Origin of the sequence: Lysinibacillus sp. NPDC086135, from assembly GCF_044746345.1 — a bacterium.
Classification (GTDB): Bacteria; Bacillota; Bacilli; order Bacillales_A; family Planococcaceae; genus Lysinibacillus.
The window spans coordinates 1-98978 of the sequence record NZ_JBIVCA010000021.1 but is presented as its reverse complement, the minus strand read 5'-3'; the positions used below and the strand labels follow the sequence as shown (position 1 = coordinate 98978).

Genomic DNA, 98978 nt, shown 5'->3' with positions numbered 1-98978 from the left:
ATTTTTATAATTACTATCGTTATCAGAAACGATTAAACGGCTTGAGTCCGTTAGAATTCAGGACTCAAGCCGCTTAATACATTTTTTATTATTTCCACTGTCTACTTGACTGGGTGCAGTTCAAAAATTAGCATTCTTGGGCTTTTTATTTCGGTGTATTTACGCTAAAAAGACTTTCTAGACAGCCTTTGCTTCTATACACTGATGTAAGAGCTATCGGAAATAGCTCTATCTACTCGTATTTTTACCAGATGGAAACTCGATCCTCTGGAGCTACATACATGCCATCTCCAAGCTTAATTCCATAGGTATCATAGAATTGCTGGAAGTTCACAATCGTGCGGTTTACCCGAATTTTAGCGGCTGAATGTACATCGTTTTTGCTCAGATATGCTGCAAATTCTTTTGTAGTTGTGGATTTCCATATTTCTGCATTGCTTTCGAAATATGCTTTATAATCCGGATTACTCATTTTGGATACAGCTTGCAGTGAAGCCGCCATTCCACCTAAATCAGCGACATTCTCACTTAGTGTAAGCTGACCATCATTTAACACACCCGGAATAATCTCAATGTCATTATAGAACTCAATCAGTTCCTGGTTTTTCTCTTCGAATTTCTTAAAGTCCTCTTCTGTCCACCAGTTATTTGCATTGCCATTTTCGTCGTATGCAGATCCGTTGTTATCAAATGCATGGCTGATTTCATGGCCAATGACCATGCCAATGGCACCATAGTTTGCTTCAGGTTTAGCGTTAATATCATAGAAAGGCGCTTGGAGAATACCGGCTGGGAACGTAATTTCGTTATTAAAAGTATTGTAGAAAGCATTTACGGTATATACGCTTGTTAACCATTCCGTTCTATCCACCGGTTTTCCTAGCTTGGCTTTCGTGTTATCAATGTATGCTTTGGTTACTGTGATGGTATTAGAGAACAGCGAACCACCTTCGTCATATGTCTTGATAGCTACTTTATCTAATGTTGTATCCCACTTATCTGGGTAACCGATCTTAACAATCATCGTATGCAACTTTTTAATTGCTTTAGTTTTTGTTGTTTCTGACATCCAATCAAGCGATTTGATTCTTTCCTCATACGTAGCAATTAACTTCTCTACCATTTGCTCAACATCTTTTTTAGCTTCTGGTGAAAAATGTTTCTCGGCAAACATTTGCTCCAAATATCCACCCATTGTGTCAGTTGTCATGGCTACTGCGATTTCCTGATCTGTTTTTTCTCCTGTAACGCCGTATAACGTTGCGGAAAACTCAATAGCAGCATCTCTGAATTCAGTTGACAACAAATTGCCCGTTTCCTTAAGCAGTTGCAATTTGGAGTAAGCTTTAAGCACGTTAAGATTAGTTTCAGTCAAGAGTTCTGCGCCTTTTTGCGCCAGCTTCACATCGGATACGATCACTTTATCAGCACTGTCGACCTTCATCGATTTCATGACTAGTTTCATATCTACTGTTTTGAACATGTCATCGAATTGTTCGATTGTATACGGATTATAGTATTTATTGACGTCGCCTTGTTCATAGGGTTCAAGCGATACGGAAGCTAAGCTTTTCTCCATTTCGTAAATTTTCTCGGCGTGGGCTTTGGCTGCAGACTCTTCCTCACCCGATACTACGAGAAGTTTGGTCATATATTGAATATAGGCTTTTTTCACTTTCTCGTCTTCCGTTTCAAAGTTGCTCTTATCCAAACCAGTAGCTAATCCGGTATAATATAAAGCATTTTCACTACTGTTCTTTGCATCGTTCATAATTGCAAAGCTGAATAATGAGCCTAGACCTAATTCTTTTTCCAGGGTAAGATCTGCTTGAATGAGTTCATCAAGCGTGTTAGCCCCGTCAATTGCCTTTACATATTTTTGAATGGGCTCAATCCCTTGTTTGTTTCTATTTTTTGTATCCAACGCCGTCGAATAGAAGTCGGCAATTTTCTGTTCTTTTGTTCCTTCTTCGAATTGTTTGCCAACGAGCTCATTTATTATTTTTTCTATTTTATCGGTATTTTGCTTTTGCAGCTCAGGAAATCCACCACCCATGATTTCTCCTGTCGGAATTGCCGATTTATTTAACCATTCCTTATTGATTACTTCATAAAAATCGTCATTTAAATGGGAGCCTTTAAGCGTCCACACTCTGGCGATAATTTTTCGGAACTCATTGATCGTAATATTGTCATTTGCACCTAATGTGCCATCAGGTTTGCCCGTCAGTACGCCTGCTTTTGCAAGTTTATCGATATCTTTCTTAGCCCAAGCGGGTACATCGGTGAACTCGACACCAAATGTTCCGCTGCGCAGATCATTTCCGACAGGTTCTGGCAATTCGCCGAATGCCTTACTCAACATGACTAAAGCTTCAACCTTCTTAACAGGCTCATTCTCTTTTAAATCTTCGTTTTTAGAGCCTTGCATAATGTCTTCTTTATTAATTCCTGGTTGATAAGCGTCTGCTGCCATCAACAAGGTTTTAACGATTTCTCCTCTTGTCGCTGGTGGCGACGTTTCATCGGCAAACGCCGATACGCTAACTGATAGGACCATTATTATGGCCATGAGTAAGGATAAAACCTTCTTTTTCATCTTCGTGCTCCTTTAGAGTAGATTTGTATAAAAAAAGATAAATGGGTTTAATTTAGAATTTCTACCATTTGTATATTATTATAGTTGATTTATTTTAGTTTGAAAATATTTAAGATGTTTTCATTTTCAAGAGAGCATTGTCTAGTCTAGCGCTTTTAAGCTAGAGCGGTACCACGAGTAAAGTCACTTTTTAGTTAAAAAAATTCCTTTATGATAGTATCACTTTTGCTAAAGTTAATATGAGGAAATGTGGCGAGTATTTAAGGGTTGGAAGGGAAGCACAAAGTCGATTCCGGGCATAATTGATTTCAAAGCAATATGCGTGCTCGTTTATAATAAGAATGATAGTTTGTCATAACGTTTGATAAAAATCACCTCTTTAGTTATTCTTGGAGGTGATTTTTAATGTATATATATGTTAAAATTGATGTTTATCCTGTGAAAAATTGTACTTGAACTAACGAAGCTGGTTAGTGCAATAAAGGAACTTTATTGATTATCTATATTGTTTATAGATAATCCAAAAATATACTTAGTTATATATTGAATAATTTTAACTTCTTTCGCGCAGATGCTGCCGCTTCGCTTTCACGCAGGCCGATTCCGGACGCCATTATGCCGAGGCGTCATTAATCTGTATAGAAGTAAAGGGGAAAATATGAGAAAAAAAGTTATTTTATCATTAATGTTAATGACATTTCTTTCAGCTGTAGAAGGAACAATTATTAGTACAGCAATCCCCCGTATTACAAGTGATTTGTCAGGTGTCGAACTTGTTAGTTGGGTATATGCAATTTATATGCTAGCCACAGCCGTTTCGACTCCAATATACGGGAAACTGGCTGATTTATTCGGTCGTAAAAAAGTTTTACTGATTGGAGCTACGATATTTTTAGTCGGCTCTGCACTTTGCGGTGTTGTTACATCGATGGAACAGCTTATCGTCTTTCGTGCCCTTCAAGGTCTAGGTGCTGGCGCTATTATGCCAATAACAATGACAATCATGGGTGACTTATATAGCGAAGTGAAAGACCGTGCAAAAGCACAGGGCTGGATTAGTGCTGTTTGGGGCATCTCTGGTGTAATCGGACCATTAGTTGGAGGATTTTTAGTCGATTCTCTTTCTTGGCGCTACATCTTCTTCTTAAACGTTCCATTTGGAATTATCGCTTGCTTAATGATTGTCATTTATTATAAAGAATCTATTAAGCCTGCTAAGCACCATATCGACTATTTTGGTGCAACAGTATTTTCATTAAGTACAATCGCGCTACTATACGCGTTATTAACAGGTAGCAGTAAGCAAAATTGGGGGGACATTACAATTATTGGTCTCTTAATCTTTGCAGCTGTTTCATTCATTATTTTCTTATTTATTGAGAAAAAATCTCCGGAACCATTAATTCCGCTAGCACTTTTCTCTAACCGTACATTATCTATTATAAACATATTAACTCTTATTTCTGGTGCAATGATTATTAGTATTACAATGTATCTTCCGATTTGGAGCCAAGGTGTATTAGGAAAAAATGCGACAGAGGCCGGACTCGTTTTAATGCCACTTCCCGTTATGTGGACATTTGGCACTATTTTTTCTGGTAAATTAATTGATTACTTAAAAACGAAACAAATCATTCTACTTGGAGCTAGCATTCTTTCAGTTGCTGCCTTTTCACTATTTACATTGTCAACAGACTCACCAACATTCCTTATTTATGTTGCAGTTGGATTATTCGGCTTAGGAATGGGGCTTATTATACCAATTTACATGGTAACAATTCAATCAGCTGTTCCAACTCATACGCGGGGAACGGCAATTGGCTTAAATACATTTATCAATACGTTTAGTCAAACATTAGGTGCTGCAGTTTTCGGGGCAATTTTCAACACGATGATTCACGCACAAGGTATTAAAAACCTTAATCTTGTATCTTCCGGTGGACATGGAGGAACTACAGCAACCATAGTAACCGAATCACAAGAGGCATTAGCTTCAGGTGTACATTTCATTTATATGAGTACTTTTATATTAGCGCTAGTAACTTTAGTAATTGTTTGGTTCTTATTAAAGCCATCCACACAAACTAGTGAGCAATAAAAAATAATTACTATAATGTTTAGAAATAATATGATTTCATATAAAAGAAGCGCGAGAAATCAATGTTTCTGATTTCTCGTGCTTTTTTAATACATACGTATCTATTCGTCTTTGACACTTTGTCGATATATGAAAACACTACTTATTATCCCAAGTGCACCAAATAACAAAATCCATTTTTTATTGAAAATAAACCCATACACTAGAATTGCGCTACCAATAATACCACTTGAAAAAGCACTGGATACTATGGATTTGTTTGTTGGTTTAGGAAATTGAATAGAGGGCCCCAGATTTTTATTTCCCCATTTACAAGCCGCATCCACAGCCATGGCTGTGGATGCCTCAGGAAGTGTCCAGCCGGAACGGAAATCAACCCTATGGTTAAAGCTTAAAATAATTTATTGACAATTCAAATAAAGAGGCTATAATAATTATCAAGATTTGCATAACGAAAAATTGTTGTTAACAATAATTTGGAGTATAAGAGTAAAAGTGTTGAAGAGAACTAGTAGTTTTAATGGAACTGACAGAAAGTAGCCGGTTGATGAGAGGCGCAAGGAAAGTTAAAATGAATTCATCTTGGAGCTGCGTACCGAACTTTAGTAGGCTACGACGGGTTTGCATCCGTAATCAATGCAAAGGTATCGCATTTAGCCGTACCTATTGAGAAGAGTTATGTGAGTAGCTCTTAAATTAAGGTGGTAACACGTTCATAACACGTCCTTTAGGTTTATTCCTAAAGGACGTTTTTTTATCTTCATTCAGCAGAAGCGGGTGGTAAGATGAATGCGATGTGATTCCTTTTATAGCGGAACTCAGTCTAAGAACGTCACGTTCTATGGCAATTTATGTGTAGCGAAAGCAAAGCGACAGCTACAAATGTTTTCTGTAGCGAAAGCAAAGCGGCAGCTACAATTACGCCAAGGCGAAATTGATTTTTTACTCTTATAGAACTTGCAATATTAATTCAATATTAAAGGAGTTGTATTGTATGTTTTTAAAACTGGAAGAACAATTAGAGATGATTCAAAAGGGTGTAGGTAAGATCGTTAATGAAGGAGAGGTTTTGCCTGATAACATCCCCACAATGTTAATTGAAATAGGGAAAGAGTCTGTACTTGATATTATTCCATCATTAATTGCTGAAGAATATATTCAAAGTAAAAGTGAGTTTATGCGATTAATGAAACAAAATGGTGTTTCTTTAAATGGAGAAAAACTTACAGAGGAAGACACTGACATCATATTAATGAATGATGAGATTTTACAATTTGGGGAGAAACGATCTATACGATTTATAAAATAAGGGAACTAAGTTGAATTATTCGCCAATCGATAATTAAACAACTATATCATAATCCTTTAGCAAGGTTTAAAAAAGAGACTGGGACAATAAGAAAAAATGTTGAACTGATTGTATTTCTATCTAACATTTTTTTGATTTAGGAAGATTGAAGCGAAAAAGTTATTATCTATTTTCGCTGTTTTTCAAAATATCGATTCAAGGACACTTCTTTCTCATTGGTTATGGTTTGTTCACTTTAATTTATAAGAAGGTGTCCTTTCTTTTTATTAGAATTTACATCTTCAAATACAAAGCCCATGAAACTTTACTGATCGTAAAATTTCATGGGCTCCTTTGTTATTATTTTGTCACAGCCTCATTTTCACCAGATTATATTTCCGTTCCAATGAATTCTAAAATTGCGGATGAATAATTTGAACCAACTATATAAATTACAACTAACAGAGAGAGTGTTTTTGTTATTTTGTTTTTTATCATATATTTCCGCCTTTCTATTTTACTTAAATTATATATAATGATTATAAGGTATTCTTTTTTTTGTAATATATGACAAAGGATTGGTTAAATGGATTTTGGTAGCACTTTTAGAAAATTGAGGTTACATAAAGGGTATAGTCTAGAATTTGTAGCAAAAGGAATCGTTTCGGTTTCATATTTATCAAAATTTGAAAGAAATGAGTCAGAAATTACATTACCTAAGATATTAGAACTACTTAATAGGATAAATGTTAAGTTTAATGAATTTTTGTTTATAAATAATGAATTCAAAAAAAATGATTTAGAATTGCTGATTGAAGATTTGAAAAAGGCTTATTTGCAAGGGAATTTAAAGATTTTAAAAAAATTAATTGATGATGAAAATGCAAATTTTGAAAAAACAGGATTATTAACTTTTAAATTAAATAGTATAATGGCACAAGCCATTTGTAGTGATTTAACCCATGAAAAAGTAGATAAAAAAGATATTGAATTACTTATAGATTACTTATGGGGCGTAGAAGTATGGGGAGAGTATGAAATAATTTTGTATGGGAATACATTACATATTCTGGGTGTAGAATCAGTTATAATGTTATCTTCTGAACTGTTAAAAAAAAGTATACTTTTTAAAAAAATAAAAAGTTATAGAAGGGACATGTATGGTATTTATTTTAATACAATTAGAGTATGTTTAGAAAATTATAAACTTAAAGAGGTTGAATTTTATATAAATAATTTAAAAAATTCAGATATGACGGAGGATTTTATATTAGAAAAATTAATATTAAAATTTTATGATGGAATATTTAAAATGAATTCAGACTATGATGAGGGTTTAAAATTAGTAAAAAGTTGTATAAATATATTAGAAGAAGTTGGGGCTGTAAATTATGCTGTAAATTATAAAGAGTATTTAAATAGCTATAGTGAAAGACTTTTAAAGAGTTCTCTATAAGGATTGCGAGCTATTTTCTCTGAAACTATATTTACATTTACACACTTACAAAATGAATTTAGGTGATTTATACATCTAAATTTATTTTGTAAGTGTTTTTAATTAAATTCACCAGAATAATACTTTTTAAATTCCACTATAGTGTAAGAAAAAAAGATTTTAAAGCTTTTTTATTAAAATCAGTATTATGAAAATAAGTTCAATGTCTACTCAGAGATTCCGTTGAATACGAAAATAATAAACATTAGAAGGAGGTAAGGTCATATGAGTACTGAAAATCAATCTACTGTAGAGAATACTGAAAATCAATTTACTATAGAAAAAACTACAGCAGCAGTTATTAAATTAGATTTAACAATTTTAGGCGGCTCTCGACCAAGAGGCGATCTTCAGCAATTCTAAGGAACTTTTTATTAATACTTTGTATGTTTAAGTAAGAAGTTTCTATTGAAATACAAAAATAATAAACATTAGAAGGAGGTAAGGTCTTATGAGTACTGAAAGTCAATCTACTGTGGAGAATACTGAAAATCAATTTACTATAGAAAAAACTACAGCAGCAGTTATTAAATTAGATTTAACAATTTTAGGCGGCTCTCGACCAAGAGGCGATCTTCAGCAATTTTAAGGAACTTATTATTAATACTTAGTAAGTTTAGTAAAAACTTAATTTTCATTATTCAACGGAATCTCTGAGTAGGTATTTATTGATATGAAAGGGGAACATAATATATGAATAAAAGTATTGGAAAAATCCTTGAACCATTATATTCTCAGCCACCTAAGGAATTATTTGAAATAATAAAAACTATATCAACTCCAGCACTCATATATGATTTTAATGGAATGGGTGATGTAATTGAAAGAATCAAGGAAGATATTAGCGTTGTCCCAAATACTAAACTAAATTTAGCGGTGAAAGCTACACACACTCCAAAGATATTGGAAATCTATGCTGAAAGCGGGCTTGGGTGTGATGTAGCGAGTATAGGGGAATATAAACTAGCAAAAAATGCAGGATTCAAAGAAATTACAACAACTGGTCCAGCTTTTTCTGAAAATGATATGGATTTTTTTTATGAAGAAAATGTAATTATTGATTTAGATTCAATTTCACAAATAGAATTGTATGGCTATCGACATCCAAATACAGACATAGGGTTACGCATACGAATTCCTTTACCTAAAGAACTGGAATCCAACTCCACATATGGTAAGGATAGCCGATTTGGATTAAATATTAGTAATCCTGAATTAAAACCGATATTAAAAAAATACAATCTAAATATAACTAGATTGCATGTACACACAGGGCAAATGACCCCTGATTCATTATTATATAAAGCTAACTACCTTTTAGCTATAGCAGAACAATATGAAAATATTCATACCATCGATTTTGGAGGAGGCTTTTTCCATTTATATATAAATCGGAATAAAACAAAAGAAGTATTTTATAAACTAAGAGATATTGTTAATAATTGGCGCAGAAAAACCGGTCGAGAAATGGAATTTAGATTTGAACCGGGCGGTGCTTTATTGTCTGGATGCGGATATCTAATTACGAAAATAATGGCAAAAGAATATCATGACTTTTTTAATGTAAATTTACTTACTTTGGATTCATCAGCATGGAATTTAGCACCTTGGCATAAGCCACAAGTAATACCAATTGATAGTTTAAATTCAGACTCAGATTTAGTTGAATATAAACTTACAGGTAATACCTTATATGAGGGGGATATTTTTGGAAGAGACACAAATGGAAATACGATGAAATTTCATTTGCCTATAGATATAAAAGTAGGTGAAAAATTAATGATGTGTGCATTTGGAGCGTATACCATTACTAATTCTAGACAATTTAACAAAATACCTTTACCAATAGAATACTTATTGAAAGATGGGAAACTAATTAAAATTGAAGAGGTAAAAAATGAAGGGAACTAAATTTTATAAAGTTAAAGAATCTGTAGTGTTTTTACAAGAGGATAGTAAAGATAAAATTTGGGATTATAAGTCTGGTTGGGAAGTAATATTAAATGAACAAATGTTAAATATAATTTCAATATTCAATATACCGGTTAATAAAGAACGAGCCTTAAAAAAAATACAAGACAATTATAATCTTAATGAAGGTAAAGCAATTGAGATTATAGATTATCTAATAAATGAAGGCATTATTGAATTTTATTACCCTCAAAGGGACTTGTTTGAAAATAATAATGGTATTTTTAATGCTCCATTAGTTTCAATTAAAGAGTGTTTAAGTGGAGATTGGTGTGATGTAGCATTTATTGGTATGCCATATGATTTGAATGTTACTTATCGACCCGGTACTAGATTTGCTCCTAACTATATAAGAAAAGTAAGTAGAGCAGTTTATAATTATAATTCAAGAAACTTAGAAGGTTATTTCGATCCAATTGATGGAACTCAAAAACTTAAAGACATACATTTAGCTGATTGTGGAGATATTAAAGCAATTGTATTTTCGAAAAATGGTTCTCAATTTGATGCTTTAAAAGAAACAATTTATAAACTTAGTTCTAAAAATATTTTTCCAGTTACGATTGGGGGAGATCATTCAATTGCTTATCCATGTATAGAGGGAATATCAAAAGATAAAAAAATTAAAGTAATACAATTTGATGCACATTCAGACTTTGGTCTTGTTAACATGGAAAATTGGAGAGAAAAATTACACCATGGGAATTTCATGGATAAGGTACTAGAAATTGAAAATGTTGTCGAAGTAATTCAAATTGGTGTAAGACAATTGTCCTCTCAAAAGTATGAACATAAAAAAGTGAGGATGTATCCTGACAGGAGTATATTGGATGATATGGAAATATTTATAAAAAATTTAGATACTGAAATTTTATACTATATAACTTTTGATGTTGATGTTATTGATCCATTAATTATGGGAGCAACTGGAACACCTCTTCCTGGTGGATTCGACTATAAAGAGTTGTTATTAATAATCGAAGAAATAGTAAAAAAAGTTAAAGTTATAGGACTAGATATTGTTGAATTATTACCTGGAAAAAGCGAAGTAGAAGGTGTAATGACTTCAAACTTGATTTTAAAAATAATTACTATGGTAATGGAGAAAAAATGAGTATTTATCCAAATATATCTGATTTCCTATTGGATAATGAGCCATCTATTGGTTCCCCAGCCATTATATATGACTATAATTCGATTGTTAGTACAGTATCAAAAATAAGAAATGATATTAAAATAATTCCAAATGTAGAACTATGTTTTGCTATAAAAGCAAATAGAAATAAAATAGTACTAAAATTACTTTCTGATCTTGGGTTAGGTGCTGATGTGGCATCTATTCATGAATTTGAAATAGTGGAGGAAATAGGGATGAACCCTGTTTATTCTACTTCACCTGCATATAACGAAAAATTTTTAGAAAAGTTACTTGAAAGAAATATATTACCTGATTTCAACAGTTTCTCACAATTAAAAAAGTATGTTGAAGAATATAATTTAAATGAAGTCGGAGTACGAGTAAAAGTACCATTAAAAAATATACATCCAGACATAACTTATGGTGAGCAAAGTAGGTTTGGTATAAATATAGATTCCGATGAATTTATTCAATTTATAAATAATAAAAAGCTAAAAATTAAGCAATTACACTTCCATCTTGGAGAATTACAAAACTCTTCTATAATTAAAGAAGCTATGGAGTATATTTATTCTTTATCATATAAATTTCAAGATTTAGAAGTAATCAATATTGGAGGGGGATTAACTTATCTATACTCAGATGAAATAGAAGTAAAAAAAAGTTGGGAAATAGTTAAAGAATATGTATTACAAATAAATAGACAGTTAAACAGAGAAGTAAAAATAGTAGTTGAACCAGGAATGTTAATTTTAGCGATGAGTGGATATTTATACTCAAAGGTTCAATCTTCAGATTTATCTATTAATAAAAGAATAATTACTGTAGATTGTTCAGCTTGGAATTTAACTTATTGGGCATATCCTTATTTAGTACATAGCTATTCAGATTCCATGAATACTACAGAAGAAGAACACGTTATATTTGGGAATACTTGCTACGAGAAAGATGTTTTTATTTCCTCAGTAAGACATAAGCCTCTGAAGATTAACGATGGCTTATTAATGAATCCTGTAGGTGCATATGTTAATAGTATGGCTAGAAATATGCATGGATATCATCTACCAGATGAGTGGATTTTAAAAGATTCAACTTTTATTAAGGCAGGTAATTAATTATGATAATTAATCAAGATTTATTATTAGATAATATTGAGGAATTATTGGAACTTAAAAATTTATTTGCAAATCAGATAAATACTGAAGATTATTATAATTGGATAGAAAAAGTAGAAAAGATTATCCATACAATTAAAAGTAATAATAGCCCTGAATTATTTTTTAATGAAATTAATACTTTAACAATGGAGATAAGGGAAATTTGGATGAGCTATGTTCAAAACATTACTAACAAACATTTGAAGTCGCCACCTTTAAATACAATAAAAAAACTGCCCCAATCCAACAAAATTAGTTTTAGTTATGAAAGAAATATACAGCCAGATTTCCTTGAAGAAAAAATTAGTCTTTATAGAGATGTCCATGCTAATTGGGAATTAAGTAATGTCTTATGTTCAAGTGGTATGGCAGCAATTTCAACAGTTTTACAAAGTTATTTTGCTATGTATAAACCATCGGAAAGTAAAAAGTTAGTTGTTAGTACATGGAGTGAATACTTTGAAACAAGGGTCTTAACAGATTTATATAGAAGTGAAGCAATTGAAATTACAAGTTATAGAAAACAAAATGAATTTTTTAACTGGGTAGAGAGTACAGACGTATTTTTTATAGAGTTAGTCCGATATAACTGGGATTTAGAAGTATTTAATCTTAATAAATTTTTAGAAACCTTATGTAATTCTACACCTAATAGATTAAGGGTATTGATTGTAGATACTACGTTAAGTGGAAATTATCATCAAATAGAAAAAATTCTAAAAAGTTTAGAAAATTATCCTTATATAATAGTTATACAAGTTCATTCTATTCTTAAATTAGATCAGCAAGGCTTAGAACTATCAAATGGGGGAGTTATCAGCGTTTATACGTTAAAAAATAATCTAGACATACCAAATGCTAAGGTCTTTACAAATTATATTAGGCAAGTGAGAACCATTTTGGGAGCAGGATTAACATATCAAGAATTAGCGTTGTTAGATAATCGATTTGTGTTTAACAAAGAATTATATACACGTTATTGCAATCTTATTTATGAGAATAATAAGTTATTAGCGGAAAAAATTCAAGCAGATGGGCTATTCAAAAAAGTTGTGCACCCCTCACTAATTTCTAATTTTGAATGGGCAAAATCACCATTCGTAGTTTTTCATTTAAAAGAGGATAATTTGGATAATCATGGATTTCTTTTAGGGGTTTTAGCCTATGAGGTTAAAAAGAGAAAAATTAATTTTTATCATGGTTCCAGTTTTGGTTTTAGAGACAGCAGATATGAAGTGATTATTCCAAATACTATAGAAAGCAAAGGTCTTTTTAAAATTGCAATGGGGTTAAGAAGGGGCGTAGATCAAATAAAAACAATAGAATTAATGCAAGAGGTTGCTAATTATAGAAATTTTTTAGAGTTAAGAAATGCTTATCCATTTGTTAACCCAATAAAATTTTAATCTTAATAAATATTAGTTCTTCTAATAAAGTGAGGTGTATAAATGATTACTGTTGAAAATATTCAAAAAAGGTATATTTCAAAATCTAATAATGTAAATGTATTGAATGGTATTTCGTTTACAATTCAAAAGGGTGAGATTGTAGGTTTATTAGGTTCGAACGGTGCTGGTAAAACAACATTAATAAAAATATTATGTGGTCTAATTAATCCAGATGAAGGACGTGTGTATGTTAAAAATGAGTTATTTTCAAAAAAAAGTATTAAGTATATTAGCACGGTCTTAGAAGGAAATAGAAATTTATATTGGCGTTTAACTGTAATTGAAAATATTGAATACTTTTTAGGAATTAGAGGTTGCTCAATTAAAAATAAGGGGGAATATATCGATTCCATTTTAAGGAAATTCGATTTATTCGAAAAAAAGTTTGAATTAGTAAAAAATTTATCTCGTGGGATGCAACAAAAAATTGCTATTATTATAGCAATTTTATCTGATTCAGAAATTCTTATTTTAGATGAGCCTACTTTAGGCTTAGATGTTAAATCGAATAAAGATATGATTCAATTTTTAAAACAAATTGTAGAAAATGAAAAAAGGACTATATTAATAAGTTCTCATGATATGGGATTAATTGAACAATTGTGTTCAAGGGTAGTTATTATTAGTAAAGGAAATTTAATTACCGATAATACTATTGATAAATTAAACAGCTTATTTAATACTAAGTCCTTTATTATAACATTAACTAAAAAATTAGAAGAATATCAAAAAGAAAAAATCTTATCCTCTTCTAATATGTTCGGAACTTTAGATTTGGAAGATAAGTCGGAAATAGTAATTAATATAAAAGAAAATAATGAGATTTATTTACTATTAGAAATTCTAAAAGAACTTAATGTAACTATTGAGAAATTTGAACAAAGAGACATAAATTTTGAACAAGTTTTCCTTAATCTTATTGGAGATGAGATCATATATGGAAGTGTTTAATGTATTTAAAGTTAACTTTAAAAGAGAATGGATACATATGAAAAGATATTTACCTAATACTATAAGTGAATTGATTATTTTTTATATTGTTTTTCTTGGTTTCTTTTTAGGTATATCTCTAATAGGTGATCCAGAAAGTCACGATTATAATATCCAAATGGTTATTATGAATTATATTTTTTGGTATTTAGTTCTATCTTTAACACAAGGGATTGGATTAGAAATTTCTGGTGAGGCAGGGAGAGGGACATTAGAACAATTGACAATTACACCCTATAAATTATGGTTTATTTTTATGACGAGAATGGTGAGTGTAGTGATAATAAGTATGGTTTCCATCTCCATATTATTACTTTTAGCTATGCTAACTGCAAAACAGAGATTAAATTTAGATTTATTGTCTATTACCCCAATTCTATTGATTACCTTATTAGGAGTACTAGGAGTAGGATATATGGTATCATCTATTACAATTATTCTCAAAGAATCTGGTCATATAATACAAATATTCCAATTTGTAATAATGGGAATGACATTTATACCCCTAACTACTGTTCCTTTTTTAAAGTTTGCTCCTTTTATGTATGGTTTACAATTAATTCGTGAGATTACAATCAATGATCTGTCTATTTCTTCCTTAAATGTGGGGAATTTTTTATTTTTAATAATTAATTCTACTATTTATTTTACTATTGGGATTTATGTATTTAATAAAGCAGAAAAAGTTGCTAAACAAAAAGCATTGTTAGGACATTATTAATTAAGAGGTGGATTTTATGCAATTCAACCCCGAACCTCCAAGAAGCAATGAGGAATTATCGGAATTTTTAGTTATCTACAACAACAAAATTGAACAATGTACCGGTTATTGCGGCGATAAATCTTTAGAGATTTATAATACCTTGAAAAATGATTTTTCAGACTTAAAAATAGAGGATTGTTTTGCAGTTATCTATGAAAATGAAACTATTATAGCTGCTCTAGGATTTGACGTCGATTCAGAGAAATGCACTGCTGAAGTTTGGGGACCTTTTATTAGAGATGAGTTTATTAATAAAAAGGAAATTATGATAGATAATTTATGGGATTATTTGTTCGGTAAAACCTCTTCATATATTGAAGAGTTTGAATTTTTCATTAGTAGTGAAAATACATTAGCTATATATTTAATAGAAAAGTTACAGTTAAATAAACATGGAACCCACTTAGTTTTGAAGGCATATAAAAATAATATAATTCTCTTAGAACAAAGTAATGATTTTGTGGAATATAGTAGTGAATTTCAAGATGTATTTAGTATGTTGCACCAACAAACGTTTCCTAAAACTTATTATAATTCAAATGAAATGACTCAACGCTTAAATGAGTATAATAAACTGTATATTTTGATTGAAGATAATCATTTAAAGGGATATGTATATTTTGAAGCAAATCCAGAATTCGGAGAAGGAACAATTGAATACATTGCTGTAACTAATGATAATAGAAAAAGAGGGATTGGTACCAACTTATTAAGGTTCGCAATGTCTAAGTTATTTGCTTATAAAAACATTAAGGAGTTAACTCTTTGTGTTCAAGAAAACAATTTAAGGGCCATTAATTTATATTTAGCAGCAGGATTTGTCGTAGAAAAAAAATTATTTCATTATAAAATGAAATAATCCAGCGGGAGACCATGAGGGAAATAGAATCCACTTTTATCTTTATTCAGCAGAAGACACTCTCATCGTTAAGAATTTGAGATGAAATCGAATGAGTCACTTTTTCAATGGGTGACCTAACATCTACTGAATGTGAATGAAGAAAAAGCCTCTGATGGATGTAAAGTGTACCCTTTGTAAAGGACATTTGAAAAATGGCTCTAAGAAACTTGAAGAAGATGATGTCTCGCAGGCGTCATCTTTTTAAGTTCCACTGACCCAGATAATGATTGTAATAGGTCATATAACTTTTGATTTCTCGTATTACATCTTCTAGTGTTTCACATGATTTTAAATCTGTTTCATCTTTAAAATGCTCAAAGAATATTCTTGTAGTGCGTTATCCCAACAATTGCCTCGACGTGACATGGATTGATTTAGTCCCAGTGGATGAATGCATCTTCTGCTAGTTTGATACCATTCTTCTTCAAATTCCTTAGTGTATTCAGGGCGATATTTAGCGTTATTTTATCAGATACTTCATATGTCAAAGTTTCATTGGTTTCTCCATCTTTAATTGTATAAAAGTATGCGCGTTTACCTTTTCCGAAACTCAAATAGGTGATGTCTGTTAAAAATACTTTTCCAGCGATTCCTTGCTTAAATTGGCGGTTTAGCAAGTTCGGTAATGTCCGATGTTCCTTTGTTGCTTTAGCCATTCGTCGATATGGATTGGCTTTTCGAATTGGGCAAACGATTTGAAACTTCTTCATAATACGACCAATACGTTTTAAGTTATAGGTGATTTGATACTGTTGTTCTAGCGTCATTTTAATTTGACGGGCTCCTTTAGGACGTCGCTTTTAAAATGACTTCTTTGACTCTCTCATCTGCTTGATGGCGTGTTTGTCTTTTCAATTTTGCCTCTTGTATAAAGTAGCGATAGTAGCCTGAACGAGAAACACCAAATATCTGGCAAAGATAACGTACCATTCGCTGTAATTTATATTTTTGGATAACAGTGTGAATCAGTTGAAATTTTTGTTCCGCTGTTAATTCTTTCTCAACACTCTTTCTCCTAATTCTATCTTTTTTAGGGGTTCATTTGTGCACGAAGAAGGGCGATTTGTGCTTCTAATCAAGCATGTCCTTTCTTATAGACTTAATTCGCGTTCTAGTGGCCGTCCATAATGATATTTGCGTGTATCTTCAAACCCTGAGATACCTTTTTCTTAAGCTGCTCGCCAACGTTTCAAAGCTGATTTTGCTCGATGAATCCCTACCAGGTCGATATCAAATCCTGCATCATCAAAGATTTCACGCGAACATTTTCCTTTTTCATATTCTGCAATGGCAATTGCTCTAAATTCATCTGTGTAAGTGATTCCTTTTTCACTAACAGCCTTTACATAAGGATGTTTCTTGAGTAATTTTTGTTCTTGATCAGTAAATAGTTTCTTTGACATAAGTTCTGCTCCATTTAGTTGTTATGTTCATTATAAATAAAAGTACCCTGTAAGAGAGACTTTTTTTAGTGTCTATCTTATAGGGTACATTTTAATGTTGCAGATTTTGAAAGGAATGAATTGCGGGAACGATTCAAAATCCAAACACATTTTTTCTGGCGCGAAAGTGCAGCACCAGCAGCAATTACTTCAAGGAAAAATTTATTATTTCCCTAGAACAAATTCAGCAATTTCATCTAAAATCATTTCTTTACCAAGAGGGAAGTAACCTTTATTGACCGCATCATTTTTAATAATAAATACGTGGTTGTTCTTCACAGCATTCATGTTTTTCCAAATTGTCTCTTCTTGGAATTCTTTTAAGCGCTGAGAACCGTCGCCTGTTGTAAATACGAATAGGTAATCTGGATTGTAGTCAATTAAAGCTTCTTTTTGTACTTGTACTAATGCTTCATCCAATGGTGTACCTGAAACTGCTGGTAATTTTAAATCTTTAAAGAGTACGCTACCGTAGCCATAGTCACCGTATATACGGAATGCATTTGGATATGCAGCCATTTTCATGAACTTCGCATCACCAGTTTTAGCAACGATTTTATCGTGTAACTTGCTAGCTTTTTCGTCATACTGTTTGAACCATTCGTCTGTTTCTTTTTCTTTATCGAAGATTTTACCTAACTCCTCGAACTTTGGACGCCATTGATCTAATGGAGTTTTTAACATAACAGTCGGTGCAATTTTAGATAGTTGATCATAGATTTTTTCTTGACGATCATTTATAAGAATTAAATCTGGTTTTGCAGCAGCTACTGCTTCGATGTTAATGTTGTCACCCCAAGCGGAGCCGACTGGTTTTACATCTTTTAATTGATCTGCAATATGTGGATCAATTTCTTCTTGAGACGTATTTGCAGTAATGATTGGTTTCATTCCAAAGATTAATAATTCTTCTGTTGAACCACTAATGTCAGCAATTTTTTTTGGATTAGCAGGGATTTTAATTTCCCCCTTAGCATGCTCTACTGTACGCTCTTCTGTTTTAGCGTCTGTTTTTTCTTCCTCTTTTTTATCAGAAGAGCAAGCTGCAAATAGTATAGATGTAACAACTAATACCATTGTTAGTAACGTTAGTTTAAATTTCTTCATAATTTTGTTCCTCCCGAATAAATTGTTTGTGACCCATTTCATTCTAATGGGTGTTCAACTTCTTAGGCTAAAATGAGAAGCTCAACGCCCATTAGAATGCTCCTTCTCTATCTATTTGAAGAAAGGAGGAGTGTTCCTTCCTTTATGCTTTTATTTGCTCTAGATTATTAATCGTTGTTAAATCGTAAGTTAAACAAATTGGCTTCCTGTTTACAGGGCATGAAACGATTAGTGCTTCAATTTCAAATACATTTCGAAGTGTCTTACTTGTCATCACTTCATCTGGAGTTCCCTGGTGAATCAGTTTACCAGCCTTTAAAGCAATCATATGATCAGAAAAACGAGAAGCATGGTTTAAATCATGAATGACCATAACGATTGTACGGCCTTCTTCTTGATTTAATTTTTTCAATAACGTTAAAATTTCTAGTTGGTGGGCCATATCTAAGTAAGTTGTCGGCTCATCTAATACAAGTAAGTCCGTTCCTTGAGCAAGTGCCATTGCAATCCATACTCGTTGACGTTGGCCACCTGATAAAGCTTCTGCCGAACGGTTTGCAAACTCTGTCATCCCTGTCACTTCAAGTGCCCAATGGATGAAGCGATAATCTTCTTCTTTCAGTGTGCCAAATCCATTTTGGTGTGGAAAGCGACCATATGAAACAAGCTCAAACACAGTAAGACCCATTGGCACTTCTGCTGTCTGCGGTAAAATTGCCATTTTCTTGGCAATTTCTTTTGTTGACTGTTTGTCAATTGCTTTTCCATCAAGATAAACAGTCCCTTGTTTTGCCTTTAAAATACGAGAAGCTGTTTTTAACAATGTAGATTTCCCACATCCATTAGGTCCAATAATCGTTGTTATCTTTCCTTCGGGAATCGCCACTGATAATCCGTCTATTATTAATCCTTCATTATAGCCAACGGATACCGTATCAACTGCTAAAGTTACCATCAAAAAAGACTCCTTTTACTTTGTCCTCATAAGTAAATAAATAAAATAGGGTGCACCAATAATAGAAATAACAAGACCGACTGGTATTTCTGAAGTTGTTAGTACACTTCTTGAAATTAAATCTGCAAATAGTAATAAAAAAGTACCAATTAATGCTGCTGTAGGTAACATAATTTGATGTTTTCCTCCAACAAGGCGCCTTGCGAGGTGAGGTGCCATTAATCCGATAAATCCAATGCCACCAGCAACAGCTACCGATGCGCCAGCCAAACAAACGGCGATAAATAATAATTTACGTCTTTCCTTTTCTACATTTACACCAAGGCCAACCGCTGCTGCATCTCCTAAATTCATTACATTCAATATAGGTGCCTTGCAAAATGCAATTGGTAGAAATATGAGCATCCATGGGAGTGCACTTAATACAAACTTCCAATCTGTTCCCCATAAACTTCCTGCTAACCAAATGGTTGCAAAACGAAAATCATTTGAAGTCATTTTCATGGAGAAGATTAAACTAACAGCACTAAATCCTGCTGCGACTGCAATACCTACAAGAATTAAACGAGTGGATGAAACACCGTTCTTCCAAGCAAGTGTATAAATAATAACCGCTGCTAATAAAGCACCAACTAGCGCAAATAACGGAAGAATGAATACGGATATTAGCGTACCGGTCTCAACTTTCCCGAAGAAAAAATAGACGAAAACAACAACTGTTAATCCAGCACCAGCATTTATACCAATAATTCCAGGGTCAGCAAGTGGATTTCTAGATAAGCCTTGCATGATAGCCCCTGATATCGCTAGCGCTGAGCCAACTAAAATCGCGATAATCATTCGAGGCATACGAAACTCGAATAAAATGACAGATTGATCTTCAGCCCCTAACCCAATTAACGATTTTAATACATCTATTGGTGGTATTTTAAACGTTCCTGTATTTAAGCTAATTAAGAATACCGACACAATTAGGCAAGCTAAAATGGCTAAAACTGAAATATTCTTTTTAGTTAAGATACTTTGCCTCATATTTTCCCTCTCCCTTCATTACGAGCTAAGTAAAGGAAGAATGGAACACCAATTAAAGCTGTAATTGCACCAATTGGCGTTTCAAATGGAGGATTGATAACACGAGATAACATATCTGCACATTCTATTAACAAACCACCTAATACTGCTGAACATGGAATGACCCATCTATAATCAGATCCGACAAGAAAACGCGTCATATGTGGGATAACAAGTCCAACAAATCCAACAGAACCTGCCATAGATACTGCTGAACCCGTTAAAACAAGCACAAGTACAGTGCCAATAAATTTAATTAAGGTTGTATTTTGTCCAAGCCCAATCGCAATTTCTTCGCCGAAACTTAAGATGGTGATGTATCTCGACATTATAATTGCTATAACAAGACAAACAAGCCCTATCGGTAGCAACATATCAATACTTACCCATTTCACACCTGAAACGCCTCCTGCATTCCACATGCTTATCTCTTGGGCAAGATTGAAATAAAGTGCAATACTAGAAGATATGGCCCCAAGCAGTGCACTAATCGCTGCACCAGCTAACGCTAACTTCACAGGTGTGAGCCCTCCGGGTGAGGATGCACCCACACCATATACAATACTTGCGCCAAACGCGGCACCAATGAAAGAAGCAAGAACAAACATTATGTATGGGGAATTAGGGAAAAATGCATACGTAATTGCAATTCCAAATACCGCACCATCTGTAATACCCATTAAAGAAGGTGAGGCAAGAGGGTTTCGTGTCATACCTTGCATAATTGCTCCGGATACTGCTAGAAACGTACCAGCGACTACGCCTCCAATTGCTCTAGGAATACGAAGCTCCCAAATGACATTATGATGTGTAAGTGAATCATCGAATTGAAAAACAGCTTGCCAAACAGTTTTTAAGCTAATATCTGCAGCCCCAAATGAAATGGACATGCTCATACTTAAAGCTAATAAAATCGTACCTACTATTAAAATAATAGAAGCAATAAGCGGTCTGCTCTTAATCTTTTTCATATTCGTTTCTTGTTGTTCTATGCTCCTCGCGCTTGCTTCCATCCGTTACCATCCTAACTAACAACATATATTCGTTGAAATGAGATTCATTCTCAATCATCAATAAAAAAATAATGGTTCACCTTAATTGATAATGATTCTCATAATCACTTGTCCTATTCTACATAGCACCCTAAAAGATTGTCAAACATTATTTTTGAATATATATTAATTTTGTTTATTTTTACATATTTGAATTTGCTATAAGAGCTTACATTAAGCGAATCTCAAGAGGGAAGTGTAGATAGTTAAATTATTTAAATAATAATAAATTCGAATAGAAAATGTGGCCGTTGAATCATCAACTTTTTTATTTTCTTACTATAATAATTATGCGAGGCTACCTTTAAAAGTTTGTATACTTTTACAGCTTTATAGTTAATCTTATAGAAGGAAATCATACAATAATCCAAGTGCTTTATAGGTTATCTCTACAAGGGCAATCTAATTTTCAAGTATTGCATAATCCCTTTGATATAAAGATATTGATGAATAATTTATAAAAATGCAATGAATTGTTATGTCAAATAATAGGGTATAGTATATTTAAAGTTTAGCTTTAAAATTGAATTATTTGTTAATTTCTCTCTCATTTTACCATTACCGTGCAAAATAATGGTATGCTATATCACGATAATAGTTTATGGAGGCGGTATTATGTATTACAGTAATGGTAATTATGAGGCTTTTGCACGTCCTAAAAAACCAGAGGGTGTTGATGAGAAATCAGCGTATCTTGTTGGTTCGGGGTTAGCTTCACTTTCAGCCGCATGTTTTTTAATTCGTGATGGTCAAATGAAGGGAGAGAATATTCATATTCTCGAAGAACTAGATATCTCAGGTGGTAGCCTTGATGGTATTTTAAATCCGACAAGAGGCTTTATTATTCGCGGTGGTCGAGAAATGGAAGATCATTTTGAATGTCTATGGGATCTATTCCGTTCAATCCCATCATTAGAAATAGAAAACGCTTCTGTTTTAGATGAATTTTATTGGTTAAATAAAGAGGATCCTAACTATTCAAAATGTAGATTGATGGATAATAGAGGACAAAGACTTGAGGATGATGGCAAGTTTACATTATCTGATAAAGCATCTGAAGAAATGATTAAATTATTCTTTACTCCTGAGGAGAAATTAGAGGATGTAAAAATTACAGATGTTTTCTCTGAAGAGTTCTTTGAATCGAATTTCTGGCTATATTGGTCTACGATGTTTGCTTTTGAAAAATGGCATTCTGCAATGGAAATGCGTCGTTATATTATGCGTTTCATTCATCATGTTGGGGGTCTACCTGATTTATCTGCTTTGAAATTTACAAAATATAATCAGTACGAATCTTTAGTACTTCCTATGATTAAATATTTGGAAGGTCATAATGTTGATTTCCAATTCAATACGGTTGTAGAGAATGTTTTAGTTGATAAAGTTGGCGATAAAAAAGTAGCCCATACTTTAGTGTTAAAACAAAATGGTGTGAAAAAGAATATTGAGCTAACAGAAAATGAATTAGTGTTTGTAACAAATGGTAGTATCACGGAGAGTACAACTTATGGTGACAACAATACACCAGCCCCTATAAGTACTGATTTAGGAGGAAGTTGGTCACTTTGGAAAAACATCGCTTCCCAAGATTCTGATTTTGGTAAACCAGAAAAATTCTGCGATAACCTTCCAGAAGAAAGTTGGTTTGTTTCAGCGACACTAACTACTTTGGATGATCGAGTTGCTCCGTATATTGAAAAAATTAGTAAAAGAGATCCGTATGCAGGCAAGGTAGTTACAGGTGGTATTGTAACGGCTACAGATTCTAATTGGATGCTAAGTTATACGCTGAACCGACAACCGCATTTTAAAAATCAACCAAAAGACCAATTAGTAGTTTGGATTTATGGTTTACTATCTAATAAACCAGGTGATTTTATTAAAAAGAGTATCACGGAATGTTCAGGAATTGAGATCGCACAAGAGTGGTTATACCATATGGGTGTGCCTGTAGACGAAATACCGGATATAGCACAAAATTCTTGTAATACAATCCCATGTTACATGCCTTATATAACATCTTACTTCATGCCTAGAGCAATGGGAGATCGTCCTTTAGTTGTCCCTAATGGATCTGCTAACCTAGCCTTCATTGGAAACTTTAGTGAAACAGAAAGAGACACTGTATTTACAACTGAGTATTCAGTGAGAACAGCGATGGAAGCAGTTTATCAATTATTAGATATTGATCGAGGCGTTCCAGAAGTATTTGCATCTACTTTTGACATTCGTACTTTATTATCTTCAACTGCTCGTTTACTTGATGGTAAAAAATTAACAGATGTAGATGCTCCATTTATGTTAAAACAAATAGGTAAATTTGGTATTCATAAAACGAAAGACACAATCATCTATGATTTACTGAAAGAAAGTAAATTGATATAGAGATATGTGCTAAAAAAGCTGATTCATAATTGAATCAGCTTTTTTATATTAAATAGTGAATTTTTTCATTTCGTCTCTTAAAGCATCGGAAATAGCATTTAGGTCTTTAGCTTTTTCAGAGACAGTCTCAATGCTTTTAAGTTGTTCATTTGCGGAAGCGGAAACTTGTTCTGTTCCAGCAGAGGTTTCTACTGCAGAAGCAGATATGTTTTGTACGGCACTAATGATTTGCTCCTTGCGTTCATCCATCTCATGAGATAAATGTTTCACCCCTTGTGCCACTTCACTCGTTTGATCTAGCGCTACCTTTATTGTATGAAAGATTTCGCTAGTATCCTTTGTAGCTTTTGCATTTTGTTCGACAATACTAAGACTTGTACTAATTTCCTGCACAGCACTTTTAGAAATATCCTGAATTGCAGAGATTTTATTCTTAATATCCTCAGTAGCATTAGATGTCTGTTCCGATAATTTTCGAATTTCATCAGCGACAACCGCGAAACCTTTACCGGCTTCACCGACGCGAGCGGACTCAATGGATGCATTCAGAGCTAATAAATTTGTTTGAGTTGCGATATCTGTAATTGTATTAACGATACTTGATATATCAGATGAAGTTTTATCTACTTCTTGAACGATGTTACTTACCTGTTGTGAAGATTCGCGATTTTTCTCTGACCAAACAGAGAGTTGGTTGACAGTTTCTACACCTTGATTACTTAAATGACCAATATCTTCTGTCATAGAAGCGATCTTCTCTGTATGCTCAATAACACGATCAATATTTCCAGATAGTTGATTTAATTGTTCTGCACTTTTTTCTGTATCATGAGCTTGCTCTTCTGTAGCTTTTGCCATTTCATTAATGGCTGAGCTAATTTCGTCAGTCGTACGTACCGTATCTTCTGCGATTTGAATAAGAATGTTAGAGGAATCTGATAACTCGGAACTAGTGTTATGTATGTTGACGGTAACATTCTTTAATGCAGAGCGCATGCTAGAGATGCCTTTTGCCATAAGACCAATTTCATCTTGATGATTTAATAGCTTATCTAACTCAGGATTTTCAGTAAAGTCTAAGCTTGCAGTTTGATGAATAACCTTTTCGAGATTCTTAATGGCAGCAACAATGCGACCAATAATCCACCACATTAAAGTACCTATAATGATAAAACTCACTATGCCTGTAACAATCTGATAGCCTAGTACAGAGTTTGTAATAGATTGAATGCCGCTTTCAGGCACCCCAATGTCAATTACGCCATAAAGTTCACCATCTTTATATATAGGCTCCATGATGTCGTATGTCCAAATATCTTGAACTTCAGCATACCATCTCTTAAATTGCTTTTTTCCGTGTTTAGCACCATCGATTGTGTATGCATCCTCATATGTTTTTCCTAATTTCCCTTTATCACTATGCGCTACAGCTTTTACATTGTTATCAATGACAATAGCATAAGTCACATTCTCTTGTTGTTCTTTTGATTCCACAAAATCTTGTAAAGATGGGATGGGATCGTTCTCAGAATTTAATATAGTTTCAGCTTGCTTGGCGATTTCATAGACCTGTTCATTAGCTTTTTCAATTAAAACTTCTTTACTATTTTTTCCAACAATCCATACACCTAATACGGAATTAACTACGGATGACAATAACAGCAAACTTAATGTAAAAAACAATAATCGTCGCTTAATGCTTCTGGTTTTCAAATAGTTTCCTCCTTTGAGTTTTGTCGGAACTTTATACCTAAAAAAACTCAAATTTTAAGTATAGTATTATGGAATGAAGCAGGAATGTCAATAATATATTGAGAGACTTGTTACTTATTTTGTGACAAAATAGGGGCTTATAGTCCTTCAATTTTTCGACAACTTTATAAAACCTTGAACAGATCGGAAATACCTATTTCGGGAGAGTAAACAGTGTTAATCGTTTTAAATTAATAGCAGGCGGCAACCGACCTTTATTTCGTCGGTTTTTTAGTGTAATAAAATAATAAATCGATGCAACTAACTATCAATCAAAATGCTCTAACGGTATGTAAAGAGAAAAAGAGGTGATTATATGCGATCCGAGTTTCTTGTAAAAAAAGCAAAGAAGGGAGATGGAGAAGCGTTTATACAATTAATCCGTCAATACGAAATGACGCTTTACCGGACAGCAAAACGACTTGGTTTGAAAGATGAGGATATTGCAGATCTTTTACAGGACACAATACTGACTGCGTTTGAAAAAATAGATTCTCTAAAAGAAGCAAAATATTTTCATACATGGCTTTGTCGAATTCTTTTAAATAACTGCTATCGCTTTATGAAGCAGGGTCAGCGTACTGTACCACTAAATGTGACGACATTGCATGAACTACGACACCAAGATCAAATTTCACTTGAACTTGATGAGGCATTAGAAAGTCTAGATGAAAGCTATCGCATTGCTTTAACGCTTTATTATGTGAATGGACTCACGACAAAGGAAATTAGCGAATTTCTTCATGAATCAGAAGGGACGATTAAGTCGAGGATTTCTAGAGCAAAGCAATATTTGAAAAATAATTATTATGTTGAGGGGGCACAATTACTATGAAAAAATCATTAGACGACCGTTTACATGAGGAAATGAATAGAGAACAAGAAATACCGGATATTGTGCAAAAAGCTTTTGATCGTTCCTATATAGAGATTCGCTCTCAATCCAAGAAAAAGACAAAAAAAAGTTGGTTGAAGCCTATTTCAGCTGCGGCTGCATGTGCAGTGCTCGCTTTGGGTATGATTTTGTCTAATGATACAGCAATGGCCAAACTAAAAGCGTTTCTAGGGTTCGAGGACGCTGGGATTGAACTTGCTAGTCAAAACGGAGAGGTACAATATGTTAGTATATCGCAAAGTTCACAAGATGTTACGGTTACACTTAAAAATACATTTGCTGATGCCTATCGAGTAGGGTTGGCAATGGAAATTTTACCAAAAGATATTGATATAAAAGATATTTACGACGTATTCATCGAATATCGTATGTATGATTCTAAAGGAACAGAAATTGATTCCCTTATTTCAGATACAAAGCCTCTCGCTCCAACAGACATTTCGGCAAGCCCTTACAAGAATATGCTAAAAGAAAGCGATCAATCTATGATATTAGAACTTTTACTAGAGTCCAACGAAATGGCATGGCCTTCCTTAGAGAACGCTCAATTAATAATCGAAACGATCCATTTTTCGACGAAAAAGGAAGGTTTGGTCACTGTTAATGGAAAATGGTCGTTTACATTGACACCAACAACGATAGTAACGCAACCTTTTAAAGCAGAAAATGCTGTTGAGGGCATTCAACTTCAATCAGCAACCCTTACGAATGGCTCTATGCATGTATCTTTAATGGTCGACGCAGATCTTTCCGAGGATGAAAATCAATTTTTTGAATGGGCATTAACTAATGAAAAGGGAGAGTCTTTTTATGCACGAGGAGCCAATATAGAATTGAAAGATGGAAAAACCGTTGTTAGCTTAGTTTATCCTTATAGTATTTGGAATAAAGAAAAACAAATAAGCTTACATATAAAGGGCTATGAAGAATTAATATTAATAAGTAAAGAATAATAGATAATTTAAATATTTAGGAGTACATTGGCAGCTATATCGCTAATGTACTTTTTCGTTTGTTTATCAATAATAAAGCGAACGGGAATCTATAAAATCTCTTTGTGTTTTTGGATAATATGGGGATCATCACCAAAAGCAGTGGGTGACATTAGTTAAAACGTATGCTATGTATATAAGTTGATTGGAGTGGAGGCTGGGCGACTCCTCGGGGATTAGCGTCACAGATGAGACCCTGGAGCGAGCAACGCGAGTGAAGCGGCTCATCGGACGCCCCCAGGAAGCTTTGCTCTGTGCGAAAGCGAAGCGTCAGCAACAAAGCGCCCAGCCGGAACGGAAATCAACCACACGTTTTTTAAGTGAATTTGAAGGCAAACGAGCTGAAATTGGTTATGAATTATCTGAAGACTATTGGCATCGAGGTATTATGTCGGAAGCTGTTAAAGCAGTATTATCAATAGGATTTGATCAGTTAGGTTTAGTAAGAATACAGGCAATTGTTACAGAGGAAAATATAGCTTCAAAGAAACTATTGTCGAAATTCAACTTTAAGGAAGAAGGCTGCTTAAGACAATTTGAATGCCATAGTGTTACTGGAGAATGTAAAGATATGTTGATCTATAGCTTGTTGCATACGGAGTTTCCGAAAAATAATATATAAGGTTTAGGTAATTTCAGATAGATTTCCAATAAAAGGTGCGACGAAAACCTATTTAATGAGTTTTGTCGCACTTTTATATAGCGGTCTATTTTTCTCTATTTTCTAAAATTCCTGTAAATAGAAATCCCAATATGTGATAATAACCATAAATTAAGGTAATGGGAGGGAAATAAAATGGAGAAAAATATTTTAAGTTTAAAACTAAAAAGATATCGAGAAGAAAAAGGAATCACCCAACAAGAACTAGCTGAAATTTTGGAAGTAAGTGATAAGTCTATATCCAAATGGGAACTTGGAAATGGTTATCCAAGTAAGAGAAATATGCTGAAAATATCGGAGATTCTTGATATCAGCGTGGAAACATTGCTATTAGAGGAAAAGAACGATGATAAAGAAAAAATAAAGTTAAGTATTAATTATAGCTTAATTAGTTATATCATTATTTTTGCTGTAACCTTAATGATTAAAGGTTTGACAGATGCAGAACAGTATCAAAATATTTTATCTAAAGATATTGTTGAGATTTTAAAACTACTTGCAAGTGCATTTGTCCAAAATATAGGAATTGCTTTACCACCCGCAATTATTATTGGTTTCGTTTTTTATTTTTATATTTTTCCTAAACAATCAAGAGAGTAGATATAGGTCTACTTTCTTTTTTATAAAGAGGCTATATAACTGATAATTTAGAGTTATGACGCATGAGAAGGTGAGAAAATGCTAGGGCAATTTTTGAGAAGTAAAAAGAAAAATAAGGAATGGCGAGGGGGAAATTCAAATGGACGGCCAAAAGTGGCCATAAACGAATCGAAGTTGCTACATTTAAAGGATGCTGGAAAAAGTAATCGGGAAATTGCACGAATACTTCGCGTTTCAGAAGCTACTATTCGGAGACGATTAAAAGATTTAGATGGTTGATTTTTCTCTTTATTCGAATGGTTATACATTTCTTCATTTCAAGATTCCAATAGATTAAAAACAAACTCTTAGGTATGATATCGTAAAGAGTTTATTTTTTGCTTTTATCTTCCAAATTTGGATTTAAAGCATAAAAGATGAGGGGATGAATTAGCTTGGAAATTTCAATTATTTGCTTACAAGAACGCGACGCAGAAGAATTGTTTGAGTTTGAAAAGAATAATAGACTATTTTTTGAACAAATGGTACCTGGTCGTGGAGAAGACTATTATAATTTTGAGACATTTAAAATAAGACATAGGGAGCTTTTAACAGAACAACAAGAAAATAAATCGAAATTCTACTTAATAAGAGATAACTCAGGCAGTATTGTTGGAAGAATTAATTTAGTAGATATAGATACAACGAATGATATAGCAGAAGTCGGTTATAGAGTGGGACAAGAATATGGGGGCAAAGGAATAGCGGCTAGAGCCTTAAAACTACTATTAGAAACAGAAATCCGTGTCAAAAAGATTAAAGCAAAAACAACAACAAATAATATTGCATCTCAAAGGGTTCTTGAAAAGAATGGTTTTAAACAAGTGTCTATAAGTGATAATAAGTTCGAAATGAATGGCAAAAAGCTGCAATTTATCGATTATATGTTGGAACGCTAGTAAAAATCCTTCAGAGGGGTAGTTGAAAGATAGTGTTTAAACGAATCATGATACTTTTTTCAATTATTACAGCGATACTTTTGTCGATCATTACGACAAGTTATATTAGGCGAAGCGGCAGCTACAATGTTTTCTGTAGCGAAAGCGAAGCGGCAGCTACAAAGCGCCCTCGGAACGGAAATCAACACCACACATCATGATGAAGAACCATAAAAATTACTAATTGTTATAGAAAAAATAAAAGTGGGAGTTTTAATCATGAAATATTTATTACAAGTTGATTTTACAATGGACGGGCCATTCGGTGAAGAAATGTCCGAGGCATTTGCTGATTTAGCAAAAAGTATTAACGAAGAGTCGGGTATGATTTGGAAGGTTTGGACTGAGAATGCTGCGACTAAAGAAGCTGGTGGGATATATTTATTTGAAACCAAAACAGCTGCTGAGAAATATTTAACTATGCATTCAGAACGATTAATAAGTTTCGGCATTACCGATATTCGTGGGAAGATCTTCGAGGTGAATGAAGTATTATCAACAATTAATAATGCTCCAATTAAATAGTTAGCTAAAGCTAATTAGGGGTCATAATTGGCAGTATTATCAACTAAATAATTAAAAACAGCAAACATGAGCTTGTGATTTAACAATCTCATGTTTTTGTTTTTTTATTTTCAATCATAATTTATTACTTGCAAAATATGTCTGATGTGTATATATTGTATATAGAGTATATACACATTATATAGAAAAGGGTATTTGCCTTAAAGAGCTCAAGGAAATGCTTACATTATTGCATACGGAGGGTGAAAGATGGAAAATGTCATTGAATTGCAGCATGTTCATAAATCTTTTAAGGGATTTCAGATAAAAGATTTCTCTATTAACGTAAAAAAGGGCTTTGTAACTGGATTTATCGGGGGCAATGGTGCAGGAAAGTCTACAACAATCAAATTGATTATGAACTTGCTAAAGCAAGATAGTGGTACTGTTTCAGTGTTTGGGATGGATTATAAGAAGCATGAAAAAGAAATAAAGGAACGTATTGGTTTTGTCTATGATGAAAACGTTTTTTATGAAAATGTAACGTTAAAAGATATGAAAAGGATTATTAAACCAGCCTATAAAAACTGGGATGATGACGCCTTTCAACGTTATGTTGATCAGTTTGAACTACCATTGAACAAATATATGAAGACCTTTTCAAAGGGAATGAAGATGAAAGCTTCGTTAGCCATAGCGCTAGCTCATCATGCAGAATTAATTATTATGGATGAACCAACTGCTGGGCTCGATCCGATATTTCGTAGAGAGCTATTAAATATTCTACATGAATTAATGCAAGATGAAGATAAAACGATTTTCTTCTCGACACATATAACAACAGATTTAGACCGAATTGCGGATTATATTACCTTTGTTCATAACGGTGAACATATATTCACGAAGGAGTTTTATAAGATTGAAGAGGAATATGCTATTGTCAAAGGGACATTGAATTTATTGGATCAGGAAACGGAACGAGAGTTTGTGGCGATTCGAAAATCGAACGCAGGCTTTGAGGCATTAACAGCGGATAAAAATCGTGTGGCAAACATATTTGGGGATTCTGTTATTGTGGAAAAACCAACGCTTGAAGATATTATGTACTATACGAAAAAAGGATGGTGATTGTATGGTTAACCTTATATTTAAAGATATTTTAATACAAAAGAAAATGATTTTATTATACATTGCTACTATTATTCTTTATTTATTAATAAATGTGTCCCTAGTAAAAATAGGATTCTTATATAGTTTAGCGATTATTACCATGTCCTTTTCTTACGATGAAAAAGATAATGCTAATATTTTACTTAATTCGCTTCCATATACGAGAAAGCAAATTGTTAGCTCGAGATATATAGGTTCATTGATATATACATCACTAATTATAATCATTACTTATTTAGGTAATTTCTTCTTAAACGGAAAAGAGACATTGGTTTTATTGAAAGATATAGTGATAATTATCGGTCTTGTTATGGTCGCTATATCATTCATACTTCCAATCTGTTATAAATTTAAAACACAATCTTTAATGATTGCTTCAGGTACTTTATTTGGTATATATTTGGTAACCATTAAATATTTGTTCCCTAGTCTTAATGATACATTAAGAGAACTGATACAAAAGTTTCTGACTTTACAAGAAACACAAATGTATTTTGTAGCTATCTTTACAATCATTATTTTATATGTTGGATCGTGGCTACTATCTATTCGAATATATGCGAAAAAAGTCTTTTGAAATAAAACAGCTTGAGCCCGTTGATGTAGGCTCAAGCTGTTTAAGTACGCTTAAACACAATGTTCTATCGCCGACCGTGGCTTCCGATGCCGATATAACAAATGACAGTATGTTAACATATTTAATAACTCTGAGATAATTTTCGTGAGGCAGAAAATTATACTCTAAACAATAGACAATGTAATCTTTATGGGAAAGACATTATAAATCTAATGGCTTTATATTTCCCTGAATGTCCAAACATAAGTACAATTGACGAATAATTAGCATGCTGAAATAAAAATTGCTCATGCTAACAGAATAACCAACGTCTTCTGTGCTGATCACATAAAAATAAAGAAGAGGTATTTGCATGCAAATTATTATTTCAAACAGCTCAAAAGAACCGATTTATGAGCAAATTTATAGTCAAATCAAAAAGCTAATTTTATCAGGTGAATTACAAGAGGGGCAGTCATTGCCGTCTATGCGACAGCTTGCAAAAGATTTAGAAATTAGCGTTATTACGACAAAACGCGCTTATGAAGAGCTAGAGAAAAACGGATTTATTTATTCTATTGTGGGGAAAGGTTCGTTCATTTCAGAGCAAAATACGGAAATGATGAGAGAAAGAAAAGTAAAGGTAATCGAAGAAAATCTATTGATTGCCATCCAAAATGCTAAAGAAATGAATATTGGCTTAGCAGAGCTCAAAGAAATGCTCACACTATTGTATTCAGAGGATGAGTGAAGGAGACAGCTGTTAAATGGTGTGGTGAATATATTTGGAGATACGGTTATTGTGAAGAAGCCTAAGTTCAAAGATAGTATGTAATATAGGAAAAAAGGATGGTAATTGGATGATTAACCTTATACTTAAGGATGTTTTAATACAAAAGAAATTAATTTTATTTTACATTGCTACTATAATAATCTACTTATGGGCAGGTGTACCCTCCCTACTATTTTTGGGATTTCTTTATAGTGTAATATTTATACTAAATGCTTTCGCTTACGATGAAAAAGACAATGCTAATATTCTGCTTAATTCTCTACCATATACGCGAAAGGAAATTGTCAGTTCAAAATATATAGGTTCACTGATATTTACAACAATATTTATCTTCATGATTTATGTGGGGGATTTCCTCATAAATGGAAAAGGGGATCTTTTTATATGGAAAGAAATGTTGCTTATTATTGGTCTAGTGATGGTCGCTATATCATTCATGTTTCCAATCTCCTATAAATTTAAAACGCAATATTTATTGATTGCTTTAAGTGTTTTATTTGGTATTTATATGTTAACAATTAGTTTACTAGTTCCTATAAATGATCTATTAAGAGAATTAGCACGAAGGTTCTTGACTTTACAAGAAACGCAAATGTATTTTGTAGCTAGCATTACGGTTATTACTTTATTTATTGGGTCATGGCTACTATCTATTCGTATATATGAGAGAAAAGCTTTTTAAAATAAAACAGCTTGAGCTCAGGCTCAAGCCGTTTTCGTACGCTTAAAGGCAAGCTTCCATAGAACGAAATTCGTGATGACAAGCACGATTAAGTAAATGATTGCCCCATAAGTAGTATGAGAAGTCAGGAAGTAATGCAGTCCCGCCAAAGCACCTAATGGGATAAGCAATATAAGTGTTTTCCAACTTTGCGCATCGCCAACTTCATTATAGGGCTTTGTGAAAGGAATGTTGCTTCCCATGCCGATGTAACAAATGGCGGTGTACATGCAGCTTGTTACTAAAACAATCAGTAAATCTAAGATAATTCTCGTACCAAAAATGAAGCAGAAAATGATGCTTAGAAAAATATACAATGGAATGTACAACTTCATCAAAAATGCTTTTAAGCTTCCTTTTTTCAAGTTTGTATAGTCTTTGATTGGAAAGACTTTATAGATCCAAGCTGCTTTATATTTTCCTGAATGTCCAAGCATGAGTACAGCTGAAGGAATAATTAGCATGCTGAAATAAATATTTAAATAGCCCATGCTAACGGCATAATCAACACCTTCGTGCCTTGAAAAGGAAAACATAAAAATAAACGGAATGACAAAAGAAAATCCTAAAGATGGATATACTTTCAGTTTAAACTCTCGCTCCTGTTTCATCATAAGGGAAGCAAAGCGGTAGAAAGCTCTTTCTTCATTCGTTCTACAAATGATTGTTAACAAAAGAGTCTTAAGTCGATTGTTCTTATCTTTTTTCGATTTGCTTGTGTTTAATAGTTTTTGCAGATTTCGTTCAAAAGTTGGAATCAACTTTAGATAAAGCCATATCGAGATGATTGGCATGACGACAGCAAACATACTGAACACCACTGTAAATAAAGAGTTGTCACCGTTTAGTAGTAGTTCATAAGGAGCGGCAAACCACATAGGGATTAGAAAAATACTCCACCAATGAAATGCTAGCGCCATATCATAATTAACGAATTCAAAGGATCTAATAAGAACTTGATAGCCAATCATCAACATTAATGATAAGCCGATTTGTACATAATTGATGATATCTTTCAGCTTTTCTCCATCAAAGAATCTTAAAATAGCAATATATAAAATTGCAGTTAATACAACAATAAAAATATTAATTAAAACTAGTAAGAGCACAGTTAAAATAAAGAATACAATCCCTTGATTATATAGGCCCACCATAAGGGGAATGGCAGTGAATGCAATAGTTAAATACGTCAAGTAAATGAAAATATGCATAAACTTGGCCGCATTGATCGTTTTAGCAGAGATAGGCTTGGTTGATAGGATACTTCTGTCCCGTACATCCAAAAGTACCGAAGAAAAATCAGAAATCAATGTTGTCATGATAATAAAAATAATCATTGCATAAGCAATACTCATTTGGAAAAGATAGTTTTGACCAAACCCCATAAAAGGAACTAGCATAAGTCCCATTAAAACATAAATCCATAAAGATTTGATGTAGCCATTCTTTTGCTCTTTGTTGTTTTTATTTGATGCTTGGTTAAATATTGTCGGTACTTTACGTTCATCCATTGTTAGTTTAATATGGAGGATTTTTCTCATCATTTCATAATCGACGCCCATTTTCACAAAAACAAATTGTATCTTATCAAGCACTTGTAAAGTTTTGAAATCTTTCATGATCATACCTCTTGCACAATAGAAACGAATTTTTCACCAATTTCCTGATGATCATGGAAGCCTGTCAATTGGTTGAAAATCTTTTCCAGAGTTCCTTCGGTATTGTCTGCCTGTAGTTGGGCAAATGTCCCATCGGCAGCAATTTTCCCATCATTCAGCAGGATGATGCGACTACTGATTTTTTCGACAACATCCATAATATGAGAGGAATAAAATATAGTTTTTCCTTGGGCAGCCAGTTGAAGCAAAATTTCTTTAAAGATCATCACACTATTCGCATCTAATCCATTGATCGGTTCATCTAAAAATAACAAATCGGGATTATGTATAAGGCTAGCGATAATTAATAGCTTTTGCCGCATCCCTTTTGAATAAGAAGATATCCTTGAATGATACGCTTCACCAACACCAAACAATTCCATTAAGGATTTTGATTTATCCGCAGCGATTTCTAATTCAAGACCATAAAGCTGGCCGATGAAGGTTAAATACTCGTAACCAGTTAAATTATCGTAAACATCTGCTATTTCTGGTACATAGCCAATTCGCCGTCTATATTCAATGCTGTCTTTTCCGATATTCTCTCCGAAAAGCTTAATTTTTCCACCGTAATCACCTTCGATCCCCAAAATGATTTTGACAGTGGTACTTTTACCTGCACCGTTCGGGCCAATATAACCAATTATTTCTCCTCGCGAGACGTGCAAGTCGATCCCTTTTAATATTTCCTTACTACCATAACTCTTCGTCAAATTCGTAATCGTCAAGATTTCTTCCATGTTGTAACTCCTTTCTGTTTTAATCCTACATTAACGGGCGGTAGTGTATCTTGTACCGTCCGTAAAAGCCAGATTGATGAAGACTAATAATCGGTGGAGGATGAAGAAAACCCCTTCCAATTAAAGCTTCACTTTAACTTATGTTTAGTGTGATTAATTTAGAGAAAATATCCATAAATATTATGTAACCTATAATAAATGGTGTAATATCCCTGCACCTATATTATATAATCTATAGATTACCATTATAAGGTGGGAATTTTAGTTTATTGCGAGGGAATTATATCTTTTTTTACAGAGGGGGTTGAGCTTTCGGAAATATATTGAATCTTCTGTATTCTTGAATGAGTCAACTTTTCTAGAAGAGATTATGACTAAATTTGGGGTATTGACATATTTATGGTTAGAATTATATATTTATTTCATCTTAATTTTTGGAATATTCGCTATACTATTTTGATCTAACTTGTACCTACAACGTGTTGACATGTAGTTGTGTTGTTGTGGATGATTGGGAAAATCAGTATTAAATGTAAACGTTTACTTAATACAATTGAATGCAGGATTTTTAGAGGGGGAAAATCAATGAAGAAAGTACGCATTGGAGTAATCGGAGCTGGATTAAGAGGAGGTTTAGCGCAATACTGGCATAAGCCTGATGGGGAATCAGAAATTATTGCTTTAGCTGATATTTCTCAAGAACGTTTAGATAAATTTCAAGAAAAATTTGAAACACCTTTATTTTTAACGAAGGATTATAAGGAATTACTAACAAGAGACGATATTGATGCTATTGCAGTTTTATCACCGGATTATTTACATGAAGAGCATATTATTACTTGTTTAGAAGCAGGAAAGCACGTATATGCTGAAAAACCTTTAGCGATTACAGTGGAGGGATGCGATCGAATTTTAGATATATGGAAAAAATCAGGGAAGCATCTAATGGTCGGTTTTAATATGCGATATATGAGTATGTATCAAACGATGAAAGGCTTAATCGATTCGGGCGCTATTGGAGAATTAAAAGCCATATGGGTCCGCCACTTTGTTGGCTTTGGCGGTTACTTCTATTATCATGATTGGCACGGTAATTCCAAAAATACAACATCCCTGTTGCTGCAAAAAGGCTCACATGATTTAGATGTGATTCATTGGATTTCTGGAAAACATGCGACGAAAGTATCTGCATTTGGTAGCTTAGATTATTACGGTGGAGATAAACCAAATACGTTAACATGTCCAACATGTGACCAGAAAACAACATGTCCAGAATATGTCCCACATACATTCACGGAATGTGCGTTCCGAGAAGAAATTGATGTTGAGGATAATAACATGCTCATTATGGAATTAGAAGGTGGTATAAAAGCTTCCTATTTACAATGTCACTTCACCCCAGATTATTCACGAAATTATACATTTATCGGTACGAAAGGGCGTATCGAAAATGATGATGTGAACAATAAAATTTATTTGAAGACACGTAAATCTAATTCCTGGGAAGAGCTTAGTGATGTTGTTTATGAAATGAAACCCGAAGAAGGAAGCCATGGGGGAGCAGATCCTAAAATTGCGCAAGATTTCGTAGAGTTAATACTTTACAATAAAGAGCCTTTAACAACTCCATTTGCTGGCCGTATGAGCGTAGCAGTTGGCTGTGCGGCAACGGAATCGCTCCGTAATGGGGGAAGAGTTGTTGAAATTTCACAGGAATCTACTATTCTACAGCATTGATAAATAGGGGGTGTATGTATGACGCTTTTGGATGAAACAACTGTTGAAGAAAAGCCATTTAAAACAAAGCGTTTGTTCAAAAAGCAATCAAAAGTAAAGAGGAATCACTGGATAGAGTGGAAGAAGTCTATCAGAAAAAATTGGGAGCTTTATTTATTATTAGTCCCTGTGATCCTTTATTTTTTGATTTTCCATTATTACCCGTTGTACGGTTTGCAAATTGCCTTTAAGGACTTTATTGCTACAAAGGGGATTACTGGTAGTCCATGGGTAGGTTTTAAGCATTTTGAACGCTTCTTTGACAGTTATTATTTTGGGAGATTAATTAAAAATACAATTGGTATTGGTGTATTTACGCTACTAGTATCTTTCCCTGTACCGATTATTATTGCGTTACTGTTAAATGAAGTGAAAAGTCTGCGTTTTAAAAAGTTTATACAGACAATTATTTATGCACCGCATTTTTTATCAACAGTAGTCGTTGTCGGTATGTTATTACTTTTCTTAAAGTCAGACGGGATGATTAACCAAATTATCACGTTGTTTGGTGGTACGCCGATTGATTTCATTTCAGAGCCAGCATGGTTTAAGTCAATCTATGTACTATCAGACGTATGGCAAACAATGGGGTGGAGTTCCATTATATATATTGCAGCTTTATCGGCGGTAGATCCAGCGCAGCATGAAGCAGCAATGATGGATGGGGCTTCAAAATTCCAGAGAATTATTCATATTAACATCCCAGCGATTATGCCAACAATTGTTATCTTATTTATCTTGAACGTAGGATCAGTTATGGCGATTGGATTTGAGAAAGTATTTTTATTGCAAAATGATTTAAATATGTCGACTTCGGACGTCATTTCAACCTTTGTTTATCGAAGTGGGATTTTAGAAGCGCAGTATAGCTTTTCAGCGGCTGTAGGTTTATTCAACTCTATCATTAACTTTATCCTTCTCATTATGGTAAACCAAATAGCGAAAAAAGTAAGTGATACAAGCCTATGGTAAGGGAGTGGTGAAATTGAAAGAATCGAAAGGCGATCGAGCGTTTACAATCTTTAATTATATTTTCTTAGCAATTGTTGCGATTATCGTTCTTTACCCATTGCTTTTTGTATTAAGTGCTTCATTAAGTAATCCGCAGTATGTTATCTCGGGTGATATGTGGTTATGGCCGAGGGAATTTACTGTTGAAGCATACAAAAAGGTATTTCAAAATCCAGATATTATTAATGGCTTTATCAATACATTGAAGTACACATTTTTCGGAACGGTATTGAATATTGTGATGACAATTTGTGCTGCCTATCCTCTTTCACGTAGAGATTTGAAAGGTAAAGGTTTCATTATGGCATTTATGGTATTCACGATGTTTTTCAGCGGAGGGTTAATACCAACATACTTATTAATTCGTGACTTAGGCATGATTAATACATTTTGGGTCATGATTATTCCGAATGCTGTTGCTGTATGGAACATTATTATTATGCGGACATTCTTCCAATCGATTCCTCATGAATTAGAGGAATCCGCAACGATTGATGGAGCGGGAAACTTTCGAATTTTATGGAGTATTGTACTACCGCTATCATTCCCTGTTATGGCAGTAATGGTTTTATTCTATGCAGTAGGACATTGGAACTCGTATTTTCAAGCTTTAATTTATTTACAAGACCAAAGCAAGTTTCCACTCCAACTTATACTTAGACAAATCTTAATTCAAGGACAAGCCGATGATATGATTCAAGCAACTTCAGAAAGCTTTCTAGCTCAAAAACTTAGCGTTGAAGGGTTGAAGTATGCTGTTTTAATCATTGCCAATCTACCAATGCTAATGCTTTATCCGTTCTTACAAAGATATTTTGTAAAAGGTGTCATGATTGGTTCATTAAAAGGTTAAGAATAGGAGCGATTTAAATGGCGATGAAAAAGAAACGTGTATATGGTTTGATGGCAACTATGATGTTAGCAGCTAGTATTTTAGGAGCTTGTTCAGATAATAAAGAAAATAAAGCAAGTACAAGCGGCAACGCCGACAATGTGAATGCTACGGGGATGCCTATTGCTAAAGAAAAAATTGAAGTAGATGGATTTGCAGCTAAGTTTTTTGCTTCACAAGATTGGAATAGCCTAATGCTATGGAAAGAATACGAAAAAATGTCTAACATCCATATTAATTGGACAACCGTTCAAACCGAAGTATTAGCAGATAAAAAGAACTTACTTTTAGCAGCAGGGAACTATCCAGAAATCTTCTTTGCATCGGCATTCTCAAGAACTGATTTACTGAAGTATGGTCAGCAAGGCGTATTCATACCATTAAATGATTATATTGATAAATATGCGCCGAATTTCAAAAAGCTTTTAGAAGAATACCCGACTGTAAAGCAAGGTATTACGATGGCAGATGGAAATATCTATGGTTTTCCAACAATCTATGATCCAAAGTTTGAGTCACTTCGTGTAGGAGCACCATGGATCAACCAGCAATGGCTAGATAAACTAAGCTTAAAATCACCTGAAACGACAGAAGATTTATATAAAGTGCTTAAAGCATTTAAAGAAAACGATCCAAACGGTAACGGTCAACAGGACGAGCAAGGCTGGGGATCTGGTTATGGAATAAAGCAATTTATTGATTATTTAAGGGGTTCATTCGGCTTGAACAAACAAGGAACGATGAATCCGAATTTAGACTTTAAAGAAGGAACTGAAGAATTCCGCTTCGTTCCAACAACAGACGAATACAAACAATTACTTGAATTTTTAAATAAACTATATAATGAAGATTTAATCAATAAAGATGTATTTACAACAGAGCCTCAAAAATTCGCTGCTGAAGCGGGTAAAGGAACTTTCGGTATGCTAAGTGAAGTAGATCCGCAAGAATTGTTCAAATTAGATGGTTATGTAGGTGCGCTTGTATTAGAAGGCCCTAATGGAGATCGTCAATATACGGCTATGTCTAACGGTCTTGGTAATTTAGGAATGTTTGTTGTAACCGATAAAGCGAAAAATCCTGAAGCAATGGTACGTTGGATTGACCATTTATATGGTGATGAGGGAACAAAAATGTTCTTCATGGGCTTTAAAGGTGTAACTTACGAGGAAGATGCAGCAGGTAATGTAAAGTATGTAGATAACATTACCAACAACCCTGATGGTAAAAACTTAGATCAAGCAATAAGTGACTACCTAACATGGCCAGGCGGTTACTACCCTGGAATCGTTACACAAAAGTATTTCCAAGGGGCAGAAGCGAAAGAAAATTCAATTAACAATGCTAAGCAAGTAATGCCATATGCATTGAAAGGTGAAGACATTATTCCAGGCTTGAACTTCACATTAGAGGAAAATGAACAAGTGTCAGCTATTTTAACAGACATTCAAACATATGTGGATGAGATGACAGCAAGCTTTATTACAGGTAAGACAAGCTTCGACAAATGGGATGATTATAAGAAAACAATTGAGAAGATGGGCTTAGAGAAATATATGGAAGTAGCTCAAGTAGCATATGACCGTACAAAAAAATAAAGTGTAACTTCATACAGTTGGTGTCACCTCGATGAATGATAAAAGAACACGGGCTAAAACGCTCACTTCCTATGAAAACGCTTGTGTGACCAACAACCTATTGTCTCGAACTAATCGAACATTTACTGGCAGTTGTGCTTCAACGTACTCATTCTTTTTTATGCGGATGCCTTACTGCCAGTTAATGTGAGATAAGAATGAGACATGCGCGGCGACTTTAGTCGTGCATGGATTTCTATTGTAGGGAGGCAAAGTAAATGAAATTTGAAGGATGGAAAGGGAAATTATACTGGACAGTTGAGTTAATAACATTGTTGGCAGTGTTACAGTTAATGTGGATTGGCTTAACCTTACTTGGACTTGTTTTATTCGGAATTACTCCCGCAACTGTTGCGATGTTTACAACATTACGTAAAAGGTTGCAAGGGGAGGACGATTTAAAACTACTTGCCAAAACATATTGGAAGACATATAAAATAGAGTTTATTTCATCGAATAAAATAGGCATTATCATTTTAGGTATCGGCTACTTTTTAACAATTAATTTCCAAATAATTTCATCGTTTCATGGGGTGACAGGTTTACTATTGCTTACATTATTTGTGACGATTAGTAGTTTATTTTGCATTATGGTATTGAATATTTTTCAAATATACGCTCATTATGAGCTACCACCCATCCGTTACTTTGCTGTTTCGATATTATTTAGCGTAGCATATCCACTTCAAATGATTGGTTCTATTGTAGGGATTGCCATATTATATCGCATTTTTAGTTGGATTCCAGGATTATTGCCGTTTTTCGGCGTTAGTTTAACAGCTTTATTTTTATCTTGGATGTCATCGCATATTTTCAAAAAGAAAACGGAAGCTGAAGCACATATAAAAGCAGAACATTATCCCAATGAAGGGGTGATTTCATGAACAAAACATGGATCATTCATGCCAATATTGTCATGGAAGATGGCATTTTAACGAATGGTTTTTTACAAATGGTTGACGGGAAAATTGCAGTAATTGATGAAATGAATAATTGCCCTCCGTTAACATCTTCTGGCAATATTATTGATTGTCAGCAACAAGGCTATATTATCCCTGGGATGATTGATATACATGTACATGGTGCTTTAGGGCATGACTTTATGGATGGCGCCCCAGCTAATTATGCAAAAATCGCAAAATATTTAGCAAGCGAAGGTGTAACAGCCTTTTTAGCAACAACGACGACAAGCCCTATGTCAGAAATTGAAGCTGCTATCGAAGCACTTACGTTTTATAACAAAGAACAGCCTACTGCGGTAGCTGAAATGTTAGGAATTCACCTGGAAGGTCCATTTATTAATCGCTTAAAAAAGGGAGCGCAGCCAGAGGAATCCATCTTAAAACCAAATGCTAGGCAATTTAATGATTTATATGACAAGTCAAATCAATTAATTCGCCTGGTCACATTTGCACCAGAGGAAGATGTGAATTTTGAATTACTTCGGGCATTGAAAAGTAAAGATGTGATTGCATCTATTGGTCACTCCGATGCTAATTATGATACGACTATCGGTGCCATAAGAGCTGGTATTACACATGCAACCCATCTATTTAATGGAATGAGAGGCATTCATCATCGCGATCCAGGTGTTGTAGGGGCAGTGCTATTAGAAGATGATGTCTATGTTGAACTAATTCCAGACAATATACATTTTCATAAAGATTTGCTGTTGATGGTTCGTAAAATGAAAGGTTTGAATCGCATGCTTGTCATTACTGATGGTATGCGTGCAAAGGGAATGCCAGACGGTATTTATACATTAGGTGGCGAAGAAGTAGAAGTGTTTGATAATCGCTGTATTCAACGTAAAACAGGCTCCTTAGCAGGAAGTGTTTTGACTATGAATACAGCAAGAAAAAACATAGAAGAGTGGCTGACACTTTCACTAATCGAACAAGTTCGTCTTGTTTCTCTAAATCAAGCAATCCATTTAGGAGTTTCCAATCGTAAAGGCTCTCTTGCTGTAGGGAAAGATGCAGATGTTATTTGGCTTAATGCTGAGGGGGAAATAGAGAAAACCTTTTGCTTAGGGAATCTTGCCTTTGAAAAGAATTGATATATCGATAGGCATCCTTTTGATTAGATGATATATTGATAACAAAACCTAGGAGAAGGATGAGTAGAAGATGAAACCGTTAGATCAAGCTAGTGTAATCCCGCTATATCATCAATTGAAACAAAGATTATCTGCTAAGATTCAATCGGGTGAGTGGAAGCCAGAGGATAAAATTGATTCTGAAAATCAATTGATGGAGATGTTTCGTGTCAGTCGAAATACTGCAAAGAAAGCAATTGAAGAATTAGTACAAGAAGGAAAACTATACCGTATTCAAGGGAAAGGAACTTTTGTTGCGAAGCCAAGGTTTGAACAATCGCTTGGTGGTTTTTATAGTTTTAGTCGTGTGCTTCAAGAAAAAGGTCTAAACCCAAGAGATGAAGTGCTTGAGATTCAGGAAGTATTCCCTTCAACAAAGGTTCGGCACAGTCTTGAAATAGGTGAAGATGAACGAGTCATTGAAATGAAGCGCTTACGTTTTGCAGATAATGAACCAATTGTTTTAGAATCATCATTTTTACCAAAAAGTATCATCAAGGATAGTGAAATATTACATGAGGTTAGTTCCTCTTCCTTGTATAGCTTATTAGCACAACGTTTTGACATTATCGTTGTGAGGGCAAAAGAAGCTTTCGAGCCTGTTCTTATTAGTAGAGATGAGGCACATTTATTGAAAACGGAGGCAGGAAAACCTGCTTTATTACTAGAACGTACTGCATTTGATACTTCAGGAAAACCAGTCGAATTTTGCATTTCAATAGTAAGAGGCGATCGCTGCCGGTTTTATACAGAATTAAACTAAATTCATAGTTACTATCTATGAGTTTCAAAATATTAAAGAATAAAATGGCCAAGGTAAAGTAATCTTTGTGAATGTTGGCATTTTAAATGTGTGTGATTTCTGTTTCTCTGACTACTTACTGAGGGTCGAGTGCTTTTTCTGCTTACGTTGCTTCTGACACTTTGCTTTCGCACAGACGTGAAGAGTTCCGTTTATCGTTATAAAAATGGAGTATCATGCTAAGTGTAGTGTTTGATTGGCGTGCAAGACTGAGCGACTCCTTTGCAATCACAAAGATGATCCTGCAACAAACTTATAAAGGAGCAAAGGCTAAAAGTATCGTGTCCTGTGATAACGACTTCGTGACCTACATCCTTTTGGCTCAAACTGCTAATCGGACACCTCTGGAAAGTGCTCAGTCAGAACGGAAATCCATCCATTTGTTTTGTCGGTGAGTTCCTACTGTATAGACATCTTTAACTCATTGACATAATTGCTTTTTAATAATGCTCCATCAGTTATCAGAATTTTTATACTATAAATTATACCAACAACCCATTGAGGGAGGAACTCGATTATGCCATTAGTGACGACGAATGAAATGTTAGAAGACGCTTATAGAAATAATTATGCAATTGGAGCTTTCGGAGCGCATAATTTGGAAATTATTAAAGCGGTTATTACAGGAGCAGAGAAGGTAGGTGTACCTGTTATTTTACAAACAACTTCAAGCACTTATAAATATGTAGAAATGCATTATATGATGGCGCTTGCTAAAACAGCCGCTGAACAAGCAAAAGTACCAGTAGCCCTACATTTGGATCACGGTGAGTCCTATAAAGTTGTAATGGAATGTTTACGAGCAGGCTATACGTCGGTGATGATTGATGGTTCTACGTTACCCTTTGAGGACAATATTAATCTTGTGAAAAGAGTTGTAGATGCTGCAAGTGCAATTAATGTGCCTGTCGAAGCAGAGCTTGGAACAATTGGTGGTGTAGAAGATGATGTAACGGTTGACGAGAAAATGGCCTTGTTCACTGATCCTAAATTAGCTGAACGCTTTGTGAAAGAAACAGGTATCCAATCGTTCGCGCCAGCTTTTGGCACAGCACACGGTAAGTATAAACAAGAACCACAGCTACAATTCGAACTACTGCAGGAAATTCATCGTGCTACAAATGTGCCATTAGTAATGCACGGTGCATCAGGTGTACCAGAAGAAAGCGTACGTAAATCTGTAAATTACGGTATTGCGAAAGTGAATTTTTCAACAGAGCTAAAAGATTTATTTGCCGAGCAATTAAGAGCCTTCTTTATAGAAAATCCGACAGAAAATGATCCAAGAAAGTATTTTCTTCCTGCACGAGAGGCATTAATTGAGTTAGTAGAGCAAAAGATTGTGATGCTACAAAAATGATTACGACGATAACTTTAAATGCAGCCATTGATCAAGTATATGAAATGAATTCTTTAATGCTTGGTAAGACAAATCGAGTATTGCAGAAACTGCAGCAAGGTGGAGGAAAAGGCATTAATGTCGCGCGTGTCATTCAAACGCTGGGTGGTGAAGTGTTCATTGGTGGTTTCGTTGGCGGACTAAATGGGGAAAAAATAAAGGCACTTTTAAAGGAAGAGAACATGCAAACAGGGTTTATTCAAATAGAGGGCGAAAGTCGAATTTGTCTAACCGTTTCAAATAAGCAAACGAAGGAAATGACCGAGCTTTTAGAAGACGGGCCAACGATTTACGAGCATGAATGGCAAGAAATGCTGAAATGGATTAAAACTCAAGCCGAGTGTTCTGAATATTTCGTGCTCTCAGGAAGTCTACCTAAGGGTATACCGATGGCTGCTTATGCAATGATTATTCGATTATTAAAACAAAAAGGTGTTCGGGTTGCTCTCGATACGAGCGGAGAAGCTTTGAAGCAAGGCGTTGAAGCAATACCTTTTATCATTAAACCTAATGAGGATGAAATTGTTCAATTAATCGGGAAACAGGTTGTAGCGCAAGACGACTTAATTCAAGCTGGTGAAAAAATACAGGATTTAGGAATAGAGCATGTATGTTTTTCGTTGGGCGAAAAAGGTGCTTTATTTGTTAATCGTTCAGGTGTTTACCAAGTTAATGCACCGAAAATTAATGTTATAAATACAGTTGGTAGCGGTGATGCGTTTTTAGGAGGCCTTGTCTATAAGCTTTCAGAAGATGTGGACTGTACGGAGGCATATAAATGGGCTGTTGCATGTGGCTCTGCAAATGCAGGCGAAAAAGAAATTGCGAAAGTACAAAAGGAGACTGTTCAAAGTCTCATAAAAGAGTTACAAATAACTAAAATTAAAGAGAGATAGGGGTTTTATTTATGCACACGTATAATGAGATTATGAAACAAGCTCAACAATTAGGTAAAACAAAAGAGATTGTTCAGTCGCTTACGTTCAATGAAGATGCTGTAGACATAGCTCTTTTCACAGGATGTGGGACATCATATTATTTAGCTATTGCAGCTGCACGTTATTACCAATCGGCTACAGGGGAAGTAGCAGTAGCAGTCCCAGCATCTGAGCTATTTTTACACACGGATACCCACATTTTATCAAATAAAAAGTATAATATTATCGGTATTTCACGCTCAGGAACAACTTCTGAAATTATTATGGCATTGGAGCATTTGAACGGAGCAGAGAATATACGTACAATGGCAGTTACGTGTAATGGTGATACACCAATGGCTGAAGTAGCAGATGAAGTGATTGCCTTAAACGATATTTCAGAGAAAAGTGTTGTCATGACGCAATCATTTTCTAATATGTTATATGCTCTTCAACTATACGCGGCCAAGATTAGTCAACGTGTTGATCTGATGAACCAATTAGAAAAAATTCCTGCACTTGTTAAAATAGCATTAGGCAATGGAGAGCAGTTAAAGCAAGTGACAGAGGATTTAACGAAAAAACGTTTTATTTTCTTAGGGTCAGGTGCTTATAACGGGTTAGCTAAAGAAGCGACATTAAAGCTAAAGGAAATGACACAAACAGAATGTGAAAGCTATTCGAATTTAGAATTCCGCCACGGTCCAATTTCTATTGTAGATAAAGAGACTGTCGTTATTTTATTTACACAAAAAGAAACGAAGGACTTCGATCAAGCATTAATAAAGGATATTCAAAAGCTTGGTGGTTTTGTTGGTGTAGTTGGTATAGCTTCAGCAGACTTGTCAGCAGATTTAATCATTAGACTTTCAGAAGAAATAGATGACTTGAATCGCCTTGTTGAAGTAGTTCCATATTTCCAATTGTTAGCGTATCAACGTGCAATATTCAAAGGCTATGATCCAGATAAACCACGTAATTTAACGCAAGTCGTAAGCCTTTAAAAAAATGAAACACTTCACTCGGTGAATAATAAAGAGGTAAAAGTTACTGTGTAATGAACACCCTGTTGTCCCGAATCAATCGGACACTACTGGTAGTTAATGCGGGATAAGAAAATTGGCGGTGAAAAAATGAGTTACATTTTAGCAGCAGACGTAGGTGGAACAAAATTAGCAGCGGCTTTGTTCGATATAAATCAGCGATTATTGAGCACAAAAGAAGTGGCTAGTGATAACACAAATCGAGAAACTTTATTTGCTTGTTTGATTGATAGCTTTGCAAAGCTATGTGCAGAAAAGGAAGTTACGTTTAATGAAATTTCAAAGGTATCTATTGGTGTGCCTGGTATCGTTGATATTGAACAAGGTATCGCGGTTTATCAAAATAATATACCTTGGGAGAACTTTCCGATTTGTACGCGTTTAACTGAAGTGTTCCCACATGCGCATATTAAAATGGACAATGATGTGTATATAGCAACATGGGGAGAATATCGAGCTAGAAAGTTCTCCAAAGAAACAATGGTCTATGTTACATTAAGCACCGGTATTTCTTGTTGTACGGTTGTCAATAGTGAATTTTTAAGGGGAACCGGATTAGCTGGTGAAATTGGCTTTAGTATTGTCGATAATGACGGAACTACACTAGAAGAGAGTGTTGCTGGCCCAGCAATTGAAACATTAGGGAGAAAGCTACTCGGTGATTCTGAGATAGTATTGAAGGATATGATGGAACTTTACTATAATGGGAATTCTATCGTCGATAAGATTTTGGAGCCATTAGTCCAATCGGTAGAGAAACAGTTACAGCAAATAATATTACTGCTTGATCCACATTGTATCGTTTTAGGAGGAGGCTTTTTTAATCATCATCCTAAAATCATTGACTATATTAAAGTAGCGATTCAGCAGCGTTTTGTAGGGACACCTTTTGCAGGGAAAGAACAAATCATTGAAAGCAGCATTCATAAAGGTGAAGCGGGTCTTTACGGAGCAGCGATAAAATAACAAAAGGCAGTAAATAAATGAACGTTTGTTTACTGCCTTTTTCTATTAATAATTTTAAAGGATACGAAGGTAAAATTTACGTAAGTTTCCCCTGGGAGGGAAGCGGATTTATCAAGTATGCCTCGGTATACTTGCATCCGGAATCGACTTTGTGCTTAGGCCTGCAGATGTTTTTTGTGCGAAACGCAGTGCTAACGTAGCGGCAGCAATAGGTGGCCCGACACGATATCGCTCATTTCGGTACTGTCCAGAACGTGACATTTTTATCGATGCAGGTAAGGTAGCCGTTATCGCATAGATGCGATGATTTTAGGCTAACATCCAATTTGAACACCTTTCCGATCCCGTGATATCCGCCGGATGCTTTAACCTTAGCGAATGCGTTGCTCTGTTTCTAAGTCAAAGAAATGAACGCGAGACATGTCAAATAGTAGATGCGCGACTTGACCTTGCGTAATTTTGGTATCGGAATTCACCCGCGCGATATAAGGCTGACCATTTAATTGGGCATGTAACATCAGCTCAGCACCTGTTAATTCTGATACTTCAATATTCGCGTCAACAGCTGTGAAGAACGGTTCGAGATTTACAGAAGATTTTTCATAAATATGCTCTGGTCGAATGCCAAGAAACAGTTCTTTTTGTAAATAACCTCGTTCTTTTAATAATTTACTTTTTTCTGCTGGAATAGTTAGTGTAATATCATCAATCTGAATCCCGTTTTCTTGGAATACTCCTTTAAAGAAGTTCATCGATGGTGAGCCGATAAAACCACCAACAAATTTGTTCTCTGGTGTTCCATATACTTCTTCAGGTGTCCCGATTTGTTGAACTATACCATCCTTCATTACAACGAGACGAGTGGCCATTGTCATCGCTTCTGTTTGATCGTGTGTTACATAAATAGTAGTCGTTTTTAATCGTTGGTGAAGCTTTGTAATTTCAGCGCGCATTTGTACGCGAAGCTTTGCATCTAAATTGGACAGAGGCTCGTCCATTAAGAAAATATTTGCATCGCGGACGATTGCTCGACCGAGTGCTACACGTTGACGCTGGCCACCTGATAGAGCTTTCGGCTTGCGATCTAAATACTTTTCTAAATCGAGAATTGCAGCTGCATTGTGAACACGCTCTTTTATTTCCTGCTTAGAAAACTTGCGAAGCTTTAAGCCAAATGCCATATTATCGTATACTGTCATATGTGGATATAGTGCGTAGTTTTGGAAAACCATCGCAATATCTCGATCCTTAGAAGGTACATTGTTCATTTTCTTGCCATCTATTAAAAAATCTCCAGACGAAATTTCCTCTAAGCCGGCAATCATTCGTAATGTTGTCGATTTCCCACAACCAGAAGGCCCGACAAGTGCAATAAACTCCCGATCTTGAATTGCTAAATTAAAGTCAGATACAGCTGTTACACCGCCATCATATGTTTTAATAATATTTTTAAGTATGATTTTTTCCATGTTTATAAGCCCCTTTGTTTGTTTTTTTTAGTATATAAAAAGTGTAGGGGGAAACTAAATATTTAAAATGCATAATTTTCAGTTATTATTTTTGTGCATTTTGTAATTTTGAGCGAAGAAAGCTAGCAATATAGACGAGTATAGCACCGTCTAGATTTTTTGTAGAAATATTTGTTGTTTCTTGAAATTTTGCTAAACGGTAATTAAGCGTATTACGATGAATATGTAGTTTCTTTGATGTCAAAGAAATATTTAACCCACATTCGTAAAATGTCTTGACTGTATCAAGCAACTCCATATCAGACTGCAAAGGTATTAAGATTTGTTCTTCTGTAAATTTCAATATGGAAGCAGGCATTTGTTGCGTTATTAAAACAGGGAATATCGTTTCAAATGAATAAAACTGTTCAGCATTTTTATAATGTAAACATTCCTCAAACCATTGAGCTTCCCGTTGGAACTTACTTGGGAATTGCATATTTATTTCATAAGTTTCGCCTTGATATAAATGAATTTGAACGAAAAAATCTGTTTCAATTGTGCGAATAAGTGCAATGAAATCTTCCTTTTTATTAATCGAATGATCCATCGCCTCAATTAATAGAAAGCGATTTGTGGCAACCTGAAGTACTACCGTATCTTGCTGGAAGAAATTTAAAGTAGCTTCTTTTAACTCTTCAGCAGGAGGATTATCATTTAAAAAGATGAGCTGAATAACGCGAGCTTTGCTAAATGATAGTTTAGATGGTATGTCACCGTTTAAATATAAAAATTCATACCAGATTTCTGATGGTTGAGATATTCTAGAAGTGATTTCGGTATAAAAAACAGTGAGCCATTGGTAGTCACGCTGTGAAATCTCTTGCTTTGAAACAGAAAACCATTCATTTGTTTGTCGATGGTAGAAATAAAAAAAGTCATACATTAATTCAGTTGGCTTTGTTCGATAATGACGGTAAGTAGAAAACAATGCTTTGAGATTTAAGTTCATTAGATAACTCCTTCCTTTGCTATTCAGGAACCAAATATGAATTGCTCCCTTACAAGCAGACAGTGGAAATAATTATGGGCTTAAGCCGTTAAGTCCTTTTGGGGGTAATGTTTTTGTTGACGTACGGTGAGCCATTTACGATAAGTAGCGTGAAAAATACTAGCCATTTCAAGTGTAACATTTTGTATTTCAATGAACATTAGGAAGTGTCAAAACTAATAGAAGGAGAGATAGTTATCTATATTTGGAAGAAAGATGGCTAACATCCTTGGAGGGTTATCCCATATAATGAAAATATAGAATATTTAGTTTTTGGATAGGTGCAAAATGGAGGCGTAAAATGCAAATCAAATCAAATGAACAATTGCTAAGATTATTAGATAATTTATTACGTGAACCGCAAGGGTTTTGGGATGGGTTTTATGATCAAACATTTAAAACGGTACCTTTTTTTGTTAATAAACCTGATGAAAATCTAGTAAGCTATGTTGAAAAAAAGGTGATTCGACCAAATAGAGTTTTAGAGTTAGGTTGTGGCGCAGGACGGAATGCTATTTACTTAGCAAAACAAGGCTGTTCAGTTGTTGGTGTCGACTTATCGGATCATGCATTGCAATGGGCGCAAAAAAGGATTGATGAAGCAGACGTAAATGTAGATTTCATTTGCGCTAATATTTTTGAACTGAATCTACAAGAAGAGAGCTTTGATTTTATTTATGATTCAGGTTGTTTTCATCATATAGCACCTCATCGTCGTGTGACGTATATTGAATTGATTCATACATTATTAAAGCCTAATGGTTACTTTGCTTTATGCTCATTTGAGGAACATGGTACATATGGTGGTTCAGCCATCTCGGATGAAGAAGTATATATAAAACGTAGCTTAGAAGGCGGATTAGGATATACCGAAAATCAACTGAAAGAAACATTTCAATCATTAGAAGAAATAGAAATACGGAAAATGAAAGCCCTATCTAATGAACATCAATATTTCGGTCTAGAAGGATTTTTAGTAGGTTTATTTAAAAGGAATAGGAGGAGGTAAGAGAGGCTAGCTCCTTTCAATTATTCCCGGGAAATAAATACGATAATTCTTAAAGAACGAGCTGATAGAAAGGACTTCAAAATGTATTTTTATTAGCCTTTTAGAGGTGCAATTCTTCGTTTTAAAGGGTTGCATTTTTCTGAATCAGACCATACCACAAGGAAGGGAAAATCCCTATACTGTGGACCTTTTGAGTTAGAAACAGTTATGCAAAAATAAAGCAAGGAGGTCAAGGAAGTGTTTAATGATTTTAAGCTTATAGGTAATCGTCCGGTTTATAGTCAATTAAAAGACTATTTAAAAGAAATGATTATGAAGGGACACTTGCTGGAGCATCAAAAGCTTCCATCTACCCGTGAACTTAGTAAATTATTATCGATCAGTAGAAATACGGTACTGAATGCATATGCAGATTTAGAGCAAGAGGGCATGATCTATGCAGTGAAAGGAAAAGGTAATTTTGTAGGGAAAGTCGAAACGTTGAAAGCTGCATCTGTCGAATTTAATTGGAAGGAGAGACTGAATAACGTTACCTTGTTGGCTGATGAGCTAGATTTAATGAAGCAAGATATTCATTGGGAAAAAGGAATGATTTCCTTCAATAGTGTTTCTCCCGATGAAAAGCTTTTTGATGTTGAAAATTTTAAAAGAGCTTTTCTGACTCGGATGTCCCTTGAAGGAGATATCGTTTTGAATTACGGGTATGCAAAGGGCTATAAACCTTTAATCGAGTACCTTCTTCACTATATGGAAATGAAGGGTGTAGATATTTCGAATAAGGATATTTTGATTACGAATGGCTTTACCGAGGGCTTAGATATTTTATTATCTTCCTTAGCGAAAAAATCTGGACGTGTTATTTGCGAAAACCCTACTCACCATGCGGCATTAAAGCTTTTTCGTTTACACGGATTTGACATACACGGAATCGACATGAAGGATGACGGTATCGATATTGAACAAGTTAAGAAAAGCTTATCGGAAAAGGAATTTGATTTTGCCTACTTAATCCCGTCCTATCATAATCCGACAGGTATTGTGACATCTTCTGAAAAAAGAGCTGAAATTATTAGGCTTTTTTCACAATATCAAATTCCAATTGTGGAGGATGGTTTTAATGAGGAATTACGTTATTCGGGCTCGCATTTAGCACCGCTAATGACTTTTATCGGTGAGGGCAACAATGTTATTTATATTAGTAGCTTTTCTAAAATTCTTTTTCCAGGCTTACGTGTCGGGTGGATATTAGCTGATAAGGAACTCATCCACTGTTTAGAAAGTATGAAAAGAGCACGTACTATTCATACATCGACACTAGATCAGGCTGTGCTTTATCAATATTTACAGGATGGTTATTTTGAAAAATATTTAAAAAAGGCTAAGTTTGTATATAAGAAAAAGTATGAATTAGCCCGTCAAGCTTGCCATCAATACATTCCTTTTAAAAGAATGACAGGAGATGGAGGACTTCATCTCTTTATTGAGTTAGAAGAAGGAATGGATGCTTGTACACTATTGAAGAAGTGCTATCAAAGGAGAGTTGTTTTTTATCCTGGTGACGTTTTTTACAGCAATGGTGAGGGCAGTAACACATTTCGATTAGGGTTTTCTCGGCTAAAAGAAGAGGATATTGTGCGTGGTATTAAGATTATTGGTGATACCTTAAAAAATGAAGTAGGGAGTTGAACATATGAAAATTGGCGTTATTATGGGGGGCGTTTCCTCGGAGAAGCAGGTCTCTATTATGACAGGGAAAGAAATGATCGCTCATATAGATACGAGTAAATACGAAGTGGTTGCTATTAAACTAAATGAAAATAACACATCAGAGCTTATTGAAAAGGTGAGAGATATTGATATTGCTTTATTAGCACTACATGGCAAATTTGGAGAGGATGGTACGATTCAAGGTGTACTAGAGGCTATGGGCGTTAAGTATACGGGGAGTGGAATACTTTCAAGCAGTATGTGTATGGATAAAAACGTTTCGAAAAAAATTCTACGTTATGAAGGCATTGAAACACCGGATTGGCTCCATCTTTCGAATATCGAGGAGCTTCAGTTCGATGAATTAGATAAGATGGGCTATCCGTTCGTAGTTAAACCTAATTCGGGTGGCTCCAGTGTAGGGGTGAAAATAGTTTATGATAAAAATTCTTTACTCACTTCCATTGAGGAAGTATTCAAATGGGATGCTGAAATCATTATTGAAAAATATATAGAAGGTGAAGAAATAACATGCTCCATTTTGGACGGGGAGCTATTACCGATTATTTCGATTCAACATACAGCGCAGTTCTTTGACTATAAGGCGAAATATGAGGATGCCGCTACGCTAGAGGAAATTGTAGAGCTTCCATCTGCCATACATGAACGAGTTACCGAGGCAGCAAAAGGTTGCTATAAAGCATTAAAATGTGATGTTTACGCCAGGATCGATATGATGATCAAGGATGGAATCCCTTATGTCATGGAGGTTAACACATTGCCAGGGATGACAAAGAACAGCTTACTCCCAAAAAGCGCATCGTCGGCAGGAATTACCTATACAAAACTTTTAGATAGGATTATTGAAATTTCCTTACAGGTTAGGGGATAAAGGGTTCATCAGGGGTAGAGGCTGGGCGACTCCGTGGGGATTAGTATAAATAGTCAATAGAAAAACACCTCTATGTTGATTTTTAAAGGGATAATCCTCATTTTCAACAAAAGGTGTTTTCTCAGTTTCTTAATTACGCCTTAGATAATTCAATAAATCCATGTCCAAAAACATCTCGTACATCATGAATAGCAATAAAAGCATCCGTGTCTATTTCTTTGACGATTTTCTTTAGCTTTACAACTTCCTGTTTACTAATAACAATATACAGAATCTCTTTTTGTTCCTTCGTGTAATAGCCATGGCCTGATAGAACTGTCACGCCTCGGTTCATAAAACCATTCACATGACTGGCAATCTCCTCTGGCTTTTTCGAAATAATCGTAACTGCCTTTTTCGGATTTACACCTTCAATAACAAACTCCATTACCTTTGTTCCGACATAAAGCATAATGACAGTAAGCATTAATGCTTCTGCTCCGATAATAAAGTAAGATGAAAAAGCAACTATTAAATCAAAAAACAATAAACCGTAACTAATACTCCAGCCTAAATATTTGTTCGTCATTCTAGCTAAGATTGTTGAACCTGCTGTTGTTCCACCAACTCTTATAATTAAGCCTATACCAACTCCAGCAAACACCCCGCCAAAAATAGCGTTCACAATAATTTCATTCGAAGAAATCGACCACGATTCTGTTAAATGTAAAAACAGTGAATGGAGGGATACTGCAATAATCGTATAAATAGTCGTTTGCCTACTTAAAAATTTATAGCCAACTACTAATAAAGCTGCGTTTAGCAAAAAGCTCACAATACTTGGCGACCATCCAAACAAATAATAGGCAATGATTGTTAAACCTGTTACGCCACCTTCACCTAAATCATTAGGTATAACAAATAAGTTTACAGCCAGTGCAAAAAGCAACGCCCCGATCGTAATCATTAAAAAATCCATCATGAACTTCTTCATATATACACCACCAAAACAAATTGATTTTTTCCTAAATACATACTATATCAAGCTCTAGACATTTTATATACTTTTTGGAATGTTCGTTTATGATAAATCTATACTTGTTAGTATGTCCTTTATTAGAGAAAAAGTCGAATTTAAAAAATAGTTCATGAAGCTGCTAATTAATTATGCCTTTAGCATAATAGCCCGCTGAAAGAAGTTAAATAGTTATGTGGAATCATGCTGAAATCAGCTTATAATATATATACTATATCCGAACTTAAAGTTTGAAGTTAGGGCTAGTTAAACGGGGGTGTGAAATAATATATCCTTTAATAATTGGGAGAAGGAATAAAAATAAAGAATAAAAATAAGGGGTGTTAGCAGCAGTTATGGATCAATCGTTAGCAATTCGTAATATGAAAATGAACTTGAGAATATTAAATATATTATTAATAGCTACTTTAGTAATCATAGCATCATGTATCTTATTACTCTTTGGTTTATTAGTTGTAGCTTTAACAGTCTCTGGAGAGAAAGTTAGTAAACTAGTTTTAGATTCCAACATTGACATTTCTTTTAAATTTAATGGAATAACTGTTTTTTAAAATGAGGAATTTTGTTTATGATAAAAGTGAAACAATCGTTTTAATTTTACACTCGATTTATCTTTACTTTGATTGTTATGACAATTTTTATTTTATTATGGAAATTTGTTAGATCAGTCATTGTTGGGGAGTCTTTACTCTTAGAAATAGTAAAAGAATAGAGCTAATAGCATGCAGTTTATTCATTTTAAGTTTTTTAAGTAACACGGTTCAAGCATACTTGGTTTCAACGGTAGTACATATGTTTTTAAACAATAATGAATTAGACAATATTGAATGGATTCAATCCGTTTCTTTTAAATTTTTTGATATGAATTGGCGCATACTACTATGTAGTTTTATAGTTTGGACAATTGGTAGGATATTTAGATATGGCTCTTTTTTACAAGAAGAGTATGATGCAACAGTATAGGAAGTGAAGGAATTGACGATTATCGTAAGATTGGATCGTGTATTAGCTGATAGAAAAATGCAATTAAGTGAGCTTGCAGAAGCAGTGGATATATCGATTGTCAATTTATCGAATTTAAAGACGGGAAAGGTAAAGGCAATACGTTTTTCCACGTTAAATGCGATTTGTAAAGTCTTGCATTGCCAACCAGGGGATATTTTAGAGTATGCTGAAGATGAGGATACCTTTGAGTAAGAAAAATTTCTAAGCCGTATAGGATTGAATACGTATACGTATACGTACATTTCTGGAACGAGTTGCATAGGATAACCTTATAATGTGTGAGGGGATTGAGAAAATGTACTACATTCCTTATTACGGAAACATGCCTATGTATAACTATGGAGATCAGCTAGTTTATTGGACACCTCATTATCAGACGGGGTACGCGAACAGAGCTGAACCTTCTCGTTTTTCCAATGGCGAAAGTATTGTATTAAAAGATTATGGGCCTCAGCCACTTGTCATCAATCTTAAAGATGCAGCTAAGCAAAACGATACGTATCGTACTACTCTGTGGACGGGAAAGAACTCACAAATTACTTTAATGAGTATTAATGTTGGTGATAATATCGGTTTGGAAGTACACCCAAATGTGGATCAAACTTTATATATTGAACAGGGTGAGGGTTTTGCTCAAATGGGCCCGAGTAAAAACAATTTAAATTATGAAAGAAAAGTCTATGAAAATTATGCTGTAGTAGTGCCTGCTGGAACATGGCATAACGTCACAAATACAGGAAATGTGCCACTAAAGCTTTATTCAATATACGCTCCTCCAAACCATCCATTTGGTACGGTACATGTTACGAAAGCAGACGCTATGGCTTCGGAGGCAGGCTACGGTCAAGGCAATGAATGAATCAATTGTAAGATATGAAACTTTTTCCTTGATCATACAAGCATAACTATAAAAGACAACTCCTACTTAGAGAAGTTGTCTTTTTTGTCGTCGTTTAAATGAAATATATATAGATAATAAGCCATTCAATGTTAAAAGGGTAACTAGTGCTATAACCAAAAATGCAATATCAGGGGCAAAATATCTAATAGTGTGCCAAGGTGTTCCTGTATTATAGCTTAATAATGGAATGGAGATAATGGCCAAAACTAAAAGTATAAGACCGAATATACCCAACACGCCTCTTTTGTTCACATTTTTAGCTTTAACTTTTATTAGAAGATAAATAAACAGCACAAAAAGTAAACATAAAATAGCGATTGTTATGACTTGAGATGTAGGTTTATATTTAGGTGCGTCAACGGGCTCTTTTCCATTTAAAATGTTGATAATCCCTTCTTTCAAGTAAAGAAGTGACTTTTCCTCTAATATATGACTTTTGTTAGTGAGAATTACCCCGCCCCAATCGGTTTCTGGTAGATAAAATACTTCTGAGCGTGCGTCAGGATTTGAACCAGAATGCCATATCATTTCTTCTTTGGATTCTGGATATGAGATTCGTACACCAAGGCCGTAATATCGATATTTACTAGTTTGAACAAACGGCGATATATAAAGATTCATCGCATTTTTACTTAAAAAATTGTTATGCTCATGGCGACTAAGTAGTTTAATGTACTGCACCATATCTGTTGCACTTGCCGTTATATATCCATAGGGTGTCCCTCCATTATCAAATGTGACTGCACTTTTGACAGGGTGACCAAGCCATGATTGATAGCCAGATAAGTATCCTTTTTCATAGGCTATGTTGCTATTAGCGGCTGCATTTTTCATCCCTAATGGAGAAAAAACTTGTTCCTCCATATATTTAGAAAATGGTTGTTTGGTAACCTCTTCGATGAGAGCTCCAAGAATAGAAAAGTTAGCATTACTATATTGATGTTTTTCCCCAGGAGCAGCAGTCAGCTTCACATTCGATAAACTTTCCACATTTTCCTTTATAGCACTTAAATCTTTAGATTCCTTGTCTGATATAGCTAAGCCAGAATAAGTGCTTATCCCACTTGTTTGCGTAAGTAAATGTTTAATTGTTATTTGAGAAGCGGCTTGTTTGTCTTTTAGGGTAAACCATGGCATATATTTTTGAACTGGATCATCTAATTGAATAATGCCTGCATCAACCAATCTCATGATGGCTAAGCCTGTTAGTGATTTACTAATTGAGCCGACAACAAATGGAGTTTCAGCAGTTACCTTTTCTTCGGATTCTCCTGTTACACCCCACGATTTAGAATAAAAGATATCATTTTTATGAACAATAGTAATAGATGCCCCTGGAATTCGCTGCTCTTCTAAAAAGTTTCCAACATACTTATCTATAGTACTCTTAACGTCTTGTTCTGCGGCATCTGTGGAGATTGGTGAGACTAGTTGAAATAGATAAAGTGGAATTACTAATAAACAAACTAATATAGCTTTATATATTGGTTTTCTTTTCATTGTTATTTCACCTATTTCCTCCGAAAATTTTTATTGCAAGTAAAGCTATTAAAGAGGAAGTGGAAATACTGATTGAGATTAGCAAGAAGTTCCACCAAGCAACATCAGAAATCTGATAAACAATATTATAATCGAATGTTGCAATAGTCTTTTGCGGATTAAAGGAATCTGTCAAAAACATCGATAGTATTAGCTGACAAGCAAGATAGGTAAAAATAAAAGTACAAAACCCAATAACTAATGATATTCCAGGTCGACTTTTCCGCATTTGTTTTATTTCCGAATGAAGATCTATACCTTTAATCTCTAAAAAATCTTTAATAAATGTCGTAGTATCTCCCAGATCATTTATACTATCAATTCCATTATCACGAGATTCTTGAATATGCTCTAAAAGCTGTTGCTTTATATTCTTTCTTTCTTTTGAGCTGATACGATACTGTTTTAACTCTTTTAGAACTTCGGTTAAATATTGTTTTTCTGCTAAACTCAATTCCATACTCATTCAAAAAGTTCTCCTTCCAGACCGCTTTGAAGTAGGGATTTTATGTCTTGTTGCAACTCCAACCATTCATTGATTTTTTTTTGAAGATAAACTTCTCCTTTTTTATTGATTTCATAATAAACTCTAACTTTCCCGTTGTCTGTCATTTCACGGTAAGTATCAACCCATTCTTGATCTTTTAGCTTAGTCAAGATGGGATAAATGCTTCCTACTCCCTTCAATTTCAAATTGTGTTTTTCTAACTCTTTCATAATTTCATAGCCATAACTTTTTTTCTTAGACAATATAGACAATACACACATTTCTAAATGACCTTTTATTAAACTTGTTCTATCCATAGGATAAATTTAACAAAAATATATACTTCTTTCAAGTATATATTTTTGTTGTGAATACTTTCGAGAGGTAATGATGAAATATTCGATCACATATACTGCATGATGACCTACACATTAAATCTTATAGAAGAAATGTAAAATTTATGCCAATACCTTTTGCACATCCTAACAGCACTTGTTAAAGTAGGGTTAGTAGAATCTAGGGTTCAGTAGAGGTATATAATATTGCTTTCTAAGTGAGCATTCCCGGGAAAGCGCCTAGTGGAACGGAATTTCAACTCTACGTATGGTGATGAGCTCATTATTATTCATTGGAGGATAATATAAATGGAATATAAACTATTAGGAAATGAAATTGAAGATTTAGTGGAACTGTTAACTCAAAACAAGTGGATTTATCATACCGATCAACATTTAAAAGAGGAATCCGTTCGAAAAGCATATACAGAAGGATACTATCACAGCGATCGCGAAACGCATTGGATAGTTGATAATGAAAAAAAGGTCGGGATTATTATCATTCATGACATAAGTGATACGATCCCGTTATTCGATATCCGTTTAGATACGCGTTATAGAGGAAAAGGATACGGTGTAAAAACCCTCCTTTGGTTACAAGATTACCTGTTTGGAGAAAAAGATAAGATTCGTATCGAAGGTTATACGAGAGTTGATAATATGGGAATGAGGAAATGTTTTGCGAAAGCTGGTTTTGTAAAAGAGGGTTATTTAAGAAATGCTTGGGAAAATGCAGATGGTACTGTGACAGATAGTATCGTTTATGGTGCAATCAAAGATGATTGGATTTTAGGTAGAACAACGCCTATTAAAATCGATGACATACCATATTAAAACTAAGGTAGAAAAGGACGTTGAGGAATGTCTACAGAAAATGATCTGTTAAAAGCTTTTAAAAAATCCTGGCCCATTCAATCTAGCTCAAAATGGAGTTTAGATAATCCTGCAAAAGGCCAATGCGGAGTCACTTCATTAGTTGTTAATGATATCCTTGGGGGCGAAATTTATAAAACGTGGCTTGATGAAGGCTGGTATTTTTATAATATTCTCGATGAGGACAGAAAGGATTTTACACAAGAACAATTTCCGTACAACCTCGAATATCAGGATATTCGTTCACGTAGGGAAGAGGCTTTTCAAGATACGAACGCAATATAGCTATCTAAAATCACAGGTTCATGAGTATTTAGGAAAAAGCTAGGGTCAACTGTAGCTACTTTTTGTATGTTGATTTAAGCGTAAGATACTGATATTCATTTTGTTAGGAGCGACGAAACCTTCTGTGAGATGTATCTTGGATGAAAAGTAATCAAACACAGTCCATTATAATTTAGGCTAGACCTTGTTACTATTTAATCGTAGTTATAATTCTCTTTTGGTTCAGCTTGTCTACCCATATAATGATGAGGAGCTGTTGATTTTTCACGGAGAGTGGCGACTCCTGCGGGATGAGCTTGCGCTGAAAGCCCCTACTCGGAGTGAAAATCAGCCTTTGTTTATTGATACGCATTATTTTATATTTATCCTTGGGTCTACAAGCTTAAGCAGAGTGTTAACATCTCTGCTTTTTTTAATATTTAAACAAACATGTTGACGTAAATGAAACCATCGTGTTATTATTATCTCGAATTCAAGATAAATAAATTCAAGATAAATGAATTCGAACCTTTTAATCCATGTAGAAAGTAAAGCTTTACTTTTCATCAAAAGGAGGTAATCATAATGGGTTTTTTAAATAAATTATTTGCTTCAAAAAAAGAGGAGGAAAAAACAATGGCAGAATTAAATATCGGGATTATTATCGGATCAACACGTGAAGGTCGTGTAAGTCCACAAGTAGCACAATGGGTAAAAGAAATCGCAGATCAACGAGGAGATGCAAACTATACAATTATTGATATCGCAGATTACAAATTACCTTTACTAGGTGAACCAGGGCAAGACGCTTCAGGCGCTCAAGCTTGGTCAGAAATTGTTGCAAAACAAGATGGATTTGTATTTATCGTACAAGAGTATAATCACTCTATTACAGGTGCTTTAAAAAATGCACTAGATTATTTACGTGTAGAATGGAATAACAAAGCTGCAGGTATTGTATCGTATGGTTCTGTAGGTGGTGCACGTGCAGCTGAACATTTACGTGGTATTATGGGTGAGCTTTTAATTGCAGATGTCCGTGTACATCCAGCATTGTCACTATTCACAGACTTTGAAAATGGTACTGATTTTAAACCAAAAGAAGTACAAACAGATTCAGTTAACCAAATGTTAGATCAAATAATTCCTTGGTCAAAAGCTTTATATACAATTCGTTAATCATGTTTAACTTATTACACCCACTGAAATAGAGGAACTCAGCCTAAGAACGCCACATCCTGTGGCAACGACTGAGTGACCAACTTTGTGCTGTTGCTGACGCTTCGCTTTCGCACAAAAAACATCTGTTGGCCTAAAGCCTCCGGTGGATGTCACGGAATCGGAAAGGAGTTCTTTATGCAAGCAAAAAGCCGATTCCGGACGCAATTATGCCGAGGCATAATTGATAGATTGAGGTAGAACGTTATTGGATAAAGTATAGGTGAGCAATACATTTATCATGAAAGGGACTGTTAACATGAAAAAACATACTGCGGGTATTCACCATATCACAGCGATTGTAGGGCATCCACAAGAAAATATTGATTTTTATGCTGGTGTATTAGGTCTACGTTTAGTTAAACAAACAGTAAATTTCGATGACCCAGGCACATACCATCTTTACTTCGGGAACAAAGGTGGTAAACCGGGGACAATTATTACATTCTTCCCTTGGGCAGATGCTTATCAAGGCCGCATTGGTGATGGCCAAGTTGGTGTAACTACTTATGTTGTACCGGAGGGAGCACTACCTTTTTGGATTAATCGTCTTGCGAAATTCGCTATTCCATTCCAAAAAGCTGAACGCTTTGGTGAACAAGTAATACAATTTGATGATCCACACGGACTTCATATTGAATTGGTGGCACGTGCGGAAGGTGAATTAAATGAATGGACATTTGGTGAAGTAACTCCAAAGGTTGCGATTAAAGGATTTGGCGGTGCAACACTGTATTCGAGTCACCCTGAAGAAACAGCAAAAGTCTTAACTGAAGTCATGGGTCTTGAGAAAGTAGCAACGGAAGGTGAGTATACTCGTTTCAAATCCAGTGCAGATATTGGCAATACAGTAGATTTAAAAGTAGTTCCTGGTATGCGCGGTCAAATGGGAGTTGGAACAGTTCATCATATTGCTTGGAGAGCCCAGGATAATGCAGATCATCTAGAATGGCAAGAGTATGTAATGAATCATGGACAACATGTAACTGAAGTGAAAGATCGAAATTATTTTAATGCGATTTATTTCCGTGAACCTGGTGAGATTTTATTTGAAATTGCGACAGATCCGCCTGGATTCGCTCATGATGAAACACCTGAAACAATGGGTAGTCAATTAATGTTACCAGCTCAATACGAACAGCATCGTGAACAATTAGAAAGAACATTAATTCCGATTGAAGTGCGTGTGCTTGATTAAGGAGGATGAGTCGTTTGATTTCGATTGATCCTACAAAAAATACTGAGCGTGAAAACTATAAATTATTAATTGGCAGTATTATTCCGAGACCAATTGCCTTTGTCACGACGAAATCAGAGCAAGGAGTCATCAATGGCGCACCTTTTAGTTTCTTTAACATTATATCATCAAATCCACCGATGATTTCTCTAGCCATTCAAAAACCACAAGGGCGCTTAAAAGATACCGCTCGACATATTCATCATCAGCAACAATTTGTTGTGCATATTGTAGATGAGGATAATGTTAAGCAGGTGAATGAAACGGCGGCTTCATTACCTGTAAGTGAAAGTGAAATTGATAGAGTTCAATTTACATTAACCGATAGTGAGCTAATATCTGTACCAGGTATTCAAGAGGCGAAGGTTCGGATGGAATGTCGTTTAGTACAGACGATTCCTTTGATGAATGGCGACGAACAGACGGGTGATTTGTTCATTGGTCAGGTTGTTCAATTTCATATAGATGAGACTATTTATAATGAAGGGCGTATTGACCCAAGGAAATTAAAAGCAGTTAGCAGACTAGCTGGCTCGAATTATGCAAAAATTGGAGAAATATTTGCTTTAGAACGTCCTCAATAAAAAAATGCGAAAATGTTGATATAACAGCATTTTCGCATTTTTATGTTATGCTAAAATTCTTTCTATATTCACTAAATCTTCTTTAGTTAATAAGATATCGGTTGCTTTCACATTGGTAGCTACTTGGCTTTTATGTTTTCCACCTGGGATAACTGCATCAATACCGTCTTGAGCTAATAACCAAGCTAGTGCTAGATTTGGTAAGGTCGTTTGCTGTTCCTCTGCAATTCCTTTTAACTCATCTATTTTTATTAATGTTTGTTCAAATAATTCACCTTGGAATAAAGGATCTGAAATTCGCCAGTCTCCAGTGCCTAACTTAAAGTCTTTTGTATACTTACCACCAAGTAGGCCATATGCAAGTGGACCGTATGGAATAAAGGAAATATCATTTTTTACACAGTATGGCAATAATTTTTGTTCTGCAGATCGGTTTAACATATTGTACGGAGATTGTAACACTGAAATATCATTGTGCACATTAGCGTCTATAAGCTGATCTAATGTTACGTTTGAAATGCCTATTGCTCCGATTTTTCCTTCTTCTTTTAAGCGTGATAATTCCCCAATCGACTCCACAAGAGGGGTCTCGTTGTCTGGGAAATGTAAATAGTAGAGGTCTACATAGTCCATTTGTAGCCGGTTCAGGCTATTTTCAAGTGCACTTCGTAAATATTGCGGATGATTATTTGTTTTTACTGAGCCATCCTCAAACCAATGTCTGCCTCCCTTTGTCGCTAAAACAAAATCTGCCCTAGGATATTTTTTTAATACTTCGCCAACAAGCTCTTCTGAACGCCCTTTTCCATAGATATCTGCTGTATCAAATAAAGTTATCCCTAGGTCAAGTGCAGCTGTGACTAGCTCCGTCCCGTCTTGTTCATTTAAGTTTTCATATAAGTTATGGCCACCTACAGCATTCGTCCCCAGACCAATTTCGGAAATCTTAATATTTGTTTTTTTTAATGTATGAAATTTCATATTCCTACCTCCTCTGTTTTCTGTAATCAGATTAGAGTAAAAAAAATATTTTACCAACATACTTAGTTATAGTTTCATATATAGAAACAAAAGCATTTTAATTGCAAATAGAAGATCGAATTAATTATGCCTCGACATAATTGCAAATTCGGAATCCGTGACATCCGCTGAAAAGTAACTTAAACATGCATTTATCTCACCACCTATAGGGGTGGGAGACCTTTGTAGCTGCCGTTACACTTTCGCTACGCAAAATAGTTGCTGAAGGGAGTTGAAATTTCCCTTTATGCTAACAGGTAATGGATTTCTTCCGTTAATTGCTGGCTTGCCGCTTCTAATTTTTTTGCAAATGACCGAATGGCCGTTTTCCTCATTTGATTCGTCGAACCGTGCAAAGCAATTGCACCGAAGACTTCTTCATTCACATAAATCGGAACTGCAATACAAATTTTACCTACATTCGTTTCTTCATTATCAACAGCATATCCCTGTGCTTTAATGACCTGTAAGTGAGGAATTAATAGGCCATAATCATAGAAGGTTTTTGTTGTAAATGTATTTAGTTCAATACTATTTAATATTTCACGTTGTTTTTTAGCTGACAGATGAGCTAATACTACTTTTCCGAGTGCGCTTGAATGCATAGGTGTCCGAGTATCGATTGCTTGATAAGTAGGATGTTCAAAAGGCTCCCTAATCACATTTTTTATCACCATCTCATAATCTTCCAAAATACCAATGTAAGTAGTTATTTCTTCTTGGCGGGCTAATTGATATGGCGCCACGAGAGACGTCCATTGGATATCTTTGTGCCAATATAAGTGCTCATCCCTAAAGATATGCGGATTTAATTGATAGTATTTATTATATTTAATGACATAATTCATTTTTTCGAGCGTATAAAGCATGCGAAAAACGGATGTCTTATTCATTGATAATTCTTCCATAATTTCAGTTAATGTAAGAGAATGCTTTTGACGTAATACATCCAAAATCAAAAGACCCTTTTTTAATGTCGATACTTCATAGGAATCCATTTTGCCCTCTCCTAACTTCTAAATTTCTAGCTTGTACAATACCATCTTTACTATTGATTTACTAGTTTGGATAGTTTCTTATAGAAATAAGTCTCTACAGGGGATTATGATAGGCGGTGGAATTTCAATTCTTTTTTGTCTCTCCTATCTGTAGAGATGCTTTCTATTTGCTTATGATTTTCTTTATTGACATCATATTTACAACATCTAATGTATAGTGAAAAAATGGCAAATGAAGTCATTGAGAGAAGGAAATAACCGAGCTTTTTATAAAGTTATGGATCAAGGAGTCGCCCAGTCTCCACTCCAATCAACCATTTACATAGTAGACGTTTTAACAAAAGTCATCCATAACTTTTGGTGATGAACCAAAGTTATTACAAGAAGAAAAAGTAAAGCAGCCGCCGTTATGATTCTAGTGAAATGGGAATTTAAAGATTGTTAAAAGTTTCATATAAAAGAACTTCTATTAACTCATTTTCAAGTAAAAAGATAAATTGTTATAATAATCTAATTGTTGACTCAATTCGAAAATGCGGATAATATACTGTTTATTGATAAAAATACATAAAAATGAAATTTATTTTCTTTTTTGAAAGTGGAGTGGTTATTATGGCGAATTTTTTACGAAAGAAATCAATCGAGCAAGCCAATAAAATAACTGAAGTCGAACGTTTTAAACTAAAGCGTGAACTAGGGTCGTTGCAATTATTGCTGTACGTACTAGGGGCTACAATAGGAGCTGGCATTTTTGTGTTGCCAGGAACTACAGCTGCTCTACATGCGGGTCCAGGTGTTGTTGTTTCATTCTTAATAGGTGGTCTTGTAACAATAGCAGTTGGATTAGCCTATGTTGAATTCGCAGCGATGGCTCCTGTTGCCGGGAGTGCTTACACCTATTCTTATATTGCGTTAGGTGAAATGATTGCTTGGATAATCGGTTGGGATTTATTATTGGAATTTATCGTTATTTCTAGTACAGTCGCAGTTGGCTGGAGTGGCTACGTCAATTCGTTTTTACAATCTGTGGGAATTCACTTGCCAGAAGTTTTAACAAAGGATATTGCTCATGGTGGGATTGTGAATCTACCTGCTGTGGCTGGTTGGCTTATTGTAGCTTGGATTTCAATGAGTGGAATTAAAAATGTGGGTCGATCAAATATGTTATTTACAGCTGCAAAGGTTGGCGCGATTATCTTATTCCTTGCTATTGGGGCTTTTCACGTTAACCCTATAAACTGGACACCGTTTACACCGTTTGGCTGGTCAGGTGTAATGGCGGGAGCGGCACTAGTGTTCTTTGCCTTTACCGGATTTGATGGTGTAACAACAGTTCTTGAGGAAGTAAAAAATCCTCAAAAAACAATACCAAAAGCTTTAATCGGTGGTCTAAGTATACTAACGCTTATTTATGCAATTGTTGCACTAGTATTAACAGGTATTGTACCATCCCCTGAGTTGGATGTTCCAAATCCTACTGTATATGCACTAGAATCTGTTGGGATTCAATGGGGAGGTGCTATCATTGCAGTATCAGTTATTTTTGGCTTGCTTGCTACGATGATTGCAAATACAACAAGTGCGACACGCGTGCTGTTTGCAATGAGCCGAGATGGACTTCTACCAGAACGTATTGCACAAACGAATAAAAAAACAGGAGTACCTGTATTGTCAACTTTAATTGTTGTTGTAACAGGCATTCTCTTATCAGGATTTTTATCGATCGGAGAATTAGCGGAATTTGCTAACATCGGCGGTTTAACTGCTTTCGCTTTAACAACAGTTAGTGTTGTTGTTCTTCGCTATACACGACCAGATCAACCACGTGTATTTAAAGTACCTGCGCTATGGCTTGTAGCAACTGTAGGTGTTGGAGGATGTATTGTATTAATTTTTAGTCTGCCGCCATTTACTATAGTGCGCTTTTTGATTTGGTTAGCGATAGGTTTAGTTATTTATATAGCCTATGGATACAAGCATGCTAAAATAAGCTCTAAAAATGAAGATCTATAAATGAGATGAAAAAAAGTGCGAGAAATCAATTTTAGAAACGTTGATTTCTCGCACTTTTCTAATTATGAAACTTTACTTTAAAATATACTTATGTCCCGGGCCTCGTTTTTATCACAAAATTTAATACAAATCTAGACGCACACCCTTGTTAGTTTCAACATATAATAAGTTTACATTTCCTTACAAGCCCAGGCATCAATTTCAACCTTTAGGGAAGGGGCTGCAAGCGCAACTACATACATTAATGTCATACACGGAAGGTGATCACCAAGAAAGTCGTTCATTATTTTCTTTCTTTGATCTACATTAATTTCTCCAACCAAATAAAGGGTTATCTTCGTTAAATCTTGAATTTCCATATTCGCACTTTCAAGATTCTTTCTGATATTTTCTAATGCCAATTTCATTTGAGTTAATGGCTCTTCAGGTATAGTCCCATCTTCTTCCACGCCTATTTGTCCAGATAGTGTTAACCATCTCTGTGGTCCTGTTACTTCTATTTGATGTACATAAGGAGCAACCGGTTGATGAATGTCCTTCGGGTTTCTAGCAATTTTCACATAATCAATCCTTTCTATATAATTTCAGTTTATAATTTCTGTAAGAATATCATCCTAAGACTAAAGATAAAAAATTTAATTTTAGTACTATCATAAAAGAACTTACATTGGCTATGATGGTGTTCAAAGGGTTATAATAGACTAATAAAATTAAGGCTTATAACGCTGATACAGCTTTCAAAAATATTGTTATTAATTTGATAAGGCATACTATTCTTTTCGCTCCTTGGATGCATTAATTTCTTATGAGACTTATAAAGCGCAAGTATTTAAGTCTTATTCTAAGTGTTAATGGAAATAATAATCCAATGAAGGGGGCATTTACATAAGAATGATACGTAATATTCTACATCAATTTATTAATTGTTTTTGTTCATTTGATGGCGAAATCCAGGCAGTAAAGGCCGCGAAGCCGTTTTGTAGAAGGAGTGAATACATGAGTAATTTCTTTCGAAGCCATGGATTTAAACGTTTTTTAATCCTAGCTGGGATCGCTATTGCATTATATATGATGCGGAGTATGATCAATCTAATTCTTCTTACGTTCATTATTACTTACTTGATGAATCAACTTACCACGAAGACAACAAAAGAGGTTAGAAAGTACGTACGGATGAACGAGAAGGCTGTAACAGTTACCCTCTATCTTTTGCTTGTTGCAGGTATTGTTGCAATTATCTACAAGTATTTGCCTGTCGTAACCCAACAAATTACACAGCTCTTTGATCTTATTGCTAGCTTTAGTCTTAACCCAAATGATAACGAGATTGCACGGTATTTAGCTCCAACCTTTGACAAGATTGAACTGGGTAAATATTTAGAGCAAGGTGTAGACCTCACGCTGAAAAACCTTACGAATATTGGTAAAATCATTTTGCATATATTCATTGCACTAATTTTGAGCTTGTTTATTTTACTTGAAAAGAAACGTATTACGGAATTTACAGCGAAATTTAAAGATAGCAAAATGAGCCATCTCTACGATGAATTACATTATTTCTCAAGGATATTCATTCGTTCTTTCGGTAAAGTTATTGAGGCACAGTTCATTATTGCTGCTGTCAACTGTGTTTTATCTGTTATTGCTTTATACATTATGGGCTTCCCGCATTTAATTGCGCTGGGGATCATGCTCTTTATACTGGGGTTAGTGCCAGTTGCAGGGGTTATCATGTCCTTGATTCCTCTAGCTATAATCGCATACAGTATCGGTGGTCCTATGTACATTGTCTATATCTTAGTTATTGTTATGGTACTACATGCTATGGAGGCATACTTCTTAAATCCAAAGCTAATGTCTGCTAAGACAAATCTTCCAATTTTCTATACATTCATGGTCATTCTCTTCTCTGAGCATTTTCTTGGTGTATGGGGATTAATTATTGGTATTCCATTATTCATGTTCCTTCTCGATATTCTCGGAGTTACGTCATCAGAAGATGAACTGCAACAGGCAAGGGAAATACAAGAAGACAAATAAAGTGAATAAAGTTTCATTCAAAAAGGAATCAAATGTGTATGATTCCTTTTTTTCTTGGCTTGGAAATTTTGAAGTCCATGGTTTGGCAGTATAGAGGATGGCCTAAACAGTTAACCCCCTTTCGATTATTGCATTGAGAGGGGGTTAACTTTATTTATAGTGCCTTTAAGGAACTTGCTTCTGAGAACATAGTATGTGTTTTTCTCTTTATAAATATAAAAATTAGTAATGCGGTAATGCCCTCTGCGGCGGGGAATGTCCACCAAATAGCTTGTGGGCCAAGTAATTTAGGCAATAGTACGAGAGCAGGGATAAATAATATAATACTGCGAAGTAACATTATGGTTGTTGCAAGACGTATTCTTTCAATTGATTGGAAGAATTCCGCAAAGACCATGTTCACGCCAAGGAATACATACCCAATTGCAAAGTGTACAAAGCCTTGCGCGGCCATATTACGAATTTCAAACGTACTATCACCGAATAATGCTATTAGCTGAGAAGGGAATAATGTAGCAATTATGACAGTAGTTAAACCTAGAATAAATGCAGTGGCTATACCGATTTTCAATAACGCTGTTAATCTCTCAATTAATCTCGCACCGTAGTGATAACTAACGAGGGGCTGTAGGGCCATACCGATACCAAGGAATACTGTTAATAGTACGGTATGAATATAGTTAATCATCGCGTAGGCGGTCACTCCATCTGAGCCCAAATAGTGTAAAAATGTCACATTATATAAAATAACCATAATAGCGACGGAGGCTTCAACAATAAAGCTTGGTAACCCAATAGCGAATATTTTCTTTAAATCAGATAGGTTGAAAAACTTACGCACAAACTTTAATTCGGATTGCTTTCGGAAGAAATGTAGGCAAAGCACCGACATACCGATTATTGTGGAAAGTGCTGTAGCCAGGGCACAGCCAGTTACGCCGTAGTGGAGTACGAAAATAAAAATGTAGTTTAAAATAATGTTTAACACAGATGTAGTAATTAAACCCATCATTGCAAGCTTTGGATTGCCATCATTTCGAATAAAAATGCTTAGTAAGTTTTCAATTGTGTAGAACACACCGAAAATCAAAATAACATGTAAGTACTCTTGTACATAAGGAAATGTAGCATCACTTGCGCCGAATATATAGGAGATTTCCTTTAAATTTAATAAAAGTATTAGAATCAGTGCCATAACGACAACGATCATGGTTGTAAATGCTAATGTAAAGAGCTGGTTCGCTCTTTTTTTATTGCCCTCACCGAGAGAAATTGAAAATAGTGTTGCCCCACCCATACCAATCCAAAGGGAAATAGATAGTAAAATCGAAAAAATAGGTACGGCGATATTTACGCCTGCTAAAGCGGTTGGTCCAACGCCGTGACTAACGAAAATACCATCCACTAAAATATTCACTGACATCAGTAACATACCAATCATGGCCGGGAATAAATATGATAAAAACAAGGGCCTAAGAGGCCTTGTTTCAATTGGGTTAAGGGTAGTCATCAGCATGTACCTCCTTTACCATCACCTTTTCACCTTTAGTATCTAGCTCACCGTTAAAGACGAAGCCAAACTTTTTATATAACTGAATAGCTACTGTATTGTTGTCATAAACACTTAAATATATATTTTGACAGCTGTATTTAGCTACTAAATATTGAATAAGTTGCTGTAAAAAGTATTTTCCCAAACCTTGGTGCTGGTAGAGCTCATCAATGAAATAGCGATCTAACCAAACACGTTGTGAATTGTCCTTATGTGGGAACACGCCATACATAGCGAAGCCAACTGCATTATCTTCCTTATACAATCCTATAGGGATAAAGCGTTTATCTGCTTTTGCCTCCGCTAAGCATTGTTGTGTACTTTCAATAAAATCTTGCTGATTATCAGCAATGCGTAGTGCTAATACTTCCTCTTTGTTTAAAGCTGTAATGTCACGAATTTCCGTGAACATAATTCCAAAACCTTTCTATTTTTAATTTCTTTCAGCAGATGTCACGGAAATCGGAAAGGGCTCTTTATGCAAGCACAAACCGATTCCGGACGAAATTATGTAGTGGCATAATTGATTGTGAATAGCTACAATTTAATGTATATAGTAACTATATAGTCAAGGAGGGAAACTTAAAAATGTTTAATAAAAATGTAAAATATTTTACAACTGGTGAGTTCGCTAAAATTTGTAAGGTTAATAAACAAACGTTAATCTACTACGATCAAATCGGTTTATTATCACCAATTATGAAGGATAGTAAAGACTATCGTTATTATTCCATTGCACAATATGAATTTTTTAGTGTGATTGAGCTATTAAAGGCGGTTGGTATGTCTTTAAAAGATATTCAAAAATATATGGCAGAAAAATCACCCGAAAATTTCTTAGATTTAATGTATCAGCAAAAGGAAATTGTAGCGAAAAAACGTCGAGAGCTGGAGATGATTGAAAGCATTATTGATGTAAAAATTGATTTAACAGAGGAAGCCTTACACCTTGATTTTGATAGTATTACGATTGAGCATCTGCCGGTGGCCACATTGTATTTAAGTAAAAATATCGAGGATTCGACGGAAGAACAATTTACGAAGGCTGTATCAGACTTTATAGATGAGTTAGATCGTTCTCAATTAGACACGGGTTATCCCATTGGAGGGATTACAAGAAGAGAGCAAGTATTAGCTGGAAACTATGACAATTATAGTTTCTTGTATATAGAGCAACCACACCCGCGAGAAGGTCATCCTTATTTTGAAGCGATTGAAGGGGATTTTATTGTAGGATATCATGTAGGAAATTCCACTACACTTGGTGAATCTTACGAGCGATTATTTAAGGTCATGAGGGAAAAAGGCTTTGAACTAGGGGAATACGTATATGAGGAATACATTTATGACGCCGTTATTAAAAATCGGGAAGAGGATTATGTAACGAAAATTATGATAGAAATTAAAAAAGGTTGTTGATAAGTATAGAAGTAAAAAAAATACTTCCAACGTTATTTGAATGGTTGAGCGGCAGTAAAGTAGAAAGGCTTATAGTGATACGAGCGGTATGGCAAATGATGCAGCAAGAAATTGAAAGCAATTGCTTGCTTTTTGGAAGGGAAATGAAATACTACGAAAAAATAAACAGCCGTTTAGCCAAGCTCTTGCAGGCTATAGTTGGTGAATAAAAGGGGAGAGAAGAATGAACTATTTCACTATATTTGCATCTAAGAACAACATTGACGATATTGAAGTGAAAATTTCAGATGTTTTTGCAAAAGGCTTTGCTATCGAAAAAAATGACAATGAGTATGTAATAACATCAAAGGCGCTGTTTAAAAAATATAAATTAATAATTAGAGTGACGTCTGAAGATACGAATCCAGATTACTTCGCTAATAATATTCCTGGGATGATGGGGTATTACGACAATTTTCCTTTTGAAGATGACAATTTAAAAGAATTAGTTTTGACTCAAATAGCTGTTTTAAATACAGTGATTGCAATCGAATCGGAAAAAGAGATAAATGAAGAACAGATGCAGTTATTTACGAACCTATTATCAAGCATAGGCGGAATTGGCTTTTTAGCGAATGGCACTTTACTAGACGATGAAGGGAACGTTATTGTTTATCCTGACGGGCAATCAGGACCATCTGACTTTAGACCCCACGCTTGTACTCGAAAGGTAAGGGGACAAGAGATGTCATCAGAAGAAGGTGAACAAAGAAAAAATAAAACGCTAGCATATTTAAAAGAAGAAGCTATTCCATATACAGCTTCCCTTCCTCAACTCCCAACACTAGAGGCTTGTCAGTTTAAAACTCGAGAAGACATTGCTAGAAGAGCTGTAGCCCTGTTAATTGTCATTCAATTTGCCTGTGATGTGGCGCAAGGTGGAAATGTAGAAGAATCGCGAGACTTTTTCATCAATATGTTACGCACTTATAAAGTGGAAGACTATTTAACTAGCAACGAAAGAGACTTTTTACAAGCTTCTGAACCAGATGTGCAAGAAGCCATTAATATTTCATGGCAATACGAGGCTTATTGGACACTTATTTGGGCACTTGGATTTGTTGAGAAGCTCGATTTTCCTGATGAAGTATGTGATTGCGAGTATGCCATTCAAGTCGTTTCTAACTGTGAAACGTTTGAACAATTTTTCCTTCAAACTGTCATGCGTAGTCAGGAAGAGATATTGGATGAAGCCGACAAGATTTACAGATACCATTGGGCTTGTGTAGATAGTCGGATAAAAGACCAAGCGGCTCCTGCCGGGATGAATGAAAGCATCGTCATGGAAAGGAGAAGAGGCTTGTTCTGGATGATAGGGCATCGAAGTGAAGAATGGGCTAACATGTCGATGGATACTTAAATATAAAAGAAAAATAGCAAACTAGCAGAAAAACTAGTTTGCTATTTTTATATGCTTATTTTATATAATGAGGTTTACTTACTTTATCAATCAGCAGAAGGCCATCATATTGATCTCGTGGAACAAGACTTTCCTGAATCATTCCCCAGCTATACGATAAACGTGGCTCAAACATCCATGAGTTTCCACGCTCACTTTGACGGTTTCGTAAGTCGATAAATGTGTACGGTTTATTTGAAGATGAAGCAATATCCTCGATGGATCCTTTCACTGGCGGTAAAACGGCCATAGGCTCACCCATATTGTTTGCTGTTTCCCCACCAGCCATATAAAGACCAAGCACATAACTATATTTTTTGTAAATATCCGGTAGGCGTTCACCCATCAATTTTACTGGATAAGGAGAACCCATTACTTCGGATTGTGCTTTACGAATATGGTCATTATGCGCCCAGACGATAAATTTTTCAGTTGGATAAATCTCCTCTGCTAACCAAAGAAGGTTTTCCATCATTGATTGGTCGCGCCATTCCATTGTCTTTAAAAAAGAATCATATTTATTTTGCTCAAGTTCAATATTTGCTTGAATGGATAGTTCTACATATTCGTCTGCTAAACGGATACGGTCAGCTAAAGTACGTTCCATAAGCTTTACAATATGAGACTCTCCCGGATAAGCCGCTTTTAACTCGTTTTCTTTTAGCTGTACTTGTGATTTTACTTGTTTATACACTTCGATAATGCTTGGTTTCGCCTTTTGATAGCCTTTTAAATCCGTACCGAAACTCCAGTCAACAAGTTTCTCCTCTACTTCACTTAACTGTTTAGCAAGCATACTATTTTGTAGCCAGTTACCGTTTGTGAATGCACCTTGCTGTTGAATATCAAAGCCCGCTAATTTTAAAGGTTTATCGGTATTCTGTGTTTTTTTAGCATACTCAAATAACGGTAGTGTTTCTTTTGACCACCATACACCAAAAATAGCATCCTTCATCGTTTGTTGCGCTGTTTGTTTATCGATTTGTCCTTGAGCATTCATGGCATTCCCCATACCGCTTTCAAAGGCTAGGACATTGTAGCCCATTTCTTGGTGTAAAAATTGAATTAAACGTGTTTTTGCTAAGCTAAATTCTGCTGCGCCATGTGAACTTTCCCCTAAAAAAACAATGCGCTTATCATGCAATAAAGGCTTCAGCATCTCTAAATCTTCAAATTTAGTGGATGGGATGTTTTGTTGACCAACTGCTTCAGGTTGAATGGATGTTAAGCTGTAAGCATGGTCGTTTGTCCATTTTTTCCAATCTTGAAGAGTTTCACTGGATGTGCGAGCTTGCTTCACTTCTAACTTGTTATCTAAAGCTACACGTTCTTCTACCACCGGAACTGCTGCGGATGCATTTGAAACTCCGTTGAACGCTACAAAGCTTGTTAACGCAATACTTAATGATAATAAAACCTTACGTTTCTTACCTTTTGTCACTTTCTATCAGTCCTTCGCTTTATAGTAAGACCAATTATAGGTAGAAAAGGTTAAAGTAAAGGGGGTCTTTGTTTAAATTTTGTTTAAATTTGGTGGAATGCCATTATTTTGGATTATTTGAGCGGATGCAGATAAAAAAACATCTCCATAGCGTAAGTACACTATAGAGATGTTAGCTATTTTATTTATAGTGATATGTGCTAGCTCTTGGGTTATTCCGCTGTATTTGATTGAACCATGCACGATTCTTTTCCTCTTGTTTTAAAGTATTAACGATGGTTGATGAGCAGCTAACACAGATTTTTGCCTGAGTAATTTGTCCGCAGCGTTCACAGGGTGCGCCTAAATTAGGAAAAATCGATTTTTTTAATTTCCCTGCTTTTACCCATTTATAGAGTAGCTCAGATGAAACCCCGGTTAATGCAACTACCTCATCATTCGTTAAATAGCGATTATTTTTTCTTAGTAAAAAATGATGTAGTTCTGAAAAAATATCTTCTTCTCTTACATCAATCCTTTTGGTAAATAGCTGCATGATTATTACTCTCCTCGTTTTACTTTAATTGATGACTTCTTCTATAGTTTTATTTGCGTTGTTCGGTTGCTCATCATATTTATAGTTTTCCCAGCGATTACGTGCTAGTTTTCGATATTTATTGGAAATATTTCGATCTGCTATTAATCGAGAGAATCCTTTTTTCGCCTCGGCAATATCTCCAAGTCGGAGGCTTAATTCGGCATGTAAATATTGAATTCTCTCTCCGCCCTCTTGATTGGATGCAAAAGATTTGCTGTAAAAATCTCTAGCAGCAAAAAGGTAGCGCATTTCCGATTCCTCATCATTTTTTAAGCGATAAAGCCAGGCTATTTTTAAAGCGAAATTGGCCATAAGAAGTGACTCTTCCATTGATGCTCTTGATACAAGATAAGCTAATTTAAAGCTTACAATGGCATCATCAATCGTACGTTCCTTACAGATATCCATTGGTCTTTGTAGCTCTTTTATGTACAGCTCATCAATAAGAAGCATGAAAGGCCCATATGTTCTTGTCATAGACTTGTGGAAAGCATAGCCACAATGTGGACAAACGGCAACTTCATACAATAACGGGTTTAAACCTTCGTAAACTGGCATGAAGTCTGTTTGCTCTTCGATAATTTTATAACGATTAGGGCGTACTTTATATGTGGTAAAATGCTTTTTGCAAAACTTGCAATCCACACTACTTTCATAGTAGTAAATGTTAAATGCCATAAGAATCAACTCCTTTACATTCAGATGATTAATATTTCTTTTGTTCTATTTATATGATGGATAGTATCGTTCAATATATTTAATTTAATTACCTCTATATTAACAATTCTATGCTCTTTGGTATACTCCTTTAGAATTATTGAAATAAAAATGTTCATTACTTTCTTAGTTATTTGAAATTTCGATATGTACCCGTAATAGTGTTTATCGGTGTAGTTGGAGTAAGTTATACGGTTGGCTTAGCTTGTCATAAAACGTACAAATGTTTCATTAACTATTAATTTTTTTATTATCAAGCTGCTGTATAGATAATAAGACCTATATATAATTTTGATATAAAGATATTTCTTCATGTAAAATGACAAGTATATTGATTAGGGAAATATAGGATTATTGTTAAGCAACGAAGAGGAGTCACCCAGGCACTCGCCTGTAGTGGAAAATGACATTTATATCAGGTGATCGGAGTGGGGGTGGGCGACTTCTTGGAGATCATCGTCACAGGTATTACCCCGAAGTGGGCCATGTTATGGTGAGTTTCCCTAATCGATATATCTAATAAAATTATGTAAATCGGTAAGGAGAGAACGATGGATTATAAAATTGTATTCTTTGACGTAGATGGAACGCTTGTAAATTATGAAGATGGTCGTATTGAAGAAAGTACAATGATCGCTATTGAGCAATTAAAAAACAATGGAATTCATATTGTTGCAGCTACAGGAAGACCTTTATCAATGTGCCAAGGTTTAAGAAGCATAGGTATAGATACGTTTATTACCGCTAATGGTGCCCATGTTAAGCATCAAGATCAAGTAATACATAAAATTCCTATTGCAAAGGAAATTGTCCACGCAGTTAAGGCTTTTGCTGAAAACAATAAACAAAGTCTTTCGTTTTTTACAGAACAATTATCGATGAATAACGTCCAAGAACAAGAGACATTAAAAGCCATGCAAGAAACATTATCTTTGCAAGAGTTTCCCGTTATTAATGAAGATATTTTAACGCAAGAGGTTTACTTAATGTGTTTATATGGCAACGAGGATATTGAGAAAAGGTATACTTTAAAATTCCCGCATTTATTATTTAAGAGGTGGCACCCTTACATTACAAATGTTTTGCAACATGATGTTTCCAAATCTATTGCTGTGCAAGCTGTACTAGATTATTTCGACTTGAGTCCAGAGGAAGCACTTGCTTTTGGTGATGGAGATAATGATATCGACATGCTGGAGCAGGTTGGCTTTGGTATTGCAATGGGCAACGGTAGTGAAGCATTGAAAAGTGTCGCTAATTATGTAACGAAAAAATCAACAGAGGACGGTATTCATTATGCTCTACGTAAGCTGCAAATAATTTAATTATTTGAAAGTAAAATATGAATCAACCAGTCACTAAGCAGTCACTAAGAAAAAACTATAGTTATGAAGCGCATTTTTTTACGATCCAACATGGATGAATGTTTTCATGGAGAAAATGTATTTAATCCATAATACTCATAATGTTGTCTCCTTTGAGTTATTATAAAGCTAACTATTAAAAATTATTACGCTTTAGATGGGGTGGATTTATGGCGCATCACGTACAATCTCTTATTGAACATTTTGGATATTTTGGCATTATTCTTATCCTAGTTGGGGGAATTGTCGGTCTGCCACTTCCTGATGAAATATTTTTGACATATGTAGGGTATAGCGTATATCGTGAAACTCTTGCACATATTCCAGCTTTAATCAGCGCTATGATAGGCGCAGCCGGGGGAATTACCCTGAGTTACTATATAGGCTATAAATTCGGGCTACCTTTATTACGAAAATACGGTTCGAAAGTCCATATTACAGAACAGAAAATTGATTTTACTAAAAAATTATTTGAAAAAATTGGACCAATATTATTATTAATAGGGTATTTTATCCCTGGTGTACGTCATCTTACTGCATATATTGCAGCTATTAATAATTATCCTTATAAAAAATTTGCTTTCTTTGCTTATATGGGAGCAGCTTTATGGACATTTACTTTTATCACTTTAGGGAAGATACTTGGAGAGAAATGGCATTATGTTGAGTTATATTTATCCCGCTACAGTATTTATGCTATAGTATTGTTCATCATCATTATGTTCATCATTTATTTTGTTTTCAAAAGAAAGAATTCATCTAAATAAATTTAACTTCTTTCAGCGGGTGTCCAACATCCACTGGCCTAAGCACAGAGCCGATTCCGGACGTAATTATGCCGAGGCATAATTGATAAAAGGTCTGATTCAATATTTAGTTATCTATGGTGAAATATTTATAATCAAACCATTAAAAGGTATTACATTTTAATAATGTAGTACCTTTTTTATTGCAGTTATATATAAATATCTATGGTATTATAAGTAATATTATAATCAAAATATTAGTATGGGAGGATATATATGGGGTGTGTTCAGGTGTCTTCAAAAACATATAGGGATAATACAGGCAGGAGCATAAACTTTCCTACTCTTCTAGTTGAGTATAATGGAAAGACAATGTTTTTTGAGCAATTACACAGATATCAAATAAAGAATCATAGTAAAAGCAGAAGTTGGCATAAGAAGTTAGTACAAGCTGTTGGACTATTGCTTGATTATATGGAAGCTAATCAGGATTATTATACTTCCCCAAAAGAATTCTTTGATACATTTACGGAGTCTGTTTATTCAGGAACAATAAATGAAGAAGGGTTAGACCCATCGGGACTTTATTGGTTACCAAAAAGAGTTAAAACAGCGAATATGCTTTTATCTGCCTTAAATGGTTTTTCAGATTGGTTATATGAAGAATATGGAGCTGTTCAATTAAATCCTTGGAGAAAAGCCACAAGATATGAAGAACGACTTAACTGGATGGCACAGATAAACAAAAGTCACAACTCATTTCTAGGGCATTTAAATGATGTTCATAAAATCGCTGAAACTGCAAAATTAGCTCGTAATACTGTTAGAAGAAGAAGTCCATACTCACCAAAAGGAGATACAAAAGCCTTCCCCGAATATAAAACAAATGACCTCCTATGGGAAGGGTTTAAAAATACAAGAAAGAACTATGAATTAGACCTTGTTGACCGTTATAACTGGCGTGATATTGCCATTACTATCCTGATGCACGGCGGTGGACTTAGACATAGTGAAGTATTTCATCTATGGGTACAGGACGTCTTCCCTGATCCTGAAGACTCTAATCTTGCTGTGGTACGAATCTATCATCCAAGCGAAGGAAGACCTCCACAGGATTTCAAGAATCCTACTACTGGTAAATATATTACAGACAGAGAAAGCTATCTGCTATTAAAATATGGTTTACTCCCACGCAACATGTATTCTGGTCAGGACAAACGATTTGCAGGGTGGAAAGAGCCAAGGCTTGATAATGATAAAGATAAATATATGCAGATTTACTGGTTTTCAAAGGAATGGGGATACATTTTTATGTATGTATGGAAAATGTATATGGCAAAAAGGTTAAGAGATGGCATTAAGGATACTCACCCATTTGCCTTTGTCTCGCATTCTCCTAAAACACTAGGAGAAATGATGCCACTTAGGACTCAGAGGGAGTCTCACGAAAAAGCAGTTGAAAAGATTGATTTGACAGTCGGAAAAAAAGATGGAACTACTCCACACGGACATAGACACGCATATGGTCAAAGACTTAAAAATGCCAAAATACCTGAACGCATCATACAAATTGCTATGCACCATAAATCTATAGATTCTCAGAAAGTATACACAGAGCCAACAGTTGCAGATGTTACAACTTCACTAAATAATGCCACTGCTTCTTTGGATAATGGTTGTGTACTTCCAATGCAGACTGAAATTGATGAATGGATGAATGAAGAAACTAAACAGCAGAACAGATACAGATATAGGAGAAAATAAATGGGAAGAATAAGCTATGAGAATGATTTTAAGTATAAAATGATTGAAGAACTTTGCAACGGTAAATCAGCAAAGGATATTCAGCGAGAATATGGTGTTAAAAATTCTACTGTTATTATATGGCTCCGAGATTTCATTAAAAACGGAGCTTTTGGTGATAATACATTATCGCCAAAAGAAAATCTGATGCTTGAACAGTTAAAGGAAAAAGCTATAAAAAGAGAAATTGAATTAAGGCAACAAGGAACGTCTACTAGTGAAGATTTCGAATGGCTTTTAGAATATGATTCTAATTTACAGCAATGGAATGAATATGCCACGGAATGGATAAAAACAGTTGTAAGAAGCAAATCCGTAACACTTTCAGCTCTATCAAGCAGCTTCTTTAAAAAATATGTTATTCCCTATAACATCACTAGGTCTGTACAGGAGTTCATTTCAAAAGAATATGACACCCCAGATTTTTACGAGATTATTTTTGCAGAAAGAAAATCACGATCCTACGCTTTAGCAGAAGCAAAAAAGATTGTTGAATTTGTTGACTAGATTATTGAGGAAAAGTTTTCAGTTGAAGATGATTTAGGAAACAAACTTATTCCAGCAGAATTTAAAAATCCTCTAACAAAATACTTACCAGACTATGTAAAATCATCGCAACGTAATGAATCTGATAAGAATGTTCTGCCTTATAGGTACATAAAAGACCTTCGTAATATACTCTGCCCTCCAAATGCAACCTGTTTTAAAGACTTGAAATTTGCACAAAGTGTAGGTGATTCAAATACAGGCGGTGATTGGTTCATTGTTGATGAGTCTGTTATTGATAAAAATGACCCAGACTGTGTTTACAAATTCAGAAAAACTTCCAAGTATGAACAGAGAAAAAAGGGACTTTCTGAAGAAGTATATGAGATGTGGTTTCCGGGGACTACTGTGTCGCTTTTGACAAAGCTCCTTCTACCTTTAAGAACTTATCAGGTGCGTATGCTTGACAGTGGAGAAATGGATACTTATAAGTATGTGCAGTCTATTCGAAATGTGGCTGGAGAGTGGATCAAGAATGATTCACATTTAAGTCAGGGTACAGAAAAAAATCCTTTCGAAAGAGGTGTTCTTCGTAAATTCAAAGACAAAACAACGCAGCTTGAAATGTCAGGATTTTTTATCAACACGAATAAAACAGCAGACATCAACAAAGAGGAATCCGATAAAGGTTATGACATTCCTTGGCAGTACGAAGAAGCACAATACTGGCTTGCAAAGCTTAGGGATTGGCAGATGAAGTACAATTCTATTTCTCAACCTGCAAAATGGGCAGAAATGACAAGAAATCACATAGGACATATAAAAGATGTGAGGATTTTAAAACAAATGGGGGAAAACACATTTCTTTTCAGAGATCCTACTTCAATTGGACAGGAACACTTACCAATAGCAGCACACGGATTGGAATATTTTGGTATAAGACACTTAAACAGCTTGAGTTTCAACTTAAAGAAAATAGATTATTAGAAGAAGAAAGAACATTAAAATTTGTGCGTCCAGACCGTGAACCAACCACTTATTATCCCCTGCATTCGCTCAGAGTATCACTTATAACTGCCTATGCTCTTGAAGGTGGCGTTCCAATGCCTATTCTTTCAAAGGCTATTGCAGGTCATGCAAGACTCATTATGACGCTTTACTATACAAAAGCAGGTATTTCATACGTTACAGATACAATGAATCAGGCTGAAAAGAGCATTCTTGAAAATGATAAACAAGCAGTTGATAGATTTATTAGAGATGCAAAGTATAAACAGTTAGAAACAAGTGTAGCTGCTAATGATCCAATAGCATATCAGGCAGTAATCAACGCTCAAAAATCAGGTGCAAGTTTTATTATAAGTGATAAAGGAATTTGTCCTAAAGGCTGTTTTGGATGTGATTCAGGTGGTACATATGTTAACGATGATACGGATAAAGTCACTTATGGTGTTGTTCCGGGTTTTCCAGAGCAAAACTGTGTCAGATGTAGATGGTTCGTAACTAGTCCTGCTTTTCTTCCTGGCTTAGTGCATCATTTTAATACCATAGGCTACAATATGAGCGAAACAGGAAAACGAGTGAATAAACATCAGCGTGATATAGAACTTTTAGAAAATGAAAAATATGAATGTGAACTTAATGGAACCCTATTTACAAAACATCAAGAATTGCTTAAATATGAGCAATTCTATGCACAGGAGATACAGAAGAACGATAAGCTAGCAAACGATTATAATGCCACTCTTCGTCTTATTGATAAGTGTATGAAGTTAATCAAAGAAAAATCATCTGAGAATGGATTTCAGCTTGTTACCGTCGGTTCTATATCGGATGTTGGGATTTCTATTAATAACGTTGAAAATGAACTTGAACAGCTTCAAATCATCTGTAATGGGGCGGAACTGTTTCCTGAAACAGATGCAAGCAAGGTAGTTTTGCAAAGATCTCAAATCATAGATTTAACATTAAAAAATAACAATAAAATGCCCGTTATGTTCTCATTAACAGAAGAAGAACAGCTCATTGCAGGAAATCAATTTATGAGGCTTTTGATTAATCGTGCAGGTAGTTTAAAAGATGCTATTCCTTATGCAATCGGGCGGAAGAAACTTGAAGAAATCGGGTTTGAGAATGAGTTTGTTGATGAACTTAAATCTGTGACTTTAAACAGTAATTTATTACCAATATAGATAGTTCTACTATTGATTAAGAATAATCTAAGCATTGGAGGATATATGATGGAAATGCAACCAGATGAACTGTTCTCAAAGCTTTACGAGAACGCTTCTACAAGGAAAAAGAAAACATTAGAACTCATACATAACGCCTGTAAAAAACAGTCCGAGTTTGACATAAAAGATTTTTCTATTGGCACTATAGCTAGACTGATAGCAGATGATGGCGGTCCAAGTGAACAGGCACTTAGAAACAAAAATGCCGAGGATTACAGAGTTTTGATAAGCCAGTGGGCTGAATACTATAAAACTACCACTAAAAAGCCTAAAAAAGAAAAGAGAACAACCGTAAACGATGATATCTTAGCAAGTATCTCCGAACCAACAACAAAGGCATTGGTTGGTATGCTTATGGCAGAGAATAAAAAGCTCAAAAGAGAAAACTCTTTGCTTAAAGAACAAACAACCTTTACGATTGATATGCGTCCTATAAACGATCTAAGCAAAAATAAGGATGTCGTTATAGTCGAGCCTTCTTATAATCTGACAGATACCGAAATAGATGCTCTTAGAAATGCCATATCAAACGAATTTATGAGCCATCAGGGATGGACTACCGATAATTATGGCAGAGTTAAAGAAGACGGGATTCAGATATATAAGGCTGGATATGTAACTGCCATACAAAAAATTCTTAATGGAATATAAAAGTAGCTTTAAAATAAAGTTTGAACAAAAACACCTCGTAAATCCTTACACTAAGATTAATAAGAAGCATCATTTTGAAAAAAGATTAATCAAAATGGATGCTTCTTTAGCATTTTTTAGTTTGCCTATTATAAAAAAGTTTGATCATTTTCTACAGCGGTACTTCATAATCGCGCCCGATTGTTGAAGATCGTTTTTCTTATTGAACTAACGCTCTATTCGTTAAGTGTAACTCTTCACAATTACTTGATATTATATAGGTGAATAGAAAGATAAATTAAAATTAGTTTAGTAGTTGTAAAAGTAGGTTATTTATATTATTCTCTTATAATTTTTCGAAAAGGAGAGTTTATGAAAAAGATTATTGTTTTTGTATTAACGATATTTATATTATTCTCAGGATTCGCAACACAAAGTTATGCGTTGTCAGATTCGAAATCTGCGGCAATACAAGCGTTGCTAGATGATGCCTCTCGTATATCAGGTGTGCCGGGAATGTCAATCTCAATACTTGCTGATGATGAAGTGTTCTACTTTTCTTCAGGGTATGCAGACCGTGAAAAGGGGTTGTCTGCAAGTGAAAATACACTCTATGAGTTAGCTTCGGTCAGTAAAGCTTTTACCGGTATGGGTATTATGCTGTTGGAAGAACAAGGGCTGCTCTCAATGACTGACCCTGTCCAAAAATATTTACCTTGGTTTACGTTAAAGTATCAAGGGAAACCTGTTGATATGCAAAGCCTTACACTAAATAACTTTCTTCACCATACCAGTGGTCTAACAAATATTAGGCATACTCAAAATATTCCACAAGGCAATACACCGGATATGTTGCAAAAGACTGTGGAAATGCTCGTAGATGCTGAATTGGCGTTCCCTCCCGGTGAACAGTATAACTATGGAACCGTTAATTATGACGTATTGGGTTTGGTTATTGAGATTGTGTCGCGACAAAGCTATGAAGACTTTATGAGGGAACAGGTATTTCAGCCGTTAGGTCTTCACCAGACGTATGCTTATAAAGAAGATGCTCAAGCCACTGGACAGTTGGCACAGGGCTACCGTACTTCCTTTTTTATGACAACTCCATTTAAAGCTCCGGATTATGCGGGGAATAAACCCGCAGGCTACATCATTTCTAATACAAAAGATATGGCGCGTTGGATGGGTATACAGATGGGTATTGTGCAGGACATACCCGAAATATTTCACACGGTTATCGAAAAATCACATAGGGGTGATATGTCTGTTTCGGCTGTCAACGATATGCATTATGCGGCAGGCTGGTCGGTAAACGCCGACCAAACGATTATAGAACACACTGGGGGCAATCCAAATTTCAGAACCGAAGTAGCCATACTGCTAAATGAACGAACAGCCGTCTGCTTGCTGAGCAACGGTGCAAATACCAATATAAACCTGGTACTAAAAGTTAAAGATATATTAGACGGCAATCTAACTCAGTCATATGAAATAAGCGGCACACAGCTTTTGGATATCACTTTGTCGTCTATCACAATTATTCTTTGCCTATTGGCCGTTTTGTTATTTCTCTTAGGATTACGCAGAAGGAAAACGAATGAGCGGCAGCCAATGACAAAAAAGAGAATAATCGTAACAATTATTTTCCTGATCGCTACGATTGCCCTGGGTATACTGTGCTGTGCTTTAGATTGGTCAACGATACTTATTTGGCGAACATATAGTGTTCTTACAGCTTTGATTTCGTCAGCATTATTAACAGCAAGCATTACATGGTTTGTATACACTCACCGATAAAATACATTGCTCCCAAGATAAGCAAAATGTTAAGTAATTAAATTTCAATTTATCGGTATGCTTAATTTGAAAAACATAAGACACTTCGGTGTCTTTTTTAATATCATCGACAATTTTCCCAGCCAAACCTAATTACTATTACTTCCACTAACTTGTTCGTTCGGAATAAGGATTTTTAAACAACTATATTATTTTTTAAATGACTTTATTGTAAATTAAACAACAATATTATTTTTGCACAAGCGTCGTTAGGTAACATTTCTTAAAAAGACTGTTATTCAACAATCTGGCCCGATTGTGGAATAAGAAAATTATCTATCTTTATTAAAAGACCACAATAAAAAATACATCCATTATCTCAATAAAGATTTAATGGATGTATTTTTATATACAAATAAAAGTTTGATTATAAAGTTTTATTATATATAATCAAACTCAAATCCTCTAAATATAAGGTCTAGTTTTATTTTATTATACTATTTACCCTATATTAAGCGTACTTGAATCAGACCTTTTGCTATATTACGGTAATATTGCAAATGAACGGACAGGGAATCCAGATGCTTTTTCAGGCTTTGGCACGATATTGAATATAGCAGCGCCTTTTGGAGGTAGCTTATCTAAATTTTTCATAAGCTCAATTTGGTAAGTATCTTGCTCTAGCACAAAATATTCGCCGTCTAATTTTCCATTTCTACGGAAATCTGCTGCTGAATCCGTGTCAAAAGTTTCGTGGCCAATAGCACTTACTTGTCGTTCGTTGAATAAAAATTGTAACGCTTCTAATCCCCAGCCAGGAATATGATTATTGCCATCAGCGTCTTTGTTGCTGAAAGATTCTTTATCTGGCCAACGTTTACTCCAATCGGTACGGAACGCAACAAAGGTACCTGCTTCAATTTCCCCATTTTCAGCTTCAAAGTCAAGAATATCTTGAACACTTAACGTGTAGTCGTTATTTACGTCGGCTTCCTTCGATTTATCAATAACGATTAGTGGTAGTACTAGTTCTTTTAGCTCCAATTCATCTAGATAGCGTGTATCTCGCACAAAATGGATAGGTGGGTCGATATGTGTTCCGTATTGCCCTGGGAAAGTGAATTGCTGTGCAAAGAAACCATCATCATGTGAAAATAATGTTTCAAATTTAGCATCATCAAACATAAAGAAATGTGGAGAATTTGGACCAAATGTATGCGTTAAGTCTACCCATTTTTTTGATTTCAATAGTTGAATTGCTTGTAAAAGTTCGTTTGCCATACTATTTCCCTGCTTTCTTTTAATTTTTTTGAATGCAACAATAAAAAAAGAGTCCTCCTTGAAGAAGAGGACTCTCGTGCAAAGCAACTGAAGTAAGTCTTCTCATCTTTCAAGGCAGAATTTTGCCAATTGGAATTAGCACCATACCTATAGGCTGGTTGCTGAGACTTCATAGGGCCAATCCCTCCGTCTCTCTTGATAAGAAAATGCGATATAAGAATTTTCAGAAATAATGTTTACAAACACTTTAGCATATTTTTTTATAGTTTACAAGTTTGATGGGGATACAAGGTTAAAATTCATAATGATGCTAAAGGTAAAAGAAAGAGGCCCTCTTCAAAGGGCCAACTCTTCACCAACCTAAAATTAGTGTTAGCTTACAACAGCTACTTTCAGTAAATGTTATACGAAATCCATCTGGTGTATAGGTAGTTTCGAATTTTACAGTAATGCCTGTTGAGGAAATTAACTTTTCAACTTCGGTTTTATTTGATTGTTGTGCTGCGTTCATAAGATCATGTGCAAATTGCTCGGATTCATCAATTTTATCCGTAAGTAACTGTGCTTGCTGCATAATAACCTTGATCCGATTCGCGGAAGTCTTTAATTTATTTGTATTGACGATTGGAAATGGACTTCTATTCATTGGGGTTGTCGGCATTGCTAGATGGCTGGAAGGGTGTTGAATTGTTGGTTGATTTGCCATTACCCATGCCGGATAATAATTAGGATAGACAAAATACGGATAAGGATTGTAATACAACTAAATTCCTCCTATCCTATAGCTGATACAGTATCTTATGTGCAATATAGACTTTCGGTGTTAACAGCTGATGCTTTGAAAATCATGAGCAAAATGGGCTCGAGTGGAATGAAAAAGAGTATATATCAGGTTCTTTTGGGACTCAGTTCTCGGCATTAGAATTTTTTAAGGCCTATTTTGACGATAATTTCCTTAAAATGGGATAAAAACAAGAAGGAAGCCTTATGTATGGTTAAGGCTTCCTTTCATTAATGTTATTCTAGAGAAATCTATTGTTTATTTCTATCGAAGTGTAACGATAGGAAGGTAGTAACTGCGGCAATCATCACCATACCGAATCCATATATAGGAGTATGAGCTAATGATTGGTGGCTAACAATAATTCCTCCAATGTATGATCCTAGAAAAATACCAATGTTAAAGGCCGAAATATTTAATGCTGAAGCCATTGAAATAGCTGATGGTGTATATTTTTCTGAAAGCTGAACGGCATAAAGCTGTAATCCTGGTACATTCATAAACATAAATAGCCCCATCATAAAGACCATTATTAATCCTATGATTGATGATTCTAAAAAGAAGTTGATGCCGAGTAGTGCTAATGCTAATCCTATAAAGATAATAAAGATAGAGCGTAAAGGGTTACTATTCGCAAAATGACCACCTAATGTATTTCCGATGGCAACAAAAATACCGTATACAACTAAGATCACGACAATTGCCTTTGGTGAGTAGCCCATATACTGCTCTAAAATAGGAGAAACATAGGTGTATACGACGAATGCGCCACCATACCCAATTGCAGTAATAAAGAGGATTAATAACATTCGAATATTCCCTAATACTTTACCAATATCTCGAATGGATATTGGATTACCTTTCGATAAGTGACTTGGCACAAGCAAGGCATTACTAATTAATCCAATAATACCTATGATAACTATGAAAATAAACGACATCCGCCAATCAGTTACTTGTCCAATAAAAGTTCCTAGTGGGACACCAGTCACAGTTGCTAATGTTAGTCCTGTAAACATAAAAGCTATTGCACTTGCTCGTTTATTTGGTGCCACAACATCTGCAGCTATCACAGAGGCAATGGACATAAACACACCATGTGCCAATGCCGAAATAACACGCCCAGTTAGTAGTAATGAGAATGAGGGTGCTAAGGCTGCAAGTAAATTACCGATAATAAACAGCACCATAACGAGCAGTAACACTTTTTTGCGACTAAGGCGCGATGTTAATGCTGTTAAAAGCGGTGCACCAATAGTTACACCTAGTGCATATATGGATACGGTTAAACCTGCAGTACTTAATGTTATAGTAAAATCTTTTGTAATTAATGGTAGCAGTCCGATGCTTATAAATTCTGTAGAGCCGATACCAAATGCACTGATTGCAAGTGCGAGTAATGTGAATTTAGCATTTGGCGCTTTTGTATCATTCATTCTATTAATATCTCCTTTGATTTTTTGTATAGTGTATAGTAATATTCATGCATGCTAGAAAGTTACGTAGGGTACTTTTAGTTACTTTTGAATATAACAGGGGGTTTACAATGAAAAAAGTTTATAATATTGGTGTCGAAGCCACTCTTGAAGTAATTGGGGGTAAATGGAAACCTATTATTCTTTGTCATCTTAACCACCATGGTCAGATTCGTACGAATGAATTTCGCCGATTGATTCCAGGCATTTCTCAAAAAATGCTAACAAGCCAATTACGTGAATTAGAGCAGTCTGGATTAATTAATCGTAAGGTTTTCAATCAAGTACCGCCAAAAGTTGAATATTCGTTAACACCTTATGGTCAAGAGATGGACCCTGTGCTGAACATTCTTTGCACTTGGGGTGAAAAACATATCGAAATGCTACAAGATAAAGGTGAAGATGTACTGTTAATGCAACGTGACGAAGATATCGCAATAAAGCATACATCTTAAATAGATAGGAAAGAGACTGTCTAAAAAGTTTTCTATACTAAGAAAATAAGACAGTCTCTTTCACGTTTACATAGCTATCGTTTACATGACAAAATCAAAATTAACTGGGTTTGGTCCAACACGTTGATCTAGATTCATGGCGTTAATGATCGCCATCTCTTCATTAGTTAGTGTGAAATCAAAAATATTAGCGTTTTGAATCATACGTTCTTTGCGCACAGATTTTGGAATTGTGACGATACCATTTTGAATATCCCAGCGCAAAATAACTTGAGGATTTGATTTCCCGTATTTTTCTGCTATTTTTGAAATAGTTTCATTAGCAAGAAGTCCACCTTGCATTAATGGGGCCCAAGCTTCCAGTTGTATATTGTGCTCTTCACAGAATGAACGTAGCTCAGTTTGTTGTAATCGTGGATGAAGTTCCACTTGGTTAATAACGGGTTTGATACGAGCTGTTTTCAGAAGATCTTGTAAGTGTGATACATGGAAATTACATACCCCAATAGCTTTTATTTTCCCTTGCCCGTATAAATCTTCGAGTGCTCTCCAAGCTTCTGCAAATTTATTTTTACCTGGCCAATGAATAAGATAAAGGTCTAAATAATCTAGCCCTAATTTTTCTAAGCTATCCTCGTAAGCTGCAATTGTCTCTTCATAGCTCAGGCCATCGTTCCAGACTTTAGATGTAATAAATAAATCTTCACGTTGTAAACCAGTAGATGCTAGCGCCTGTCTAATACCTTCACCAACCCCGGCTTCATTGCCATAAATAGCGGCAGTATCGATACTACGGTAACCGACCTCGATAGCATTTTTCACCATTTCTGCTGTAGCTTCATTTTCTACTTTAAATACGCCTAAACCCATTCCTGGCATTTGTAAGCCATTATTTAATGTGATTGTATCTTGTAAATGATTTATCATTTTTTTGTCCTCCGATTTTTGTTAATGCTTTGGTTGCTTTCTTATTATGCTTTCATGCCAGAGCAAAAAAAAGTACGCACTTTTTGGTTTCATAGAAACGTGGAGGTAACTTTTGTGGAATATCAATGGTTCGCTGTAAGAAATTTTTTTATTAGTTCAAGTGGTTCAGCCTCTACGTTCGTTACAAATAATGGTATATTAGCGAATATACAGTTTGTGGAAGGGGATTCAATGCTTGAAATAGAATAAGTAATTGATACTTTTAAAAAGGAGAGAGTGGGATGAATCGTTTAAATTTACTTACATTGGGTGTAAAAGATATGGTTGAGTCTCTTAAATTTTATCGAGAGGGTCTGGGGTTTGAAGTGATGGTTTATGGTGAGGAAACAAACCCGGATGTTATTTTCTTTAATAATGGGGGGACAAAAATCTCACTATTTCCGATGGATCGTTTAGTAAAAGATATTAACGAAGCAAATCCACCTACGATAGGAGATGGCTTTAACGGAATTACACTCGCTTATAATGGAAAATCTAAAGATGAGGTAGATCAAGTATTTGATATAGCTAAAAAGGCAGGAGCTAAAATCGTCAAGGAGCCAGAAACTGTATTCTGGGGTGGCTATAGTGGCTATTTCCAAGATCCCAATGGCTACTATTGGGAAGTTGCCTATGGAGACATGTGGCAGTTTGATGATAATGATATGTTGATTATTACTAATAATTAAAGATATAGACGTATTTGGGGAATCCAAATACGTTTTTTAATATTAGCTTGTTTTATCCAAGGCATAATTGATTATCGCGCAACTTTTTAGTTTTATCATCTAACTTTTAAAATTTATCACTCAACTTTTCAATTTTATCGACATACCTAACCCTAGATAGGATGTTCGAGCATTTATAAAATGAATCTCTCACTTTACATACAACGATTGAGTACAAATCTATGAAGTCGTATAATACAGAATAACATTTATTTCTAAAATCTAGCTTAGATTGGGAGGACTACCATTGTATCGCATATTGTACATAGAAGACGAAAAAGAGATTGGTCAATGGGTTACAAAGGATTTAACAGAAAGAGGATATGAGGTTACATGGCTTGAATCTGGTGAAGAGGTCGATCAGCACATTGCCTCTAAGGATATTGCTATATTGGATGTAATGCTACCAGGCTTAGATGGCTTTTCGATTGGCAAAAGAATTAAGCGAGAAAATAAAGAAATCCCGATTTTAATGCTGTCAGCACGAACTGCTGTAGAGGATAAAATAGAGGGACTTAACTTCGCAGATGATTATTTGACAAAGCCATTTCACCCAGATGAACTTATAGCTCGTGTTGAGGTTTTACTAAGAAGATATCAAAAGAATGATGATGTGCTAGATCTTCAGCATCTAAAAGTCTATACGAAAGATATGCGGATTATCAATAAGCAGACCGATGAAGAAATTCAATTAACAGGTAAGCAGTTCTATTTATTACAATATTTTATTCGCCACTTAAATCAAATTTTAACGAAGGAACAGCTTTATGAAGGTGTTTGGGGAGAAAGCTACATAGAAGGCGATAAAACATTAATGGTACATATTCGATACTTAAGAGAAAAAATAGAAATTAATCCAGCCAAACCGACGATTATCGAAACCATTCGAGGTATTGGATATAGGGTGAAGCTATGAAATTTTTTCGATCATTATTAGCTAAGTATATGTTAATTATTTTTTTAGCCATCTCTATTGTTCAATTATCATACTTTGCTATTGCCGCTTTTATGTTTGGAATAGGAAAAACTGATTTTTCAAGTGAAGTTCTCAGAGAAAGCGAAGTAGAGGAAAAATGGCTTGTAGAAGCTAAGAATATAAAAAATGTCACAGAGGAAACCATTGCTCAACATTTTAAAAATTGGGAGGATCAGTACCCTAAGTCATCCATGTTCTGGGTAAGTGAGGACGGTACATTACTTACAACATTGAATGCGACAGAGCAACTACCATTAAAATGGACGCCAGCATTTACGACAAAATTTATAAAAGATCATTATGGGGAAGATCCGTTTACAGTTATAGCTTTTTTAGGACAGGACGAATCAAATGGGTTTATCGTCGTTGAGATTCCTAGAGAGGTTTTTAATCCACCTCTTAGAAATGTTTATGAACAGTATGGGAACCTTTTGATTGTTGGCGTTATTGTGATTATTTTATTTTTCATTGCTATATCTTTTTTATTCTTCAGAGGGATTCGAAAACGACTATTGCGCCTTCAGGAAGCGATGGAAATTCGTGATGTAGACGGCTTACCTATTGCAACAAAGGTCAAGAAGAAGGACGAAATTGGTCAGCTTGAACAAAGTTTTAATCGCATGGTATGTGAGCTTAGGGAAAGTAAGAATCGTGAACAGAAGGAAGAACAGCTAAGACGTGAATTGATTGCTAATTTATCACATGATTTACGAACACCATTAACGAAAATACGGGCACAATCATATTCAGTTAGTAAAGAGGTAATATCAGAGGATGGAAAGCAAGCGATTAAGGCAATGGAAACATCGATTGTTAATATCGACGCTTTAATAGAAAATTTAATGTCTTATACATTGCTGACGGCTAGTAAATATAAATTTGAGGCGAAAGAAATCAACGTTATACGTTTTGTGCGTGAGCAAATGACTACATGGTATCCAGTGTTTGAAAAGGAAGGTTTTGAAATCAATATTGAGCTACAGCCATTTGAGAAAAATGAATGGCAAATTGACCCGATTTGGCTTGGACGTATATTTGATAATTTATTTCAAAATATATTACGTCATGCGAGCAGCGGGAAATATATTGGCGTCCAAACCGAATCAACGGAGCGCTATGATGCATTTATTATAAAGGATCACGGAAATGGAATGAAAAATGAATCCAATGCGAAAGGTGCCGGTATCGGCTTATCGATTGTTGATATTATGGTGAAGGGCATGGATTTAGATTGGGATATCGAGTCTAGCGAATCCGGCACAAAGATTAAAATTAAACGCTACAAATAGAATGATTCGTGAAGCATGTTGCTTCATTTTTTGTACTTAGAGTGATTGTCCAAATAGTATTCCAGCAAATTTTGTGGCGTGCTATTTTTTGATTCATAATCGACACAGAATCCGTGGGAAAGCAGAACGGAGTAGTACTTTAAAGTAAGGGATTGGAATTGCTTTCATAAGATATCTTCTTTTTTGTTAAAACGTACGTTATGTAAATAAGTTGATTGGAGTGAAGACTGGGCGACTCCTCGGGGATCAGCGATAGAAGAACGAAGGCTAAGAGCATCACATCCTGTGATAACGCCTTCGTGACCAACCTCGTGTTGGCCCAAGCGGCTCATCGGGCGCCCCCAGGAAGCTCTGCTCTGCGCGAAAGCGAAGCGTCAGCGGCAAATGTTTTCTGTAGCGAAAGCAAAGCGTCAGCTACAAATGTTTTTTCTGTGCGAAAGCGAAGCGGCAGCAACAAAGCGGCCAGCCGGAACGGAAATCAACCTCACGTTATGGTAAATAGCCTTTTTTTAAACAAAATTTAAACTTGGGCCTTACCTGTTTTTAACCTTCATTTCTTATGATAAGTACAGAGGTGAGGACAATGGAATATATCGTACAAACAGAAAACTTATCAAAAAGCTTTGCTAAAGAGCAAGCTGTATCAAATATAAATTTAAAAATACGTAAAGGTGAAATATATGGATTTTTAGGACCTAATGGAGCGGGAAAAACTACGACGATTCGTATGCTTCTTGGTCTAATGAAGCCATCTTCTGGGACAATCAAAATCTTCCAAAAAGATTTAAAGAAAGAACGAATTAATATTTTAGCAAAGGTTGGTTCATTAGTAGAGAACCCTTCCTATTATCCACATTTAACGGCCTATGAAAATTTAGAAGCATTAAGAAAAATTTTAGGTGTACCGAAGTCACGCATCAATGAAGTATTAGAAATTGTTCGTTTGAAGGATGCTGCAAATAAAAAAGTAAAAGGCTTTTCTCTTGGGATGAAGCAACGTTTAGGTATTGCTGCATCATTGTTACATAATCCTGAAATACTTATTTTAGATGAACCAACGAATGGACTTGATCCATCTGGTATTATCGAAATTCGTAATTTGATTAAACGACTTCCTAAAGAATATGGAATGACAATTATTATTTCGAGCCATCTATTATCTGAAATAGATCAAATGGCAACGCAAGTGGGCATTGTGACAAAGGGGAAAATGATTTTCCAAGATTCAATTGAAGCAATGCGTAGATTTGCTCAGCCAAAGGTAGTAATTAAAGTGAGCGATAGTGAAAAGGGCTGGCGTTCACTAGTTGCCAATGGTATTAAAGCAGAACATAAGGATGACCTCATTTTATTCGATGAATGCTCAGATGAAAAAGTAGCACATATTGTACAAATCCTTGTACAAGAAGGTATTTCGGTTTATCGAGTAGAGGAAGAGAAACGATCTTTAGAGGAGATTTTCCTTCAAATGACAACAGGAGAGCAAGCGCTATGATAGGAAAACTATTAACTTCTGACTTTTTGAAAATTAAACGCAAAGGATTATGGTTTTTAACAGCTTTAGGACCAATCGGTGTTGTTGCCCTACAAATGGTGAATTACGGTATAAGGAAGGACTATTTGTTAGAGCAAAGCGAGGACGATTGGGGCTACTACTTATTAAATGTTCATGCATTTACCCCACTTGCTATCGTTTTAGGGATTGCTATTTTAACTTCATTTATAGCGAGCATTGAAAATGAAACCAATGCGTGGAAGCAACTAATTGCACTGCCTGTGTCTAAATTAACAGTGTATTTATCAAAATTCACTGTTCTAGCAATTTTATTGTTTATGTCTTCTACGATTTTAATGCTATTGTCAATGGCTTATGGCGTGTTTTTAGATTTAGGTGACAGCATACCATATGCGGAAATTGCTAAATTTGCTTACTATCCATATTTTGCTTCATTGCCAATATTGGCACTTCAACTTTGGATTGCAAGTGTTTGTCATAATCAGGGGATCCCAATTACAGTAGGCATTTTCGGCGTGATTTTTGCGTATTCCTCCTTTGTATTACCTGATTGGATGATTTGGAAATGGCCATCTTTAATGAATCAATGGGATGAGCCCGTTATTAATGTCATGCTTGGAGTAGGCATTGGTATTTTACTGTATATTATCGGAATGATAGATTTTGCTAGAAGGGATGTAAAGTAATGGGGTCTATACTGAGCGCTGAATGGTTTAAATTACGCAAATCCAACATGGTGCCATTAATTTTTGCGGGGCCTATAATCGGACTTTTTATCGGATTAACATCAAATTTTAATGATATGTCAAATTCTGGGGTTAACGAATGGTATAGCTCATTAATTTCTATGAATTTATTGTATGCATTATTATTTCTACCTTTAATTTCAGGAGTATTTGCGAGTCTTATTTGTAGATATGAACATCAATCTGGTGGCTGGAAACAACTTTTAGCACTACCTGTGACAAGAGGGAAAGTGTTTGTTGCAAAGTATGTATTAATTATGCTTCTTGTGATGGCGATGCAAATACTATATTTATGTTCTATATATGTAGTTGGTATTATGAAAGGCTACTCAGATCCTTTCCCAATGGAAATTGTGTGGAAAAGTATTCTTGGCGGATGGCTAGCGACAATGCCATTAGTAGCGTTACAGCTATGGACGTCCATCATGTTTAAAAGTTTTGCTGCTCCATTTGCAGTAAACGTAACTTTTACTTTACCGTCTATATTAGCAGTCAATTCTGCACGTTTTGGACCTTACTATCCATGGGGACAGCCGTTCTTGATGATGAATGTAGGTGGCAATACAGGTGATGTATTCTTCGTGCCTTGGGATCAATTATTAACAGTTGTGGGAGGAGGATTCGTACTGTTTTTCCTTGGAGGATATTTATATTTCCAACGAAAAGCTGTATAAAGTGAAATGGGGATTTACTTCATCCACACTGATTATTAGTCTTCACCATTCAGGTAACTTTTAAGGAGATATTTATAAATGGTATTTGTTAAAAAGAGTTTTTTATTAATTTCAGCATTATTTCTTTTGGTATCTCTAGCGGGCTGTGGAAAGGGAGAAGCCATTAAGGATGCTGCAAAATATACATCAGCGATTGAAGATATCGATATTCCAAATGACGTGAAAGTAATAGGTTTTGGAGAAGCAACACATGGAAATGTTGAATTCCAAACATTAAAGAAGGCTGTATTTCAGGCTCTTATTAAAAATAAAAATGTTCACGTTTTTGTATTAGAAGGTGACTTTGGTGGTGCTCAGCAAATTAATCAATTTATTTTAAATGGTACTGGCACAGCTGAGGAAGCCGTAAAAGCGTTGGATTATGGTATTTATAAAACGGAGCAAATGATCGAGTTTGTTCAGTGGATGCATGATTATAACATGACAGCCGATGAGAAGGATAAAATTTATTTTTACGGAAACGATATGCAACGCTATGATGATAGTCAAAAAGGGTTATTAAACTATTACGAAGTGGTTAATAGTGAAGGTGCTAAGAAATATAAGGCACAGTTAAAAGATATGACGAATAAAACAATGAGAGATTTATCAACTAGTCAGCTAGAGGAGCTCGACAAAAATATTGATGCAATCATAAAAGATTTACAATCTAATAAAGATTCTTATGAAAAGCAATCATCGAAAGAAGCTTATTTATTTGCTGCTCAATATGCACAAATCATCAAGCAACGCACGCAATTATTTTTAAATGACAGCAATTATATGAGTCTTCGTGATGAGTATTTAGCGAAAAACTTACAATGGATCGTTGATTTTGAAGCGGCTCAAGGTCATGATAAAGTACTAATGTCTGCTCATAATGGGCATATAGAGAAAACTTCAGCGAATACGGCAGGATACAAATCTATGGGTCAACATTTAGACGAAGTGTATAAAGATGCGTACTTTGCTATTGGAACTGACTTTGTAAACAATACGTTTCAGGCACAAAATGGGTCTGGCGAAAGAAAAGATTATACAATTGAGCATCATAATGCATTAATAGATGCTTTCAGCGAAGTGAAGGAAAATATATTCTACGTAGACTTTAAAAAAGCTAATGAATCTCAGGATTTAGCTGACATCTTAGCAAAAAAACAAAGAATGGGTAATATCGGAGATGACTTTAGCTTTTGGTACAAGTTCACACAGATGCTTTATACAATTAAAATGACACCAACTGAGGCATATGATGGCATTATAATTGTTCAAGAGGCAACGCCAACAAAGGTTATTGAATAACGTGCGAAAAAAATGCTATTACCTATCTGAAGGCAATAGCATTTTTTATAATCATGGAGCTTAAATTTCTTTACCAGGAGCCAATAAACATTCATATAAGATGCATACCTCTGTTTCATTACACCATCTAAATAAGTATTGAATACCTCGATTTTGTTAATGATAAAAAAAGAGGAGGTGTGGAAACGATGGCACAAGAAATTCTTTGTGAAGTCAATAACTGTACATTTTGGAACTCTGGAAACAGATGTGGTGCAGAAAAAATCTATGTTGTAAGTCAAAAGGGACAACAGGCATCTAATAGTGAAGAAACAGATTGTAAGACATTTAATCCTGAAACGCATTAAATCTAAAGAGGCTGGGACAAAACCCCTCCCTAAACTAAAAAGCCGGTGAAATTTTACGATCAGTAAAATTTCACCGGCTTTGAATTTTTGTCATAAAAAATAAGGACCACTTCTGATAAAATTAAGTCACCATAACAAAATTATACTGAAAGAAGGGT

The 98978-nt window shown here is 34.9% G+C and carries 94 protein-coding genes, 1 pseudogene, 1 riboswitch and 1 other annotated feature; of the genes and pseudogenes, 68 read left to right on the top strand and 27 right to left on the bottom strand.

Annotated elements, in window-relative coordinates; genetic code table 11:
• Window positions 1-244 precede the first annotated feature (244 nt).
• A complete protein-coding gene (locus ACIPKN_RS22345; RefSeq protein ID WP_400940320.1) occupies window positions 245-2599 on the bottom strand; it encodes a M13-type metalloendopeptidase in 2355 nt (784 codons plus the stop codon).
• A 658-nt stretch (window positions 2600-3257) separates the two neighbouring features.
• Here ACIPKN_RS22345 and ACIPKN_RS22340 point away from each other — a divergent pair.
• The 13 genes from ACIPKN_RS22340 (at window position 3258) to ACIPKN_RS22280 (ending at window position 15806) form a co-directional block, all read left to right on the top strand.
• The gene (locus tag ACIPKN_RS22340) at window positions 3258-4697 is read left to right on the top strand and encodes an MDR family MFS transporter (RefSeq protein ID WP_142510918.1); all 1440 of its coding nucleotides are present in this window, start codon (window positions 3258-3260) and stop codon (window positions 4695-4697) included.
• Between the two features lie 489 nt (window positions 4698-5186).
• Window positions 5187-5428, top strand: a binding site (T-box leader).
• Window positions 5429-5486: 58 nt separating this feature from the next.
• Entirely contained in the window at window positions 5487-5651 is a 165-nt protein-coding gene (locus tag ACIPKN_RS22335; protein ID WP_185903582.1) for a hypothetical protein, read from the top strand.
• A 40-nt stretch (window positions 5652-5691) separates the two neighbouring features.
• On the top strand, window positions 5692-6006 hold the full coding sequence (locus ACIPKN_RS22330) for a tyrosine--tRNA ligase (protein ID WP_142510917.1): 315 nt from the start codon (window positions 5692-5694) through the stop codon (window positions 6004-6006).
• A gap of 565 nt (window positions 6007-6571) precedes the next feature.
• Window positions 6572-7441, top strand: a complete 870-nt coding sequence (locus tag ACIPKN_RS22325; RefSeq protein WP_400940315.1) for a helix-turn-helix domain-containing protein — start codon at window positions 6572-6574, stop codon at window positions 7439-7441.
• A gap of 264 nt (window positions 7442-7705) precedes the next feature.
• Window positions 7706-7843: a hypothetical protein gene (locus tag ACIPKN_RS22320; protein ID WP_400940313.1), complete on the top strand. Its 138-nt coding sequence runs from the start codon at window positions 7706-7708 to the stop codon at window positions 7841-7843.
• 88 nt (window positions 7844-7931) lie between these two features.
• Window positions 7932-8069: a hypothetical protein gene (locus ACIPKN_RS22315; protein WP_185903452.1), complete on the top strand. Its 138-nt coding sequence runs from the start codon at window positions 7932-7934 to the stop codon at window positions 8067-8069.
• Window positions 8070-8173: 104 nt separating this feature from the next.
• Window positions 8174-9391, top strand: a complete 1218-nt coding sequence (locus ACIPKN_RS22310; protein ID WP_142508722.1) for a diaminopimelate decarboxylase family protein — start codon at window positions 8174-8176, stop codon at window positions 9389-9391.
• A complete protein-coding gene (locus ACIPKN_RS22305; RefSeq protein ID WP_142508721.1) occupies window positions 9378-10565 on the top strand; it encodes an arginase family protein in 1188 nt (395 codons plus the stop codon). Before ACIPKN_RS22310 ends, ACIPKN_RS22305 begins: the two co-directional genes overlap by 14 nt.
• On the top strand, window positions 10562-11704 hold the full coding sequence (locus ACIPKN_RS22300) for a hypothetical protein (RefSeq protein WP_142508720.1): 1143 nt from the start codon (window positions 10562-10564) through the stop codon (window positions 11702-11704). The genes ACIPKN_RS22305 and ACIPKN_RS22300 overlap by 4 nt, the downstream gene beginning before the upstream one ends.
• Window positions 11705-11706: 2 nt before the next feature.
• Complete coding sequence (locus ACIPKN_RS22295) at window positions 11707-13152, top strand: PLP-dependent aminotransferase family protein (RefSeq protein WP_142508719.1); 1446 nt, start codon at window positions 11707-11709, stop codon at window positions 13150-13152.
• 42 nt (window positions 13153-13194) lie between these two features.
• Entirely contained in the window at window positions 13195-14145 is a 951-nt protein-coding gene (locus tag ACIPKN_RS22290; RefSeq protein WP_142508718.1) for an ABC transporter ATP-binding protein, read from the top strand.
• The gene (locus ACIPKN_RS22285) at window positions 14132-14905 is read left to right on the top strand and encodes an ABC transporter permease (protein WP_142508717.1); all 774 of its coding nucleotides are present in this window, start codon (window positions 14132-14134) and stop codon (window positions 14903-14905) included. Before ACIPKN_RS22290 ends, ACIPKN_RS22285 begins: the two co-directional genes overlap by 14 nt.
• Before the next feature lie 16 nt (window positions 14906-14921).
• Window positions 14922-15806 (top strand): GNAT family N-acetyltransferase, encoded by an 885-nt coding sequence (locus ACIPKN_RS22280; RefSeq protein WP_142508716.1) that lies wholly within the window; start codon window positions 14922-14924, stop codon window positions 15804-15806.
• A 200-nt stretch (window positions 15807-16006) separates the two neighbouring features.
• Here the strand turns inward: ACIPKN_RS22280 and ACIPKN_RS22275 are convergent.
• The 5 genes and pseudogenes from ACIPKN_RS22275 to ACIPKN_RS22255 form a co-directional block, all read right to left on the bottom strand.
• Window positions 16007-17251: pseudogene (locus tag ACIPKN_RS22275) on the bottom strand (IS3 family transposase).
• Window positions 17252-17455: 204 nt separating this feature from the next.
• The gene (locus ACIPKN_RS22270; RefSeq protein ID WP_400940307.1) at window positions 17456-18397 is read right to left on the bottom strand and encodes an ABC transporter substrate-binding protein; all 942 of its coding nucleotides are present in this window, start codon (window positions 18395-18397) and stop codon (window positions 17456-17458) included.
• A 142-nt stretch (window positions 18398-18539) separates the two neighbouring features.
• Window positions 18540-19352: an ABC transporter ATP-binding protein gene (locus ACIPKN_RS22265; RefSeq protein WP_400940304.1), complete on the bottom strand. Its 813-nt coding sequence runs from the start codon at window positions 19350-19352 to the stop codon at window positions 18540-18542.
• Window positions 19353-19367: 15 nt separating this feature from the next.
• Window positions 19368-20384 carry a FecCD family ABC transporter permease gene (locus ACIPKN_RS22260; protein WP_400940301.1) on the bottom strand — a complete coding sequence of 339 codons (1017 nt, stop codon included), beginning with the start codon at window positions 20382-20384 and terminating at the stop codon, window positions 19368-19370.
• Window positions 20381-21436 carry a FecCD family ABC transporter permease gene (locus ACIPKN_RS22255; RefSeq protein WP_400940299.1) on the bottom strand — a complete coding sequence of 352 codons (1056 nt, stop codon included), beginning with the start codon at window positions 21434-21436 and terminating at the stop codon, window positions 20381-20383. The genes ACIPKN_RS22260 and ACIPKN_RS22255 overlap by 4 nt, the downstream gene beginning before the upstream one ends.
• Window positions 21437-22090: 654 nt before the next feature.
• On the opposite strand from ACIPKN_RS22255, the gene ACIPKN_RS22250 reads away from it, so the two are divergent.
• Complete coding sequence (locus ACIPKN_RS22250; protein WP_400940297.1) at window positions 22091-23863, top strand: oleate hydratase; 1773 nt, start codon at window positions 22091-22093, stop codon at window positions 23861-23863.
• Between the two features lie 48 nt (window positions 23864-23911).
• Here ACIPKN_RS22250 and ACIPKN_RS22245 read toward each other — a convergent pair whose 3' ends face one another.
• Window positions 23912-25576, bottom strand: coding sequence for a methyl-accepting chemotaxis protein (locus ACIPKN_RS22245; RefSeq protein ID WP_400940295.1), 1665 nt, complete (start codon window positions 25574-25576; stop codon window positions 23912-23914).
• A gap of 355 nt (window positions 25577-25931) precedes the next feature.
• Between ACIPKN_RS22245 and ACIPKN_RS22240 the strand changes: the two genes are divergently transcribed.
• From ACIPKN_RS22240 to ACIPKN_RS22190, 11 genes are all read left to right on the top strand, one after another.
• A complete protein-coding gene (locus tag ACIPKN_RS22240; protein ID WP_400940292.1) occupies window positions 25932-26450 on the top strand; it encodes an RNA polymerase sigma factor in 519 nt (172 codons plus the stop codon).
• The gene (locus ACIPKN_RS22235) at window positions 26447-27463 is read left to right on the top strand and encodes a DUF4179 domain-containing protein (RefSeq protein ID WP_400940290.1); all 1017 of its coding nucleotides are present in this window, start codon (window positions 26447-26449) and stop codon (window positions 27461-27463) included. Before ACIPKN_RS22240 ends, ACIPKN_RS22235 begins: the two co-directional genes overlap by 4 nt.
• A gap of 253 nt (window positions 27464-27716) precedes the next feature.
• Window positions 27717-28124: a GNAT family N-acetyltransferase gene (locus ACIPKN_RS22230; RefSeq protein ID WP_400940288.1), complete on the top strand. Its 408-nt coding sequence runs from the start codon at window positions 27717-27719 to the stop codon at window positions 28122-28124.
• A gap of 174 nt (window positions 28125-28298) precedes the next feature.
• Window positions 28299-28763, top strand: coding sequence for a helix-turn-helix transcriptional regulator (locus tag ACIPKN_RS22225; RefSeq protein ID WP_400940286.1), 465 nt, complete (start codon window positions 28299-28301; stop codon window positions 28761-28763).
• 78 nt (window positions 28764-28841) lie between these two features.
• Window positions 28842-29042, top strand: coding sequence for a helix-turn-helix domain-containing protein (locus tag ACIPKN_RS22220; RefSeq protein ID WP_400940283.1), 201 nt, complete (start codon window positions 28842-28844; stop codon window positions 29040-29042).
• A gap of 155 nt (window positions 29043-29197) precedes the next feature.
• Window positions 29198-29701: a GNAT family N-acetyltransferase gene (locus ACIPKN_RS22215; protein WP_400940280.1), complete on the top strand. Its 504-nt coding sequence runs from the start codon at window positions 29198-29200 to the stop codon at window positions 29699-29701.
• A gap of 258 nt (window positions 29702-29959) precedes the next feature.
• The gene (locus ACIPKN_RS22210) at window positions 29960-30265 is read left to right on the top strand and encodes a monooxygenase (RefSeq protein WP_400940277.1); all 306 of its coding nucleotides are present in this window, start codon (window positions 29960-29962) and stop codon (window positions 30263-30265) included.
• A gap of 249 nt (window positions 30266-30514) precedes the next feature.
• On the top strand, window positions 30515-31372 hold the full coding sequence (locus tag ACIPKN_RS22205) for an ABC transporter ATP-binding protein (RefSeq protein ID WP_400940275.1): 858 nt from the start codon (window positions 30515-30517) through the stop codon (window positions 31370-31372).
• Window positions 31373-31376: 4 nt separating this feature from the next.
• Window positions 31377-31991 (top strand): ABC-2 transporter permease, encoded by a 615-nt coding sequence (locus tag ACIPKN_RS22200; protein ID WP_400940272.1) that lies wholly within the window; start codon window positions 31377-31379, stop codon window positions 31989-31991.
• A 352-nt stretch (window positions 31992-32343) separates the two neighbouring features.
• Window positions 32344-32721: a GntR family transcriptional regulator gene (locus ACIPKN_RS22195; RefSeq protein WP_400940270.1), complete on the top strand. Its 378-nt coding sequence runs from the start codon at window positions 32344-32346 to the stop codon at window positions 32719-32721.
• A gap of 109 nt (window positions 32722-32830) precedes the next feature.
• Window positions 32831-33445: an ABC-2 transporter permease gene (locus ACIPKN_RS22190; protein ID WP_400940268.1), complete on the top strand. Its 615-nt coding sequence runs from the start codon at window positions 32831-32833 to the stop codon at window positions 33443-33445.
• A 23-nt stretch (window positions 33446-33468) separates the two neighbouring features.
• Here the strand turns inward: ACIPKN_RS22190 and ACIPKN_RS22185 are convergent, their stop codons facing one another.
• Together ACIPKN_RS22185 and ACIPKN_RS22180 are read right to left on the bottom strand one after the other, a co-directional pair.
• Window positions 33469-35103, bottom strand: a complete 1635-nt coding sequence (locus tag ACIPKN_RS22185) for a hypothetical protein (RefSeq protein WP_400940266.1) — start codon at window positions 35101-35103, stop codon at window positions 33469-33471.
• A gap of 2 nt (window positions 35104-35105) precedes the next feature.
• Window positions 35106-35882, bottom strand: a complete 777-nt coding sequence (locus tag ACIPKN_RS22180) for an ABC transporter ATP-binding protein (RefSeq protein WP_400940263.1) — start codon at window positions 35880-35882, stop codon at window positions 35106-35108.
• Between the two features lie 585 nt (window positions 35883-36467).
• Between ACIPKN_RS22180 and ACIPKN_RS22175 the strand changes: the two genes are divergently transcribed.
• The 11 genes from ACIPKN_RS22175 to ACIPKN_RS22125 all read left to right on the top strand — a co-directional run bounded on the left by ACIPKN_RS22175 (window position 36468) and on the right by ACIPKN_RS22125 (window position 48423).
• On the top strand, window positions 36468-37619 hold the full coding sequence (locus tag ACIPKN_RS22175; RefSeq protein ID WP_400940260.1) for a Gfo/Idh/MocA family protein: 1152 nt from the start codon (window positions 36468-36470) through the stop codon (window positions 37617-37619).
• An 18-nt stretch (window positions 37620-37637) separates the two neighbouring features.
• On the top strand, window positions 37638-38630 hold the full coding sequence (locus ACIPKN_RS22170; RefSeq protein WP_400940258.1) for an ABC transporter permease: 993 nt from the start codon (window positions 37638-37640) through the stop codon (window positions 38628-38630).
• Between the two features lie 13 nt (window positions 38631-38643).
• Window positions 38644-39522 carry a carbohydrate ABC transporter permease gene (locus ACIPKN_RS22165; protein WP_400940255.1) on the top strand — a complete coding sequence of 293 codons (879 nt, stop codon included), beginning with the start codon at window positions 38644-38646 and terminating at the stop codon, window positions 39520-39522.
• A gap of 23 nt (window positions 39523-39545) precedes the next feature.
• Complete coding sequence (locus tag ACIPKN_RS22160; RefSeq protein ID WP_400940325.1) at window positions 39546-41159, top strand: extracellular solute-binding protein; 1614 nt, start codon at window positions 39546-39548, stop codon at window positions 41157-41159.
• A gap of 257 nt (window positions 41160-41416) precedes the next feature.
• Window positions 41417-42082, top strand: a complete 666-nt coding sequence (locus ACIPKN_RS22155; protein ID WP_400940252.1) for a YesL family protein — start codon at window positions 41417-41419, stop codon at window positions 42080-42082.
• A complete protein-coding gene (gene nagA, locus ACIPKN_RS22150; protein WP_400940250.1) occupies window positions 42079-43257 on the top strand; it encodes an N-acetylglucosamine-6-phosphate deacetylase in 1179 nt (392 codons plus the stop codon). The genes ACIPKN_RS22155 and nagA overlap by 4 nt, the downstream gene beginning before the upstream one ends.
• A 70-nt stretch (window positions 43258-43327) precedes the next feature.
• Window positions 43328-44059 (top strand): GntR family transcriptional regulator, encoded by a 732-nt coding sequence (locus ACIPKN_RS22145; protein ID WP_400940247.1) that lies wholly within the window; start codon window positions 43328-43330, stop codon window positions 44057-44059.
• Between the two features lie 556 nt (window positions 44060-44615).
• Entirely contained in the window at window positions 44616-45458 is an 843-nt protein-coding gene (locus ACIPKN_RS22140; protein ID WP_400940245.1) for a class II fructose-bisphosphate aldolase, read from the top strand.
• Window positions 45455-46393, top strand: a complete 939-nt coding sequence (pfkB, locus tag ACIPKN_RS22135) for a 1-phosphofructokinase (protein WP_400940243.1) — start codon at window positions 45455-45457, stop codon at window positions 46391-46393. The genes ACIPKN_RS22140 and pfkB overlap by 4 nt, the downstream gene beginning before the upstream one ends.
• Window positions 46394-46404: 11 nt before the next feature.
• Window positions 46405-47418 carry an SIS domain-containing protein gene (locus ACIPKN_RS22130; protein ID WP_400940241.1) on the top strand — a complete coding sequence of 338 codons (1014 nt, stop codon included), beginning with the start codon at window positions 46405-46407 and terminating at the stop codon, window positions 47416-47418.
• Between the two features lie 129 nt (window positions 47419-47547).
• Window positions 47548-48423: an ROK family protein gene (locus tag ACIPKN_RS22125; RefSeq protein WP_400940238.1), complete on the top strand. Its 876-nt coding sequence runs from the start codon at window positions 47548-47550 to the stop codon at window positions 48421-48423.
• 371 nt (window positions 48424-48794) lie between these two features.
• Here ACIPKN_RS22125 and ACIPKN_RS22120 read toward each other — a convergent pair whose 3' ends face one another.
• Together ACIPKN_RS22120 and ACIPKN_RS22115 are read right to left on the bottom strand one after the other, a co-directional pair.
• Window positions 48795-49892 (bottom strand): ABC transporter ATP-binding protein, encoded by a 1098-nt coding sequence (locus ACIPKN_RS22120; RefSeq protein WP_400940235.1) that lies wholly within the window; start codon window positions 49890-49892, stop codon window positions 48795-48797.
• A gap of 85 nt (window positions 49893-49977) precedes the next feature.
• Window positions 49978-50883, bottom strand: coding sequence for a PucR family transcriptional regulator (locus ACIPKN_RS22115; protein WP_400940232.1), 906 nt, complete (start codon window positions 50881-50883; stop codon window positions 49978-49980).
• A gap of 340 nt (window positions 50884-51223) precedes the next feature.
• On the opposite strand from ACIPKN_RS22115, the gene ACIPKN_RS22110 reads away from it, so the two are divergent.
• The 3 genes from ACIPKN_RS22110 (at window position 51224) to ACIPKN_RS22100 (ending at window position 54530) form a co-directional block, all read left to right on the top strand.
• Window positions 51224-51931: a class I SAM-dependent methyltransferase gene (locus tag ACIPKN_RS22110; protein WP_400940230.1), complete on the top strand. Its 708-nt coding sequence runs from the start codon at window positions 51224-51226 to the stop codon at window positions 51929-51931.
• A 237-nt stretch (window positions 51932-52168) separates the two neighbouring features.
• Window positions 52169-53617 (top strand): MocR-like pyridoxine biosynthesis transcription factor PdxR, encoded by a 1449-nt coding sequence (gene pdxR / locus ACIPKN_RS22105; RefSeq protein WP_400940227.1) that lies wholly within the window; start codon window positions 52169-52171, stop codon window positions 53615-53617.
• Between the two features lie 4 nt (window positions 53618-53621).
• Window positions 53622-54530 carry a D-alanine--D-alanine ligase gene (locus ACIPKN_RS22100; RefSeq protein ID WP_400940225.1) on the top strand — a complete coding sequence of 303 codons (909 nt, stop codon included), beginning with the start codon at window positions 53622-53624 and terminating at the stop codon, window positions 54528-54530.
• 133 nt (window positions 54531-54663) lie between these two features.
• Here ACIPKN_RS22100 and ACIPKN_RS22095 read toward each other — a convergent pair whose 3' ends face one another.
• A complete protein-coding gene (locus ACIPKN_RS22095; RefSeq protein WP_142508682.1) occupies window positions 54664-55503 on the bottom strand; it encodes a YitT family protein in 840 nt (279 codons plus the stop codon).
• Between the two features lie 1017 nt (window positions 55504-56520).
• On the opposite strand from ACIPKN_RS22095, the gene ACIPKN_RS22090 reads away from it, so the two are divergent.
• Both ACIPKN_RS22090 and ACIPKN_RS22085 read left to right on the top strand, forming a co-directional pair.
• Window positions 56521-56742 carry a helix-turn-helix domain-containing protein gene (locus tag ACIPKN_RS22090; protein ID WP_132361243.1) on the top strand — a complete coding sequence of 74 codons (222 nt, stop codon included), beginning with the start codon at window positions 56521-56523 and terminating at the stop codon, window positions 56740-56742.
• A 103-nt stretch (window positions 56743-56845) separates the two neighbouring features.
• Window positions 56846-57409 (top strand): cupin domain-containing protein, encoded by a 564-nt coding sequence (locus ACIPKN_RS22085; RefSeq protein WP_400940222.1) that lies wholly within the window; start codon window positions 56846-56848, stop codon window positions 57407-57409.
• Between the two features lie 66 nt (window positions 57410-57475).
• On the opposite strand, the gene ACIPKN_RS22080 is transcribed toward ACIPKN_RS22085, so the two are convergent.
• From ACIPKN_RS22080 to ACIPKN_RS22070, 3 genes are read right to left on the bottom strand one after another with little or no spacing between them, the layout of a single operon-like run.
• Window positions 57476-58951 (bottom strand): serine hydrolase domain-containing protein, encoded by a 1476-nt coding sequence (locus ACIPKN_RS22080; protein WP_400940219.1) that lies wholly within the window; start codon window positions 58949-58951, stop codon window positions 57476-57478.
• Window positions 58952-58958: 7 nt separating this feature from the next.
• Window positions 58959-59456, bottom strand: a complete 498-nt coding sequence (locus tag ACIPKN_RS22075) for a hypothetical protein (protein WP_400940216.1) — start codon at window positions 59454-59456, stop codon at window positions 58959-58961.
• Complete coding sequence (locus ACIPKN_RS22070) at window positions 59453-59794, bottom strand: PadR family transcriptional regulator (RefSeq protein ID WP_400940213.1); 342 nt, start codon at window positions 59792-59794, stop codon at window positions 59453-59455. The genes ACIPKN_RS22075 and ACIPKN_RS22070 overlap by 4 nt, the downstream gene beginning before the upstream one ends.
• A 327-nt stretch (window positions 59795-60121) precedes the next feature.
• On the opposite strand from ACIPKN_RS22070, the gene ACIPKN_RS22065 reads away from it, so the two are divergent.
• From ACIPKN_RS22065 to ACIPKN_RS22045, 5 genes are all read left to right on the top strand, one after another.
• Window positions 60122-60646: a GNAT family N-acetyltransferase gene (locus ACIPKN_RS22065; RefSeq protein ID WP_142508675.1), complete on the top strand. Its 525-nt coding sequence runs from the start codon at window positions 60122-60124 to the stop codon at window positions 60644-60646.
• Window positions 60647-60673: 27 nt separating this feature from the next.
• Window positions 60674-60970: a YunG family protein gene (locus tag ACIPKN_RS22060; protein WP_400940210.1), complete on the top strand. Its 297-nt coding sequence runs from the start codon at window positions 60674-60676 to the stop codon at window positions 60968-60970.
• A 564-nt stretch (window positions 60971-61534) separates the two neighbouring features.
• Complete coding sequence (locus ACIPKN_RS22055; RefSeq protein WP_400940208.1) at window positions 61535-62128, top strand: NADPH-dependent FMN reductase; 594 nt, start codon at window positions 61535-61537, stop codon at window positions 62126-62128.
• A 298-nt stretch (window positions 62129-62426) separates the two neighbouring features.
• Entirely contained in the window at window positions 62427-63365 is a 939-nt protein-coding gene (locus ACIPKN_RS22050) for a ring-cleaving dioxygenase (RefSeq protein WP_400940205.1), read from the top strand.
• A 14-nt stretch (window positions 63366-63379) separates the two neighbouring features.
• The gene (locus tag ACIPKN_RS22045) at window positions 63380-63988 is read left to right on the top strand and encodes a flavin reductase family protein (RefSeq protein WP_400940203.1); all 609 of its coding nucleotides are present in this window, start codon (window positions 63380-63382) and stop codon (window positions 63986-63988) included.
• A 45-nt stretch (window positions 63989-64033) separates the two neighbouring features.
• Here the strand turns inward: ACIPKN_RS22045 and ACIPKN_RS22040 are convergent, their stop codons facing one another.
• Both ACIPKN_RS22040 and ACIPKN_RS22035 read right to left on the bottom strand, forming a co-directional pair.
• Window positions 64034-64969, bottom strand: coding sequence for an aldo/keto reductase (locus ACIPKN_RS22040; protein ID WP_400940200.1), 936 nt, complete (start codon window positions 64967-64969; stop codon window positions 64034-64036).
• Window positions 64970-65253: 284 nt separating this feature from the next.
• A complete protein-coding gene (locus tag ACIPKN_RS22035; RefSeq protein ID WP_400940197.1) occupies window positions 65254-66006 on the bottom strand; it encodes an IclR family transcriptional regulator in 753 nt (250 codons plus the stop codon).
• Between the two features lie 612 nt (window positions 66007-66618).
• Here ACIPKN_RS22035 and ACIPKN_RS22030 point away from each other — a divergent pair.
• The gene (locus ACIPKN_RS22030; RefSeq protein ID WP_142508669.1) at window positions 66619-68019 is read left to right on the top strand and encodes an amino acid permease; all 1401 of its coding nucleotides are present in this window, start codon (window positions 66619-66621) and stop codon (window positions 68017-68019) included.
• Window positions 68020-68189: 170 nt separating this feature from the next.
• Here ACIPKN_RS22030 and ACIPKN_RS22025 read toward each other — a convergent pair whose 3' ends face one another.
• Window positions 68190-68579, bottom strand: coding sequence for a RidA family protein (locus ACIPKN_RS22025; RefSeq protein ID WP_400940194.1), 390 nt, complete (start codon window positions 68577-68579; stop codon window positions 68190-68192).
• A gap of 436 nt (window positions 68580-69015) precedes the next feature.
• On the opposite strand from ACIPKN_RS22025, the gene ACIPKN_RS22020 reads away from it, so the two are divergent.
• Window positions 69016-70059 (top strand): AI-2E family transporter, encoded by a 1044-nt coding sequence (locus tag ACIPKN_RS22020; protein WP_142508667.1) that lies wholly within the window; start codon window positions 69016-69018, stop codon window positions 70057-70059.
• A 154-nt stretch (window positions 70060-70213) separates the two neighbouring features.
• On the opposite strand, the gene ACIPKN_RS22015 is transcribed toward ACIPKN_RS22020, so the two are convergent.
• Together ACIPKN_RS22015 and ACIPKN_RS22010 are read right to left on the bottom strand one after the other, a co-directional pair.
• Window positions 70214-71569 (bottom strand): MATE family efflux transporter, encoded by a 1356-nt coding sequence (locus tag ACIPKN_RS22015; protein WP_400940191.1) that lies wholly within the window; start codon window positions 71567-71569, stop codon window positions 70214-70216.
• Window positions 71556-72023, bottom strand: coding sequence for a GNAT family N-acetyltransferase (locus ACIPKN_RS22010; protein ID WP_400940189.1), 468 nt, complete (start codon window positions 72021-72023; stop codon window positions 71556-71558). The genes ACIPKN_RS22015 and ACIPKN_RS22010 overlap by 14 nt, the downstream gene beginning before the upstream one ends.
• Window positions 72024-72199: 176 nt before the next feature.
• Here ACIPKN_RS22010 and ACIPKN_RS22005 point away from each other — a divergent pair, with 176 nt between their 5' ends.
• Together ACIPKN_RS22005 and ACIPKN_RS22000 are read left to right on the top strand one after the other, a co-directional pair.
• Window positions 72200-73030 carry a MerR family transcriptional regulator gene (locus ACIPKN_RS22005; RefSeq protein WP_400940187.1) on the top strand — a complete coding sequence of 277 codons (831 nt, stop codon included), beginning with the start codon at window positions 72200-72202 and terminating at the stop codon, window positions 73028-73030.
• A 223-nt stretch (window positions 73031-73253) separates the two neighbouring features.
• Window positions 73254-74429 carry a DUF4272 domain-containing protein gene (locus tag ACIPKN_RS22000; protein ID WP_400940185.1) on the top strand — a complete coding sequence of 392 codons (1176 nt, stop codon included), beginning with the start codon at window positions 73254-73256 and terminating at the stop codon, window positions 74427-74429.
• Between the two features lie 55 nt (window positions 74430-74484).
• Here ACIPKN_RS22000 and ACIPKN_RS21995 read toward each other — a convergent pair whose 3' ends face one another.
• The 3 genes from ACIPKN_RS21995 to ACIPKN_RS21985 form a co-directional block, all read right to left on the bottom strand.
• A complete protein-coding gene (locus ACIPKN_RS21995; protein WP_400940182.1) occupies window positions 74485-75909 on the bottom strand; it encodes an erythromycin esterase family protein in 1425 nt (474 codons plus the stop codon).
• 181 nt (window positions 75910-76090) lie between these two features.
• Complete coding sequence (locus ACIPKN_RS21990; RefSeq protein ID WP_400940180.1) at window positions 76091-76444, bottom strand: hypothetical protein; 354 nt, start codon at window positions 76442-76444, stop codon at window positions 76091-76093.
• Between the two features lie 24 nt (window positions 76445-76468).
• Window positions 76469-77164: a DUF2225 domain-containing protein gene (locus ACIPKN_RS21985; RefSeq protein WP_400940178.1), complete on the bottom strand. Its 696-nt coding sequence runs from the start codon at window positions 77162-77164 to the stop codon at window positions 76469-76471.
• Between the two features lie 590 nt (window positions 77165-77754).
• On the opposite strand from ACIPKN_RS21985, the gene ACIPKN_RS21980 reads away from it, so the two are divergent.
• The 8 genes from ACIPKN_RS21980 to ACIPKN_RS21945 all read left to right on the top strand — a co-directional run bounded on the left by ACIPKN_RS21980 (window position 77755) and on the right by ACIPKN_RS21945 (window position 86266).
• Window positions 77755-78528: a Cof-type HAD-IIB family hydrolase gene (locus ACIPKN_RS21980; protein ID WP_400940175.1), complete on the top strand. Its 774-nt coding sequence runs from the start codon at window positions 77755-77757 to the stop codon at window positions 78526-78528.
• A 209-nt stretch (window positions 78529-78737) separates the two neighbouring features.
• Complete coding sequence (locus ACIPKN_RS21975) at window positions 78738-79334, top strand: DedA family protein (RefSeq protein ID WP_400940172.1); 597 nt, start codon at window positions 78738-78740, stop codon at window positions 79332-79334.
• 255 nt (window positions 79335-79589) lie between these two features.
• Complete coding sequence (gene gmtY / locus ACIPKN_RS21970) at window positions 79590-81077, top strand: gamma-mobile-trio recombinase GmtY (RefSeq protein ID WP_400940170.1); 1488 nt, start codon at window positions 79590-79592, stop codon at window positions 81075-81077.
• Window positions 81078-81623 (top strand): hypothetical protein, encoded by a 546-nt coding sequence (locus ACIPKN_RS21965; protein WP_400940167.1) that lies wholly within the window; start codon window positions 81078-81080, stop codon window positions 81621-81623.
• A complete protein-coding gene (locus ACIPKN_RS21960) occupies window positions 81624-82589 on the top strand; it encodes a VPA1269 family protein (RefSeq protein WP_400940323.1) in 966 nt (321 codons plus the stop codon).
• A 116-nt stretch (window positions 82590-82705) separates the two neighbouring features.
• Complete coding sequence (locus tag ACIPKN_RS21955; RefSeq protein WP_400940165.1) at window positions 82706-83794, top strand: hypothetical protein; 1089 nt, start codon at window positions 82706-82708, stop codon at window positions 83792-83794.
• A 45-nt stretch (window positions 83795-83839) separates the two neighbouring features.
• Entirely contained in the window at window positions 83840-84487 is a 648-nt protein-coding gene (gene gmtX / locus ACIPKN_RS21950; protein WP_400940163.1) for a gamma-mobile-trio protein GmtX, read from the top strand.
• 351 nt (window positions 84488-84838) lie between these two features.
• Complete coding sequence (locus ACIPKN_RS21945) at window positions 84839-86266, top strand: serine hydrolase domain-containing protein (RefSeq protein ID WP_328200671.1); 1428 nt, start codon at window positions 84839-84841, stop codon at window positions 86264-86266.
• A 522-nt stretch (window positions 86267-86788) separates the two neighbouring features.
• Here ACIPKN_RS21945 and ACIPKN_RS21940 read toward each other — a convergent pair.
• From ACIPKN_RS21940 to ACIPKN_RS21930, 3 genes are all read right to left on the bottom strand, one after another.
• Window positions 86789-87526, bottom strand: a complete 738-nt coding sequence (locus ACIPKN_RS21940; RefSeq protein ID WP_400940161.1) for a cyclase family protein — start codon at window positions 87524-87526, stop codon at window positions 86789-86791.
• Window positions 87527-87625: 99 nt separating this feature from the next.
• Window positions 87626-87731, bottom strand: a riboswitch (SAM riboswitch).
• A 147-nt stretch (window positions 87732-87878) separates the two neighbouring features.
• Window positions 87879-88289: a YuzC family spore coat inner layer protein gene (locus tag ACIPKN_RS21935; RefSeq protein WP_400940159.1), complete on the bottom strand. Its 411-nt coding sequence runs from the start codon at window positions 88287-88289 to the stop codon at window positions 87879-87881.
• A gap of 269 nt (window positions 88290-88558) precedes the next feature.
• Window positions 88559-89743, bottom strand: a complete 1185-nt coding sequence (locus tag ACIPKN_RS21930) for an MFS transporter (protein ID WP_400940156.1) — start codon at window positions 89741-89743, stop codon at window positions 88559-88561.
• A 110-nt stretch (window positions 89744-89853) separates the two neighbouring features.
• On the opposite strand from ACIPKN_RS21930, the gene ACIPKN_RS21925 reads away from it, so the two are divergent.
• Window positions 89854-90237: a winged helix-turn-helix transcriptional regulator gene (locus tag ACIPKN_RS21925; protein WP_132361292.1), complete on the top strand. Its 384-nt coding sequence runs from the start codon at window positions 89854-89856 to the stop codon at window positions 90235-90237.
• An 81-nt stretch (window positions 90238-90318) separates the two neighbouring features.
• On the opposite strand, the gene ACIPKN_RS21920 is transcribed toward ACIPKN_RS21925, so the two are convergent.
• A complete protein-coding gene (locus ACIPKN_RS21920) occupies window positions 90319-91164 on the bottom strand; it encodes an aldo/keto reductase (RefSeq protein WP_400940153.1) in 846 nt (281 codons plus the stop codon).
• Between the two features lie 114 nt (window positions 91165-91278).
• Here ACIPKN_RS21920 and ACIPKN_RS21915 point away from each other — a divergent pair, with 114 nt between their 5' ends.
• The 9 genes from ACIPKN_RS21915 (at window position 91279) to ACIPKN_RS21875 (ending at window position 98820) form a co-directional block, all read left to right on the top strand.
• On the top strand, window positions 91279-91413 hold the full coding sequence (locus tag ACIPKN_RS21915) for a hypothetical protein (protein WP_400940151.1): 135 nt from the start codon (window positions 91279-91281) through the stop codon (window positions 91411-91413).
• Window positions 91414-91445: 32 nt separating this feature from the next.
• A complete protein-coding gene (locus tag ACIPKN_RS21910; RefSeq protein WP_400940149.1) occupies window positions 91446-91892 on the top strand; it encodes a VOC family protein in 447 nt (148 codons plus the stop codon).
• 286 nt (window positions 91893-92178) lie between these two features.
• Window positions 92179-92847 (top strand): response regulator transcription factor, encoded by a 669-nt coding sequence (locus ACIPKN_RS21905; protein WP_400940147.1) that lies wholly within the window; start codon window positions 92179-92181, stop codon window positions 92845-92847.
• Window positions 92844-94196, top strand: a complete 1353-nt coding sequence (locus ACIPKN_RS21900; protein WP_400940145.1) for a sensor histidine kinase — start codon at window positions 92844-92846, stop codon at window positions 94194-94196. Before ACIPKN_RS21905 ends, ACIPKN_RS21900 begins: the two co-directional genes overlap by 4 nt.
• A 583-nt stretch (window positions 94197-94779) precedes the next feature.
• Complete coding sequence (locus ACIPKN_RS21895) at window positions 94780-95691, top strand: ABC transporter ATP-binding protein (protein ID WP_400940142.1); 912 nt, start codon at window positions 94780-94782, stop codon at window positions 95689-95691.
• The gene (locus ACIPKN_RS21890; RefSeq protein WP_142508649.1) at window positions 95688-96398 is read left to right on the top strand and encodes an ABC transporter permease; all 711 of its coding nucleotides are present in this window, start codon (window positions 95688-95690) and stop codon (window positions 96396-96398) included. The genes ACIPKN_RS21895 and ACIPKN_RS21890 overlap by 4 nt, the downstream gene beginning before the upstream one ends.
• Window positions 96398-97132, top strand: coding sequence for an ABC transporter permease (locus ACIPKN_RS21885; protein WP_400940138.1), 735 nt, complete (start codon window positions 96398-96400; stop codon window positions 97130-97132). The genes ACIPKN_RS21890 and ACIPKN_RS21885 overlap by 1 nt, the downstream gene beginning before the upstream one ends.
• A gap of 78 nt (window positions 97133-97210) precedes the next feature.
• Entirely contained in the window at window positions 97211-98473 is a 1263-nt protein-coding gene (locus ACIPKN_RS21880) for an erythromycin esterase family protein (RefSeq protein ID WP_400940135.1), read from the top strand.
• A 188-nt stretch (window positions 98474-98661) separates the two neighbouring features.
• Entirely contained in the window at window positions 98662-98820 is a 159-nt protein-coding gene (locus ACIPKN_RS21875) for a DUF1540 domain-containing protein (RefSeq protein ID WP_082172635.1), read from the top strand.
• Window positions 98821-98978: the final 158 nt, after the last annotated feature.

Bases quoted from the DNA above. Each gene is read 5' to 3' on its own strand.
- ACIPKN_RS22240 (WP_400940292.1), top strand. From the start codon at position 25,932: ATGCGATCCGAGTTTCTTGTAAAAAAAGCAAAGAAGGGAGATGGAGAA.
- ACIPKN_RS22335 (WP_185903582.1), top strand. From the start codon at position 5,487: ATGCGATGTGATTCCTTTTATAGCGGAACTCAGTCTAAGAACGTCACG.
- ACIPKN_RS21990 (WP_400940180.1), bottom strand. From the start codon at position 76,444: ATGCAGCTATTTACCAAAAGGATTGATGTAAGAGAAGAAGATATTTTT.
- gmtX (WP_400940163.1), top strand. From the start codon at position 83,840: ATGATGGAAATGCAACCAGATGAACTGTTCTCAAAGCTTTACGAGAAC.
- ACIPKN_RS22315 (WP_185903452.1), top strand. From the start codon at position 7,932: ATGAGTACTGAAAGTCAATCTACTGTGGAGAATACTGAAAATCAATTT.
- ACIPKN_RS22265 (WP_400940304.1), bottom strand. From the start codon at position 19,352: ATGGTAACTTTAGCAGTTGATACGGTATCCGTTGGCTATAATGAAGGA.
- ACIPKN_RS22055 (WP_400940208.1), top strand. From the start codon at position 61,535: ATGGGTTTTTTAAATAAATTATTTGCTTCAAAAAAAGAGGAGGAAAAA.
- ACIPKN_RS22075 (WP_400940216.1), bottom strand. From the start codon at position 59,456: ATGAGTATGGAATTGAGTTTAGCAGAAAAACAATATTTAACCGAAGTT.
- ACIPKN_RS22030 (WP_142508669.1), top strand. From the start codon at position 66,619: ATGGCGAATTTTTTACGAAAGAAATCAATCGAGCAAGCCAATAAAATA.
- ACIPKN_RS22035 (WP_400940197.1), bottom strand. From the start codon at position 66,006: ATGGATTCCTATGAAGTATCGACATTAAAAAAGGGTCTTTTGATTTTG.
- ACIPKN_RS22195 (WP_400940270.1), top strand. From the start codon at position 32,344: ATGCAAATTATTATTTCAAACAGCTCAAAAGAACCGATTTATGAGCAA.
- ACIPKN_RS22175 (WP_400940260.1), top strand. From the start codon at position 36,468: ATGAAGAAAGTACGCATTGGAGTAATCGGAGCTGGATTAAGAGGAGGT.
- ACIPKN_RS22345 (WP_400940320.1), bottom strand. From the start codon at position 2,599: ATGAAAAAGAAGGTTTTATCCTTACTCATGGCCATAATAATGGTCCTA.
- ACIPKN_RS22065 (WP_142508675.1), top strand. From the start codon at position 60,122: ATGGAATATAAACTATTAGGAAATGAAATTGAAGATTTAGTGGAACTG.
- ACIPKN_RS22295 (WP_142508719.1), top strand. From the start codon at position 11,707: ATGATAATTAATCAAGATTTATTATTAGATAATATTGAGGAATTATTG.
- ACIPKN_RS21910 (WP_400940149.1), top strand. From the start codon at position 91,446: ATGAATCGTTTAAATTTACTTACATTGGGTGTAAAAGATATGGTTGAG.
- ACIPKN_RS22070 (WP_400940213.1), bottom strand. From the start codon at position 59,794: ATGGATAGAACAAGTTTAATAAAAGGTCATTTAGAAATGTGTGTATTG.
- ACIPKN_RS22130 (WP_400940241.1), top strand. From the start codon at position 46,405: ATGCACACGTATAATGAGATTATGAAACAAGCTCAACAATTAGGTAAA.
- ACIPKN_RS22145 (WP_400940247.1), top strand. From the start codon at position 43,328: ATGAAACCGTTAGATCAAGCTAGTGTAATCCCGCTATATCATCAATTG.
- ACIPKN_RS22190 (WP_400940268.1), top strand. From the start codon at position 32,831: ATGATTAACCTTATACTTAAGGATGTTTTAATACAAAAGAAATTAATT.
- ACIPKN_RS22120 (WP_400940235.1), bottom strand. From the start codon at position 49,892: ATGGAAAAAATCATACTTAAAAATATTATTAAAACATATGATGGCGGT.
- ACIPKN_RS22300 (WP_142508720.1), top strand. From the start codon at position 10,562: ATGAGTATTTATCCAAATATATCTGATTTCCTATTGGATAATGAGCCA.
- ACIPKN_RS21945 (WP_328200671.1), top strand. From the start codon at position 84,839: ATGAAAAAGATTATTGTTTTTGTATTAACGATATTTATATTATTCTCA.
- ACIPKN_RS22280 (WP_142508716.1), top strand. From the start codon at position 14,922: ATGCAATTCAACCCCGAACCTCCAAGAAGCAATGAGGAATTATCGGAA.
- ACIPKN_RS22000 (WP_400940185.1), top strand. From the start codon at position 73,254: ATGAACTATTTCACTATATTTGCATCTAAGAACAACATTGACGATATT.
- ACIPKN_RS22180 (WP_400940263.1), bottom strand. From the start codon at position 35,882: ATGGAAGAAATCTTGACGATTACGAATTTGACGAAGAGTTATGGTAGT.
- ACIPKN_RS22220 (WP_400940283.1), top strand. From the start codon at position 28,842: ATGCTAGGGCAATTTTTGAGAAGTAAAAAGAAAAATAAGGAATGGCGA.
- ACIPKN_RS21955 (WP_400940165.1), top strand. From the start codon at position 82,706: ATGCCTATTCTTTCAAAGGCTATTGCAGGTCATGCAAGACTCATTATG.
- gmtY (WP_400940170.1), top strand. From the start codon at position 79,590: ATGGGGTGTGTTCAGGTGTCTTCAAAAACATATAGGGATAATACAGGC.
- ACIPKN_RS21890 (WP_142508649.1), top strand. From the start codon at position 95,688: ATGATAGGAAAACTATTAACTTCTGACTTTTTGAAAATTAAACGCAAA.
- ACIPKN_RS22320 (WP_400940313.1), top strand. From the start codon at position 7,706: ATGAGTACTGAAAATCAATCTACTGTAGAGAATACTGAAAATCAATTT.
- ACIPKN_RS22085 (WP_400940222.1), top strand. From the start codon at position 56,846: ATGTACTACATTCCTTATTACGGAAACATGCCTATGTATAACTATGGA.
- ACIPKN_RS21920 (WP_400940153.1), bottom strand. From the start codon at position 91,164: ATGATAAATCATTTACAAGATACAATCACATTAAATAATGGCTTACAA.
- ACIPKN_RS21900 (WP_400940145.1), top strand. From the start codon at position 92,844: ATGAAATTTTTTCGATCATTATTAGCTAAGTATATGTTAATTATTTTT.
- ACIPKN_RS22095 (WP_142508682.1), bottom strand. From the start codon at position 55,503: ATGAAGAAGTTCATGATGGATTTTTTAATGATTACGATCGGGGCGTTG.
- ACIPKN_RS21985 (WP_400940178.1), bottom strand. From the start codon at position 77,164: ATGGCATTTAACATTTACTACTATGAAAGTAGTGTGGATTGCAAGTTT.
- ACIPKN_RS21875 (WP_082172635.1), top strand. From the start codon at position 98,662: ATGGCACAAGAAATTCTTTGTGAAGTCAATAACTGTACATTTTGGAAC.
- ACIPKN_RS22270 (WP_400940307.1), bottom strand. From the start codon at position 18,397: ATGAAGAAATTTAAACTAACGTTACTAACAATGGTATTAGTTGTTACA.
- ACIPKN_RS22310 (WP_142508722.1), top strand. From the start codon at position 8,174: ATGAATAAAAGTATTGGAAAAATCCTTGAACCATTATATTCTCAGCCA.
- ACIPKN_RS22040 (WP_400940200.1), bottom strand. From the start codon at position 64,969: ATGAAATTTCATACATTAAAAAAAACAAATATTAAGATTTCCGAAATT.
- ACIPKN_RS22325 (WP_400940315.1), top strand. From the start codon at position 6,572: ATGGATTTTGGTAGCACTTTTAGAAAATTGAGGTTACATAAAGGGTAT.
- ACIPKN_RS21965 (WP_400940167.1), top strand. From the start codon at position 81,078: ATGGGAAGAATAAGCTATGAGAATGATTTTAAGTATAAAATGATTGAA.
- ACIPKN_RS21930 (WP_400940156.1), bottom strand. From the start codon at position 89,743: ATGAATGATACAAAAGCGCCAAATGCTAAATTCACATTACTCGCACTT.
- ACIPKN_RS22305 (WP_142508721.1), top strand. From the start codon at position 9,378: ATGAAGGGAACTAAATTTTATAAAGTTAAAGAATCTGTAGTGTTTTTA.
- ACIPKN_RS21880 (WP_400940135.1), top strand. From the start codon at position 97,211: ATGGTATTTGTTAAAAAGAGTTTTTTATTAATTTCAGCATTATTTCTT.
- ACIPKN_RS21885 (WP_400940138.1), top strand. From the start codon at position 96,398: ATGGGGTCTATACTGAGCGCTGAATGGTTTAAATTACGCAAATCCAAC.
- ACIPKN_RS22340 (WP_142510918.1), top strand. From the start codon at position 3,258: ATGAGAAAAAAAGTTATTTTATCATTAATGTTAATGACATTTCTTTCA.
- ACIPKN_RS22185 (WP_400940266.1), bottom strand. From the start codon at position 35,103: ATGAAAGATTTCAAAACTTTACAAGTGCTTGATAAGATACAATTTGTT.
- ACIPKN_RS22255 (WP_400940299.1), bottom strand. From the start codon at position 21,436: ATGGAAGCAAGCGCGAGGAGCATAGAACAACAAGAAACGAATATGAAA.
- ACIPKN_RS21925 (WP_132361292.1), top strand. From the start codon at position 89,854: ATGAAAAAAGTTTATAATATTGGTGTCGAAGCCACTCTTGAAGTAATT.
- ACIPKN_RS21980 (WP_400940175.1), top strand. From the start codon at position 77,755: ATGGATTATAAAATTGTATTCTTTGACGTAGATGGAACGCTTGTAAAT.
- ACIPKN_RS22210 (WP_400940277.1), top strand. From the start codon at position 29,960: ATGAAATATTTATTACAAGTTGATTTTACAATGGACGGGCCATTCGGT.
- nagA (WP_400940250.1), top strand. From the start codon at position 42,079: ATGAACAAAACATGGATCATTCATGCCAATATTGTCATGGAAGATGGC.
- ACIPKN_RS22100 (WP_400940225.1), top strand. From the start codon at position 53,622: ATGAAAATTGGCGTTATTATGGGGGGCGTTTCCTCGGAGAAGCAGGTC.
- ACIPKN_RS21895 (WP_400940142.1), top strand. From the start codon at position 94,780: ATGGAATATATCGTACAAACAGAAAACTTATCAAAAAGCTTTGCTAAA.
- pfkB (WP_400940243.1), top strand. From the start codon at position 45,455: ATGATTACGACGATAACTTTAAATGCAGCCATTGATCAAGTATATGAA.
- ACIPKN_RS22115 (WP_400940232.1), bottom strand. From the start codon at position 50,883: ATGAACTTAAATCTCAAAGCATTGTTTTCTACTTACCGTCATTATCGA.
- ACIPKN_RS21975 (WP_400940172.1), top strand. From the start codon at position 78,738: ATGGCGCATCACGTACAATCTCTTATTGAACATTTTGGATATTTTGGC.
- ACIPKN_RS22080 (WP_400940219.1), bottom strand. From the start codon at position 58,951: ATGAAAAGAAAACCAATATATAAAGCTATATTAGTTTGTTTATTAGTA.
- ACIPKN_RS22010 (WP_400940189.1), bottom strand. From the start codon at position 72,023: ATGTTCACGGAAATTCGTGACATTACAGCTTTAAACAAAGAGGAAGTA.
- ACIPKN_RS22110 (WP_400940230.1), top strand. From the start codon at position 51,224: ATGCAAATCAAATCAAATGAACAATTGCTAAGATTATTAGATAATTTA.
- ACIPKN_RS22225 (WP_400940286.1), top strand. From the start codon at position 28,299: ATGGAGAAAAATATTTTAAGTTTAAAACTAAAAAGATATCGAGAAGAA.
- ACIPKN_RS22020 (WP_142508667.1), top strand. From the start codon at position 69,016: ATGAGTAATTTCTTTCGAAGCCATGGATTTAAACGTTTTTTAATCCTA.
- ACIPKN_RS22155 (WP_400940252.1), top strand. From the start codon at position 41,417: ATGAAATTTGAAGGATGGAAAGGGAAATTATACTGGACAGTTGAGTTA.
- ACIPKN_RS22260 (WP_400940301.1), bottom strand. From the start codon at position 20,384: ATGAGGCAAAGTATCTTAACTAAAAAGAATATTTCAGTTTTAGCCATT.
- ACIPKN_RS22235 (WP_400940290.1), top strand. From the start codon at position 26,447: ATGAAAAAATCATTAGACGACCGTTTACATGAGGAAATGAATAGAGAA.
- ACIPKN_RS22285 (WP_142508717.1), top strand. From the start codon at position 14,132: ATGGAAGTGTTTAATGTATTTAAAGTTAACTTTAAAAGAGAATGGATA.
- ACIPKN_RS22205 (WP_400940275.1), top strand. From the start codon at position 30,515: ATGGAAAATGTCATTGAATTGCAGCATGTTCATAAATCTTTTAAGGGA.
- ACIPKN_RS22170 (WP_400940258.1), top strand. From the start codon at position 37,638: ATGACGCTTTTGGATGAAACAACTGTTGAAGAAAAGCCATTTAAAACA.
- ACIPKN_RS22015 (WP_400940191.1), bottom strand. From the start codon at position 71,569: ATGACTACCCTTAACCCAATTGAAACAAGGCCTCTTAGGCCCTTGTTT.
- ACIPKN_RS22160 (WP_400940325.1), top strand. From the start codon at position 39,546: ATGAAAAAGAAACGTGTATATGGTTTGATGGCAACTATGATGTTAGCA.
- ACIPKN_RS22330 (WP_142510917.1), top strand. From the start codon at position 5,692: ATGTTTTTAAAACTGGAAGAACAATTAGAGATGATTCAAAAGGGTGTA.
- ACIPKN_RS22140 (WP_400940245.1), top strand. From the start codon at position 44,616: ATGCCATTAGTGACGACGAATGAAATGTTAGAAGACGCTTATAGAAAT.
- ACIPKN_RS22005 (WP_400940187.1), top strand. From the start codon at position 72,200: ATGTTTAATAAAAATGTAAAATATTTTACAACTGGTGAGTTCGCTAAA.
- ACIPKN_RS22050 (WP_400940205.1), top strand. From the start codon at position 62,427: ATGAAAAAACATACTGCGGGTATTCACCATATCACAGCGATTGTAGGG.
- ACIPKN_RS21940 (WP_400940161.1), bottom strand. From the start codon at position 87,526: ATGGCAAACGAACTTTTACAAGCAATTCAACTATTGAAATCAAAAAAA.
- ACIPKN_RS22125 (WP_400940238.1), top strand. From the start codon at position 47,548: ATGAGTTACATTTTAGCAGCAGACGTAGGTGGAACAAAATTAGCAGCG.
- ACIPKN_RS22060 (WP_400940210.1), top strand. From the start codon at position 60,674: ATGTCTACAGAAAATGATCTGTTAAAAGCTTTTAAAAAATCCTGGCCC.
- ACIPKN_RS22250 (WP_400940297.1), top strand. From the start codon at position 22,091: ATGTATTACAGTAATGGTAATTATGAGGCTTTTGCACGTCCTAAAAAA.
- ACIPKN_RS22200 (WP_400940272.1), top strand. From the start codon at position 31,377: ATGGTTAACCTTATATTTAAAGATATTTTAATACAAAAGAAAATGATT.
- ACIPKN_RS22290 (WP_142508718.1), top strand. From the start codon at position 13,195: ATGATTACTGTTGAAAATATTCAAAAAAGGTATATTTCAAAATCTAAT.